The organism is Micromonospora sp. CNZ280 (genome assembly GCF_011759515.1).
Genome location: NZ_JAAOYP010000001.1, coordinates 56,540 through 170,830 on the forward strand (window position 1 = coordinate 56,540; position 114,291 = coordinate 170,830).

103 protein-coding genes, 1 tRNA gene and 2 pseudogenes (2 of these 106 only partly in view) are annotated in these 114,291 nt (G+C 74.4%); 26 read left to right on the plus strand and 80 right to left on the minus strand.

Features of this window, described 5'->3' with window-relative positions:
• The 7 genes from FHX32_RS00260 to FHX32_RS00290 form a co-directional block, all read right to left on the minus strand.
• Positions 1 to 26, minus strand: the start of a protein-coding gene (locus tag FHX32_RS00260; protein WP_088992853.1) for an ABC transporter ATP-binding protein. 688 nt of this gene lie to the left of the window's left edge; the window shows 26 of its 714 coding nt (coding positions 1–26); it begins with the start codon at positions 24 to 26; its stop codon lies beyond the left edge, outside the window.
• Positions 13 to 954, minus strand: a complete 942-nt coding sequence (locus tag FHX32_RS00265) for an ABC transporter ATP-binding protein (protein WP_167178370.1) — start codon at positions 952 to 954, stop codon at positions 13 to 15. The genes FHX32_RS00260 and FHX32_RS00265 overlap by 14 nt, the downstream gene beginning before the upstream one ends.
• Positions 947 to 2,104, minus strand: coding sequence for an ABC transporter permease subunit (locus FHX32_RS00270; protein ID WP_167178372.1), 1,158 nt, complete (start codon positions 2,102 to 2,104; stop codon positions 947 to 949). The genes FHX32_RS00265 and FHX32_RS00270 overlap by 8 nt, the downstream gene beginning before the upstream one ends.
• Positions 2,101 to 3,084, minus strand: a complete 984-nt coding sequence (locus FHX32_RS00275; protein WP_088992850.1) for a branched-chain amino acid ABC transporter permease — start codon at positions 3,082 to 3,084, stop codon at positions 2,101 to 2,103. The genes FHX32_RS00270 and FHX32_RS00275 overlap by 4 nt, the downstream gene beginning before the upstream one ends.
• A 61-nt stretch (positions 3,085 to 3,145) precedes the next feature.
• Complete coding sequence (locus FHX32_RS00280) at positions 3,146 to 4,294, minus strand: branched-chain amino acid ABC transporter substrate-binding protein (RefSeq protein ID WP_167178374.1); 1,149 nt, start codon at positions 4,292 to 4,294, stop codon at positions 3,146 to 3,148.
• Between the two features lie 340 nt (positions 4,295 to 4,634).
• Entirely contained in the window at positions 4,635 to 5,813 is a 1,179-nt protein-coding gene (locus tag FHX32_RS00285) for a hypothetical protein (RefSeq protein WP_167178376.1), read from the minus strand.
• Positions 5,814 to 5,868: 55 nt separating this feature from the next.
• On the minus strand, positions 5,869 to 6,489 hold the full coding sequence (locus FHX32_RS00290) for a response regulator (RefSeq protein ID WP_167178378.1): 621 nt from the start codon (positions 6,487 to 6,489) through the stop codon (positions 5,869 to 5,871).
• Positions 6,490 to 6,587: 98 nt separating this feature from the next.
• Here FHX32_RS00290 and FHX32_RS00295 point away from each other — a divergent pair.
• Together FHX32_RS00295 and FHX32_RS00300 are read left to right on the plus strand one after the other, a co-directional pair.
• Positions 6,588 to 6,671 (plus strand) — tRNA-Leu (locus tag FHX32_RS00295).
• Positions 6,672 to 6,703: 32 nt separating this feature from the next.
• Positions 6,704 to 7,453: a transcriptional regulator gene (locus FHX32_RS00300; RefSeq protein ID WP_167178380.1), complete on the plus strand. Its 750-nt coding sequence runs from the start codon at positions 6,704 to 6,706 to the stop codon at positions 7,451 to 7,453.
• Between the two features lie 25 nt (positions 7,454 to 7,478).
• Here FHX32_RS00300 and FHX32_RS00305 read toward each other — a convergent pair whose 3' ends face one another.
• Complete coding sequence (locus FHX32_RS00305) at positions 7,479 to 8,657, minus strand: trans-sulfuration enzyme family protein (RefSeq protein ID WP_167178382.1); 1,179 nt, start codon at positions 8,655 to 8,657, stop codon at positions 7,479 to 7,481.
• 83 nt (positions 8,658 to 8,740) lie between these two features.
• Between FHX32_RS00305 and FHX32_RS00310 the strand changes: the two genes are divergently transcribed.
• The 3 genes from FHX32_RS00310 to FHX32_RS00320 all read left to right on the plus strand — a co-directional run bounded on the left by FHX32_RS00310 (position 8,741) and on the right by FHX32_RS00320 (position 12,200).
• The gene (locus FHX32_RS00310) at positions 8,741 to 9,220 is read left to right on the plus strand and encodes an Lrp/AsnC family transcriptional regulator (protein ID WP_167178384.1); all 480 of its coding nucleotides are present in this window, start codon (positions 8,741 to 8,743) and stop codon (positions 9,218 to 9,220) included.
• A gap of 46 nt (positions 9,221 to 9,266) precedes the next feature.
• Positions 9,267 to 10,271, plus strand: coding sequence for an LLM class flavin-dependent oxidoreductase (locus tag FHX32_RS00315; RefSeq protein WP_486481059.1), 1,005 nt, complete (start codon positions 9,267 to 9,269; stop codon positions 10,269 to 10,271).
• A gap of 504 nt (positions 10,272 to 10,775) precedes the next feature.
• Positions 10,776 to 12,200 carry a pyridoxal phosphate-dependent decarboxylase family protein gene (locus FHX32_RS00320; RefSeq protein ID WP_486480850.1) on the plus strand — a complete coding sequence of 475 codons (1,425 nt, stop codon included), beginning with the start codon at positions 10,776 to 10,778 and terminating at the stop codon, positions 12,198 to 12,200.
• A 16-nt stretch (positions 12,201 to 12,216) separates the two neighbouring features.
• Here FHX32_RS00320 and FHX32_RS00325 read toward each other — a convergent pair whose 3' ends face one another.
• From FHX32_RS00325 to FHX32_RS00340, 4 genes are all read right to left on the minus strand, one after another.
• Complete coding sequence (locus tag FHX32_RS00325) at positions 12,217 to 12,687, minus strand: RrF2 family transcriptional regulator (protein WP_167178388.1); 471 nt, start codon at positions 12,685 to 12,687, stop codon at positions 12,217 to 12,219.
• Between the two features lie 123 nt (positions 12,688 to 12,810).
• A complete protein-coding gene (locus tag FHX32_RS00330) occupies positions 12,811 to 13,695 on the minus strand; it encodes an acyl-CoA thioesterase (protein ID WP_167178390.1) in 885 nt (294 codons plus the stop codon).
• A complete protein-coding gene (pyk, locus tag FHX32_RS00335) occupies positions 13,692 to 15,140 on the minus strand; it encodes a pyruvate kinase (RefSeq protein ID WP_167178392.1) in 1,449 nt (482 codons plus the stop codon). The genes FHX32_RS00330 and pyk overlap by 4 nt, the downstream gene beginning before the upstream one ends.
• Positions 15,141 to 15,504: 364 nt before the next feature.
• Positions 15,505 to 15,870 carry a YciI family protein gene (locus FHX32_RS00340; RefSeq protein WP_167178394.1) on the minus strand — a complete coding sequence of 122 codons (366 nt, stop codon included), beginning with the start codon at positions 15,868 to 15,870 and terminating at the stop codon, positions 15,505 to 15,507.
• 223 nt (positions 15,871 to 16,093) lie between these two features.
• Here FHX32_RS00340 and FHX32_RS00345 point away from each other — a divergent pair, with 223 nt between their 5' ends.
• Positions 16,094 to 16,543 carry a hypothetical protein gene (locus FHX32_RS00345; RefSeq protein WP_167178395.1) on the plus strand — a complete coding sequence of 150 codons (450 nt, stop codon included), beginning with the start codon at positions 16,094 to 16,096 and terminating at the stop codon, positions 16,541 to 16,543.
• Positions 16,540 to 17,151: a hypothetical protein gene (locus FHX32_RS00350; RefSeq protein ID WP_167178397.1), complete on the plus strand. Its 612-nt coding sequence runs from the start codon at positions 16,540 to 16,542 to the stop codon at positions 17,149 to 17,151. Before FHX32_RS00345 ends, FHX32_RS00350 begins: the two co-directional genes overlap by 4 nt.
• Before the next feature lie 45 nt (positions 17,152 to 17,196).
• On the opposite strand, the gene FHX32_RS00355 is transcribed toward FHX32_RS00350, so the two are convergent.
• Complete coding sequence (locus FHX32_RS00355; RefSeq protein ID WP_167178399.1) at positions 17,197 to 21,468, minus strand: CHAT domain-containing protein; 4,272 nt, start codon at positions 21,466 to 21,468, stop codon at positions 17,197 to 17,199.
• A 136-nt stretch (positions 21,469 to 21,604) separates the two neighbouring features.
• Between FHX32_RS00355 and FHX32_RS00360 the strand changes: the two genes are divergently transcribed.
• The gene (locus tag FHX32_RS00360; RefSeq protein WP_167178401.1) at positions 21,605 to 22,477 is read left to right on the plus strand and encodes an aldo/keto reductase; all 873 of its coding nucleotides are present in this window, start codon (positions 21,605 to 21,607) and stop codon (positions 22,475 to 22,477) included.
• Between the two features lie 51 nt (positions 22,478 to 22,528).
• On the opposite strand, the gene FHX32_RS00365 is transcribed toward FHX32_RS00360, so the two are convergent.
• From FHX32_RS00365 to FHX32_RS00380, 4 genes are all read right to left on the minus strand, one after another.
• Positions 22,529 to 22,930 carry an effector-associated constant component EACC1 gene (locus FHX32_RS00365; RefSeq protein WP_167178403.1) on the minus strand — a complete coding sequence of 134 codons (402 nt, stop codon included), beginning with the start codon at positions 22,928 to 22,930 and terminating at the stop codon, positions 22,529 to 22,531.
• 14 nt (positions 22,931 to 22,944) lie between these two features.
• Positions 22,945 to 25,107: a M48 family metalloprotease gene (locus tag FHX32_RS00370; RefSeq protein ID WP_167178405.1), complete on the minus strand. Its 2,163-nt coding sequence runs from the start codon at positions 25,105 to 25,107 to the stop codon at positions 22,945 to 22,947.
• A gap of 197 nt (positions 25,108 to 25,304) precedes the next feature.
• Entirely contained in the window at positions 25,305 to 26,087 is a 783-nt protein-coding gene (locus FHX32_RS00375; protein WP_167178407.1) for an alpha/beta fold hydrolase, read from the minus strand.
• Positions 26,088 to 26,467: 380 nt separating this feature from the next.
• Positions 26,468 to 27,043, minus strand: coding sequence for a TetR/AcrR family transcriptional regulator (locus tag FHX32_RS00380; protein ID WP_167178409.1), 576 nt, complete (start codon positions 27,041 to 27,043; stop codon positions 26,468 to 26,470).
• A gap of 247 nt (positions 27,044 to 27,290) precedes the next feature.
• On the opposite strand from FHX32_RS00380, the gene FHX32_RS00385 reads away from it, so the two are divergent.
• From FHX32_RS00385 to FHX32_RS00395, 3 genes are all read left to right on the plus strand, one after another.
• Positions 27,291 to 28,718, plus strand: coding sequence for an MFS transporter (locus FHX32_RS00385; RefSeq protein ID WP_486480851.1), 1,428 nt, complete (start codon positions 27,291 to 27,293; stop codon positions 28,716 to 28,718).
• 95 nt (positions 28,719 to 28,813) lie between these two features.
• Positions 28,814 to 29,302, plus strand: a complete 489-nt coding sequence (locus FHX32_RS00390; RefSeq protein WP_167178413.1) for an isochorismatase family protein — start codon at positions 28,814 to 28,816, stop codon at positions 29,300 to 29,302.
• Between the two features lie 18 nt (positions 29,303 to 29,320).
• Positions 29,321 to 29,749: a nitroreductase family deazaflavin-dependent oxidoreductase gene (locus FHX32_RS00395; protein WP_167178415.1), complete on the plus strand. Its 429-nt coding sequence runs from the start codon at positions 29,321 to 29,323 to the stop codon at positions 29,747 to 29,749.
• Positions 29,750 to 30,274: 525 nt separating this feature from the next.
• Here the strand turns inward: FHX32_RS00395 and FHX32_RS00405 are convergent.
• From FHX32_RS00405 to gltB, 3 genes are all read right to left on the minus strand, one after another.
• The gene (locus FHX32_RS00405) at positions 30,275 to 31,795 is read right to left on the minus strand and encodes an MFS transporter (RefSeq protein WP_486480852.1); all 1,521 of its coding nucleotides are present in this window, start codon (positions 31,793 to 31,795) and stop codon (positions 30,275 to 30,277) included.
• 306 nt (positions 31,796 to 32,101) lie between these two features.
• Positions 32,102 to 33,607, minus strand: coding sequence for a glutamate synthase subunit beta (locus tag FHX32_RS00410; protein ID WP_167178417.1), 1,506 nt, complete (start codon positions 33,605 to 33,607; stop codon positions 32,102 to 32,104).
• Positions 33,600 to 38,318, minus strand: coding sequence for a glutamate synthase large subunit (gene gltB / locus FHX32_RS00415; protein ID WP_167178419.1), 4,719 nt, complete (start codon positions 38,316 to 38,318; stop codon positions 33,600 to 33,602). The genes FHX32_RS00410 and gltB overlap by 8 nt, the downstream gene beginning before the upstream one ends.
• Before the next feature lie 149 nt (positions 38,319 to 38,467).
• Between gltB and FHX32_RS00420 the strand changes: the two genes are divergently transcribed.
• A complete protein-coding gene (locus FHX32_RS00420; protein WP_167178421.1) occupies positions 38,468 to 39,313 on the plus strand; it encodes a GNAT family N-acetyltransferase in 846 nt (281 codons plus the stop codon).
• A 7-nt stretch (positions 39,314 to 39,320) separates the two neighbouring features.
• Here FHX32_RS00420 and FHX32_RS00425 read toward each other — a convergent pair whose 3' ends face one another.
• Both FHX32_RS00425 and lgt read right to left on the minus strand, forming a co-directional pair.
• Positions 39,321 to 40,508: an FAD-dependent oxidoreductase gene (locus FHX32_RS00425; RefSeq protein WP_167178423.1), complete on the minus strand. Its 1,188-nt coding sequence runs from the start codon at positions 40,506 to 40,508 to the stop codon at positions 39,321 to 39,323.
• A gap of 10 nt (positions 40,509 to 40,518) precedes the next feature.
• Complete coding sequence (gene lgt / locus FHX32_RS00430) at positions 40,519 to 41,715, minus strand: prolipoprotein diacylglyceryl transferase (RefSeq protein WP_167178425.1); 1,197 nt, start codon at positions 41,713 to 41,715, stop codon at positions 40,519 to 40,521.
• Positions 41,716 to 41,816: 101 nt separating this feature from the next.
• Here lgt and FHX32_RS00435 point away from each other — a divergent pair, with 101 nt between their 5' ends.
• Positions 41,817 to 42,425: an NUDIX domain-containing protein gene (locus FHX32_RS00435; protein WP_167178427.1), complete on the plus strand. Its 609-nt coding sequence runs from the start codon at positions 41,817 to 41,819 to the stop codon at positions 42,423 to 42,425.
• Between the two features lie 310 nt (positions 42,426 to 42,735).
• Here the strand turns inward: FHX32_RS00435 and trpA are convergent, their stop codons facing one another.
• The 3 genes from trpA to trpC form a co-directional block, all read right to left on the minus strand.
• On the minus strand, positions 42,736 to 43,539 hold the full coding sequence (trpA, locus tag FHX32_RS00440) for a tryptophan synthase subunit alpha (RefSeq protein WP_167178429.1): 804 nt from the start codon (positions 43,537 to 43,539) through the stop codon (positions 42,736 to 42,738).
• 3 nt (positions 43,540 to 43,542) lie between these two features.
• A complete protein-coding gene (gene trpB / locus FHX32_RS00445; protein WP_167178432.1) occupies positions 43,543 to 44,778 on the minus strand; it encodes a tryptophan synthase subunit beta in 1,236 nt (411 codons plus the stop codon).
• 115 nt (positions 44,779 to 44,893) lie between these two features.
• Positions 44,894 to 45,697 (minus strand): indole-3-glycerol phosphate synthase TrpC, encoded by an 804-nt coding sequence (gene trpC, locus FHX32_RS00450; protein WP_486481060.1) that lies wholly within the window; start codon positions 45,695 to 45,697, stop codon positions 44,894 to 44,896.
• Between the two features lie 449 nt (positions 45,698 to 46,146).
• Between trpC and FHX32_RS00455 the strand changes: the two genes are divergently transcribed.
• Positions 46,147 to 46,404 carry a hypothetical protein gene (locus FHX32_RS00455; protein ID WP_167178436.1) on the plus strand — a complete coding sequence of 86 codons (258 nt, stop codon included), beginning with the start codon at positions 46,147 to 46,149 and terminating at the stop codon, positions 46,402 to 46,404.
• On the opposite strand, the gene FHX32_RS00460 is transcribed toward FHX32_RS00455, so the two are convergent.
• From FHX32_RS00460 to FHX32_RS00475, 5 genes and pseudogenes are all read right to left on the minus strand, one after another.
• Positions 46,397 to 46,981, minus strand: coding sequence for a Trp biosynthesis-associated membrane protein (locus tag FHX32_RS00460; protein WP_167178437.1), 585 nt, complete (start codon positions 46,979 to 46,981; stop codon positions 46,397 to 46,399). The two genes, FHX32_RS00455 and FHX32_RS00460, sit on opposite strands and share 8 nt — an antisense overlap.
• Positions 46,978 to 48,531 (minus strand): anthranilate synthase component I, encoded by a 1,554-nt coding sequence (locus FHX32_RS00465; protein ID WP_167178439.1) that lies wholly within the window; start codon positions 48,529 to 48,531, stop codon positions 46,978 to 46,980. Before FHX32_RS00465 ends, FHX32_RS00460 begins: the two co-directional genes overlap by 4 nt.
• Positions 48,528 to 48,962, minus strand: a complete 435-nt coding sequence (gene hisI / locus FHX32_RS34780; RefSeq protein ID WP_088997519.1) for a phosphoribosyl-AMP cyclohydrolase — start codon at positions 48,960 to 48,962, stop codon at positions 48,528 to 48,530. The genes FHX32_RS00465 and hisI overlap by 4 nt, the downstream gene beginning before the upstream one ends.
• 192 nt (positions 48,963 to 49,154) lie before the next feature.
• Positions 49,155 to 49,838, minus strand: a pseudogene (locus tag FHX32_RS34785) (phosphoribosyl-AMP cyclohydrolase); the annotation flags it as partial.
• Positions 49,839 to 49,900: 62 nt separating this feature from the next.
• Entirely contained in the window at positions 49,901 to 50,296 is a 396-nt protein-coding gene (locus FHX32_RS00475) for a MerR family transcriptional regulator (protein ID WP_167178443.1), read from the minus strand.
• 111 nt (positions 50,297 to 50,407) lie between these two features.
• Here FHX32_RS00475 and FHX32_RS00480 point away from each other — a divergent pair, with 111 nt between their 5' ends.
• The 3 genes from FHX32_RS00480 (at position 50,408) to FHX32_RS00490 (ending at position 52,583) form a co-directional block, all read left to right on the plus strand.
• Positions 50,408 to 51,166, plus strand: a complete 759-nt coding sequence (locus FHX32_RS00480) for an ABC transporter ATP-binding protein (RefSeq protein ID WP_167178445.1) — start codon at positions 50,408 to 50,410, stop codon at positions 51,164 to 51,166.
• The gene (locus tag FHX32_RS00485) at positions 51,163 to 51,918 is read left to right on the plus strand and encodes an ABC transporter permease (protein WP_167178447.1); all 756 of its coding nucleotides are present in this window, start codon (positions 51,163 to 51,165) and stop codon (positions 51,916 to 51,918) included. The genes FHX32_RS00480 and FHX32_RS00485 overlap by 4 nt, the downstream gene beginning before the upstream one ends.
• Before the next feature lie 68 nt (positions 51,919 to 51,986).
• Positions 51,987 to 52,583, plus strand: a complete 597-nt coding sequence (locus FHX32_RS00490; protein ID WP_167178449.1) for a TetR/AcrR family transcriptional regulator — start codon at positions 51,987 to 51,989, stop codon at positions 52,581 to 52,583.
• A gap of 201 nt (positions 52,584 to 52,784) precedes the next feature.
• On the opposite strand, the gene FHX32_RS00495 is transcribed toward FHX32_RS00490, so the two are convergent.
• Complete coding sequence (locus tag FHX32_RS00495) at positions 52,785 to 53,543, minus strand: DUF2470 domain-containing protein (protein WP_167178451.1); 759 nt, start codon at positions 53,541 to 53,543, stop codon at positions 52,785 to 52,787.
• Between the two features lie 69 nt (positions 53,544 to 53,612).
• Between FHX32_RS00495 and FHX32_RS00500 the strand changes: the two genes are divergently transcribed.
• Positions 53,613 to 53,756, plus strand: a complete 144-nt coding sequence (locus FHX32_RS00500) for a S4 domain-containing protein (RefSeq protein ID WP_486481061.1) — start codon at positions 53,613 to 53,615, stop codon at positions 53,754 to 53,756.
• A 91-nt stretch (positions 53,757 to 53,847) separates the two neighbouring features.
• Here the strand turns inward: FHX32_RS00500 and FHX32_RS00505 are convergent, their stop codons facing one another.
• The gene (locus FHX32_RS00505; protein ID WP_167182013.1) at positions 53,848 to 55,611 is read right to left on the minus strand and encodes an ABC transporter ATP-binding protein; all 1,764 of its coding nucleotides are present in this window, start codon (positions 55,609 to 55,611) and stop codon (positions 53,848 to 53,850) included.
• Between the two features lie 153 nt (positions 55,612 to 55,764).
• Positions 55,765 to 57,651, minus strand: a complete 1,887-nt coding sequence (locus FHX32_RS00510; RefSeq protein WP_167178453.1) for an ABC transporter ATP-binding protein — start codon at positions 57,649 to 57,651, stop codon at positions 55,765 to 55,767.
• 175 nt (positions 57,652 to 57,826) lie between these two features.
• On the opposite strand from FHX32_RS00510, the gene FHX32_RS00515 reads away from it, so the two are divergent.
• The 3 genes from FHX32_RS00515 (at position 57,827) to FHX32_RS00525 (ending at position 61,486) form a co-directional block, all read left to right on the plus strand.
• Positions 57,827 to 58,456, plus strand: coding sequence for a TIGR03085 family metal-binding protein (locus FHX32_RS00515; RefSeq protein WP_167178455.1), 630 nt, complete (start codon positions 57,827 to 57,829; stop codon positions 58,454 to 58,456).
• A gap of 124 nt (positions 58,457 to 58,580) precedes the next feature.
• Positions 58,581 to 59,522 (plus strand): terpene synthase family protein, encoded by a 942-nt coding sequence (locus FHX32_RS00520; protein ID WP_167178457.1) that lies wholly within the window; start codon positions 58,581 to 58,583, stop codon positions 59,520 to 59,522.
• Between the two features lie 137 nt (positions 59,523 to 59,659).
• Positions 59,660 to 61,486, plus strand: coding sequence for an AMP-dependent synthetase/ligase (locus FHX32_RS00525; protein ID WP_167178459.1), 1,827 nt, complete (start codon positions 59,660 to 59,662; stop codon positions 61,484 to 61,486).
• Positions 61,487 to 61,616: 130 nt separating this feature from the next.
• Here the strand turns inward: FHX32_RS00525 and FHX32_RS00530 are convergent, their stop codons facing one another.
• Together FHX32_RS00530 and FHX32_RS00535 are read right to left on the minus strand one after the other, a co-directional pair.
• Positions 61,617 to 62,660 (minus strand): DUF2461 family protein, encoded by a 1,044-nt coding sequence (locus FHX32_RS00530; protein ID WP_167178461.1) that lies wholly within the window; start codon positions 62,658 to 62,660, stop codon positions 61,617 to 61,619.
• 101 nt (positions 62,661 to 62,761) lie between these two features.
• Entirely contained in the window at positions 62,762 to 63,118 is a 357-nt protein-coding gene (locus tag FHX32_RS00535) for a VOC family protein (RefSeq protein ID WP_167178463.1), read from the minus strand.
• A 122-nt stretch (positions 63,119 to 63,240) separates the two neighbouring features.
• Between FHX32_RS00535 and FHX32_RS00540 the strand changes: the two genes are divergently transcribed.
• Positions 63,241 to 64,245: an RNA polymerase subunit sigma-70 gene (locus FHX32_RS00540; RefSeq protein WP_486480853.1), complete on the plus strand. Its 1,005-nt coding sequence runs from the start codon at positions 63,241 to 63,243 to the stop codon at positions 64,243 to 64,245.
• Positions 64,246 to 64,422: 177 nt separating this feature from the next.
• On the opposite strand, the gene FHX32_RS00545 is transcribed toward FHX32_RS00540, so the two are convergent.
• Together FHX32_RS00545 and yczR are read right to left on the minus strand one after the other, a co-directional pair.
• The gene (locus tag FHX32_RS00545) at positions 64,423 to 65,736 is read right to left on the minus strand and encodes a low temperature requirement protein A (RefSeq protein WP_167178465.1); all 1,314 of its coding nucleotides are present in this window, start codon (positions 65,734 to 65,736) and stop codon (positions 64,423 to 64,425) included.
• Between the two features lie 121 nt (positions 65,737 to 65,857).
• Entirely contained in the window at positions 65,858 to 67,312 is a 1,455-nt protein-coding gene (yczR, locus tag FHX32_RS00550) for a MocR-like transcription factor YczR (RefSeq protein WP_167178467.1), read from the minus strand.
• A 59-nt stretch (positions 67,313 to 67,371) separates the two neighbouring features.
• Between yczR and yczE the strand changes: the two genes are divergently transcribed.
• The gene (gene yczE, locus FHX32_RS00555) at positions 67,372 to 68,022 is read left to right on the plus strand and encodes a membrane protein YczE (RefSeq protein ID WP_167178469.1); all 651 of its coding nucleotides are present in this window, start codon (positions 67,372 to 67,374) and stop codon (positions 68,020 to 68,022) included.
• 83 nt (positions 68,023 to 68,105) lie between these two features.
• Positions 68,106 to 68,567, plus strand: coding sequence for a hypothetical protein (locus FHX32_RS00560; RefSeq protein WP_167178471.1), 462 nt, complete (start codon positions 68,106 to 68,108; stop codon positions 68,565 to 68,567).
• 301 nt (positions 68,568 to 68,868) lie between these two features.
• Here FHX32_RS00560 and FHX32_RS00565 read toward each other — a convergent pair whose 3' ends face one another.
• The 18 genes from FHX32_RS00565 to hisD all read right to left on the minus strand — a co-directional run bounded on the left by FHX32_RS00565 (position 68,869) and on the right by hisD (position 85,254).
• Positions 68,869 to 70,038, minus strand: a complete 1,170-nt coding sequence (locus tag FHX32_RS00565) for a hypothetical protein (protein ID WP_167178473.1) — start codon at positions 70,036 to 70,038, stop codon at positions 68,869 to 68,871.
• Positions 70,039 to 70,103: 65 nt separating this feature from the next.
• Positions 70,104 to 71,441: an agmatinase family protein gene (locus FHX32_RS00570; RefSeq protein ID WP_208417890.1), complete on the minus strand. Its 1,338-nt coding sequence runs from the start codon at positions 71,439 to 71,441 to the stop codon at positions 70,104 to 70,106.
• A 96-nt stretch (positions 71,442 to 71,537) separates the two neighbouring features.
• Positions 71,538 to 72,305 carry an imidazole glycerol phosphate synthase subunit HisF gene (hisF, locus tag FHX32_RS00575; protein WP_167178475.1) on the minus strand — a complete coding sequence of 256 codons (768 nt, stop codon included), beginning with the start codon at positions 72,303 to 72,305 and terminating at the stop codon, positions 71,538 to 71,540.
• A 73-nt stretch (positions 72,306 to 72,378) separates the two neighbouring features.
• A complete protein-coding gene (locus FHX32_RS00580) occupies positions 72,379 to 73,380 on the minus strand; it encodes an MDR family NADP-dependent oxidoreductase (RefSeq protein WP_167178477.1) in 1,002 nt (333 codons plus the stop codon).
• The gene (locus FHX32_RS00585; RefSeq protein WP_167178479.1) at positions 73,377 to 73,802 is read right to left on the minus strand and encodes an organic hydroperoxide resistance protein; all 426 of its coding nucleotides are present in this window, start codon (positions 73,800 to 73,802) and stop codon (positions 73,377 to 73,379) included. The genes FHX32_RS00580 and FHX32_RS00585 overlap by 4 nt, the downstream gene beginning before the upstream one ends.
• A gap of 6 nt (positions 73,803 to 73,808) precedes the next feature.
• Positions 73,809 to 74,255: a transcriptional regulator, SarA/Rot family gene (locus tag FHX32_RS00590; protein WP_167178481.1), complete on the minus strand. Its 447-nt coding sequence runs from the start codon at positions 74,253 to 74,255 to the stop codon at positions 73,809 to 73,811.
• Positions 74,256 to 74,302: 47 nt separating this feature from the next.
• Complete coding sequence (locus tag FHX32_RS00595) at positions 74,303 to 75,892, minus strand: hypothetical protein (protein ID WP_167178483.1); 1,590 nt, start codon at positions 75,890 to 75,892, stop codon at positions 74,303 to 74,305.
• A gap of 16 nt (positions 75,893 to 75,908) precedes the next feature.
• A complete protein-coding gene (locus FHX32_RS00600) occupies positions 75,909 to 76,454 on the minus strand; it encodes a DUF3558 family protein (protein WP_486480854.1) in 546 nt (181 codons plus the stop codon).
• 61 nt (positions 76,455 to 76,515) lie between these two features.
• Positions 76,516 to 76,794 (minus strand): hypothetical protein, encoded by a 279-nt coding sequence (locus tag FHX32_RS00605; RefSeq protein ID WP_167178485.1) that lies wholly within the window; start codon positions 76,792 to 76,794, stop codon positions 76,516 to 76,518.
• 46 nt (positions 76,795 to 76,840) lie between these two features.
• Positions 76,841 to 79,594, minus strand: a complete 2,754-nt coding sequence (locus FHX32_RS00610; RefSeq protein WP_167178487.1) for a LuxR family transcriptional regulator — start codon at positions 79,592 to 79,594, stop codon at positions 76,841 to 76,843.
• Positions 79,595 to 79,681: 87 nt separating this feature from the next.
• Positions 79,682 to 80,128 (minus strand): RidA family protein, encoded by a 447-nt coding sequence (locus tag FHX32_RS00615; RefSeq protein ID WP_486480855.1) that lies wholly within the window; start codon positions 80,126 to 80,128, stop codon positions 79,682 to 79,684.
• Positions 80,125 to 80,850 (minus strand): bifunctional 1-(5-phosphoribosyl)-5-((5-phosphoribosylamino)methylideneamino)imidazole-4-carboxamide isomerase/phosphoribosylanthranilate isomerase PriA, encoded by a 726-nt coding sequence (gene priA, locus FHX32_RS00620; protein WP_167178489.1) that lies wholly within the window; start codon positions 80,848 to 80,850, stop codon positions 80,125 to 80,127. The genes FHX32_RS00615 and priA overlap by 4 nt, the downstream gene beginning before the upstream one ends.
• A 16-nt stretch (positions 80,851 to 80,866) precedes the next feature.
• Positions 80,867 to 81,190: a hypothetical protein gene (locus FHX32_RS00625; RefSeq protein ID WP_167178491.1), complete on the minus strand. Its 324-nt coding sequence runs from the start codon at positions 81,188 to 81,190 to the stop codon at positions 80,867 to 80,869.
• A gap of 54 nt (positions 81,191 to 81,244) precedes the next feature.
• The gene (gene hisH, locus FHX32_RS00630) at positions 81,245 to 81,877 is read right to left on the minus strand and encodes an imidazole glycerol phosphate synthase subunit HisH (RefSeq protein ID WP_167178493.1); all 633 of its coding nucleotides are present in this window, start codon (positions 81,875 to 81,877) and stop codon (positions 81,245 to 81,247) included.
• A complete protein-coding gene (locus FHX32_RS00635; protein WP_167178495.1) occupies positions 81,874 to 82,047 on the minus strand; it encodes a hypothetical protein in 174 nt (57 codons plus the stop codon). The genes hisH and FHX32_RS00635 overlap by 4 nt, the downstream gene beginning before the upstream one ends.
• Positions 82,048 to 82,159: 112 nt before the next feature.
• The gene (hisB, locus tag FHX32_RS00640) at positions 82,160 to 82,771 is read right to left on the minus strand and encodes an imidazoleglycerol-phosphate dehydratase HisB (RefSeq protein ID WP_167178497.1); all 612 of its coding nucleotides are present in this window, start codon (positions 82,769 to 82,771) and stop codon (positions 82,160 to 82,162) included.
• Between the two features lie 46 nt (positions 82,772 to 82,817).
• The gene (locus FHX32_RS00645) at positions 82,818 to 83,888 is read right to left on the minus strand and encodes a histidinol-phosphate transaminase (protein ID WP_167178499.1); all 1,071 of its coding nucleotides are present in this window, start codon (positions 83,886 to 83,888) and stop codon (positions 82,818 to 82,820) included.
• Positions 83,889 to 83,931: 43 nt separating this feature from the next.
• The gene (gene hisD, locus FHX32_RS00650) at positions 83,932 to 85,254 is read right to left on the minus strand and encodes a histidinol dehydrogenase (RefSeq protein ID WP_167178501.1); all 1,323 of its coding nucleotides are present in this window, start codon (positions 85,252 to 85,254) and stop codon (positions 83,932 to 83,934) included.
• A gap of 107 nt (positions 85,255 to 85,361) precedes the next feature.
• On the opposite strand from hisD, the gene FHX32_RS00655 reads away from it, so the two are divergent.
• Positions 85,362 to 86,066, plus strand: a complete 705-nt coding sequence (locus tag FHX32_RS00655; RefSeq protein WP_167178503.1) for an LON peptidase substrate-binding domain-containing protein — start codon at positions 85,362 to 85,364, stop codon at positions 86,064 to 86,066.
• On the opposite strand, the gene FHX32_RS34790 is transcribed toward FHX32_RS00655, so the two are convergent.
• The 25 genes and pseudogenes from FHX32_RS34790 to mraZ form a co-directional block, all read right to left on the minus strand.
• Positions 85,981 to 87,003 carry a DUF2567 domain-containing protein gene (locus FHX32_RS34790; protein WP_486480856.1) on the minus strand — a complete coding sequence of 341 codons (1,023 nt, stop codon included), beginning with the start codon at positions 87,001 to 87,003 and terminating at the stop codon, positions 85,981 to 85,983. The two genes, FHX32_RS00655 and FHX32_RS34790, sit on opposite strands and share 86 nt — an antisense overlap.
• 56 nt (positions 87,004 to 87,059) lie before the next feature.
• Entirely contained in the window at positions 87,060 to 88,481 is a 1,422-nt protein-coding gene (locus FHX32_RS00665; protein WP_167178505.1) for an AAA family ATPase, read from the minus strand.
• 101 nt (positions 88,482 to 88,582) lie between these two features.
• Entirely contained in the window at positions 88,583 to 89,590 is a 1,008-nt protein-coding gene (locus FHX32_RS00670; RefSeq protein ID WP_167178507.1) for a hypothetical protein, read from the minus strand.
• A 42-nt stretch (positions 89,591 to 89,632) separates the two neighbouring features.
• Positions 89,633 to 90,577: an RluA family pseudouridine synthase gene (locus FHX32_RS00675; protein ID WP_167178509.1), complete on the minus strand. Its 945-nt coding sequence runs from the start codon at positions 90,575 to 90,577 to the stop codon at positions 89,633 to 89,635.
• Positions 90,574 to 91,197 (minus strand): signal peptidase II, encoded by a 624-nt coding sequence (gene lspA / locus FHX32_RS00680; RefSeq protein ID WP_167178511.1) that lies wholly within the window; start codon positions 91,195 to 91,197, stop codon positions 90,574 to 90,576. The genes FHX32_RS00675 and lspA overlap by 4 nt, the downstream gene beginning before the upstream one ends.
• 61 nt (positions 91,198 to 91,258) lie before the next feature.
• A complete protein-coding gene (locus FHX32_RS00685) occupies positions 91,259 to 91,678 on the minus strand; it encodes a TraR/DksA family transcriptional regulator (protein ID WP_088992775.1) in 420 nt (139 codons plus the stop codon).
• A 222-nt stretch (positions 91,679 to 91,900) separates the two neighbouring features.
• A complete protein-coding gene (locus FHX32_RS00690; RefSeq protein WP_167178513.1) occupies positions 91,901 to 93,403 on the minus strand; it encodes a potassium/proton antiporter in 1,503 nt (500 codons plus the stop codon).
• A 22-nt stretch (positions 93,404 to 93,425) separates the two neighbouring features.
• Positions 93,426 to 93,725 carry a DUF167 domain-containing protein gene (locus tag FHX32_RS00695; protein WP_167178515.1) on the minus strand — a complete coding sequence of 100 codons (300 nt, stop codon included), beginning with the start codon at positions 93,723 to 93,725 and terminating at the stop codon, positions 93,426 to 93,428.
• Positions 93,726 to 93,735: 10 nt separating this feature from the next.
• Entirely contained in the window at positions 93,736 to 94,362 is a 627-nt protein-coding gene (locus FHX32_RS00700) for a hypothetical protein (RefSeq protein ID WP_167178517.1), read from the minus strand.
• A gap of 73 nt (positions 94,363 to 94,435) precedes the next feature.
• A complete protein-coding gene (locus tag FHX32_RS00705) occupies positions 94,436 to 95,236 on the minus strand; it encodes a DivIVA domain-containing protein (RefSeq protein WP_167178519.1) in 801 nt (266 codons plus the stop codon).
• Positions 95,237 to 95,280: 44 nt separating this feature from the next.
• On the minus strand, positions 95,281 to 95,586 hold the full coding sequence (locus FHX32_RS00710) for a YggT family protein (protein WP_088992770.1): 306 nt from the start codon (positions 95,584 to 95,586) through the stop codon (positions 95,281 to 95,283).
• Positions 95,587 to 95,615: 29 nt separating this feature from the next.
• Positions 95,616 to 96,302, minus strand: coding sequence for a cell division protein SepF (locus FHX32_RS00715; RefSeq protein WP_167178521.1), 687 nt, complete (start codon positions 96,300 to 96,302; stop codon positions 95,616 to 95,618).
• A 193-nt stretch (positions 96,303 to 96,495) separates the two neighbouring features.
• Positions 96,496 to 97,242, minus strand: coding sequence for a YggS family pyridoxal phosphate-dependent enzyme (locus FHX32_RS00720; protein ID WP_167178523.1), 747 nt, complete (start codon positions 97,240 to 97,242; stop codon positions 96,496 to 96,498).
• 162 nt (positions 97,243 to 97,404) lie between these two features.
• The gene (gene ftsZ, locus FHX32_RS00725) at positions 97,405 to 98,520 is read right to left on the minus strand and encodes a cell division protein FtsZ (RefSeq protein WP_167178525.1); all 1,116 of its coding nucleotides are present in this window, start codon (positions 98,518 to 98,520) and stop codon (positions 97,405 to 97,407) included.
• A 269-nt stretch (positions 98,521 to 98,789) separates the two neighbouring features.
• A complete protein-coding gene (locus tag FHX32_RS00730; protein ID WP_167178526.1) occupies positions 98,790 to 99,608 on the minus strand; it encodes a cell division protein FtsQ/DivIB in 819 nt (272 codons plus the stop codon).
• Positions 99,605 to 101,095, minus strand: a complete 1,491-nt coding sequence (murC, locus tag FHX32_RS00735; protein WP_167178528.1) for a UDP-N-acetylmuramate--L-alanine ligase — start codon at positions 101,093 to 101,095, stop codon at positions 99,605 to 99,607. The genes FHX32_RS00730 and murC overlap by 4 nt, the downstream gene beginning before the upstream one ends.
• 31 nt (positions 101,096 to 101,126) lie before the next feature.
• Positions 101,127 to 102,233 carry an undecaprenyldiphospho-muramoylpentapeptide beta-N-acetylglucosaminyltransferase gene (gene murG / locus FHX32_RS00740; protein ID WP_167178530.1) on the minus strand — a complete coding sequence of 369 codons (1,107 nt, stop codon included), beginning with the start codon at positions 102,231 to 102,233 and terminating at the stop codon, positions 101,127 to 101,129.
• Positions 102,233 to 103,648: an FtsW/RodA/SpoVE family cell cycle protein gene (locus FHX32_RS00745; RefSeq protein WP_167182026.1), complete on the minus strand. Its 1,416-nt coding sequence runs from the start codon at positions 103,646 to 103,648 to the stop codon at positions 102,233 to 102,235. Before FHX32_RS00745 ends, murG begins: the two co-directional genes overlap by 1 nt.
• A 330-nt stretch (positions 103,649 to 103,978) precedes the next feature.
• Positions 103,979 to 105,103: a phospho-N-acetylmuramoyl-pentapeptide-transferase gene (mraY, locus tag FHX32_RS00750; protein WP_167178532.1), complete on the minus strand. Its 1,125-nt coding sequence runs from the start codon at positions 105,101 to 105,103 to the stop codon at positions 103,979 to 103,981.
• Positions 105,100 to 106,560, minus strand: coding sequence for a UDP-N-acetylmuramoyl-tripeptide--D-alanyl-D-alanine ligase (locus FHX32_RS00755; protein WP_167178534.1), 1,461 nt, complete (start codon positions 106,558 to 106,560; stop codon positions 105,100 to 105,102). The genes mraY and FHX32_RS00755 overlap by 4 nt, the downstream gene beginning before the upstream one ends.
• Positions 106,557 to 108,116, minus strand: a complete 1,560-nt coding sequence (locus FHX32_RS00760) for a UDP-N-acetylmuramoyl-L-alanyl-D-glutamate--2,6-diaminopimelate ligase (RefSeq protein ID WP_167178536.1) — start codon at positions 108,114 to 108,116, stop codon at positions 106,557 to 106,559. Before FHX32_RS00760 ends, FHX32_RS00755 begins: the two co-directional genes overlap by 4 nt.
• Before the next feature lie 52 nt (positions 108,117 to 108,168).
• Entirely contained in the window at positions 108,169 to 110,388 is a 2,220-nt protein-coding gene (locus tag FHX32_RS00765; protein ID WP_167178538.1) for a peptidoglycan D,D-transpeptidase FtsI family protein, read from the minus strand.
• A gap of 4 nt (positions 110,389 to 110,392) precedes the next feature.
• On the minus strand, positions 110,393 to 110,998 hold the full coding sequence (gene ftsL, locus FHX32_RS00770; protein WP_088992759.1) for a cell division protein FtsL: 606 nt from the start codon (positions 110,996 to 110,998) through the stop codon (positions 110,393 to 110,395).
• Positions 110,994 to 112,095 (minus strand): annotated as a pseudogene (gene rsmH / locus FHX32_RS00775) (16S rRNA (cytosine(1402)-N(4))-methyltransferase RsmH); the annotation flags it as partial. The pseudogene rsmH and the gene ftsL, both read right to left, overlap by 5 nt.
• Before the next feature lie 207 nt (positions 112,096 to 112,302).
• A complete protein-coding gene (gene mraZ / locus FHX32_RS00780) occupies positions 112,303 to 112,734 on the minus strand; it encodes a division/cell wall cluster transcriptional repressor MraZ (protein WP_167178540.1) in 432 nt (143 codons plus the stop codon).
• Between the two features lie 356 nt (positions 112,735 to 113,090).
• Between mraZ and FHX32_RS00785 the strand changes: the two genes are divergently transcribed.
• Positions 113,091 to 114,291, plus strand: the 5' portion of a protein-coding gene (locus tag FHX32_RS00785; RefSeq protein ID WP_167182028.1) for a MurT ligase domain-containing protein. It continues 47 nt past the right edge of the window; the window shows 1,201 of its 1,248 coding nt (coding positions 1–1,201); its start codon is at positions 113,091 to 113,093; its stop codon lies off the right edge, out of view.

The window sequence follows — 114,291 nt, forward strand, 5'->3', positions numbered from 1 at the left end:
ACGTTCTCGAGCTCAAGCAGCGTCATCGGTGGACTCCCCCAGGTAGGCCGCGATCACCTTCGGATCCCGGCTGACCTCGGCCGGTACGCCATCGGCGATCTTCCGGCCGAACTCCAGCACCACGATCCGGTCGGTGACCCCCATGACCAGCCGCATGTCGTGCTCGATGAGCAGCACGGTCAGCCCCTTGTCACGGATCTTGCGGATCAGGGCGAGCAGTTCCTCCTTCTCCGCCGGGTTGAAGCCGGCGGCCGGCTCGTCCAGGCAGATCAACTTCGGCTCGGTGGCCAGCGCCCGGGCGATCTCCAACCGGCGCTGGTAGCCGTACGGCAGGTTGCGCGCCGCGTCGTTGGCCCGGTCGGCGATGCCGACGAAGCGCAGCAGCTCCATCGCCTTGGCCTCGGCCGCCCGCTCCTCCAGGATGTGCCGGGACAGGCCGAAGGTCTTGGCGAAACTCCGCCGCACCTCCTGCCACGTCCGCGCGATCCCGGCCTTCGCCGTGACCTGCGGCAACTCCTCCGGCCTCGGCCGCACCCGGTAGAGCCGGAACAGCGCCCCGGGCACGCTGGTCTTGTGCCGGGAGTCCGTCCCGACCATGACGTTCTCCAGCGCCGTCATCTCGGGGAACAGCCGGATGTTCTGGAACGTCCGGGAGATGCCCAGCTTGCTGATCTGGTGCGGCTTGCGGCCGGTGACCCGCTCCCCGCGGAACCGCACCGCCCCGGACGTCGGCTTGTACACCCCGGTCATCACGTTGAACGTGGTGGTCTTGCCGGCGCCGTTCGGGCCGATCAGGCCGAGGATCTCGCCCTCGTTGATCTGGAAGTTGATCCCGTCGAGCGCGACCACACCGCCGAACCGCAGCGTGACGTTGTCGACCTCGAGCAGCACGGGCCGCGGCCCGGACTGGGTCGGGATCTTCGGCGCCGTGGTGCTGGTGCTCTGGTCAGACATGAGCGGGCGCCTCCTCTGCCTCCGCCGCGCGGTCCTGCAACTCGCGGGCCCGCCGCCGGCTGGGAATCAGACCCTGCGGGCGCAGGACCATCACCAGCACCATGGCCAGACCGAAGGCCAGCCACCGGTAGTCGGCGACCTCCCGGAACCGCTCCGGCAGGTACGCCAGCAGCACCGCGCCCAGCGACACGCCGACCATGTTGCCGGAGCCACCGACCACGACCATCGCCACGAACAGGATCGACAGGTTCACGTTGAACTGCGTCGGGTCGATGAACGCGTACCGGCTGGCGAACAGGAAGCCGGACAGGCCGCCCAGCGCCGCGCCGATGGCGAACGCCCACAGCTTGAACTTGAACGGGTACACGCCCATCACCGCGGCCGCGTCCTCGTCCTCGCGGACCGCCAGCCAGGACCGGCCGACCCGGCTGTGCTCCAGCCGGCGCACCGCGAACACCATCACCAGCACGAGCGTCAACGCCAGCCAGTACCACGGCTTCACGTCCACCAGGCCGAAGATCCCGTTGTCCGCCGACGGCGGCCCCTCGGGGCCGGGGATCGCCGAGATGCCCTGCGGGCCGTTGGTGACGTTCTCCATGTTCCGCGCGACGATCCGGATGATCTCGCCGAAGCCGAGCGTGACGATGGCCAGGTAGTCACCGCGCAGCCGCAGCGTCGGCCAGCCCAGCAGCACCCCGGAGATCAGCGCCAGCACCAGCGCGATGAACGCGCAGACCGCCCACGTCACCGCCCACGTCTGGGGCAGGTCGAACTCCCGCTGGAACCACTTGACCACCGGCGAGTTCACCGAGCCGAACAACGCCACGGCGTACGCGCCGATGGCGAAGAAGCCGATGTAGCCGAGGTCGAGCAGGCCGGCCAGACCGATCACGACGTTCAGGCCGATCGCCACCAGCACGTAGATGGCGCAGGTGAAGAGCACACCGGCCCAGTTGCTGCCGCCGGCGATCGAGTCGGTCCGCAGCCAGGTCAGGCCCGGAATGCCGAGCAGCGGCAGGTAGTAGAGGAACACCACGAAGGCGACGAACCCCAGGCCCCGCTGCCACTTCGGCAGCGCACGCCACCGGTCACCGACCGCGTGCAGGGCGTTCACCCGACCGCGGTCCAGGTCCCTGATCTTGTCGATCATGCTCGAGCCCTCCCCAGCGACTCGCCCAGCAGACCGGTCGGACGGAACATCAGCACCACGATCAGCACGATGAAGGCGATGACGTCCTCCCAACTGGACTTGAAGAGCGTGGCGCCGTAGACCTCGACGATGCCGAGGACCAGGCCGCCCAGCAGCGCGCCGCGCAGGTTACCGATGCCGCCGAGCACGGCCGCGGTGAACGCCTTGAGGCCGAGCACGAAGCCGATGCTGCTCTGCGTGAAGCCGAACCGCATGCTCCACAGCAGAGCGGCGGCGCCGGCCATGATGCCGCCGAGCACGAAGATCAGCATGATCACGCGCTCCTGGTTGACCCCCATCAGGGCGGCGGTCTCCGGGTTCTGCGCCACCGCCCGCACGCCCCGGCCGTACCGGGTGCGGTTGATGAACCAGTCCAGCACCGCCATCATCACCACGGCGGCGACGAAGACGATCAACTGGATGTTGGTGATCGCCGTGCCCGCGATCGTGAACAGCGTCTTCTGCTCGATGATCGTCGGCATGCCGAGGATGATCCGCTCCCGGGCGAACATCGAGGGCACGAGGTCACCCAGGAGTCTCGGCAGCACCAGGCCGAAGACCTCGACCAGCACCAGCGACAGGCCGATCGCGGTGATCAGGAAGATGAGCGGCGGCGCGTTCTTGCGCCGCAGCGGCCGGTACGCGATGCGCTCGATCGCGAGGGCGGTGCCGCCGGAGGCGAGCGCCGCGACAATCAGGCCGAGCACCAGGAAGAGCACCGCCTGGCCGATCGGCGGGTTGTTCTCCACCCCGAACGCGGTCCACAGCCCGAGCACCGCGAAGGTGCCGACCATGAATACCTCGGAGTGGGCAAAGTTGATCAGACGCAGGACGCCGTAGACGAGGGTGTAGCCCAGGGCGATCAGTGCGTAGATCGCTCCTTTGGACAGTCCGTCGACGGTGTGCTGGCCGATGTGGCCGAAGAGGTCGTCGAAATTCACCGGGGTCTCCTTGCATCGAGTACGGCCGGGGCGATCACCCCGGCCGTACTCCGTGCTGTCGTCAGCTGAGCTTGAGCTCCTGCAGCGGCTCGAACGCCGTGCCCTTGATCTGGTACGACCAGATGACGACCTTGGACGGGTCGACGTCACCGTTGTCGGCGAACTTGATGTACTTCGACACGCCCTGCTTGTCGTAGGCCTTCACGTAGGCCAGGATGTCCGCCCGGCTCTTCTTGCCGTCCTTGAACGCGTCCACGAAGATCTGCGCGGCGTCGAAGCCCTCAGCACCGTAGGAACCCGGCGCCTGGCCGTACTCCTTCTGGTAGTCCGCCGAGAAGGTGCCACCGGCCTTGTCGGCCGGGAGGCACGGGCAGGTGATGATCGAGCCCTCGGCACCGCCGGAGGCACCCTGCGGGAACGCCGGGTCGTAGAGACCGTCCGGGCCGACGAACTTGGCCTGGACACCCGCCTGGCGCATCTGCCGCACCAGCGGAGAAGCCTCACGGGTGTAGCCGCCGTAGAAGACGTAGTCGGCGCCCGCGGCCTTGATCTTCGAGATCGTCGCGTCGAACTGCGACTGCCGCTCCTGGATCTTGTCGCTGCCGGCCAGCGCGGGACCGAGGTTCTTGGTCAGCTCCGCGGTGATGCCGGCGCCGTACGCGCTGCCGTCGTCGATGAGGAAGACCTTGGCCGCGTTCTGCGCCTTCAGGTACGTCGACACCGCGCCAGCCTGGGTGCCGTCGTTGCCGACCACCCGGAAGAACGACTTGTTGCCCTTCTGGGTCAGGTCGGTCCGGGTCGCCGACGGGGCCACCATCGCCATACCCGCGGCCTCGTAGACCGGCATCGTCGCGTCCGACTCGCCGGAGAAGTGACCGCCGATGACGCCGAGGAACGACGCGTCGCCCGCCACCTGGTTGGCGACCGGGGTCGCCTGGGCCGGGTCACCCTGCGTGTCGAACTCGACCATCTCGACCTTGCAGTCCGGGTTCTTCTCGTTGTGCTGCTTCACGGCGAGCTTCGCGCCGTTCAGCGACGGGATCACCAGACCCGCGTTGTCACCGGTGAACGCGCCGAAGATCGCGATCTTGCCGCCGCAGTCGCCGGACGCGGTGCCGCCATCGCCACCCGAGTCTTGGCAACCAGCGGCGACAACCAGGGTCGCGGCGAGCGCGGCGGTGCCGAGCGCCCGTACATAGCTTCGCCTCACGGCTTCCTGACCTCCTCCAGATGCGGGCCCGACCAACCCCGACCGACGGGGACAGCCAGCAACCCGCAGTTCCACCCACCCCGCAGGGACGCCCCCTGCGTTACGGCTCGTGATGGCGGAGCGTACCGACACTCATACCGTCTCGGAAGGCCTGGAGCCGGGGTCTGCGAAACCGTTACGAAGACGCACGGGATCCAAGCATTTGCCGTAACAGGTCAATCCCCTGACCGGTCCTTAGGCGGTCCGCTGACCGAATCGCGGGACGGCCCGACCCCGGCTCGCCAGCCGGTTCCCGACCGGTCAGTGACCAGAATCGATCACCCGGCGAGCGGCCGACCGCTCACCCCGGCGCCGGCCCGGCGGGCGCCGACCAGAACCCGCTGCGGATGCCGTCGTCCACCGCCAGCCACCAGCGCTCCCCCACCGCCAGCACGCTGACGTCCCGGTCCGCCCCGGCCGGCGACCCCGTCGCCGGAACCACCTCGTGCCACGACCCGCCGAGGTCGGACGACGTCCACAGGCTGTGCCGCGCCCCGTCGGAGACCGCGGCCACCAGCCGATCGCCGGCCGCGCCCAGCGAACTCACCGACGGCACCCCGCCCCCGCCGAGCGCACCGAAGCCACCCGCCGCCACCCAGTCACCGCCCGGCGACTGCCGCCACGCCCCGAACGTCCGGCCGCGCAACCCCACCGCGACCGCCGTGTCGCCGGCCAGCACCACCCGCTGCAGCTCCTCGTGGTCGGCACTGCCCGGCAGGGTCGTCCGCCGCCAGGACCGCCCGTCGGCCGACGTCCACACCGCCGGGTCCCGGTCGATCCGGCCGGCCGGCAGCACGCCGCCCACGGCCAGCCAACCCCCGGCACCCGCGACCGCGTCGAACGCCCAGCTCACCCCGCGGGAATCGGAAGCCAACTCCGGCGCGCCCTCGACCAGCACGAAGTCCGCCGCGTCCGGCGACACCCAGGCCGCCGCGCCGCTGGACCGGTTGCCCACGATCAACCAACCCGCCGCTCCACCGGCCAGCCGCGCCACGTTGACCGCCTTCGGCCCGCCGTACGTCTCGAACGACGCCGCCACCTCGACCAGCGTGCCGTCGTCGCGCTGCCGCCAGGTGCTCACCCGCGGGTAGCCGTGCGCCCCGCCGACCTTCGCCCCGATCACGGCGGCCACCCCGTCCCGGCAGCCGACCGAATAGAGCACGTTCTGCTTGCCGTAGAAGGAATCCGCGGCGACCGGCAGCGAACTCCACGAGGTGCCGTCCCCGCTCGTCCAGGCCGCCGGCCGGGTCGCGCCCGCGGCGTCGGCCACGCCGCCGACCACGTACCACCGACCGGCGCAGGCGACCGCGTCGCGCAGCAGCAGCCGCCCCGGCGGGCCCGGCGGCGCCGGCAGGGTCAGCTCCTGCCAGGCCGGGCTGACCGGCCGCGGGTTGTCGCCGTCGTGCGCGGTGCCGCGTTCGCAGCCGGCGAGCAGCAGGGCGATCACGCCCAGCACCGCCGTCCACCGCCGACCACGCATGGATCCGATGCTATCGATCACCGGGCGGGTGCGGTGCCCCCCGAACCGGCGGACCTCAGGAGGTCGGCCGGGCCACCTCGCCGCCGGCGGTCTCGGCGAGGATCCGCTCGGCGACCTCCTTCATGGTCATCCGGTGGTCCATCGCGGTGCGCTGGATCCACTTGAACGCCTGCGGCTCGGTCATCCCGTACGTCGTCATCAGCGCGCCCTTGGCGCGCTCGACGGTCTTGCGGATCTCCAGCCGGTCGGTCAGCCCGGCGACCTCCGCCTCCAGCGCGGCGATCTCCGAGTAGCGGGAGAGCGCGATCTCCACCGCCGGGACCAGGTCGCTCTTCTGGAAGGGCTTCACCAGGTACGCCATCGCGCCGGCCGCCCGGGCCCGCTCCACCAGGTCGCGCTGGCTGAACGCGGTCAGGATGATCACCGGGGCGATCCGGGCGCCGGCGATCCGCTCGGCGGCGGCCAGCCCGTCCATGATCGGCATCTTGATGTCGAGGATGACCAGGTCCGGCTTGAGCTCCTCGGCGAGTCGGACGGCGGTCTCGCCGTCGCCGGCCTCCCCCACCACCTCGTAGCCCTCTTCGGCCAGCATCTCGGCGAGGTCCAGCCGGATGAGCGCCTCGTCCTCGGCGATCAGTACCCGCCTGCGCTCGGCATCCGTCTGCGTCTCGGCCACGAGCCCTACCCCCACCATCGATCTCGGCACGGCTACCACCCATGCTCCCGCATGAGCCTAGTCGGGTACAGTGAGCGACACCCGCCCGAGGGGCGGATGCCGGGATGGAGGAATCGGCAGACTCGGATGCCTCAAAAGCATCTGCCCGAGAGGGCGTGCGGGTTCAAGTCCCGCTCCCGGCACTTCTGTCATACACCTGTTCGATGATCCGGGTGTGCATCCACCTCAATTACGGACGCGCGCCCGCGCTCTCCGCGCCCGTGGCGACAACATCCGCTCGATAGCCCGCACGCTTTCCCTGCCCTACACGACGGTCTGGCACTGGTGCGTCGACCGGCCGGAACCCGCCGTCGTCGGCACCGCTGCCCGGTGCTTCCGCTGCTCCCCCGCCGTCGAGAATCAGACAGATCCCGCCGCCTACGCCTACCTGCTCGGCCTGTACCTCGGCGACGGGCACCTGGTCACTTCGGACCGGGTGCCGGTGCTGCGCATCTACTGCTCCGACTCCTGGCCGCATCTCATCGAGGCGTGCGAGAGCGCCATGCGAGCGGTGCTGGCGAACAAGGTCCAGCGCATACAGAAGCGCGGCTGCGTCGCGGTGCAAAGCACCGGCAAGCACTGGCCATGCTTGTTCCCCCAGCACGGCCCGGGCAAGAAGCACCAACGGCCGATCGTCCTCGCCGACTGGCAGCGGGAGATCGTCACCGCGCACCCCGGTCATTTCCTGCGTGGGCTGTTCCACTCCGACGGCAGCCGGTTCACCAACCGGGTCACCGTCCGCGGCAGGGAGTACGTCTATCCGCGCTACATGTTCTCCAACCGGTCCACCGACATCATGTCGGTGTGTCAGTGGGCACTCGACCTGCTCGGAATCGCGTGGCGCATGAACCTTCCGTGGTCGCTGTCGGTGGCTCGGCGGGAGGCGGTCGCGGCCTTAGACCGGCACGTCGGCCCGAAGTCTTGACCTGGGGCGAAGGCCCGATCGCCGGTCAGCCGAGTTCGGCGAGCGCCCGGGCGAGGTCGTCGCGCAGGTCCTCCGGGTCCTCCAGGCCGACGGAGACGCGCAGCAGCCCGCCGGCCGGCTTGGCCTCGCCCTCGACCGGGCGGTGGGTCAGCGAGGCCGGGTGCTGGATGAGGGTGTCGACGCCGCCCAGCGAGACCGCGTGGGTGATCAGCCGGCAGGCGTCGGCCACGGCGGCAGCGGCGGGGGCGCCGCCGCGTACCTCGAAGGCGAGCAGGCTGCCGGTGCCGGTCAGTTGCCGGCCGACGAGGCCGGCGGGGTCGTGCAGCGAGGGGTGGTGTACGCGGACGACGGCGGGGTGGTCGGCGAGCCAGCCGGCGAGCTTCTCGGCGCCGGCCTGCTGGGCGCGGACCCGGACCGGGAGGGTTTGCAGGCCGCGGTGCAGCAGGTAGCCGCCGAGCGGGTGCAGGATCGCGCCGGTGAGGGCGCGGACCTGGCGCAGCCGGGTGGCCCAGCCGGTGTCGCAGGCCACGGCGCCGGCGAGGACGTCGCCGTGGCCGCCGATGCTCTTGGTGGCGCTGTGCAGGACGAGCGTGGCGCCGTGCCGGGCGGGTTGCTGGAGCACCGGGGTGGCGACGGTGTTGTCGACGAGCAGCGGCACGTCGCCGGCGGCGTCGGCGACGGCGGCGATGTCGACGAGGTCGAGGGTGGGGTTGGCCGGCGTCTCGAGGATCACGAGTGCGGTGTCGGGGCGGACGGCGGCGGCGACCTCGTGCGGGCGGGCCCAGGTGACGGTGGTGCCGAGCAGGCCGGTGGCGAGGACGTGGTCGGTGCCGCCGTAGAGGGGGCGGACGGCGACGACGTGGCGGCGGCCGTCGGAGGTGGCGGCGAGCAGGGTGGCGGTGAGGGCGGCCATGCCGCTGGCGAAGGCGACGGCTTCGGCGGTGCCTTCGAGGTTGGCGAGGGCGGTCTCGAAGCGGGCCACGGTGGGGTTCCACAGCCGTTGGTAGACGGCGCTGGCGCCGGGCGGGAGGGTGCCGCCGGTGGCGAGGGTCTCGTAGGCGTCGCCGCCGGCGTCGACCGAGGGCAGCGGGTTGGTGGTGGAGAGGTCGATCGGGGGGACGTGGACGCCGAGGGCGGCGAGGTCGTCGCGGCCGGCGTGCACGGCTCGGGTGTCCACGGTCGTCATGCGGAGAGCATCGAACATCACGCCGATTGCTAGCAATGGTTCCGCAGATGATTCGGTAAATGGGCTTGGGCTGGCGTGGCGATTCGATGGAGGATGCTTCCATGCCCTCTGTAGCGAATGATGTGCGGCGCTTCCCGGCGCTGGACGACGTCGACCGCGCGATCCTGGCCGAGTTGGCTGCGGACGGCCGGTTGCCGAACAACGCGCTGGCCGAGCGGGTGGGGGTGGCGCCGTCGACCTGCCTGGCCCGGACCCGGGCACTGCGTGAGTGCGGGGCGATCCGGGGTTTCCACGCGGAGGTGGATCCGGCGGCGGTGGGCCTGCCGTTGCAGGCGCTGGTGTCGGTGCGGTTGACCGCGCACGAGCGTCCGGTGGTGGACGCGTTCCGGGCCCGGTCGGTGCGGCTGCCCGGGGTGGTGTCGGTGTTCCACGTGGCCGGTGCGGACGACTACGTGCTGCACGTACGCGCGGCGTCGGCGGACGCGTTGCGGGACTTCGTGCTGGACCACCTGGCGGTGGATCCGGCGGTCCAGCACACCCAGACCAGCCTGATCTTCGAGCAGGCGCGCGGGTTGGGTTGAGTCGCTGCGGGGAACAAATCCGGCGGGTCGCGGGTTGGCCAGCCGTGTGATCGACGTACCGCTCTCCGTTCTTGATCTTGCTCCGGTCGCGGCCGGCACCACCGCCGGCGAGGCGCTGCGGCACACCACCGAGCTGGCCCGGCGGACCGAGGAACTGGGTTACCACCGGTTCTGGGTGGCCGAACACCACAACATGCCGGCGATCGCCTCGTCGGCGCCGGCGGTGCTGCTCGCCCACCTGGCCGCGCACACCAGCACCATCCGGCTGGGATCGGGTGGGGTGATGCTGCCCAACCACGCGCCGCTGGTGGTGGCCGAGCAGTTCGGCACCCTGGAGGCGTTGCACCCGGGCCGGATCGACCTGGGTATCGGGCGGGCGCCGGGCACCGACCAGGTGACCGCGCTGGCGTTGCGCCGGACGATGGAGGGGCTGTCCGCGGAGGGCTTCCCGCAGGAGCTGGCCGACCTGATGAACTACTTCAGCGGCGAGCGGCCGGGGCCGATCGTGGCGACGCCGGGGCGCGGCCAGCAGCCGGCGATCTGGCTGCTGGGTTCCAGTGGGTTCAGCGCCCGGCTGGCCGGGCTGCTCGGCCTGCCGTTCTCGTTCGCGCACCACTTCAGCGCGCAGAACACGCTGCCCGCGCTGGCGCTGTACCGGGAGAGCTTCCGGCCGTCGCGCTGGCTGGAGCGGCCGTACGCGATGGTCGCGGTGAACGCGGTCTGCGCGGAGACCGACGAGCGGGCCGAGTGGCTGGCCGGGCCGAGCGCGCTGTCGTTCCTGAAGCTGCGCTCGGGTCGCCCGGAGCCGCTGGCCACGCCGGAGGAGGCGGCGGCCTACCCGTACACCGAGATCGAGCGGGAGTTCGTCGAGCAGCGCCGGGAGGGCCAGGCGATGGGCTCGCCGGAGACGGTCCGCCGGCAGCTGACCGACCTGCTGGCCCGCACCGGTGCGGACGAGTTGATGCTGACCACCCTGGTGTACGACGTCGCCGACCGGGTGCGGTCGTACCAGTTGATCGCGGAGCGGGTGGCCGGCGGCCTGCGCCGCTGAAACACGATCTTCACGCCGGCGTCACCCTCGCGACGCGGAGGGTGCCTAGCGTTGGTGCCGGTGGTGGTACGGCATTCCCGGTCGGGACGGGTCGGGAATGCCGCGGTGTGGCGCACCGGGCCGCGGCTGGGCGGATTCCGCGGCCGCGGCCCGGTGCCAGCCGGCGTGACCAGGCCGGCGAGAGACCGGTGACGGCCGCCGCTGCGGTGAGGGTGGTCAGGGTGCCGGCGGCGAGCGCCGCGGCGGCCGCGGCGAGCAGCGCGACGCGGCGGGGGGTGACAGGTATGCGGAGCCCTCCGAGGGAGGTGGGGCGCGCGGCGGCCGGGCGTCGCCGGCCTGCCCTGGGCCGGCGGGGAGGGCGTACGCCGCGCTGCGGCAAGGGACCCGACGCGCGTGGTGGGCGTCGATGGCGGCTCCGCGCTCCTGCGATGCTACGACCGTGGTCGGGTCGACACAATCGGTCATCCTCTTGCCGGCCGGGCGCTTTCTTGATCGACTCGTCGGGTGGCTGAGCACATGACCCCGGACGAGTTCCGCCGCGCCGGGCACGCCGTGGTGGACTGGATCGCCGACTACTGGGCGACGCTGGAGCGGCGCCCGGTGACCTCGCCGGACCCGCCCGGCGCGCTGGCCGCGGCGCTGCCGGCCGGCCCGACGGAGCACGGAGAGCCGGTCGCCGCCGTCCTGGCCGACCTGGACGCGCTGGTCGCGCCCCGGCTGACGCACTGGCAGCATCCCGGGTTCTTCGGCTACTTCCCGGCCAACACCAGCGGCCCCAGCGTCCTGGGCGACCTGGTCAGCTCCGGGCTCGGTGTGCAGGGCATGCTCTGGGCGACCGGCCCGGCCGCCACCGAGCTGGAGACGGCGATGCTGGACTGGCTGGCCGACCTGCTGGACCTGCCGAAGCGGTTCCGGTCGACCGGCAGTGGCGGCGGCGTGATCCAGGACTCGGCGTCCTCGGCGACGTTGGTGGCGACGCTCGCCGCGCTGCACCGCGCCGGCGGCGGCCGGTGGCGCCGGGCCGGGGTGGACCGGCGCTACCGCGTCTACGCCTCGACCCAGGCGCACTCCTCGGTGGAGAAGGCGGCCCTGATCGCCGGGCTCGGTGAGCAGGGCGTCCGCCCGGTCGAGGTCGACCCGGAGACGCTGGCGATGGACCCGGCCGCGCTGCGCGCCGCGATCGAGGCGGACCTGGCCGCCGGCGAGGTGCCGGCGCTGGTGGTGGCGACCATCGGCACCACCTCCACCACGGCGGTGGACCCGCTGCCGCAGATCGGGGCGATCTGCGCCGAGCACGGCGTCTGGCTGCACGTCGACGCCGCGTACGCGGGCGCGGCGGCGGTCTGCCCGGAGCTGCGCTGGTCGCACGCCGGGCTGGAGTACGCCGACTCGTACTGCTTCGACCCGCACAAGTGGCTGCTCACCGGGTTCGACTGCGACGCGTTCTGGGTGGCCGACCGGGCTTCGCTGATCGAGGCGTTGACGGTGCTGCCGGAGTACCTGCGCAACGCCGCCAGCGAGTCCGGGGCGGTGATCGACTACCGGGACTGGCAGGTGCCGCTGGGCCGCCGGTTCCGGGCGCTCAAGCTGTGGTTCGTGCTGCGCTGGTACGGGGTGGAGGGGTTGCGGACGCACATCCGCACCGGGGTGGCGCTGGCCGCCCGGTTCGCCGACCGGGTCCGCGCCGACGAGCGGTTCGAGTTGGCCGCGGCGCACCCGTTCTCGCTGGTCTGTTTCCGGCTGCGGGCCGGTGACGAGGCGAGCGCCCGGCTGCTGGCCCGGGTCAACGCGACCGGCCGGGTGCACCTGACCCAGACCCGGGTGGCCGGCCGGTACACGCTGCGGCTGGCCGTCGGCTCGCCGTTCACCACGCAGGCGCACGTCGACGAGACGTGGGAGCTGCTCAGCGCCGCCGCCGACGAGGAGTGAGCGCGGGTGGCCCGGGTCAGGTCCAGGCGCGGGGGTCGGCGACCAGTTCGGTGACCCGCCCGGGCAGCTCGCCGCTGGCCACGTCGGCGACGGTGACCAGTTCCAGGATCTCCCGTTCGGTGGCCCGCAGGGCGATCCAGACGTCCTGCAGGGCGCGGGCCGCGCCGTGGTAGCCGAGCTGCTCCGGGCGCTGCCCGCGGACGTGCGCCAGCGGACCGTCGATCACCCGGATCACCTCGGCCAGCGAGATCTCCTCGGCCGGGCGGGCCAGCCAGTAGCCGCCCTCGGGGCCCCGCTGGGCCTGCACGATGCCGCCCCGGCGCAGCTGCAACAGGATGCTCTCCAGGAACTTCGGCGGGATCTCCTGGGCGCGGGCGATCTGCTCGGCGGTGACCGGCCGGCCCCGCCCGACCCCGGCGCCGCCGGTCACCGAGGCGAGCTCGACGACCGCTCGGAGGGCGTAGTCGACCCGGGCGGAGAGGCGCATGCCGGCAAGGTTAGCTGGCCGCTCCCCCGCCCGGACGATCACCCCTCGGCCGATCGCCGTACGCGGCCATCGCCTCGGGCGAGGGGAAGTCCGCAACGGCGCGGACGCGCCGGGCGGCCGGGATCAGGCCCCGACGCGGCGCAGCAGGCCCTCCTGGACGGCGCTGGCGATCTGCCGGCCGTCGCGGGTGAACATCCGGCCGGTGGCCAGCCCCCGGGCGCCGGACGCCGACGGGCTCCAGCAGTCGTAGAGGAACCACTCGTCGGCGCGGAACGGCCGGTGGAACCAGAGCGCGTGGTCGAGGCTGGCGCCCACCACCCCGCCCGGGCCCCAGACCTCGCCATGCACCGAGAGCACCGAGTCCAGCAGGGTGAGGTCGGAGGCGTAGGTCAGCGCGCAGGCGTGCAGCAGCGGGTCGTCGGGCAGCTTGCCGTCGATGCGCATCCAGACCCGCTGGTGCGGGTCGGCGGGCCGGTCGCCGGGGCGTACCCAGCCGGGCTCGCCGACGTAGCGCACGTCGATCGGGCGCGGGATCTGCCCCCAGATGCCGAGCCGCTCCGGGTAGCGGGAGAGCCGGTCGGTCATGGTCGGGACCTCGTCCGGGCCGGGCACGTCCGCCGGCAGCGGGGCGTGGTGGTCCAGCCCCTCCTCGAGGCGCTGGAACGAGGCCGACATGAAGAAGATCGGCTTGTCGTGCTGGAGCGCGACGCAGCGGCGCACCGAGAAGGAACGGCCGTCGCGGATGTTCTCCACCTCGTAGGCGATCGGCTCGGCCGGGTCGCCGGCCCGCACGAAGTAGCCGTGCAGCGAGTGCACGAAACGCTCCGGTTCGACGGTCCGCCCGGCGGCGACCAGCGCCTGGCCGGCGACCTGGCCGCCGTACACCCGCTGCGGGCCGACCGGCGGGCTGATCCCCCGGAAGGTCATCTCGCCGGTCGGGGCGAGGTCGAGGACCTCCAGCAGCTGGTCGACGGCGGCCTGGCCGACCGCGACCTGGTCGGCGGTCACTGCAGCGCCCGCGCGGACGCGGCGTCGACCAGCGACCCCAGCTGGTGTACGCGCAGCGTGTTGGTCGAGCCGGGGGTGCCGGGCGGGCTGCCGGCGACGATCACCACGTAGTCACCGGGGTTGGCCCGGTTGAGGCCGAGCAGCGCCTGGTCGACCTGGCGGAACATGTCGTCGGTGTGCTCGACGAACGGCATCAGGAAGGTCTCCACGCCCCAGGAGAGCGCGAGCTGGTTGCGCACCTCGGGCACCGGGGTGAAGGCCAGCAGCGGCAGGTCGCAGTGCAGCCGGGACAGCCGCCGCACGGTGTCGCCGGTCTGCGAGAAGGCGACCATCGCCTTGGCGCCGATGGCCCGGGCGATCGACGAGGCGGCGACGGTGAGCGCCCCGCCGTGGGTACGCGGGTCGTGCTGCAGCCGGGGCACCCCGATCGAGCCGGACTCGGTGGTGGTGACGATCTTGGCCATGGTGCTGACGGTGAGCACCGGGTACTTGCCGACGCTGGTCTCGCCGGAGAGCATCACCGCGTCGGCCCCGTCGAGCACCGCGTTGGCCACGTCGGAGGCCTCCGCCCGGGTCGGCCGGGAGTTCTCGATCATGGAGTCGAGCATCTGGGTGGCGACGATGACCGGCTTGGCGTTCTCCCGGCACAGCTGCACGGCGCGCTTCTGCACCAGCGGCACCTGGTCCAGCGGCAGTTCGACGCCGAGGTCGCCGCGGGCGACCATGACCCCGTCGAAGGCCAGCACGATCGCCTCGAGGTGGTCGACCGCCTCCGGCTTCTCGACCTTGGCCAGCACCGGCCGGTGCACCCCGACCTCGGTCATGATCGCGTGCACCAGCTTGATGTCGTCGGCGGAGCGGACGAAGGAGAGAGCGACCAGGTCGACACCGAGGCCGAGGGCGAAGCGCAGGTCCTCCGCGTCCTTCTCGGAGAGCGCCGGCACGCTGACCGCCACGTTGGGCAGCGACACGCCCTTGTTGTTGGAGACCGGGCCGCCCTCGGTGACCAGGACGCGGATGTCGTTGCCGGTGACGTCGGTGACCTCCACGGCCACCCGGCCGTCGTCGATCAGCAGCCGGTCACCGGGCTTCACCTCCTGCGGCAGCTTCCGGTAGGTGCAGGAGACCCGGTCCTTGGTGCCCATCACGTCGTCGCCGCTGATCACCACCGAGTCGCCGGTACGCCACTCGTGCGGGCCGTCGGCGAACCGGCCCAGCCGGATCTTGGGCCCCTGGAGGTCGGCCAGCACCGCCACCGGCCGACCGGCCGCGTCGGCCGCTTCGCGTACCAGCCGGTACACCGCCTCGTGGTCGGCGTGGCTGCCGTGGCTGAAGTTGAGCCGGGCCACGTTCATGCCCGCCTCGACGAGCCCTCGGATCCGTTCCGGCGACGAGGTGGCAGGACCAAGAGTGCAGACGATCTTCGCGCGGCGTGTCACGCCCATCAGGCTAGTCTCTCCTCCGGGTCGCACTTCGGGCCGACCCCTCGCGGGACTGCGGAACAAATTGTCCAACGACGCGCGATCCGCGCGCAGCCGGCGGGCGGAACCCGCGCCGGGAACGTTGAGGTGGCGGGCATCGGCGACCGCGCGCCGGGAATCGTACGCCCTCACCGCGAGCGCGCCCCCGGGTGCTCCCGGCGGTTGCGACGGCGTCCTCCGTCCGCGCTGGCGGATGTCGCGCAGTGCGGCGGGCGCGGCTCGGGGTGCGGCGGGGCCGGGTCGACGGATGCGGCGGGGGCCGGGACGGGCCTCGGCGGGCGCCGGCCGGGTGCCGTCACGATGCCGACAGCCGTCGCTGGACCGCGGCTCAGCTCTGTGTCTTGACCAGCGGAAAGTCCAGTGAGCCGGCCGGGCAGAGGAAGGTCATCACGTCCACCCGGTAGAGCCCCGCCTGCACCGCCGGGTCGGCCTCCATCACGCTGCGCACGTCGTCGACCGAGCCGGTGCGGGCCAGGCCGAAGCCGATCGGCGGTTCCGGGTTGCGGGCCGGGCCGTCCACCGAGCCGGCGACCAGCACGATCCCCCGCCGTTGCAGCGCCTGCATGTGCTCGGCGTGCTCGGACTGCAGGCGCTGGACCGTCTCCGCCGGCAGCGCCCGCCCGGCCGCGCCCGGATACAGCACGATGCACTCGTACGTGTCGAGCGCGAAGTCGACCTGCGGCACCCCGGCCATGACGCCCCCCTGCTCCGCCGGATCTCGATGACTGCGCCCAGCGTCCCACGCGCGGTCGCGGCGCGCGGTCGCTCGGGCCAACTGCCGTCACCCGGTGTCGCCGACGACGAACCGCCGCCCTCCGTGCGACCCGGCCGCCGGTTCCGCGGCCGGTCGGCGGACCGGGTGCGCCGGACGACTACCGTGGACGGTCCGGTCAGGGTTCGGTCATCGGAGGTCGCGGATGGACGATCGGGCGCGGACGCAGCCGGCGCCGCTGCCGTACGCCGAGGTCACCGACGAGGCGTACGCCCGGCAGGCAGCCGCCACCTTCACAGTGCGCGAGTTCGACGCGGCAGTCGTGCTGAGCGGCGGCTGCCCGCGCTGCCAGGACCCGATCACCTTCACCCTGGTCGACGCGGTGTTCCGCCGGGACGCCCCGCCCGCCCCGCTGCTCGCCCCGGAGGCACCGACGGCCGACGGGCCCGACCGGCCGACGGCCGGCACCCCGGTCGAGCCGGCGGCCGGCACCCCGGCCCAGCCGGCCACGGTGCCCGTGCCGCGGGAGGCGGCCGCGGCGGTGGCGGCCTACCGGACCATCTTCTGCACCTGCGAGGTCGCCCACCCGTTCCGGGCGGAGGGGCAGGTCGGCTGCGGCGCGTACTGGACCCTGCGGCTGGACGTCGAGCCGTGATCCGGCTGCGCCCCGGGCCGCCGGCCACGGTGGCTGACCTGCGCCAGGCGCAGGCGCTGGCCGGGCTGCTCCGCGCCGAGCTGGACCGGGTCCGGTCCGCCGCGCTGGCCTGGCGAAACGGGCTCGGGGCCCTGCTGCTCGCCCTGGTCGGCTTCAGCCTGATCCGGGGGCGCACCGACGTGGGCACGCTCGCCCCGGGCTGGGCGGCGCTGGTCGGCGTCCTGCTGGTGGCCGCGCTGGTCGCCGGCGCGGTGGGCGCGCTGGCGCTGCTGCGCGCCGCGCACGGGCGGCTGGCCGTCACGCCGGTGGCCGCGTTGCCGCCTCCGCCGACGGGTGAGCACCAGGAGGCGGTGGCCGCGGTCCGCGCCCTGCGCACCGGGGTGGGCCTGGTGCTGCTCTGCGCCGCGCTGCTGGTCGCGGCGGTCGGCGTGACCTGGTACGGGCCGCCGCGCAGCGGGCCGTTCGTGCAGGTCGGCACCGGTGCCGGCACGGTCTGCGGGACGGTCACCGGGACGGCCGTCGGGACGCTGACGGTCCGCACCGCGACCGGGCCGGTCGAGGTGCCGTTGACCGCCACGACCACGATCAGAGCGGTACCGGCCTGCTGAACCGGTCACCCAGACCGCCCCTGGCGCGCGGCGGCGGTCACCAGGTCAGGGGCCGACGTGCGCGTAGGCGGCCCAGAGTTCGGGGGCCTCGCGCAGCGCGCGCCGGGTCTCCCGGACCGCACCGTGCAGGGCGACCGCGGCCCGCTCCGGGTCGATCCGGCCCGGCCCACCGGGCGCCGCCAGCCCGGCGTAGAGGCCGTCGCAGAGCCGGGCGGTGACCGCGTCCGAGATGGACCAGAGCGAGCCGATCACGTGCCGGAACCCGGCGAGCTGGAACGCGGTGCCGAGGCTGATCGTCTCGTCGGGCAGGGTCGCTCCGCCGCGTACCGTCTCGCAGGCGGAGAGCACCGCCAGCCCGGCCGGCGCGGCCGCGCGCAGCTGCCACAGGTCGCGGACGTGCAGCGGGCCGTCGGCGAGCGCGAGCCGGCCGCGCGCCGGGGCCGCCAGGTCCTGGGCGCCGTGGCAGGACAGGTGGGCGACGGGCCGGCCGGCCAGCGCGGCCAGCACCGCCTGCCGGGTGGCCGCCGGCCCGGTCAACGGGTGCACCCGGGCCAGGTGCCGGGTGACGATCTCCTGTTCCCGGGCGACGCCGGGCAGGTCGGCCAGGCCGGGGGTCTGCGGCAGGCCGACGAAGAGCGCAGCGTCGACAGCGGCAGGGCCGGCGGCCCGATCGTCGCCGGCCCGCAGCAGTTCCCGCAGCGAGGCCGTGTATGACGGGACGACCCGGTCCAGCGCCCCGTCGCCGGCGGGCGGGCCGGCGGCGTGCAGCGGCAGCAGGCTGAGCAGCCCGGTCGGGCACCACCAGAGGCGGGGCAGGTCGGTGCCGCCGGCGGTCGCCGGACCGAGGTCGTCGAGCACCGGGCGGGCCACCACCCGCCACAGCCAGTCCAGGGTCCCGGTGATCGTCCGCCGGGCCGCCAGCCGGCGTCGCTGGTCAGCCAGCGCCTCCGCCGGCCCCCCACCGGCCGCGCCGGATCCGGCCGGCACGGCCTCCGACCCGGCGGGCGCGGCATTCGATCCCGCAGACGCGGCGCTCGGCCCGGAGGGTGCGGCGGCCGGTCCGGCGGGCGCGGTGCCGGCGGGCGCGGTGGCCGCGCCGACGGCGAGGAGGAAGGCGACCACCCGGTCGACCAGGTCGGCCTGGGTCAGCTGCGGCAGCGGGACCACCCGGACGCCAGCGCCGTCGACCACCAGCGCGTCGCACCGGCGTGGCGCCACGTTGACCAGCACCACCGGGCCCCGGCCGGCGGCCCGGGCCAAATCGGCGAAGGCGGGCGGGCGGAGGAAGTCGGCGAAGCCGGGCAGCCGACGGATGTCGGCCAGCAGTTCCCGCCGCCGGACGGCGAGTTCGTGCCGCCGTTCCGGCGTGCCGGGCGACGGCATGACCGTCATCGGTGACCCGGCCGCCCACGAGCTGGCAAGCGCACCCCCGGCGGCCGGCGTGGTGGTCGGTGCGCCCGCGCTCGGCGGCGCGCCGGCCGTGGTACCGGCGGGGGCGAGCCCGTCCAGCTCGGCCTGCACCTCGGCGAACCGTTCGGCCAGTTCCGGTGCCCGGTCCCGGAGCGCGTCGAGGCTGGCCCGGGCGTCGCGGACCCGGGTGAGCAGCACGTCCCGGCCGTACTCCAGCAGCTCCACCGCCCGCTGGGGCCGCCCGACGTCGAGGGCGCACGCCGCGGCCGCCCCGGCGAGCCCGGGAAACTGGGCCAGCAGCCGGGCCTGGTCGTCCGGGTCCATGCCGTGCCAGGCGACCAGGTCGATCAGCTCGATCGCCGAGGCGTACCCGGCCAGGGCGGCGGGCAGGTCGCCGAGGTGTTCGGCGAGGATGGCGTACCGCCGGGCGGCGGTGGCCCGCAACAGCGAGGGCGCGGCATCGACGGCGGCGGCCTCGCGCAGTGCGGCGAGCGCTTCGGCGCGCAGCGCCTCGGGCGAGGTGTCGGCCCACACCCCGGCAGGCGCGGTCGCCGCCGGGTCGCGTTCGGCCGGCCGCGCGTCGCCGCCGAGGACCGGGACGCCGCCGTCCGCCCGGGCGGCCGCCTCGTCCAACGCGACAGCCAGGTTGAGCAGGTAGGTCGTCCGCTCGGCGTGCCCGGCCGGTTGATCGGCCAACGCCTCCCGGTACGCCCGGATGGCTGCGGCGAGGTCGGCGGAGCGGCCGGCCAGGCGGAACCGCGCCAGCAGTGTGTTGCCGAGGTTGGCCGACAGCCGGCGCCGCTCCGGGCCGCTCCCCTCGGTGGCGTCGCGGGCCGCCACCAGCGCGTCGATCGCCTCGTCGAGCGCCACCGGATCACCGGTGACCTGGTGGCGCAGGTTGTTCGCCAGGGCGAGTGTGCCGAGCACCTGGCCGACCTCGTGGGCCTCCGCGCCCCGTCGCGCCAGGTCTACCGCCTCGCGCAGCGCCGCCACCGCCGTCTCCACGTCCGGCCCGACAGCCTCGACCACGCCCTGCGGCGCGGCGAGGGTCGCCTCGGCCCGGCGGTTGAGCGCCGATCCGTAGGTGGTCAGGGCGAGTAGGCGGTCCGGGTGCTCGGTCGGGGTCGCGGCGACCGCCCGGCGCAGCACCTCGACCGCCTCGGTCAGGGTGGCCAGGTCCTGGGTGCGGGCGAACAGGGTTTGCAGCACCAGGCCGAGGTTGGACAGGTAGATCGGCAGCTTCGGGGAGTCGGGCCGGGCCGTGGCCACCGCCTCCCGCAGCACGGCGGCGGCCGGTTCCAGCCGGTCTGCCGCGCCGGTCCGGTCGGCGATCTCCCGCCACAGCTCGCCGAGGTTGTTCAGCACGTCCGGGCGCGCGGGGTGCCCGGCCGGCAGCAGCCGCTCCGCCTCGCGGAGGCTGTTCTCGGCGACGCGCAGCGCGTCGATCCCGTCCAGCGCGGCATGCCAGCGGCCCAGCGCGTGCGCGAGGCCGGCGAGGCGGACCCCGCGTTCGGTGTCGTCCGGGGCGCCGGCGACGCCCAGCCGCAGCAGGTGGATCGCGCTCCGCAGGTCGGCGTCGCGCCGGTCCCGGGCGTACCGCTGTTCGAGCAGCTTGCCGGCGGCGTGCCGCAGCCCGTCCGGGTCCGGCGCGTCTGCCACGGCCGCCAGCTGCGCGTCGATCGCCGCGTCCAGGTCGGCCGGATCGCCGTCGGTCTCGTGTCGGGCGCCGAGCAGCGCCGCCAGGCCGACCCGGGCCACGCCGGCCAGCGCCCGGTCGAGCCCGCCGCCGGCCAGCGCCGCGCGGTACGCCCCGATCGCGGCGTCCCGGTCGGCGGGGGCCCCGGCGCGCGTGAACCGGCCGGCCAGTGCGCTGCCGAGCACCACGGTCAGCCGCGGGTCGTCCATGCCCCCGACGGCTGCGGTGAGGGCGTCGACCGCCCGGTCCAGATCGGCCGGATCGTGACGCAGGAGCCAGCGGTCGCGCAGCCGCTGGCCGAGGTTGGCCTGTGCCATGGCCCGGATCCGGTGGTCCGCCCCGGCGGCCCGCGCGGCGTCGCCGAGCAGGGTGATCGACTCGTCCAGCGCGGCCCGGTCGCCGTCGAGTTCGTAGCGGTCGCTGAGCACGTTGCCGAGGTTGAACATCCGCACCGGGCGGTCCCGGTCGCCGGCCGGGGTGGATCCCAGGCTCTCCCGGTGCGCCTCGACCGCCCGCCGCAGGTGCTCCGGCGACCGGCCCCGGTGCAGGAACAGGTCCCGGTGCGCCTTGCCCAGGGCGGAGAGGTAGTGCAGCCGGGCGGGGTCAGCCGCCGGCGTGCCGGCGACGGCCCGGCGCAGCAGGTCGACGGCCCGGTCGGCGACCGAGTAGTCGCCGCTGCGCTCGGCCCCGCCCATCAGCTGCGCCGCCTCCAGGAACAGCCCGATCGCCTCCTCGCCGGCCTCGCCCGGCCCGGCGGACGAACCCGCCCGGCCGGGTGAGGCCGGCCAGCCGGAGCCCGAGTGGGCGGCCGCGTCGGCGGGCGCGGACCGCTGCGCCGGCACGCCGCCGCGGGCGGCGGTGGATCGGGGGCCGTGCACCCGCAGCATCGCCGCCAGCGAGGGGTGCACCTTGTCCGGCGCGGCGGTCAGCAGCAGCTCGGTGAGCAGGACCGCGTGGTCCAGGTCGGCCTGGTCCTGGCCGGCCGGCAGCACCTGGTACCGGTACCAGTGCAGGCAGGCGATGAGGAAGACGGCCTCCGCCGTGGCGTCGTCGACGCGGTCCCGGCGGGACGCTCGCGCGACGAGGTCGGCGACGGCGTCCGCGTCCCGGATCGCCGCCGGGTCGAGCACGTGGCGAGGGTCCATCGTGGAGCCGAACGCGTCCAGCCGCCGGCGCAGCCGGGCCAGCGGGTCGGTGTTCCGTCGCCACATCGGGCCTCCCCCGGTCGGCTCGCGCCGTGCTCCATCAGGGGTAGCAGAACGGCACGCCGGCGCGCGAGCGCGAAGCCGACATCGCGCCCCGGCGCGGTGACTAGATTTGGCGCAGGCGACGAGAGGACTCCGACAGATGGCAAGCGACGGCGGCCGGCAGCCCGCGAAGGCGTCCGGCACCTACCGGATCGGCGGTGACCTCCAGGTCGACCGGCTCGGTTACGGCGCGATGCAGCTCACCGGCCCCGGCGTGTGGGGTGACCCGAAGGACCCGGCCGAGGCGGTGCGGGTGCTGCGCCGGGCGGTCGAGCTGGGGGTGACCTTCATCGACACCGCCGACTCGTACGGGCCGTTCGTCAGCGAGCTGCTGATCCGCGAGGCGCTGCACCCGTACCCGGACGATCTGGTGATCGCGACCAAGGCCGGGTTCACCCGCGCCGGGCCCGGCGACTGGCGACCGGTGGGGCGGCCGGAGTACCTGCGCCAGCAGACCGAGCTGAGCCTGCGCCACCTCGGCCTGGACTGCATCCCGCTGCAACAGCTGCACCGGATCGACCCGAAGGTGCCGCTGGAGGATCAGCTCGGCGAGCTGGCGCTGCTGCGCGAGGAGGGCAAGATCCGGCACATCGGGCTCTCCGAGGTGACGGTCGAGCAGATCGAGGCGGCCCGGCGGATCGCCCCGATCGCCTCCGTGCAGAACCTCTACAACCTGGCCGACCGCGGCGCGGAGGCGGTGCTCGACCACTGCGAGCGCAACGACCTGGCGTTCATCCCCTGGTTTCCGATCGCCACCGGCGACCTGGCCCGGCCGGGCGGTCCGCTGGACGCGATCGCCGCCGAGCACGGCGCGACGCCCGCGCAGCTGGCGCTCGCCTGGCTGTTGCGCCGGTCGCCGGCCATGCTTCCCATCCCGGGTACGTCGTCGGTGGCGCACCTGGAGGAGAACATCGCCGCGGCCGGGGTGGCGCTCACCGACGACGAGTTCGCGGCGCTGACCAAGGCAGTCTGAGCGCCGCCCGTCCCGGGGGTGTCCGGCCGTGCCGCCGGACACCCCCGGGGATCAGGCCGGGGCGTCCGGCAGGTCGGCCGGTTCGCGGGCGGCGCGGAGCGCCTCGGTCGCCTGGGACAGCAGGCGGGCCGCGTCGGTGCGGCCGTTGACCTGCAGCTCCACCTCGGTCTCGCCGGACTGGATGCGGACGCTCGCCTCGGTGCGCTGCTGGTCGACCCAGGTCTGCAGCAGGTTGAACAGCCCCGGCAGCAGTCCCTGTGCCAGCACCGCGATGATGACCGCGTCGCTGAACCCGGGCCGGCCGCCGCCCGCTCCGCCGGCGGGGCGGACCGCCGGCCGGTACTCCGGTCGCCGGTGGATCCAGTCCAGCAGGGCGACCTGGGGCGGTTGCCGGTGTCGGGGAACGATGGTCAGCCGCACCGGCTGCCGCGTCGTGCTGTCCGCGTCGGTCACGTCGGTCTCCCCGATCAGTCGCGGGTCTGGAAGGTGAGGCTGTCACCGGCGGCGGTGAGGACGCCGGTGACGGCCAGTTCCCGCTCGTCGGTGAAGGGCGTGGTGCCGCCGAAGTAGCCGGTGGAGGTTCCGGTGGCGCGGATCCGGCCGCGGCCCTCGTAGGGGGTGCTGACCCGGGCCGTGTCCGGTCCGGTCAGCTCCACCCTGACCCGCGGGTATTCGAGCACCTCCCAGGTGATCTTCCGGACCCCGCCGCCGTAGTAGCGGAACGGGCAGCCCTCCGGCTCGGCGACGGCCTTCTTCGCGCAGTCGTCCAGGTACGCCCGGACGCGCTCCTCGGCGGCGGTGGTCGCCTCGGCCTTGAGCACCGGGGTCAGGCCGAGCGCGACGGCCGGCGGCTGCCCCGGGCCGACCTGCACCGGCTCCGGTGGCACCTCGCTGAGCGCGCTGCTCGGGCCGGTCGCCGTGTAGCCGCCCGGCAGCAGCGACAGCACGCCACCGCCCTCGCCGGTGGCCGGGATCGGCACCCCGTTGAGCGCCAGGCCGGCGCGACCGGGTGGCACGTCGAGTGAGGTCAGGCCGTCCAGCACCCGCCAGCCGTGGAACAGGCCGGCGGTGGCCGACGTGTCGCGCCGCAGCGCGAGGGTGCCGGTACGCCGTTCGCCGCCCAGTTGGTACGAGACGGTGGCGGTGGCCCGGTCGTCGTCGCGTTCGAGCCCGGTGATCTCGACGTCCGTCGGCGGCTGGTAGCCCTCGGCGCGGAGCACGTCGGCGAGCAGTTCCCGGTCGGCCACGGCCGACCGCTGCTCCGGCGTCAGCCAGTCGAGCGCCTCGGCGACGTCCCGGTCGGCCAGCGCGGAGAAGTATCCGTCCACCGCCGCCTGCGGCCGGAAGAAGGCCCACTGCACGACGCCCAGCCCGGCGACGCCCACGCACAGCGCCAGCGCCGCGGCGCCGGCGACCAGCCAGCCCCGCGGGGTGCCGATCGGCCCCGACTTGCCGAAGAGCACCTCCGGGGTGACCGCGTCGCCGACGGTCGCCGGCGCGATCGCGCGGTCGAGCCGGTCCAGCCGCAGCTCGTGCGGCGGGTGGGTGGCGCAGACCGCCTCGTCCCAGCCGCTGCGCCCGGTCTCGAACGACCGGCGCCGTTCCAGGATGGCGCGCAACCCGTCCACGTGACCGGTGAGCACCGCGCCCAGGTCCGCCCGGTACTCGGCGGCCCGCACGTCACGGGCGTGCAGGGGCAGCACCACGTACTTCATGGTCAGCAGGACCGGCCAGAAGAACAGGAACACCACGAAGTTGGTGGCCGGGTGCGGGAACGTCCGCATCAGCCACGCCGGGATGGCGTGCACCAGGGTCAGCGGCAGCGCGACGCCCCGGACGAAGGCGCTGGTGACCTCGTCCCCGGCCCGCCAGTGCACCAGCTCGTGGCTGAGCAGCGCGGCGATCTCCTCCTCCGGCTCGGTCAGCACGCTGGTGGTCACCACGATGTGCCGGGCGTATGTCCGGGCGTTGGCCAGGACGGGATCGTCCTCCATCAGCAGCCGCGGCACGGTGGGCAGGCCGAGGCGGTGCGCGCACCGCTCCAGCACGGGGCGCAGCCGGGCCTCCTCCCGCCGGCTCGGCTCACGGGCCCCGGAGACCAGCAGCAGCCGGGGTTCCAGCAGCACCCGGTAGAGGGTGTAGAGCAGACCGATCAGGGCGGCGGCGGCCACCATGCCGAGCAGTCCGGTCAGCAGCGCGAGCGGCTCGTCGCTCGCGCCGCGCCAGGGCAGCAGCAGTACGCCGAGGAATCCGCTCAGGAAGCCGACGGCGAAGCCGACGAAGCCGCCGAGCACCCCGCCCGAGCGGCTGAGGAATGCCTCGAGCAGCGTGCCGACCAGCGGGGTGTCCCGCACCTCGGCGGGGAGCTGGTCGGCGACGCCGAGAGCACCGGCGAAGAGCCCCAGGACGGCGAGAGCGATGCCGCTCCAGACCGCGGAGAGCAGTGCCAGCGGCAGGTAGAACCAGGTGGCGACGAACGCTCCCGACACGCCCCGCCAGTCGCGCAGGATGCCGGCGCGCAGCCAGACCAGGGCGCTCGGGTAGCCGGGCGGGCGGTGGGCGATGCGCCGGTCGGGCGGCTGCTGCTCGGTAGCGGGCTCGGCGGCGCGTACCGCCGGCGAATCGGTCATGGTCGCGGCTCCTCGACGGGTACCGGTCGCGCTTGTCGTGTGTGGACAGCGACGCAGATTATCGAGCGGGGCCGATTGCTGTCAGCCCCGCCCGAGGGGGTGTCGGCGATCCGACCGCGCCGCGGCGCCGTGGACGGCACCGGCGCCGGGCCCGCACCGGAGTCGGCGCGGGCGCGGACACCGCGCCGGCCGGGTTGCTAGAGCGCGTAGCAGTTGGGTCGCACCGGGGCGTCGGTCAACGCGCCCCGGATCACCGTGTACGTGGTGCCGTCGAGCACCAGCCCGAGGTGCCCGACCACCCGCAGCGGGCAGTACGACTGGATCAGCACGTTGGTCGACCCGTCGTTGAGCAGCGCGTTGTTCACCGGCCGGACCAGTTCGTCCTGGATCGTGCGGACGGTGGTGTACCGGACGGCGCCGGGGGTGTCGTCGCCGGCGTTGAGATCGGCGAGGAAGGCCGAGCCGATCGACATCTGTTGGCAGGCGACGATGCCGGCACAGCTGCCGAGGCCGAGGAACTTCAGGATGTTGGCCACGTAGGTGCCGTACTGGGGTGAGCCGAGGCTGACGTAACGGCCGACGACGCCGGTGCCGCCGAGCCGCTTGAGGTAGTAGCGGGAGACGAGCCCGCCCTCGGAGTGGCCGACCAGGTCCACCCGGGCCGCGCCGGTGGCCGAGCGGACCTGGTCCACGTAGCCGGCGAAGGCGCGGGCGGAGGTGGGGATGTCGCCGAGGCCGAGGCCGGGCAGCTGGTAGATGAAGACCCGGTATCCGTCGGCGCGCAGGCGGGCGGCGAGCGGTTCGTAGGCGATGGCGACGCCGCTGAGCCCGCCGACGACGATGACCGGGGTGGCGGCGGCGCTGGTGGCGGCGGGTGCCGCGTCCGTCCGGGCCGGGGCGGCGACGGCGGCGGTGGCCGGGACGAGCAGGGTGGCGGCGGTGGCGAGGGCGGCGGCGGTGACGATCTTTCGGAGCAGCATGGCTGCACCTCCGGCGGGAGGCACCCGGCGAACCGGGGAGACGGGTGGGGTGTCCGATCGACCGTGTGACGATGATGCGCGTCACAATCCAGAAACGTCAATGCAAAGTTACGCGCTGGTAACCCGTTGTTCCGCGGAGCATGCAAACCGGCATTTCGCCTCGCGTGCATCCACAAGGGATTGCCGGTCTCGCCTGTCTCGCAGAGGATTGCCGGCCGCGCGCCGCGGCCGCTCCATCCGGCAGCCGCAGGCGGGCGACCCCGGGCACCGGTCCGGCGTGACCCTGGACCCGAGCGGGGCGACTGGAAGGGGACCGTCGCGCGACGGCTGGACGACGAATGGCCGCTGCTGGCCGACCCCGAGCGGCCAGCCGGCCAGGGTCAGCCGACCGGCCGCCGGAGGCCGTCGAGGGCGACGCCGAGCACCCGGTCGCGCTGCTCCGGCGCGGTGAACTGGGCCATGGTCAGACCGCTGATCAGCCGCAGCACGTCGTCGAAGGAGACGTCCGGCCGCACCGCGCCGGCGTCCTGCGCCCGGCGCAGCATGGGCTCGCCGGCCGCGTAGATCTCGGCGCGGCAGGTACGGAACACCTCGGAGTCGTGCACCAGTTCCTCGGCGAGCGCCCGCTTGGTGGCCACGTAGCCGACGAACCGGTGCAGCCAGGCGACCAGCGCATCCCACGGCGGCAGGCCGGCCAGGTCGGCCGCGCTGCGGGACAGCGCCTGGACCTCCTCGACGTAGACCGCCTCGAAGAGGTCGCGCCGGGTCGGGAAGTGCCGGTAGAGGGTGCCGATGCCGACCTTGGCCCGCCGGGCGACCTCCTCCAGCGAGGCGCCGGCCCCGGCCTCGGCGAAGGACTCGCGGGCGGCGGCGACCAGGGCGTCGTAGTTGCGCCGGGCATCGGCCCGTTTGGGGCGCCCTGCGAAGACCGCCGGCAGCTGGTCACCGCTGGTCATGGCGTACGTCACCCCTCGTCGGTTGCATCCGGAGGCACCCCTCCGCTAGGTTAATGGAGGCAACCCTCCGGAAATGACCGGAGCCGTGCCTCCGGATAGCGTACTCCGGCTCCGGCCCGATCCCCCGCGCGCGATCGACGGCCCGCAGACCACACGACCATGCCGGGCGGCCACCACCGCCGGCTCCCGTACCTCGACTCCTGGAGTCCCCACCGTGGCAGTGACACTCCGACGCGGCTCGCGTCGGTTGACCTTGCTCGTCCTCGCCGCCGGCACCGGGTTCTTCGCGATGCTCCAGTCGCTGATCACCCCGGTGCTGCCCACCATCCAGCACGACCTGCACACCTCGCAGAACACCGTCACCTGGGTGCTGACCGCGTACCTGCTCTCGGCATCGATCTTCACACCGATCCTCGGCCGGGTCGGCGACATGGTCGGCAAGGGGCGGATGCTCGTCGTCGCGCTCGCCGCGCTCGCCGTCGGCTGCCTGCTCGCGGCGGTCGCGCCCAGCATCGGGGTGCTGATCGCCGCCCGCGTCGTCCAGGGCATCGGCGGCGCTGTCTTCCCGCTCTCCTTCGGCATCATCCGCGACGAGTTTCCCGCCGCGCGGGTCTCCTCGGCCGTCGGCGTCATCTCCGCGATCATCGCCGCCGGCAGCGGCGTGGGCGTGGTGCTGGCCGGGCCGATCGTCGCCGCACTCGACTACCGCTGGCTGTTCTGGATCCCGATGGTGGTGGTCGGACTGACCGCGCTGGCCGCACACCGCTTCGTGCCCGAGTCGCCGGTCCGCACCCCGGGCCGGATCAGCTGGCTCGCCGCGGTGCTGCTCTCCGCCGGTCTGGTGGCGCTGCTGCTGCCGATCAGCAAGGCCGCCACCTGGGGCTGGACCTCCGGCCCGGTGCTCGGGCTGCTGGCGCTCGCCGCCGTGCTGCTGGCCGGCTGGCTGGTGGCCGAGGTCCGCTCTCGCAACCCGCTGATCGACATGCGGATGATGCGCCTGCCGGCGGTCTGGACGACCAACCTGGCCGCCCTGCTCTACGGCGGGTCGATGATGGCTCTCTTCGCCTTCCTGCCGCAGTTCGCCCAGACGCCCACCGTCGCCGGGTACGGCTTCGGCGCCAGCGTCACCGAGGCCGGCCTGCTGATGCTCCCGATGCTGGTCACCATGTTCCTGGCCGGGGTGGTCAGCGGCCGGCTGGCGGCCCGGTTCAGCGCCAAGGCCCAGCTGGTCAGCGGCGCCGCGATCAACGCCGTCGCGCTCGCCCTGCTGACCGTCGCACACGACGCCCGCTGGCAGGTCGCCCTCACCGCCGGCCTCTTCGGGGTCGGCGTCGGGCTGGCGTTCGCCTCGATGGCCAACCTGGTGGTGCAGAACGTCCCGGTCGGGCAGACCGGCGTGGCGTCCGGAATGAACGCCAACATCCGTACCATCGGCGGCGCGATCGGCGCGGCCGTGGTGAGCGGCATCATCACCGCCGACCCGCAGGCCAACGGCCTGCCCCGGGAGGCCGGCTTCACCCTCGGCTTCCTGGTCCTCACCGCCCTGGCGCTGGCCGCGATGGCCGCGGCGCTGGCCGTACCGTCCGGCCGCCGGCGCCGGGTGACCAAGGAGCCGACGGCCCTCGGCGTGCCGGCCGGCGCGAACGAGCTGGTGCCGGTTGCCGCGTCGCAGTGACGACGCACCCGGACCACGGTTGCCCCCGTGGCCCGGGATCGCCCCCGGCACCCGCACCCCGCGGGAGCCGGGGCCGACGGCATACGATCTTCAGCGTGACCCGAGCCCTCGTGCTGATCGACCTGATGCCCCGGATCATCGCCCTGGACCTGGCTCCGCACACCGGCGCCGAGGTCCTCGACCGGTGCCGGCGGCTCGCCGCCGCGTTCCGGACGGCGGGCGAACCGGTGGTGCAGGTCCGGGTCGAGCGGCCGGGCGTCGCCGAGCAGCCGCCCGGCAGCGACTTCGCCGCGGACCTGGTCGCGCCCGGCGACATCGTGGTGGTCAAGCGCACCGTCGGCGCCTTCCACGGCACCGACCTGGACGAGCACCTGCGCCGGCGCGGGGTCGACACCGTCGTGCTCGCCGGCCTGGTGACCACGATGGGCGTCGAGTCGACCGCCCGCGCGGCCAGCGACCACGGCTACGAACTGGAGTTCGTCGCCGACGCGATGTCCGGCTTCGCCGCCGACGAGCACGAGTTCACGATCGACCGGATCTTCCCCCGGTTCGGCACCGTCCGGGGCACCGCCGACTACCGCTGAGCCGGCTACCCTGGCCCGATGGCTGACACCATTGAGGACAGTCCGGTCGGTTGGGTCGCCAGCCACGTGCGGCGCTACCTGGAGACCGACGGCATGGACGGCGGGAAGTACCACGGCTACGACGCCCTGCTGCTCACCACCCGGGGGCGCCGGTCCGGCAAGCTGCGCCGGACCGCTTTGATCTACGGGCGCGACGGCGATCGCTACCTGCTGGTCGCCTCCAACGGCGGTGCGGCGCGACACCCGAACTGGTACCTGAACCTGTGCGCCGATCCCGAGGTGCGGGTGCAGGTCGGCGCGGAGAAGTTCGCGGCCCGGGCGCGCACCGCCACCGGCGAGGAGCGGGCGCGGCTGTGGCAGGTGATGACCAAGGTCTTCCCGACGTACGCCCGCTACCAGCAGCAGACCGACCGCGAGATCCCCGTGGTGGTCGTCGAACCATCCTGAGCCCATACCCCCGGATCAGCGCTGGCTGCCGGTGCGCGGCTTCGGCGCTATGAGGCGGGAGATCTGAGCCCGGAGGCGGTGATCCTGCGGGGGGATGACCTGGTAGCCGAGGCGCTGCAGTTCGGCCTGGGCGGTGCCGGTGTTGCGGCGGACCACTGCGGCGATCTGCTTACGGCGGTATTCCCGCCGGGTGCTGTTCAGCGCTTCGCTCCAGCCGACGCGCCGACCTCGCCATCGGCCAGTACGACGTCGTCAGCGACACGGCACCGAACGGCCAGCCGGTGGTGAACGCGTACAGCACCACGCTGGGCGAGCTGGGGCCGGCCGCGCGGGCCAGCATCGAGCGCACCGCCGAGATCGTCGAGTGGGCCAGCGGGTTCTTCGGCCCGTACCCGGTCGAGGCGCAGGGCGGCGTGGCCGGTCGACGGCATCGGCTTCGCGCTGGCGACGCAGACCCGCACGGTGTACGGGCCGGGCTTCCGGCGCGGCAGCCCCCCAAGTGGGGTAAGCCGGGCGGCTCGCGTATCAGGTGGTGTCGGGGGTGGAGCGGGCGCAGTCGATCGGGGGGCCGGCGGGGCGGGACACGCCGGCCAGCCCGGGGCGACGGCGGGCCCGGCGCGGCGCGGCGGCCGCGTACTCGTCGGCCGGCGGGCGGAGGCGGGCGCCCCTCGGCCGGGGCGGCGCCCAGCGGGCGGTGGGGACACCGGCCACCGGCCGGACGGTCGCCACCGGCACCGGCCGAGCTGCCGTCGCGGCGGGCCGGACCACGCGGGTGGCGGTCGAAGCGGCCCGGCGCACCCCGGGCACGGCCAGCGCGCGGGTGATCCGCCCGCGCAGGCGACGACCCCGCAGCCCGTCCAGCGCCACCCCGGCCACCGCGGTGGCCACCGCCGTGGCCACACCGGCCAGCACCAGCGTCTGCCGCGGGCCGGCGTGTTCGGAGAGCCAGCCGAGCAGCGGGGCGCCGACCGCGGCGGAGACCGACCCGGTGACCGCCAGCGCGGCCAGCACCCGGCCGCGCATCGCGTAGTCGGTGTCGAGCTGGGCCCGGGTGCCGACGGTGGTGTCGATGACCACCGCGGCGGCGGCGATCGGCAGGATCACCACGGCGAAGCCCAGCGTGCTCGGGGCCAGGCCGGCGCCGATCTGCAACCCGCTGGCCAGCAGCCCCGCGCCGACCAGGACGCCGTAGCCCAGGTGCCGGCGGCGGGCCGCGACGAACGCGCCGAGCACCGTGCCCACCGCGAAGACCGTGGACAGCACTCCGTAGCCGGCCGCGCCGGCGCCCAGCGGCCCCTCGCTCATCGCCGCCATGGTCACCTGGTAGTTGCGACCGAGGCTGCCGAGCACGAACGACAGGGCCAGCGCGACCAGCACCACAGGCTGGCGCAGCAGGTAGCGGAAGCCGGCCCGGATGCCGCCGTCGGCCGACTCCGCGTCGGCCGCCGGCTCGCCGGTGTGCAGCTCCCGCTCCCGTACGGCGAACAGCGCGGCCAGCACCGCGACGAAGCTGGCCGCGTTGATCGCGAAGAGCAGGGCCGGCCCGACGGCGGCGACCACCACGGCGCCGGCGCTCATGCCCAGGATGCGGCCGGCGGAGTGGGTGAGCGACCCGAGCGCCAGGGCGTTGCCCAGGCTCTCCCGGTCCACCAGGGTCGACGTCCAGCGGCCCATCACCGGCCCCTCGATCGCCGAGACCGCGCCGGTGGCCAGCGAGATCGCGTAGATCGCCGGCAGGCCGCCGGCGCCGGTGACGGCCACCACCGCCAGCCCGGCGGCCAGCGCCGCGTGGGCCGCCTGCGCGGCGATCAGCAGCGGCTTGGCCCGCAGCCGGTCGGCCAGCGCCCCGCCCCAGACGCTGAGCAGCAGCGTGGGCAGGGCCTGGAGGAGGACGGCGAGGCCCATCGAGGTCGCCGACCGGGTCTCGGCGAGCACGTACCAGTTGACGCCGAGCACCTGCATCCAGGTGCCGACCACGGACACGAAACCCGCAGCGGCCCAGATCCGGTAGTTGCGGTGGCGCAGCGCTGCGAACGTGGCACCCACGGGCCACGACCTCCCCGTACGACGGCGACTGACGGCGCCGACCCGCCTCGGTGGCTCGGCGGTCGCCAAGTCTGGCGGCCGGCAAACCGATCCGCCGCTGTTCGTGAGGGGGTTCACCAGGCGTCGTCGCAGCCGGCCACAGACCGGAAGAAATCGGGCAACCGTCCGGTCACCGGCACGTCCTCCGATCGGCCAGGTCACCGGCACGTACGGCGGACCGGGAACCCGGCCGACCGGCGCCGTCGACCCGGGTGGGAAACGGCCCCCGAGGGGCCGCTTCCCACCCGGATCGGGAATCGCGACCGGTCAGCGGGCGGCGAGGGGTTCGGCGGCCGGGTGCACCGGAGCGGGGAGGGCGCCGGGGCCACCGAGGTAGGCGTGGATGCCGGCGGCCGCGGCCCGGCCCTCGGCGATCGCCCAGACGATCAGCGAGGCGCCCCGGTGCATGTCGCCGGCGACGAAGACCCCGTCCACGCCGGTCTGCCAGTCCGGCCGGGCGTCCACCGCGCCGCGGGCGTTGCGGGTCACCCCGAACTGGGCCAGCAGCGGCTGCTCCTCGGTGCCCTCGAAGCCGATCGCCAGCAGCACCAGGTCCGCCGGGAGTTCCCGCTCGGTGCCGGGCAGCGGGGTGACGATCCGCCGCCCGTCCCGCTTCTCCACGGTCACCTCGGCGATCCGGACCGCGCGCACCGCGCCGGAGCCGTCGTCGACGAACTCCTGCACCGCCACCGCGAAGACCCGCTCGCCGCCCTCCTCGTGGGCCGGGTAGCTGCGCAGGATCCACGGCCAGGTGGGCCACGGGTCGCGCGCCTCGTCCCGGGCCTGCGGCGGCTGCGGGTAGAGGTCCAGCTGGTGTACGCCGGCGGCGCCCTGCCGGTGCGCCACGCCGAGGCAGTCGGCGGCGGTGTCGCCGCCGCCGATGATGACCACGTGCTTGCCGGCCGCGTCGATCGGCGTGCCGTCCGGCAGCACCGCGAGCGCCGGGCGGCCCGCGCCGGCGGCGGCGACCACCCGGTTCGCCGCCACCAGGTGCGCCATCGCCTGGTGTACGCCGCGCAGCTGCCGCCCCGGCGTCTCCGGGGTGTCCCGGCCCTGCAGCGCGCCGCAGGCGAGCAGCACCGCGTCGTGCTCGGCGCGCAACTGCTCGGCCGTCACGTCCACGCCGACGTTCACCCCGGTGCGGAACCGCACCCCCTCGGCGGCGAGTTGGGCCAGCCGCCGGTCGATGTGCTCCTTCTCCAGCTTGAAGTCGGGGATGCCGTACCGGAGCAGGCCGCCGAGCGCGTCGTCGCGCTCGTACACCGTCACCGCGTGACCGGCGCGGGCCAGCTGCTGGGCGGCGGCCAGCCCGGCCGGCCCGGAGCCGACCACGGCCACCGACCGCCCGGACGGCGCGGGCACCGGGCGCGGCAGCAGCCCGCGCGCGACGGCCGCGTCGGCGATCTCCACCTCGACCTGCTTGATGGTGACCGGCTCACCACCGGCGATGCCGAGCACGCAGGCGGCCTCGCAGGGCGCCGGGCAGAGCCGGCCGGTGAACTCCGGGAAGTTGTTGGTGGCGTGCAGCGACTCCACCGCCGCGTCCCAGTTGCCGGTGCGGACCAGGTCGTTCCAGTCCGGGATGCGGTTGCCCAGCGGGCAGCCGTCGTGGCAGAACGGGATGCCGCAGTCCATGCACCGGGTGGCCTGCTCGCGGATCAGCTCCTCGCCGGCCGGCGGGTAGACCTCGCGCCAGTCGCTGATCCGCACCGGCACCGGCCGGCGGGCCGGCAGCCGCCGGTCGTAGCGCAGGAAACCGTTCGGGTCAGGCACGAGCCACCTCCTGGGCCGCCGCCCGCGGGCCGGGCGTGGTCGGCGTGGACGAACCGGCAGGCGCCGACTGCGCTGCCGGGGCGGCGGGCGCCGCCAGTGCGGTCATCACCGCGTCGTCGACGTCGCGGCCGGCGGCTTCGGCGGCCCGCATGATCTCCAGCACCCGGCGGTAGTCCCGGGGCACCACCGCGGTGAACTCCGCCACCGCCTCCGGCCAGCGCTTGAGCAGCTCCTCGGCGACCCCCGAGTCGGTCTCGGCGAAGTGTCGCTGCACCAGCTCGTGCAGCACGGCCTGCTCCTCCTCGGACAGCGGCGCCAGGTCGACCAGCTCGGCGTTGACCCGGCGCCGGTCGAGCTGCCAGACGAAGGCGGTGCCGCCGGACATGCCGGCGGCGAAGTTGCGGCCGGTCGGCCCGAGCACCACCACGGTGCCGCCGGTCATGTACTCGCAGCCGTGGTCGCCCACACCCTCGACGACGGCGACCGCGCCGGAGTTGCGCACCGCGAACCGCTCCCCCACCCGGCCGCGCAGGAAGACCTCGCCGGCGGTGGCTCCGTACAGGATGGTGTTGCCGGCGATGATCTGGTCCTCGGCCCGCTCTCCCGGCCCGGCGTCGCCGTCCAGGAACGGCGCGGCGGCGTCCGGCCGGACGACCAGCCGCCCACCGGAGAGGCCCTTGCCGACGTAGTCGTTGGCATCGCCGTGCAGCCGCAGGGTGACCCCGCGCGGCAGGAACGCGCCGAACGACTGCCCGGCGGTGCCACGCAGGGTGAACTCGATGGTGTCGGCCGGCAGGCCGGCCCCGCCGTAGCGGCGGGTCACCTCGCCGCCGAGCATCGCGCCGACGCTGCGGTGCTCGTTGCGCACCGCCACCTCGACCCGTACCGGGGTGCCGTCGGCCAGGGCCGGCTCGGCCAGGGCGATCAGCGCGTTGTCCAGGGCCAGCTCCAGGCCGTGGTCCTGGGCGCGGACGCCCCGGCGCGCGGCGCCGGCCGGCAGCTCCGGCAGGTACAGCACGGGGGTGAGGTCGAGGCCGGTGGCCTTCCAGTGCTCGATCGCCGGGGTGACGTCGAGCAGTTCGCTGTGCCCGATCGCCTCCTCGATCGACCGGAAGCCCAGCTCGGCCAGGTAGCCGCGGACCTCCTCGGCGAGGAAGAGGAAGAAGTTCTCCACGAACTCCGGCTTGCCGGTGAAGCGTTCCCGCAGCACCGGGTTCTGGGTGGCGATGCCGACCGGACAGGTGTCCAGGTGACAGACCCGCATCATCACGCAGCCCTCGACGATCAGCGGGGCGGTGGCGAAGCCGAACTCCTCGGCGCCGAGCAGCGCCGCGACCAGCACGTCCCGGCCGGTCTTGAGCTGGCCGTCGACCTGCACGGTGACCCGGTCGCGCAGCTTGTTCAGCAGCAGCGTCTGCTGCGCCTCGGCCAGCCCCAGCTCCCACGGGGTGCCGGCGTGCTTGAGCGAGTTCAGCGGGGACGCGCCGGTGCCGCCGTCGTGGCCGGAGATCAGGATGACGTCGGCCTTGAGCTTGGCCACGCCCGCCGCCACGGTGCCCACGCCGACCTCGCTGACCAGCTTGACGTGCACCCGGGCGGCCGGGTTGACGCACTTCAGGTCGTGCACCAGCTGGGCGAGGTCCTCGATGGAGTAGATGTCGTGGTGCGGCGGCGGGGAGATCAGGCCGACGCCCGGGGTGGCGTGCCGGGTACGCGCGATCCACGGCCAGACCTTGTTGCCGGGCAGCTGCCCGCCCTCGCCCGGCTTGGCGCCCTGGGCCATCTTGATCTGGATGTCGTCGGCGTTGACCAGGTATTCGCTGGTCACCCCGAACCGGCCGCTGGCGATCTGCTTCACCGCGGAGCGGCGGGCCGGGTCGTGCAGCCGCTCGACGTCCTCGCCGCCCTCGCCGGTGTTGGACTTGCCGCCGAGCCGGTTCATCGCGATCGCGAGGGTCTCGTGCGCCTCGGCGGAGATCGAGCCGTACGACATGGCGCCGGTGGCGAACCGCTTGACGATCTCGGTGGCCGGCTCGACCTCCTCGATCGGCACCGCCGGCCGCACCCCGGTACGCAGGGTGAACAGCCCGCGCAGCGAACCCGCCCGGGCGGCCAGCTCGTCGACCTTCGCGGTGTACCTGCGGAACACGTCGTACTGCCGGCTGCGGGTGGCGTGCTGGAGCAGGAAGACCGTCTCCGGGTTGAACAGGTGCAGCTCGCCCTCGCGGCGCCACTGGTACTCGCCGCCGACCTCCAACCGGTCGGTGGCGGCGGCGCCCGGCGCCGGCCAGGCCCGCGCGTGCCGGGCGGCGACCTCGGCGTGGATGCCGTCCAGCCCGATCCCGCCGATCTTGCTGGGGGTGCCCCGGAAGTAGCGCTCCACCAGCCGGGCGTCCAGCCCGACCGCCTCGAAGACCTGCGCCCCGCAGTACGAGGACACCGTCGAGATGCCCATCTTGGACATGATCTTGAGGACGCCCTTGCCGAGCGCCTTGACGTAGTTGCGCACCGCCGCGGCCGGCTCGACCCCGGGCAGCACCTGAGTGGCGATCATGTCCTCCACCGACTCGAAGGCCAGGTAGGGGTTGACCGCCGCCGCGCCGTACCCGATCAGCACCGCCGCGTGGTGCACCTCGCGGCAGTCGCCGGACTCGACGATCAGCGCCACCTGGGTGCGGGTCTGCTCGCGGACCAGGTGCTGGTGCACCGCCGCGGTGAGCAGCAGCGACGGGATCGGCGCGAGGTCGGCGTTGGAGTCCCGGTCGGAGAGCACCAGGATCCGCACGCCGTCCTCGATCGCCTCGGAGACGTGCCGGCAGATCTCGGTCAGCCGGGCCTTGATGCCCTTGGCGCCCTCCCGGATCCGGTACAGCCCGGAGACCCGGACCGCCTTGAAGCCGGGCAGGTCGCCGTCCTCGTCGATGGATAGGATCTTGGCCAGCTCGTCGTTGTCGATCACCGGGTAGGGCAGCACGATCTGCCGACAGCTGGCCGGGCCCGGGTCGAGCAGGTTGCCCTCCGGGCCGATGGTGGAGGCCAGGCTGGTCACCAGCTCCTCCCGGATGGCGTCCAGCGGCGGGTTGGTGACCTGGGCGAAGAGCTGGTGGAAGTAGTCGTACAGCAGCCGCGGCCGGGTGGACAGCGGCGCGATCGGGGTGTCCGTGCCCATCGAGCCGATCGGCTCGGCGCCGGCCCGGGCCATCGGCGCGAGCAGGATCTTCAGCTCCTCCTCGGTGTAGCCGAAGGTCTGCTGGCGGCGGCGTACCGAGTCGTGGGTGTAGACGATGTGCTCGCGGGCGGGCAGGTCGGTCAGCTCGATCAGGCCGGCGTGCAGCCACTCGCCGTACGGCCGCTCGGCGGCCAGCTCGGCCTTGATCTCGTCGTCGTGCACGATCCGGCCGGCGGCGGTGTCGACCAGGAACATCCGCCCCGGCTGGAGCCGCCCCTTGGCCACCACCCGGGCCGGGTCGAGGTCGAGCACGCCCGCCTCGCTGCCGAGCACCACGAGCCCGTCGTCGGTACGCCACCAGCGCCCCGGGCGCAGCCCGTTGCGGTCCAGCACCGCACCGACGATCTCGCCGTCGGTGAAGGCGACCGAGGCCGGCCCGTCCCACGGCTCCATCAGGCTGGCGTGGAAGCGGTAGAAGTCCCGCTTGTCCGGCCGCATGTCCGGGTCGTTCTCCCAGGCTTCCGGGATCATCATCAGCACCGCGTGCGGCAGGCTGCGCCCGGCCAGGTGCAGCAGCTCCAGCACCTCGTCGAAGTTGGCCGAGTCGGAGGCGGCCGGGGTGCAGACCGGAAAGATCCGCCGGATGTTGCCCGGCAGGTTCGGGGTGCGCAACAGCGCCTCCCGGGCCTGCATCCAGTTCCGGTTGCCGCGGACGGTGTTGATCTCGCCGTTGTGCGCGATGAAGCGGTACGGGTGCGCCAGCGGCCAGGACGGGAAGGTGTTGGTGGAGAACCGCGAGTGCACCAGGGCGATCGCGCTGTCCACCCGCTCGTCGGTCAGCTCCGGGAAGAACGCGGGCAGCTGGTCGGGGGTGAGCATGCCCTTGAAGACCATGGTCCGCGCGGACAGGGACGGGAAGTACGCCGGCACGCCCCGCTCGGCGGACTCCCGCTCGGCCTGCTTGCGTACGCAGAACGCGACCCGGTCCAGCTCGATGCCGCGCAGCGGCGTACCGGCCGGGCCGGCGGGCGAGTCGGTGAGCCGGTGCGCGGCGAGGAAGAGCTGCCGGATCCGGGGCATCGCGGCGAGCGCGGTCTCGCCCAGGCCTGCCGGGTCGACCGGCACCTCCCGCCAGCCGAGCAGCTCGGCCCCCTCGACCACGGCGTACTTCTCCACCACCCGGCGGGCGCGCGCCTCGGCGGCGTCGTCGTCGGGGAGGAAGACCAGGCCGGTGGCGTACTCGCCGGCCGGTGGCAGCGGGAAGTCCACCACCGCGCGCAGGAACGCGTCCGGCACCTGGATCATGATGCCCGCGCCGTCGCCGGTGTTCGGTTCCGCGCCCCGGGCGCCCCGATGGTCCAGCCGGCAGAGCGCGGCGAGGCCGTTGGCGACCACCGCGTGGGAGCGCCGTCCGTGCAGGTCGGCCACGAAGGCCACGCCGCAGGCGTCGTGCTCCTGGGCAGGGTCGTAGAGCCCGGCCGCGGGAACACCGGGGCCGTGCGGCGCGGCCGGCTGGGGGCGATGAGGGTACGGAAAAGCCACCGGGCCTCCTGTCGTCGCTCAGGGATGGATCACGGGATCGGGACGACGTCGGCCCTTGTGGGTTTATTGAGTCTACGTTAGGGCGCGGTGTGCAAGGCCAGTGCGGATTGATCACACCGTCCAGAGTCTGGGACGTGTAGTCTCGCGCGGTGGATCCCGAGCACAAAGCCCTGTTCGACCGGTTGGAACGCTTCTACGACGCGGTGCCCCGGGACGCGGCCCGGGCCGAGGAACACGGCGGCCTGGTGCTCTTCGTCCGGGAGGGGACCGGCTGGCCGTTCTACGCCCGGCCCCGGCTCGACGCCGACGCCACCCCCTCGCTGGCCGACGTCGCCCAGGTCCGCGAGCGGCAGCGCGAACTGGGCCTGCCGGAGGCCTTCGAGTGGGTGCACGAGACCACCCCCGACCTGCTCGCGGTGGCCCGCTCGGCGGGGCTGTCGGTGCTGGAGGCTCCGCTGATGGTGCTCGACCCCGCCGCGCTGCCCGACCCGGCGACGCTGGCCGACGTACCGGTGCGGCTGCTCGACCCCGACGCGCCCGACCTCGCCGCCGACGTGGCCGCCGGGCGGGCCGTCGCCGCGGTCGGCTTCTCCTTCCCCGGCACCGGCCGGGGCGACGCCGGCCCGGGCGAGCGGGACGCCGCGCTGACCGGGCTGGAGGTGGCCGCGCTGGACGACGAGCGGGTCCGCATCGCCGACGGCCGGCGGCTCTCCGTGCTGGCCGGCACGCCGGCGGAGGGCCCGCTGGCCAGCGGGATGGCGATGCGGGTCGGCGACGTCGCCGAGATCGCCGGGGTGGCCACTCTGCCAGCCGCCCGCCGCCGGGGACTGGGCGCCGCGGTCACCGCCACGCTGGCCCGGGAGCTGGTGGCCGCCGGCACCGACCTGGTCTTCCTCTCCGCCGGCAGCGACGAGATCGCCCGGGTCTACCTGCGGGTCGGCTTCCGCCGGATCGGCACCGCCTGCATCGCCGAGCCCACCCCCGTACTGCCCTGACCGCGGCTCAGCTCGGGGGTCGCCAGGCGGCCGCGGTGGTGGCGGCGCTGGAGAGCAGCCGCGAGCTGATCGTGCCGAGGGCCGCGTCCCGGGCCCGCAGGGCGAGCCGGCCGCGGGTGCGCAGCACCGCCGACATCCGGCGGGCCTGCCGGACCACCGACGCCGCCCGGGGCCGGCGCGTCCGGTCGTACGCGGCCAGCGCGTCGGGCAGCCGGGACTCGCGCAGCAGCGTGGCGAGCGTGGCGGCGTCCTCGAAGGCGAGGCAGGCGCCCTGGCCGAGGTGCGGCGGCATGGCGTGCGCGGCGTCGCCGAGCAGCACCACCCCGCCCGGGCCGGACGGGAAGGCGTACGCCCGGGGCAGCGGCCGCAGCTCGCGGATCTCCTGCTGCACCAGATCCGCCGGGTCGGTGGCGTCGAGCAGGTCGGTGACCGGGGCAGGCCAGCCGGCGTACCAGCGGCGCAGCAGGGCCAGCTGGGTCTCCGGGGGCTCGGGTCGGGGCGCGCCGGCCGCGGTGGCCACCCAGTAGATGCCGCCCCGGCTGGAGCCGCCCGACGAGCCGCGCTCGCCCAGCGAGGCGGAGACGAACCGGTACCCGGCGCCGAGGGTCTCGCCCCCCACCGGCACCTCGTCCGGCAGCCGGGGCGCCCGGTACCAGGGGATCACCGCCCGCCAGGCGGCACAGCCGGAGCTGACCACGCCCGCCTCCGGGGCGAGCTGGCGGCGCAGCTCGCTGTCGGTGCCGTCGGCGGCGACCACCAGGTCGGCCTCCAGCGTGTGCCGGCCGTCGCCGACCGCGGGGCGGGCGCCGGCGCCGGCGCGTACCGTCCGCACGGTCACCCCGGTGCGCAGCTCCACCCCGTCGCCCAGCCCGGCGATCAGCGCGTCGTGCAGGTCCTCCCGGTGCACCACCACCGGCATCCGGTCACCCGGGGTGGGGCGGGGTTGCACCAGCCAGTGCCCGTCCGGGCGGCGGATGCCACCGTCGGGCACCGGTGTGGCGATCGCCTCCAGGCCGGCGCCGAGGCCGAGGGCACGCAGCGCGCGCACCCCGTTGGGCCAGAGCACCACGGCCGTCGGCTCCGGGCGGATCCGGTCGGCCCGCTCCAGCAGGGAGACCTGCCAGCCGGACCGGGCCAGCGCCCCGGCGACCGCGAGGCCGCCGATCCCGGCACCGACCACCACCGCGCTACGCATGGTTCTCCGCTCAGCTGTCGCCGTCGGCGGGGCGGGAGCCGGCCGCGCCGGCCCGCTCGTCCCGCGCCGTCGTCTCCCCGGTCGCCGCGTCCTCGGTCGCTGTGCCGGTCCCGGTCTCCGGATCGCCATCCGCGGAGCGGTCGGGCGACCCGGTGGCGTCGGTCTGCTCGGCCGGCTCGGCGCCCGGCTCGGCGGGCAGCTCACCAGTCTCCTGCCAGCGGCGGTACTGCTCCTCGCCGACCACCCGGTAGCCCTCCGGCGCAGCCGGCTGCGCGCCGGCCTCGGTGGCGGAGAGGTCGACCTGCGAGACGTCGGACTCCGGCGGGGTCGGCGCCGCCACGGCGCCGACCGGGACGAGGTACTCCCGGGGGCCGCGGACGCGCAGGAAGTAGACCAGGGCACCGAGGAACACCAGCGCGGCGGTCCAGACGTTGAGCCGGACGCCGAGGATGGTGTTGGCCTCGTCGGTGCGCATCAGCTCGATCCAGAACCGGCCGGCGGTGTAGCCCATCACGTAGAGCGCGAACGCCCGGCCCCGGCCCAGTCGCAGCTTGCGGTCGAGCACGAAGACCAGCACCGCGACGCCGACGTTCCAGAGCAGCTCGTAGGCGAAGGTCGGGTGGTAGAGGCCCGGCTCGAGGATGGGCCGGCCGGCGTCGTCGCGCAGCGCGTGCCCGGGGTTGTCCGGGTCCATCCGGTGGATCTCCAGACCCCAGGGCAGGGTGGTCCGCCCGCCGTAGAGCTCGTTGTTGAACCAGTTGCCGAGCCGGCCCACCGCCTGTGCCAGCGGCAGACCGGGCGCGAGCGCGTCGGCCACCACGGCGAACGGGATGCCGAGCTGGCGGGCGGCGATCCAGGCGCCGATCGCGCCGCCGGCCACCGCGCCCCAGATGCCGAGACCACCCTCCCAGATGGCGAACGCCTTCATCGGGTCGCCGCCGGTGCCGAAGTACTTCTCCGGCGAGGTGATCACGTGGTAGATCCGGGCGCCGATGATGCCGGCCGGCACGGCCCAGACCGCGATGTCGAGCACCGCGCCCGGGGCGACGCCACGCCGGCGCAGCCGGTACTCGGTGACCACGCAGGCCACCACGATGCCGAGGATGATGCACAGCGCGTACGCCCGGAGCGGAACCGGGCCGAGCTGCCAGACGGCGGTGCTGGGACTGGGCAGGGCCGCCTGGGGGGACAGCGAGGCGAGATTCACGGGTGCACACGCTACCGCTGCGGACCCCTCCGGCGGCACCCCGGGCGGGCCGGGCGGCGTCGCGGTGACTTCTGGTTTGCACCGACGTAGGCTCTTTGTCCATGAGCGCGCTCACCTGGGCGGTGGCCGCGGTCGTCACCGACGGGGCCGGTCGGGTGCTGCTGTGCCGGCAGGGCCGGGGCGAACGCCGGTACGCGCTGCCCGGCGGGCGGCTGCGCCGGCCGGAGAGCCCGGTGCCGGCAGTGCTGCGCGACATCCGGGCCGAGACCGGCTGGGAGATCGAGATCGTCGACCTGGTCGGGCTCTACCACGTCGCCGAGCCGGTGGCCGGCCCACCGCCGGCCGGGCGGGCCGGTCCGCTGCCCGACGTGCTGGTGCACGTCTTCCGGGCCCGGGCGGTCGGCACCCGGGCGGCGGGCGAGCCGGTGGGCGGCTGCCGGCTCTCCTGGCACGACCCGGCGGACCTGCCGGCGGCGCTCACCCCCACCACCCGGGCCGCGCTCGCCGACGCGCTGGCCGGCCGCTCCGGCGTGCTGGCCGACTGCGTTCGGCCGGCCGGCCGCGCCCCTGGGCAGCGCCCCGGGCAGCCGGTGGACGGCCGAGAGGGGGGCGAGCAGCGCAGCGCCGGCCCGGCACCGACCCGCTCCCCCGCCGCCGTCCGGCCCACCCTCGGCGGCCTGGACCAGCAGTCCGCCGGTCACACCGGCTAGCCACCCGTCCTCGACTGCCGTCACCGGCTGGCCGCCCCGCCGCTTGGCCGCCGCACCACCCGGAGTGGCCGACACCCACCGGCCGGCTGCGAGGCACCGCCCGCACCCACGGCTGTACCGCCCGGACGGGCGATACCTGAGAGTCATCATGATGACTCTCAGGTATCAGCCGCTCGCGTGACTGGTGCCAACACCGCGACCCGCCCGGGCGGTCACCGAATCCGGAGGATCAAGGACCGGGCGGGCACGCGTGGGGGGGCGGTGCCGGCCGACCGGCCAGCCCCGGGACGGGGCACGTGCGGGAACGTGGTCAGCGGGCGGGGTTGCGGACGCCCTCGGCGAGTTCGGCGCTGAGCGTACGGAGCGCCGCCAGGCCGCTGTCGAGATCCGGCACGTCGAGCAGGCAGCGGACCAGCGCGCTGCCCACGATCACCCCGTCGGCGTACCCGGCGACCGTGCCGGCCTGCGCCCCGGTGCCGACGCCGAGGCCGACGCCGACCGGCAGGTCGGTGACCGCGCGGACCCGGGAGACCAGCACCGGCGCGGCCTGCGAGGTCTGCGTCCGGGCACCGGTGACACCCATGATCGCGGTGGCGTAGACGAAGCCGCGGCAGTGCTCGACGGTCATCGCCAGCCGGGCGTCGGTGGAGGACGGGGCGACCAGGAAGGTGCGGTCCAGCCCGTACGCGTCCGAGGCGGCCAGCCACTCGTCGGCCTCGTCCGGGATCAGGTCAGGCGTGATCAGCCCGGTGCCGCCGGCTGCGGCGAGGTCCCGGGCGAAGGCGTCCACGCCGTACCGCTCGATCGGGTTCCAGTAGGTCATGGTGACCACCGGGGCGCCGGTGGCAGCGACCGCCTCGATGATGCGCAGCGCGTCAGCCGTGCGTACGCCGCCGGCCAGCGCGATGTCGCTGGCCTGCTGGATCACCGGGCCGTCCATCACCGGATCCGAGTACGGGATCTCCACCTCGATCACGTCGACCCCGGCCTCGACCATCGCGGTCATCGCCGCGATGCTGCCCTCGACGGTCGGGAACCCGGCCGGCATGCAGCCGACCAGCAGGGCCCGCCCGTCGGCGCGCGCCTTGTCGAACGCCACCCCGATCCGGCTCATCAGTCACTCCTTGTCGAGGACGCCGAAGTAGTTGCCGGCGGTGTGCACGTCCTTGTCGCCCCGCCCGGAGAGGTTGACCACGATGGTGGGCTCGCGGCCCAGGTCGGCGGCGAGCTTCGGAGCGATCTTCAGGGTCCCGGCCAGCGCGTGCGCGCTCTCGATCGCCGGGATGATGCCCTCGGTACGGCAGAGCAGCTCGAACGCGGCCATCGCCTCGTCGTCGGTGACCGGCGCGTAGGTGGCCCGCCCGGTGTCGTGCAGCCAGGCGTGCTCGGGCCCGACGCCCGGGTAGTCCAGGCCGGCGGAGATCGAGTGCGACTCGCAGGTCTGCCCGTCGGCGTCCTGGAGCACGTAGGTGCGGGTGCCGTGCAGCACGCCGGTGGAGCCGCCGGTGATGCTGGCCGCGTGCCGGCCGGTCGCCACCCCGTCGCCGCCGGCCTCGAAGCCGTACAGCCGCACCTCCGGGTCGCCGACGAAGGCGTGGAAGATGCCCAACGCGTTGGAGCCGCCGCCGACGCAGGCGGTGACCGCGTCCGGCAGCGCGCCGGTGAGGTCGAGGCACTGCTGCCGGGCCTCGTCGCCGATGCCCCGGACGAAGTCGCGGACCAGCGCCGGGAACGGGTGCGGCCCGGCCGCCGTGCCGATCAGGTAGTGCGTCTCGTCGACGTTGGCCACCCAGTCACGCATCGCCTCGTTCATCGCGTCCTTGAGGGTGCGCGAGCCGGTGGTGACCGGTACGACGGTGGCGCCGAGCATCCGCATCCGGGCCACGTTCAGCGCCTGCCGCTCGGTGTCGACCTGGCCCATGTAGACCACGCACTCCAGGTCGAACAGGGCGGCGGCGGTGGCCGCGGCCACCCCGTGCTGGCCGGCGCCGGTCTCGGCGATCACCCGGCTCTTGCCCATCCGCTTGGTGAGCAGCGCCTGGCCGAGCACGTTGCGCACCTTGTGCGCGCCGGTGTGGTTGAGGTCCTCGCGCTTGAGCAGCACCCGCGCGCCGGCCCTGGCGGAGAACCGCCGGGCGGCGTAGAGCAGCGACGGGGTGCCGGCGTAGTCGCGCAGCAGCGCGGCGAACTCGGCCCGGAACGACTCGTCGGCCATCGCCGTGCGGTGCGCGGCGTCCAGCTCGTCCAGCGCCGCCACCAGCGCCTCCGGCACGAACCGGCCGCCGAAGCGGCCGAAGTGGCCCGCCGCGTCGGGGAACGGACCGGTCTCGGCGGCCAGGGCGTCGGCGCTCATGCCGGCACTCCGCTCCGCTGCGTGCCGCCATGAGGCACCACCGCGCTGAGCCTGATGATTCGCTCGCTCCGCTCGCTCATGCGGGATCCTCTCGGTGGACGAGCCGGCGCGCGCCTCAGCGCACCGGGCGGGGCGTGGCCGGGTGGTTGCCGGCGTTGACCAGTTCGGCCACCGCCTCCCGAGGGCTCTTCTGGGTGACCAGGCCCTCGCCGACCAGGACCGCGTCGGCGCCGGCCGAGGCGTACCGGATGAGGTCGTGCGGGCCGCGCACGCCGGACTCGGCGATCTTGACGACGCTGCTGGGCAGGCCGGGCGCGATCCGCTCGAACACCGAGCGGTCGACCTCCAGGGTACGCAGGTCACGGGCGTTGACGCCGATCACCTGCGCGCCCGCCTCCAGGGCCCGGTCGGCCTCCTCCTCGTCGTGCACCTCGACCAGCGCGGTCATGCCGAGCGACTCGATCCGCTCCAGCAGGCCGACCAGGGCGTTCTGCTCCAGGGCCGCGACGATCAGCAGCACCAGGTCGGCGCCGTGCGCGCGGGCCTCGTGCACCTGGTAGCTGGAGACCACGAAGTCCTTGCGCAGCACCGGGACCTGCACCGCGGCCCGGACCGCGGCGAGGTCGTCCAGCGAGCCGCCGAACCAGCGCCCCTCGGTGAGCACGCTGATCGCCCGGGCGCCACCGGCGGCGTATTCGCCGGCCAGGTCGGCCGGGTCGGCGATCTCGGCCAGCTTCCCCTTCGACGGGGAGGAGCGCTTGACCTCGGCGATCACCGCGACCCCGGGCCGGCGCAGGGCCGCGTACGCGTCCAGCGGCGGCGGCGCGGCGGCGGCCAGCTCGCGGATGCGCTCCAGCGGCACCTGCTCCTGCCGCCGGGCGACGTCCTCACGCACGCCGACCAGGATCTCGTCGAGCACGCTTGCGGACGCCGCCGGACCGGCCTCGTCCCCCTCCGCGTGCGCATGCTCAGCAGTCACCAACGGACTCCCCTCTCCGGGTGTCATGGGCCGATGCTAGGGGGCGCCACCCGAGGCCGGGAGGTGGGGGTATGGCGCGGCTCACGGAACGGCCTGCGGCATAATGGCCGACTTCGGTGAAGGCCAGATCACGTAGCGCCACCGCCGACATCGACGATCGCCCATGCGTCATTGGACCACGCGATCCCGCCCGGCGCACCCGCCGCGGCGCCGCCGGGCGGCTGTGACGAAGCTCAAGGACGAACGGCCCTGTGCAGGTGGCGGCCCCGGACGGAGAGTTGACGCGTAGGTCACCACGGCGAAACGTGAGCCAGCCAGCATGTTCGTCGGGCAGACTCGACGATGCGCCTGCCCCACCCGTTCGCCGACGATCCTCGCGCGGAGAGATCATGAGTACTGCCGGGCCCCACCAGAGCATCGGACTGACCACCATTTCCCGTACCGTCGCCTCGCTCGCCGTCGGGGTGGTGCACACCCTGGAGCGGGCCGTGGTCGGCGAGGCACGGATGCGGACCGCGCGGGGCAACGCCTGGGAGGCCGTCTGCGCCGACCGGGCCCGGGCCGACCAGCGGGCCGAGCTGGACCGCCTGGTGGCGGAGCTGGCGGCCGCCCGGGCCGCCGCCCGCGACCGCCAGCCGGTCAGCTGACCGTCGGGTCCTCGCCCCTGTCCAGCGCGTCCCACGCCTCCGTGGTGCGCTGCCCGGTGACCGGTCCCGCCGCGGCGGGCGCGCCGGGACCGGTGGCCGCGTCCCGGACCGGCCGTTCGTAGCGGGCGCCCATCGCCGGCCACCGCTGGCCGCGCAGCGCGGTGAGCACTCCGCCAGCGGCGGCGAGCAGCCCGCCGAGCAGGCAGAGCGCCGGCCAGTGCCGGCTCACCTCGCCCGGGAAGGACGCGGACAGCCCGTAGCCGCCGCCGGCCGCCACGGCGAGCCCGAGCAGGGCCAGCAGCCCGCCGAGCAGCCGCCGCAGCCGGCCCCGGGTGGCCAGCACCGCGCCGCCGCCGGCCAGCCCCACCAGGGCCAGCGCCGGCAGCCACGGCAGGAGGCTCGCGCCGGTGTGCGCGTCCCGCACCGGGGGCAGCGGCGCCGGCCGGGCGGCCAGTTCCACCGACCAGGTGCGGGTCGCGGCCCACAGCGCCAGGCCCGCGCCGGCCAGGCAGAGCAGCACCGCGTACGTCAGCTCGCGCCGCCCCGACGCCAGCCGTGCGCCCTCGGCCGGGCTCATCGAGCCGGCCTCAGGGTTTCGGCGGCGGCGATGGCGGCCAGCACCGCGGCCGCCTTGTTCCGGGTCTCCTGGTCCTCCGCGGCCGGGTCGGAGTCGGCCACCACCCCCGCGCCGGCCTGCACGTACGCCCGGCCGGCGCGGATCAGCGCGGTGCGGATGGCGATCGCCATGTCGAGGTCACCGCCGAAGCCGAAGTACCCGACCGTGCCGCCGTACAGGCCCCGCCGGACCGGCTCCAGCTCCTCGATGATCTCCATGGCCCGCACCTTGGGCGCCCCGGATAGGGTGCCGGCCGGGAAGGTCGCGGCCAGCGCGTCGAACGCGGTGCGGTCGGAGCGCAGCGTGCCCACCACTGTCGAGACGATGTGCATGACGTGGCTGTACCGCTCGATGGTGGCGAACTCGGGCACCTCGACGGTGCCCGGGCGGCACACCCGGCCCAGGTCGTTGCGGCCCAGGTCGACCAGCATCACATGCTCGGCCCGCTCCTTCGGGTCGGCGAGCAGCTCGGCGGCGAGCCGGGCGTCGGCGGCCGGGGTGGCGCCGCGCGGCCGGGTGCCGGCGATCGGGTGCAGCAGCGCCCGCCGCTGCCCGCCGTCCTCGACGGTCACCTTGAGGTGCGCCTCCGGCGACGAGCCGACGATGTCGAAGTCGTCGAAGCGCAACAGGTACATGTACGGGCTGGGGTTGGTGGTGCGCAGCACCCGGTAGACGTCGAGCGGGTCGGCGTGGGTCTGCCGCTCGAACCGCTGCGCCAGCACGATCTGGAAGCACTCGCCGGCCCGGATCGCCTCCTTGGCCGCCTCCACCGCCTTCGGGTAGCCGCCGTCCGGCGTACGGCTGCGCACCTCGCCGGCCGGCGGGCGCTCCACCGTCGAGATCATCGGCGGGATGGGCCGGGACAGCGCGGTGGTCATCGCGTCCAGCCGGCCCACCGCGTGGTGGTATGCGGCGACCACCAGCGCGTCCCGGTCCGGCGCGTCCGGCGGCGGCAGGACCGCGTTGGCGACCAGGATCGCGGAGCCCTCGTAGTGGTCGAGCACCACCAGGTCGGTGGCGAGCATCATGCCCAACTCGGGCAGGTTCAGGTCGTCCTCGGTCAGCTCGGGCAGCCGCTCGAAGCGCCGGACCAGGTCGTAGCCGAGGTAGCCGACCATGCCGCCGGTCAGCGGCGGCATCCCGGCGGCCGGCTCGGCGGCCGGGCCGGCGAGCGCCTCGACGGTGGCGCGCAGCACCTGCACCGGGTCGCCGGTGGTGGGCAGCCCGGCCGGCGGCTGGCCGAGCCAGGTCGCGCGGCCGTCCCGCTCGACCAGGGTGGCACTGCTGCGTACGCCGATGAACGAGTAGCGCGACCAGGCCAGCCCGGCGGACCCGACGCCCTGCTCGGCGGACTCCAGCAGGAAGGTGCCCGGGCCGCCGGCGAGCTTGCGGTAGACCCCGACCGGGGTCTCCGCGTCGGCAAGCAGCCGGCGGGTGACCGGGACGACCCGGCGGTCGGCGGCGAGCGCGGTGAAGGTGGCCGCGTCCGGGCTCACCCGGCCGTCGGTCACGACCGGTCCCCCGCCGCGTCGACCGGCAGCTCGGTGAAGAAGCAGCTGCGGTGCCCGGTGTGGCAGGCGGCGCCCACCTGCTCAACGCTGACCAGCAGCGCGTCCCCGTCGCAGTCCAGGGCGACCGAGCGGACGTACTGGTGGTGCCCGGAGGTGGCGCCCTTGACCCAGTACTCGCGCCGGCTGCGCGACCAGTAGGTGGCCCGGCCGGTGGTCAGCGTGCGGTGCAACGCCTCGTCGTCCATCCAGGCGACCATCAGCACCTCGCCGGTGTCGTGCGCGCGGACCACGGCGGCCACCAGGCCGTCCGGGGTGCGGCGCAGCCGGGCCGCGATGGCCGGGTCGAGCCGGGACGGGCGGGCCGGGCCGCCGTCCGCCGGCCCGCTCGGGCGGGGGTGGGCGCCGGTCACCGGCGCGTCAGGTACGGACACAGTGACCCATTGTCCCGCACGCGGCGCGGGCACCGGCGACGACTCCCGCCGGGGGCGTGGCGGCCGGCCGGCGGGCCGGGTCAGCTGGGCGACGTAGCGGTCCAGCCGCCCGTCGACCAGCGCCTCGGCCAGGTCCGTCCCGGCCGCCTCGGCGATCTCGGCGGCGTACCGGCGGACCAGCGGCAGGACGCCGGTGACCAGGCGGGCCGCGGCCGCGCCGAGCTGGCCGGTGGAGCCCGGGCGCAGCCCCAGGCAGAGCAGCATGTCGTCGCGGTAGTTGGGGGGCGCCACCGGCAGGGCGAGCGCGGCGGCGAAGGCCGCCCGGCGGGAGACCACCCGGACCGAGGCGTTGGCCAGCCGGAGCACCGACGGGCAGAGCCGGGCCAGGTCGGCGGCGGCCAGCCGGACGCCGAGTTGGTCGCCGGTGTCCCGGGCCGCGGCGACCTTGCCGAGGGTGGCGACCAGTTCCTCCAGTTGCGGCTCGCCGGCCGGCTGGCAGAGCACCGGCAGGTCGATCCGGGGCCGCCAGTGCGGATCGGCCCAGAGCAGCCGGGCGGGCGCGGCGACCGGCAGCCCGAACGCCCAGTCGGCCGGTTCGCCGAGCCGGGTGACCCAGGACCGGACGTCCCGGGCGGCCACCGAGACGTGGGTCAGCCGGCCGGCGTGCTCGGCCAGGTAGGCCCGGCGGGCGGCGTACGGGGCACCGCCGAGCAGCACATCGACGTCGACGTCGCTGTGCGCGGTGGCGGCCCGCCGGGCGTGGCTGCCGCGCAGCATGATGCCGACGACGGGCCGCTCGGCCGCCGCCCGCAGCCGGGCGGTCCAGTCCGCGAGGAACCCACTGTCCGGTGACGGAGGGTAGTCCACCCGAATCATCGTGCCGTACGCCCAGATCAGGGCGCAATGCCCGATGACGGGCCAGGTGTCTGGTCCGGGGCCTATGACCCTTCGCAGCGGCCCTCCGCCCGCCGGTACGCGTCGATCTTGTGGTCGAGGACCTTCAGGTCCTCGGCCAGCTCGGCCATCCGCGCCAGCACCCGGGCCCGGTGCGCCTCGAACAGGGCCCGCCGGGCGCCGAGCGTGCCGTCGCCCTGGCGGGCCAGGTCGGCGTAGCGGCGCATGTCCCGCACCGGCATCCCGGTGCGCCGCAGCCGGGTGAGCAGGAGGAGCCAGTCGACGTCCCCGGCGGTGTACCGGCGCCGCCCGGCCGAGTCCCGCCCGACCGGGGCCACCAGCCCCTCCTGCTCGTACCAGCGCAGCGTGTAGGTGGTGAGGCCGACCCGCTCGGCCGCCTCGCCGACGGTGAGGGTGCTCTCCCGCGTGCTGATGTCCACGCTCCCAGGCTTCCAGTTCGAGCGTGCTCGAAGTCAAGCCCCGTTGCGCGGGCGGCGGTATCTCATCTAGCGTTGAGTTCATCAGGTGTTGAGTTTTTGGGGAGGTGTGCGATGGACTACGCGATCGCCGTCCGCGACCTGGTCGTCGACCGGGGCGGGCGGCGGGTGCTGCACGGGATCAGCGCCACGGTGCCGCGCGGCACGGTCACCGGGCTGCTCGGCCCGAGCGGCAGCGGCAAGACCACGCTGATGCGCGCGGTGGTCGGCGTGCAGGTGGTCACCGCCGGCACGGTCACCGTGCTGGGCCGGCCCGCCGGCTCGGCCGAGCTGCGTCGCCGGGTCGGTTACCTGACCCAGGCGCCGAGCGTCTACGCCGACCTCACCGTGCGGGAGAACGCGCGCTACTTCGCCGCGCTGCACGGGCGCAGCCGGGCCGATGCCGACCGGGCGGTGACCGACGTCGGGCTCGCCGACGCCGCGACCCAGCTGGTCGGCACCCTTTCCGGCGGCCAGCACAGCCGGGCGTCGCTGGCCTGCGCCCTGGTCGGTGACCCGGAGCTGGTCATCCTCGACGAGCCGACCGTCGGGCAGGACCCGGTGCTGCGGGCCGACCTCTGGGCCCGGTTCCACGAGCTGGCGGCGGCCGGAACGGCCCTGCTGGTGTCCAGCCACGTGATGGACGAGGCGGCCCGCTGCGACCGGCTGCTGCTCATCCGGGAGGGGCGGCTGATCGCCGACGACACGCCGGACGCGATCCGGGCCGCCGCCGGGGTGACCGACCTCGATGAGGCGTTCCTGCGGCTGATCAGGGCGCGCGAGACGGCCGGCACGGGTGGTACGGCCGGTGCCGCCGGAGGGGAGACGTCGTGAACCCGAGGATCCTGGCGGTCACCACCGGCCGCATCCTGCGCCAGCTGCGCCACGACCGGCGTACCGTGGCCCTGCTGCTGGTGGTGCCGACCCTGCTGCTCGCCCTGGTCTACTACATGTACGCCGACCAGCCCGCCCCGCCGGGCCAGCCGTCCGCCTTCGACCGGATCGCGCTGATCATGCTCGGCTTCTTCCCGTTCATCGTGATGTTCCTGGTGACCAGCATCGCGATGCTCCGCGAACGCACCACCGGCACGCTGGAACGCCTGCTCACCACCCCGCTGGCCAAGGCCGACCTGCTCTTCGGCTACGGCATCGCCTTCGGGCTGGCGGGCGCGGTGCAGTCCACCGTCGCCTCGGCCGCGGCGTACTGGCTGTTCGACCTGGACACCGCCGGCAGCAGCGGGCTGGTCATCATGATCGCCGCGGTGAACGCGGTGCTCGCGGTGGCGCTGGGCCTGTTCTGCAGTGCCTTCGCCCGCACCGAGTTCCAGGCCGTACAGTTCATGCCGGTCGTGGTCGCCCCTCAGCTGCTGCTCTGCGGGCTCTTCGTGCCCCGGGGCGAGATGGCCGGCTGGTTGCAGGCGGTCAGCGACGTGCTGCCGCTGTCGTACGCCGTCGAGGCGTTGCAGGAGGTCGGCGCGAACGCCGAGCCGACCGGCACCATGTGGCGGGACGTCGCGGTGGTCGGCGGCGCGGCGGTGCTGGCCCTGGTGCTGGCCGCGGCCACCCTGCGGCGGCGCAGCGGCTGACCCGGTCGGCGTCCCGGCCCGGCGGGCCGGGACGCCGACCACCTGACGAGTACGGACGAAGGGCGGCGATGGCACGGCGGACCGGCCGACGACCAGGCAAGCCGGACACCCGGGAGGCGATCCTCGACGCGGCGCGCGCCGCGTTCGCCGAACGGGGCTTCGACGGGGCCTCCATCCGGGCCATCGCCGCCACGGCCGGGGTCGACCCGGCCCTGGTGCACCATTACTTCGGCAGCAAGGACCAGCTCTTCCTGGCCGCCATGAACGCGCCCGTCAACCCGGGCGAACTGATCCCACGGATCGTCGCCGGCGACCGCGACGGTCTCGGCGAGCGGCTGGTGCGCCTCTTCCTCGGGGTCTGGGACTCCCCGGCCGGCACGGCCGGCGTGGCGCTGCTGCGCTCCGCGATGAGCAACGAGTGGACCGCCAAGCTGCTGCGTGAGTTCCTGGTCACCCAGGTGCTCCGCCGGGTGCTCGACCACCTCGACGTCGACCCGGCCGAGCTGCCGCTGCGCGGCTCGCTGGTGGCCAGTCAGCTGATCGGGCTGGCCGTCATGCGGCACGTGGTACGGCTGGAGCCGGTCGCCTCCGCCCCGGCGGAGACCCTGGTCGCCGCCGTGGCCCCCACCGTGCAGCGCTACCTCACCGGCGACCTGCCCACCTGACCCCGGCCCTGCTCCGCGTGCGGCTGCCGCCGCCCCGCAACCACGAACGCCGCCGAACCACCGCCCCGAACGGTCCACCGCGCGGCACACCGGCTTCTGGGTGCACCTGTTGTCACCCCCGCTACCACAGCTGCACCCGAACCCGGGGGGCCACCGAACCCGGGGGGGCCACCGAACCGGGGGGCCGCGGAGGCGGGCGGGTCAGGCGGGTTCGGCGTGGCCGGTCGTGGCGGCCCGGCACAGCATCGGGTGCAGCAGGCGGGCCAGTTCGGCGTGGTCGGCGACCGGTTGCGGGAAGGTCAGCCGGGCCCGCCGCCGCGCGCCGGGCCGCCCGTACGAGACCATCAGGCCGTACCGGTCGATCCGCACCACCCGGGGCACGCCGTGGCCGCCGCCGTCGGCCAGGCCGAGCTGCCGGCGCAGGTAGCCGGTCACCTCGGCGGCGTGGTGCTCGGCGAGGTCGGCCAGCAGCTCGCCCTCGACCGGGTGCAGCGGATCCGGCTCCGCCTCGGCGTACACCTCGGGGTCGATCCGGCGCACGGAGCCGGCGCGGTCCCAGCGGGCCTCGACCACCTCGAAGCGGTACAGCCGGAACCGGGTGCCGACGTCGAGCAGGTCACCGGTCGGGTCCATGGCGGCGAAGTCGAGGGCGGCCTGCCGGGCCTCGTCGCCGTCGAGCCGGGTCGCCCAGCCGGAGACCCAGGCCCGGCCGAGCGACGGCGCGCCGGCCGACGGGGGCAGGTCGAGCACGTCGAGCACCGCCGGGACGTCGGTGTCGCCGTCGGCCGGACGCAGCGCGGCGGCGAGGTCGCTGACCACCGGCACCAGGAGCAGCACCCGACCCTCCGGGTCGGTGACGTGCCGGACGTGGTGCGGGCCGGGCCGGTGGGCCACGTGGACCAGGCCGGGCAGTCGGCCCGCGACGAGGGTTCGGACAATCTCCGCCGGGCTGGGCCGCATGGCACGACCTCCTCAGCAGGTTAGGCTTACCTAAGTGCAGGCTAGAGCACCGGAACGGAGACGTCCAGCCTGAACCACGCCAGGCCCAAGGCCAGGCATCTGGCCAGCCACGGGCACTTCACGGTCGACGGCCGCAAGGTCGACCGCCCCTCCTACCGGCTGCGCCCCGGCCATTGCGACGAGCAGCTCCTCGTGGAATTCCACTCCCGCTGACCGGACCCCTCGCGATCTTGCAGTTTGTGCCCCCGATCCACGGCATTCGCCGCTTTTTCCGGGGCGGAAACTGCAAGATCGCGGGGAGGGGTCAGCGGGTCTGCTCCAGCCAGGAGGCGTAGAGGAGGGCGTAGACCGAGTCGGGGTCGCGGAGCAGGTCCTCGTGCGGGCCGCGCTGCACGATCCGCCCCCGGTCCACCACGATCACCTCGTCGGCGGACTGCGCGGTGGAGAGCCGGTGCGCGATGGCGAGGGTGGTCCGGCCCCGGGTCACGGCGTCCAGGGTGCGTTGCAGCCGCACCTCGGTAGCCGGGTCGACCGCGCTGGTCGCCTCGTCCAGCACCAGCAGGTCCGGGTCCGCCACGTACGCCCGGGCCAGCGCGACCAGCTGCCGCTCCCCCACGCTCAGCGCCTCGCCACGCTCGCCGACCGGGGTTTGCAGGCCGGACGGCAGCCCGTCCAGCCAGTCGGCCAGCCCCAGCTCGGTGAAGGCCGCGGCGAGGTCGTCGTCGGTCAGCTCCGGCCGGGCGAACCGCACGTTGTCCGCCACCGTGGCGTCGAACAGGAACCCGTCCTGCGGGACCATCACCACCCGCGAGCGCAGCGAGTCGAACCGGACCTGGTCCAGTGGCACGCCGGAGAGCAGCACCTCACCGGCGGTCGGGTCCATCAGCCGGGTGAGCAGCTTGGCGAAGGTGGTCTTGCCGCTGCCGGTCTCGCCGACCACCGCCACCCGGCTCTTCGCCGGGATCTCCACGTCGATGTCGTGCAGCACCGGCGGCCCGCCCGGATAGGCGAAGCGGACACCGGCGAAGCGGATGTCCAGCGGGCCCGGCGGCAACTCCCGGCCCTGCTCCCCCGGGTCGGCCACGTCCGGCGCCACGTCCAGCACGTCCAGCACCCGGCGCCAGCCGGCGATGGCGTTCTGCGCCTCGTTGAGCACCTCGGTGGCGATCTGCACCGGCTGGATGAAGAGCGTCACCAGGAACAGGAACGCGGTCACCTCGCCGATGCTCAGCGTGCGGTCGGCGCCGAGGGTCACCCCGAGCACCACCACCCCGGCCAGCGCCAGCCCGGCGGCCAGCTCGCCGACCGAACTGCCCATGATGCTGATCCGGATCGCCCGCTGCTGCGCCCGGCGCTGGCTGTCGATCGCCTCGTCCAACCGGCGCGCGGTCCGCCCGGCGATCCCGTACGCCCGGATCACCGGCGCCCCGACCACGCTCTCCCCGATCGCGCCGAGCAGCGCACCGGTGCGCTGGCGGACCACCCCGTACGCGGTGCCGAGGCGGCGCTGGAGCACCCGGATCACGAACACCGCCGGCAGGAACGCGGCGAAGACCACCAGCGTCAGCTGCCAGGAGTACGCGAGCATCACCACCGTGGTGACCACCAGCTGACCCAGGTTGATCACCAGGATCACGCCGCCCCACTGGAGGAACTGGGTGATCTGGTCGACGTCGCTGGTCACCCGGGAGACCAGCGAGCCGCGCCGCTCGGACTGCTGGTGCAGCATGGACAGGTCGTGCACGTGCCGGAACGCCCGGATCCGCACGTTGGCCAGCGCCGTCTCGCTGACCGTGAACAGCCGGCGCATCATCAGGTAGCCGCAGAGCGTGGTCACCACCAGCACCGCGGCGGTGATGGCGACCACCGTCCAGACCACGCCGAGGTCGAGCCCGCCGACGATGCCCCGGTCGATGCCCTGCTGCACGGCCACCGGTACGGCCGCCCGCCCCACCATGTAGACCAGGGCCAGAGCCAGCGTGCCGGCCAGGCCGACCCGCAGCTCCGGCGAGAGCGCCAGCCCGCGCCGCAGCGTCCGCCACGTCGTCTCGGTCGGCTCGGGCTGCACGGTCGCCTCGGCCCGCTGCTCGGACGCCGTAACACTCACCGGGCCTGCCTCTCGTTCGCGACTGCGGGGCTCCGCTCCGCTGCACTCCTCGCGCTCACCGGGCCTGCCTCTCGTTCGCGACTGCGGGGCTCCGCTCCGCTGCACTCCTCGCGCTCACCGGTCCACCTCGATCTCCAGGCCCGAGGTCAGCGGCGGCGTGACCTCGTCGTCGTACGGCCGTTCCTGCGCGCGGTCGACCTCCGCCTGCTCGTAGGCGGTGACCAGATCGGCGTAGCCGGGCACGGTGGCGAGCAGCTCGGTGTGGGTGCCCCGGGCCACCACCCGCCCCTGCTCCAGGTAGATCACCTCGTCGGCCAGCGCGATGGTGGCCCGGCGGTAGGCGACCACCAGGATCGACGCGGCCGGCGCCGAGGCGTCCGCCGCCGGCGAGCGCAGCCCGGCCAGGATGGCCGCCTCCACCCGGGGGTCGACCGCGCTGGTCGCGTCGTCGAGCACCAGCAGACGGGGCCGGCCGGCCAGCGCGCGGGCCAGGGTGAGCCGCTGCCGCTGCCCGCCGGAGAGCGAGGTGCCGCGCTCGCCGACCCGGGTGTCCAGCCCCTCGGGCAGCGCCGCGACGAACCCGTCCGCCTCGGCCAGCCGCAGCGCCGCCCAGACGTCGTCGTCGCCGATGCCCGGCCGGTCCAGGGTGATGTTGGCCCGGACGGTGTCGTCGAAGATGAACGGCACCTGGGCCACCAGGGCGGCGGTGCCGGCCAGCGAGGCGGCGGTCAGCCGGCGGACGTCCACCCCGTCCAGGGCGACCGTGCCGGAGCGCGGGTCGACCAGCCGGACGGCCAGCGACGCGATCGTCGACTTGCCGGCGCCGGTCGGCCCGACCAGGGCGACGGTCTTCCCGGCCGGGACGGTGAAGGAGACCTCGCCGAGCACCTCGGTGCCGGGCAGGTGCGCCTCGGCCGGCTCGTAGCCGAAGCAGACGTCGGTGAAGGTGAGCGTGGCGGGCCGGGGGTCGGCCGGGTCGAGCACGGTGTCCCCGTACGGCATCTCGCCGGTGGCGTCGAGCACCCGGCGCACCCGGTCCCAGCCGGCGACGCTGCGCGGCAGCTCGGCCAGCACCCAGCCGATCGCCCGCACCGGGAACGCCAGCACAGTGAACAGGAAGGCCACACTGACCAGCTCGGCGACGCTGATCGCGCCCTGGCGCAGCCGGAACGTGCCGACCACCAGCACGGCGAGCGTGCCGAGGCTGGGCAGCGTCTCCAGCATCGGGTCGAAGACGCCGCGCAGCCGGCCCACCGAGACCAGCGCGTCGCGCAGCTCGCCGGCCCGATCGGCGAACCGGCGGGTCTCCTGGGCCTCCCGGCCCATCGTCTTGACCACCAGGGCGCCGTCGAAGCTCTCGTGGGCGATGCCGCTCACCTCGGCCCGCAGCCGCTGCGCCCGCGCCTGCCGCGGCGCCATCCGGCGGGAGTAGACCACGTTGAGCGTGAACAGCGCCGGGAAGACGGCCAGCCCGACCAGGGCCAGCGCCCAGTCGGTGGCGAAGAGCGAGGCCACCGCGCCGACCAGCATCACCAGCGTGCCGACCGCGAACGGCAGCGGCGCGATCGGGTACCAGGCGGCCTCCACGTCCGAGTTCGCGTTGGACAGCAGCGTGCCGGTGGCGTTGCGGTGGTGCCAGGACAGCGGCAGCTCCAGGTAGCGCCGGGTGACCCGGCGGCGGTACGCGGCCTGGAGGCGGTACTGCATGTAGCCGGCGCCGAGCCGGCGGCCGACGATGCCGGCCACCCGCAGCACGCTGATCCCGAGCAGTGCCGTGGCGGCGAGCGCGAGCGTGCCCACCCCCACCGAACCGCGCGCGATCGCCGGCACCACCACGTCGCCGACCACCGTGCCGACGACGTACGCGCTGGCGATCACCATGCTGCCGAACAGCACGCTGCCGGCGACCGCGACCGCGAAGATGCGCGGCTGCTCCCGGATCGCCCGACCGAGGACGGCCAGCCCTCGACCGAGCACGTCCCGACTTGTCCTGCTCGCCACGCTCTCCCCCGCCGTAAGCCGCAATTATCTCCCTCATCCTTACCGGTCGGGGCGAGCTCCGCCGACCCGTACCGGTATGGCCGGCGTCACGCGCCCCGCGGTCGCCGCCGCCCGCACACCGCGACCCCGCCGCCGGCACGGCGCGGCCCGCCCGGGTTCCGCCTAGGATCGATCCATGTCTCGGTACGCCCGATCGGAGCGCGAGGCGCTCGCCGACCTGATGTTGACGCTGGGACCGGACGCACCGACGGTCAACACCGGGTGGACCACCCGCGACCTGGCCGCGCACCTGGTGGTGCGGGAGCGCCGGCCGGACGCCGCCGGCGGGATCGTGCTCGCGCCGCTGCGCGGGTACGCCGAACGGGTCCGCCGGCGGATCGCCGCCCGACCCTGGACGCAGCTGGTCGGCCAGGTGCGCCGCCCACCGGTGTGGAGCCCGGTGAGCAACCCGGTGACCGACGAGCTGGCCAACACCCTGGAGTTCTTCATCCACCACGAGGACGTCCGCCGGGCCGGGGAGCGATGGCAGCCGCGTGACCTGCCGGCCGGCCTCTCCGCCGCGCTGTGGCGGCGCTGCTCGCCGCTGGCCCGGCTGGCGCTGCGCCGGTTCCCGGCCGACCTCTTCGTCCAGGCGCCCGGGCACGGCGAGCTGAGTGTGGGCCGCGGCGGCGAGCCGGTGCGGATGGTGGGCGCGCCGGGCGAGCTGGCACTGTTCCTCACCGGCCGGCAGCGGGTCGCCCGGGTGCAGATCGACGGGGCGGCGGAGCTGGCCGAGCGGCTGCGCGCCGCCCACCTGGGTTTGTGACCTGGTGTTCGCAATCGGTCACACGGAGACCTGAAACCCCGGCCACCCGAACGATGGGCGCCGATTCCTGCTCCCGTAGGCTGTGCCGCGTCGTCCCGTGGGGGACGGCGCGACAGGGGGCGGCATGCGGACCTTCGCGGTCTCGGCGCTGCGGGAACCCCCCTTTCCCGCCGGGCGCCATGACAGCACGGACCAGGTGGCTCGGCAGAGCATCGAGTGGGCACGCGGTTTCGGTCTGATCGACAGCGGGCAGCGGCTGCGCCGGGCCGACGTCGCCGGACTCGCCGGCCGGGCCTGCCCGAGCGGTCCGGTCGAGCGGCTGCGCCTGCTCTCCGACCTGGTCGCCTGGCTGTTCGTGGTGGACGACGCCTGCGACGAGGACGGCCTGGGCGAGGCGCCGACCCGGCTCGCGCCCACGGTGGCCGCGCTGCTCGACGTGCTGGACCGGCACGGCGACCCGGCCGCTCCGGTGCCGACCGCCGCCGGCCCGCTCGGCGACGCGCTGGACGACCTGTGCCGGCGGATCCGGGCGGCCGGGCCGCCGGCGATGCTGCTGCGCTTCGCCGCTCAGGTCCGCGACTACCTGCTGGCGTTGCTCTGGGAGGCGGCGAACCGGGAGCAGGAGCGGGTCCCGCAGTTGGCGGAGTACGTGCAGATGCGCCGGCACACCGGCGCGGTCGGCCCCAGCCTCACCCTCACCGAACTGGCCCTCGGCGGGCACCCGGCGGCGGCCCGGCGGGCCGAGCCCGCGCTGCTCGCGCTGGACCTGCTCGCCATGGACCTGGTCTGCTGGTGCAACGACGTCTTCTCGTACGGCAAGGAGCAGCGGTCCGCGCCGGACGGGCACAACCTGGTCACCGTGATCGCCCGGGCGACCGGCGGTGACGAGGAGACCGCGCTGCGGGCGGCCGCCGACCGGTTCAACGGCGCGCTCGCCGCCTACCTGGCCGCGGAGGCGGCGCTGCTGCCCGAGGCCGACGCCGAATTGCGCCCGGCGCTGGTCGCGCGGCGTAACTGGATCCGGGCCACCTACGACTGGTCACTGGTGGCCGCCCGGTACGCCTGAATCCGCGTCCCACCACGCGGGATACGGCCGACCGACGGTCGGGGGGCTAGCCGACGCCACGAGGCAGGCAATACTCTTCGGTAACGAACACCGACGTGACGACCGTCACGCCTCCACCCCCGAAGGCGGCTACAGCGATGGCTCTCGATGTACCGTACCGTTCCATCCCGGAAATGTTCCTCAAGCGCGTCGCGGCCACCCCCGACCGTGACGCCTTCGCCCATCCGTCCCCGGACGACTCCGGCCCGGTCTGGCTGAGCTGGGCGCAGGTGGCCACCCGTGCCAAGGCGATCGCGGCCGGTCTGCACGACCTCGGCGTCGGCCAGGAGCACCCGGTGGCCATCCTGGCCAACACCCGGATCGAGTGGGTGCTCGCCGACCTGGGCATCATGTGCGCCGGTGGCGCCACCACCACCGTCTACCCGACCACCGAACCCGAGGACGCGACGTACATCATCGCCGACTCCGGTTCCCGGGTGCTGTTCGCCGAGAACCCGGCCCAGGCCGCGAAGATCGCCGGAGCGCAGCTGCCGGCGCTGACCCACGTGGTGCTCTTCGACGGCGAGCCGGACCAGTCCGCCGCGGCGCCCCAGCTCACCCTGGCCCAGTTGGAGGAGCGGGGCGCGGCCCGGCTCGCCGCCGAGCCGGAGCTGATCGAGAACATCGTCGCCGGGCTCGGCCCCGACCACCTGGCCACGCTGATCTACACCTCCGGCACGACCGGCCGGCCCAAGGGCGTCGAGCTGCTGCACGGCGGCTGGTGCTGGGAGGGCGTCGCGCAGGCCGAGCTCGGGCTGCTCCGCGACGACGACCTGCAGTACCTCTGGCTGCCGCTGTCCCACTCGTTCGGCAAGACCCTGCTCTGCGGCGCCATCCACGTGGGCCTGCCGACGTACGTCGACGGCCGGGTGGACAAGCTGGTCGACCTGCTGGCCGTGGTCAAGCCGACGCTGATGTGCGGCGCGCCGCGGGTCTTCGAGAAGGTCTACAACCGGGCGGTCACCACGGCGCAGGACGCCGGCGGCGCGAAGGCGAAGATCTTCGCCTGGGGCGTCCGGGTGGGCAAGGAGAAGGTCGCCCTCGAACAGGCCGGCAAGCCGGTGCCCGCCGGGTTGAAGCTGCGCTACGCGATCGCCGAGAAGCTGGTGTTCAGCAAGCTCCAGGCCCGGCTCGGCGGCCGGATCCGGGTGCTCGTCTCCGGCGCCGCGCCGCTCAGCCCGGACATCGCCACCTTCTTCGCCGCGGCGAACCTGCCGATCTCCGAGGGCTACGGCCTGACCGAGACCAGCGCCGGCAACTTCGTCAACCCGCCGGAGGGCCTGCGCATCGGCACCGTCGGCAAGGCGATGGGCGACCTGGAGTGCCGGATCGACACCGACGGCGAGATCCTGGTCCGCGGCCGGCCGGTGATGCGCGGCTACCACAACCTGCCCGAGGAGACCGCCGCCGCGTTCACCGAGGACGGCTTCTTCCGCACCGGTGACATCGGCACGCTGGACGCCGACGGCTACCTGAAGATCACCGACCGGAAGAAGGACCTGGTCAAGACGTCCGGCGGCAAGTACATCGCGCCGTCGCACATCGAGGGCATGTTCAAGGCCACCTGCCCGTACACCTCGCAGGCGGTGGTGATCGGCCAGGCGCGCAACTACTGCACCATGCTGGTCACCCTCGACCCGGACGCGATCAAGGGCTGGGCCGCCGGCACCCCGCTGGAGGGCCGCAGCTACGCCGAGATCGTCGCCTCGCCGGAGGCGCAGGCCATGGTCGAGGAGTACGTCGCCCAGCTCAACGGCAAGCTCAACCGCTGGGAGACGATCAAGAAGGTCACCATCCTGCCGCGCGACCTGACCATCGAGGACGGCGAGATCACCCCGTCGCTGAAGATCAAGCGCCGGGGCGTGGAGACCAACTTCGCCACCGAGATCGAGAAGATGTACGCCGGCACCCTCGCCGAGATCTGAGCGAGCGGCGGTCCCGCGCCCGACTCCCCCCGGTCGGGCGCGGGACCGCTTCCTTCAGCGCCCGCCGGCCCCGAGCACGAACGGGTAGCTCATCAGCCGCAGTTTGTTGCAGCACAGTGGACACCGGGGTTCAGCTCGGGTCTCGCGTGTTGGCGGCCAGCCATCGGTGGATCGGCGCGTAGGGCGCGAGCCGGTCGGCGCACCAGCCGACGATTTCCGCGGTAGCGATGGTCGCCGGGTGCGGGAGCCGTTGGGTGACGTGGAAGCCGTCGCGTACGGCGAATCGAGCGGCCGGGTCGGCTGCGGTGAAGCCGGCCGGTGGGCGAACGCGGGTCGGTTCGCTCAGCTGGGCGCCTGTGTCCACGAGTGCGGCGACGGCCGTGTCGAGTTCGGCGGCGCGTGCCGGGTCGCGCAGGGCGGTCCGGTAGCGGTCGAGTGCGGTGCCGGTGAGGGCGAACACGCCGGCGCCGAGGTGGATCTCGGTGGGCGTGATCCGCAGGATGAGTGCGGGATCGCGCCGCGGCCCGACGTCACCTTCCCAGAATGCGAAGTCGAGATGTGCCTTGTAGGGCGGCTTGTCTTTGCCGAAGCGCAGGTCGTTGGCGATGCGGAACAGGCTGCCACCGATGCGGGGATCAGCGCGCAGCCGGGCGCAGACCCGCTGCTGGAGTGCGGCGCCGAGCACGACCACGAAGGCTTTGGACGGTTCGAGCAGCTGGCTCTGGAAGGTGCGGCGGTGGGCGTCGAAGTACTGCTTGTTGTTGTCGCGGGCCAGCCCCGCCAGGAACGCCAGGCCGGCGGGGCTGAAGCCGCGGAAGGCTGGCTGGTCGGTCGGTCTGGCGGTGCCGGCCGCCGGTGCCGTGGTGCCGGCCGCGTGGGCGCGGGCTTCGGTGAGCAGGCGTTGCCAGCGTCCGCGGTCGGGTTTGTGGATGGCGACCCACTCCCGGAACACCCGCCCGGCCGGGGCGAACGGCTCGCCGATACCCTCGGCGACGAGCTGGCCGACGCGTTCTCGGGGCAGTTTCACCAGCAGCGCCGCGGTGTGCCGGTCGAGTGAGGCGAAGAACCGGCCGTCGAGGCGGACGCAGGGCAGGCCCATCATGGTCGAGCGTTGCACGGCCGGGTCGGCGTACATCGGCTCGACCAGGTCCCAGAAGAGGTCTTCAGCGGTCATCGTGGCGTCGTCTCCCTGAGCGTCGTCATGGTGGTCCTCGTCCGTTGGCCGCCGGCCGTGCCCGTGGGTCGCGGACACCAGCAGGGTCGGCGGCGGGCCGTTCATCCAGCGGCCGGGGTGAACAGGGCGACGACCGCTCCGGACGGGTCGGCGACCATGACCGCGGTGCCGGCCGGTCCGACGGTCTTGTTCTGGACAACGCTGCCGCCGAGCGCGGTGGCGTGCTCGGCCGCGGCGTCGAGGTCGTCGACCATGATGTAGGGGATCCAGCGGCCGGCGGTGGGTGCCTCGGTCGGGGCGATGCCGGCCCAGGGTTGCTCGCCGTCGGTCATCCAGCCCTGGTAGCCGCCCATGCCGGGGCTGATCGTCCAGCCGAACAGCTGCGTGTAGAAGGCCCGGACGCTGTCGCTGTCTCCGCTGGTGGTGGTGAGGTCGAACCACACGAACGGTGCACCCATCAGCGATTACCCTCCTGCCGTGCGCTGCGTGCGAAGAGCCGGTCGGCCCCTCATCTGTTTCTGATCCCGTGCCGGAGGTGAACTCATCGGTGGTGTCATACCGAGGCCGCTACGGTGTACCGGTGGGCACCACACGCAAGCTCGCAGCCGAGGTTGGCGACCTTGACCTCGGCCGGGTGTTGGCTGCCGCCCGCGCCGGTGACGATGACGCGTTCCGGGCCCTGGTGGCTCCCCACCTGCGCGCATTGCACGTGCACTGCTACCGGATGCTGGGCTCGTATGCCGACGCGGAGGAGGCGGTGCAGGAGGCGACCATGCGGGCCTGGCGCGGGCTTGCCGGCTACCAGGGCACCGGCCCGCTGCGGCACTGGCTGTACCGGATCGCCACCACCACCTGCCTTAAGCTGATCAACCGGCGCGGCCGGGAGCCGCTCGCCTCTACGGGCGAGGTCGCCTGGTTGCAGCCCTACCCGGACGTGCTGCTCGGCCAGTTGACCGATGACGACGCCGACCCGGCCGCGGTCGTCGAGCGGCGGGAAAGTGTGGCGCTGGCGTTCATAGCCGCCTTGCAGCTGCTGCCCGCCACCCAGCGGGCGGTGCTGATCCTGCGTGAGGTGTTGGACTGGCCGGCGCGTGAGGTCGCCGACCTGCTCGACACCACCGTGGCCGGGGTGAACAGCGCGTTGCAGCGCGCCCGCGCCACGCTCGCCGTCGCACCTACGCCCGACCCTCACCCGGGCCGCCTGAGCAGGCATGAGCAGCGGGTGCTGGACGAGTTTCTGCGCGCCTGGCACGCCCGCGACATCCCCGCCCTCGCGGCGGTGCTGCGCGACGACATCGCGTTGACCATGCCACCCCAGGCGATCCGGATCGTCGGCCGCGACGCGGTCGCCAGGTTCTTCGCCACCGTACCGGCGAACGGGCGACTCGACCGCGTCCGGCTGGTCGTCACCCGGGCCAACGGACACCCCGCTCTTGCGGCCTACCTTCCTGACAACGGCGAGTGGGAGTGCCGCGGCTACGGGATCATGGTGTTGACGATCATCGGAGAGCAGGTGGCGACCATCACCGGCTTCCCGGATCCCGACCTGTTCCCTCTGTTCGACCTGCACGCCACCACCCGCTGAACCCATCCGTCGTGGACGTGCACAGCGATGCGCCGACGTCGAGCGAACAGGCCGTTACGTTCCGGCGGCCTGGCGCGATGAACCGTTCGCCTGGTCACCGACCGCTGCGCCGGCCGCGTGTAGGGCCGAGCGGCTCACCGCGACGCAGAGGCCGCCCTGGCGACCGGAACGGCCGGCTCACAGGTGGTGCCCCCGCCACCTGGTCTGCTCCTCCTCGGCGGCGAGCTGCTCCTCCAGCGCCACCTGGCGAACCCGCCACCGGCGGGGCGCGTCGACCACCGTCTGCACCCCCACCACCGCCACCGTGGCGACGGCCAGCAGGGCCAGCGCGACCAGCTCGGGCAGCTGCCCGGCCACCGGCACCAGCAGGAGCAGCACCAGCACCCCGCCGACCGTCGGCCAACGCGCCGCGCCGAGCATCCGGCCGCCGAGCACGATCATCGCGAGCAGGTAGACCGATACCCCGCCGTAGAGCGCCAGCAGGTCGAGGCTGGGCAGCGTGACCCCCCAGGCCGGCGTCTCGGGATCGGCCCCCTCGTAGATCAGCCCCTTGAGCCCGAGCGCGAAGAGGATGACACCCGCGACGACGGGCAGGTGCAGGTAGGTGTAGACGTCCCGGGCCAGCACGGCGCGGGCGAGCCGGTCCCGGGTGCGGTGCAACGCCTGCTCCATGGCGAACGCGAGGGTGTCGAAGTACGCCCACCACAGCGCCGCGACCACCGCGATGCCGAGCACCGCCCCGATGAGCACCGGCCAGGTCAGCGGCAGGCTGGAGGTGCCGCTAGGCCCGAGCCCGAGCGCGATGATGGTCTCGCCCAGGGCCACCAGGATGATCTGGGCGTGCCGTTCCGCCCAGTGCCCGGCGGAGAGGATCGTCCACCCGGTGCCGCGCAGGGCCAGCCCGACGCCGTACTCGACGGCGATGGCGGCGATCCACAACAGCAGCCGGGCGAGCCCTTCGGCCCATCCGTCGAAGAGGCGCTGCGGCAGCAGCGCGGCGGCGACGATGAACGAGGTGGCCAGCAGCACCGGCAGGGCCGTCAGCACCCACCGCTGGTGCAGGTCGCGGTTGTGGCGGCCGACCCACAGGAAGATCGACACTTGGCTGGCCCGGACCAGGAGGTAGCAGGTGGCGAAGACCAGCGGGCCGGACAGCCCGCCCGGCCGGTCGACGAACGCCTTCGGCAGGGTGAGCGCCAGCACGAAGGCGGCGGCCATGGTGACGAAGCCGACCAGCGGCACCACCCCCTGGTCGGTGCGGACCACGTTGCCCAGCGCCGCGAAGCCGGTCCAGCACCACCAGAGCAGGGCGAGCACCACCAACGCCTGGATCACGCCGCGGACCGTCGGGTTGCCGGCCGCGGCGGTGGTGACGTTCAGGAAGGCGAAGACGAAGACCAGGTCGTAGAAGAGTTCCAGCCGGGTCGCCCGGGAGCCCGGCGCGCTCCGCTGGACCCCGCTGCCCCGCCGGCCCCCGTCCGCGCGTCCCACCAGCGCAGTCTGGCAGCCCGTACCGGGCGAACGGCCGGTTCCCGGTCACGCCGGACGAACCTCCACCCTTCGGGTGGCGCCGGCGGTCCGGCCGACGGTCCGTCGTTCCGCCCCCGCCGGCTCAGGCGATGACGGCGGGCTCCCGCCACCGGGGCCGGCCGCCGCGGTCCAGGTCGTACCGGACCGCGGCGATCCGGCCGACCGCCTCGACCAGGTCGGCGGCGGGCAGCGTGAACGGCAGCCGCAGGAAGCGCTCGAGCGTCCCGTCCAGCCCGAACCGGGGCCCGGGGGCAAGCCGTACGCCGACCTCCTCGGCGGCCCGGGCGAGGGCGCTGGAGATCGGCCCGTCCAGCTCGGCCCAGAGGGTGACGCCGCCGCGCGGCACGGTCACCCGCCAGTCGGGCAGCCGCTGGGCCAGCGCGCCGAGCAGGGCGTCCCGCTGGGCGGCGAGCTGGGCCCGGCGGGACGCGACGATGGCCGGCGCGTCGGCCAGCAGGTGCACCGCGACCAGCTGGTCCAGCACCGGGCTGGCCATGTCCACCCCGACCCGGGTCGCGGCCAGCCGCTGCACCTGCGGCGCGGACGCGCGCACCCAGCCGATCCGCAGGCCGCCCCAGAACGGCTTGCTCAGCCCGCCGATGGTGACCACCCGCGAGTGCCGGTCGAACACGGCGGCCGGCGGGGGCACGACCGTGCCGTCCAGCGGCAGGTCCACGAAGGATTCGTCGATGACCAGGTCGGTGCCGACCGCGTGCGCGGTGGCGACCAGCCGCTCGCGCAGCTCGGCGGGCATCAGGTGGCCGGTGGGGTTCTGGAAGTCCGGGATCAGGTAGGCCAGCTTCGGGCGGACCTGCCGCAGGCTGCCGAGCAGCAGGTCGGCGTCCCAGCCGGTGTCGGCGGCCAGCCCGTGGGTGGTGATCCGGGCCCGGCGCGCGGCCAGCGCCGCCAGCGCGTTCGGGTAGCTCGGCGACTCCACCAGCACCCCGGCGCCGGGCGCGAGCGCCAGCCGGAGCACCAGGTCCAGGGCGTGCTGGGTGCCGTTGGTGACCATGATCTGGTCGGCCGAGGTGGGCAGCCCCCGCTCGGTGTACGCCTGCGCCACCGCCTCGCGCAGTTCGACGATGCCGGTCGGGTGGTAGCCGGCGCCACCCAGGTAGCGGGGCAGGTCCTCGGCGGCCGCCCGGGCGGCCGGCACCAGCTCGGGCGGGGCGGCCAGCGCCGCCACGCCCAGGTCGATCATGTCGTGGTCGTCCTGTGGGGTCCACAGTCCGGTGCTGGCCACCCGGTGGGTGCCGGGCAGCATGGTCCAGCTGCCGGCGCCCCGGCGGCTGGCCAGGTGGCCGCTCTCGCGCAGTTCCCGGTAGGCGGCGCTGACGGTGGTGCGGCTGATCCGCAGCGCCTGGGCCAGCTCCCGCTCGGCGGGCAGGCGGACGCCCAGCGGGAGCCGGCCGTCGGCCAGCAGGCCGCGTACCGCGCCGGCCAGGGCGGCGTAGTCGGGGCTGCGCCGGCGGCCCGGGAGGGCGTGCCACTGGCCGAGCAGCCGGGCCAATTGGACCCCTCGCACCTGGCTCGTCATGCCACTCCTCGAATATTGGCTCTCTACCGTGCTCCGGATTGGCCCCTAGGGTGGCATGCATGGCAGCGATTGGCAATCTCCGGTACCGCCCCGTCCGGCGGCTGACCCAGCTCTACGCGGGTCTCGTCCTGTACGGGGTGAGCATGGCCCTGATGATCCGATCGGGGCTGGGCCTGAACCCTTGGGACGTCTTCCACCAGGGGCTCGCCCGCGGCACCGGGTTGTCCTTCGGCACCGTGACCATCGCGGTCGGCGCGCTGGTCCTGCTGCTCTGGATCCCGCTGCGGCAGCGCCCCGGCCTCGGCACGGTGAGCAACGTGGTGGTCATCGGGCTGGTGGTGGACGCCGCACTGGCGGTGCTGCCGGCCGGCGGGCCGCTCGCCGTCCGGATCGGTCTGCTGGTCGCCGGCATCGTGGGCAACGGCGCCGCCACCGGCCTCTACATCGGCGCCCGGCTCGGCCCCGGCCCCCGCGACGGGCTGATGACCGGCCTGGTCGCCCGCCGGCCCGGCTGGTCGATCCGGGTGGTCCGCACCGGCATCGAGGTGGCCGTGCTGGCGGTGGGCTGGCTGCTCGGCGGCACCGTCGGCGTCGGCACGGTGGCGTACGCGCTCGCCATCGGGCCGCTGACCCAACTGTTCCTGGCGCGGTTCACCGTCGCCGAGCCGGTGCCGGCCCCGGGCCGGGCCGCGCCGGTGGCCGCCGGCTGACCCGCGTACCCGAGTGATCGCGCAACGTGCGGGCGGCGGGGCGGGTGTTCCCTTTTGGCCGCGGTGCCCGGCAGAATCTGCGCATGGGGGAGAGCGGATGGCGCTGGAGCGACGCCTGGATCTTCGTCTCGTTGGTGATCGCGAGTGGCGCCGGACGGCACCGCCGGTCGCCGTCCAGCCGCCGACCGGAAGGGGTCCGGCTGGCCGACGTGATCTCCACCGCCGACCACCTCAACCAGGCCATCCCCGAACGGCACGAGGTCGAGGAGGCGGTCCGCCGGCTGGTCGGCGCCGGCCTGGTCGACGTGGCCGACGGCTGGTTCCGGATCACCCCCGACGGTGAGCGGCTGTGGCGCACCCGGCCGAGCGCCGGGCTGGCCACCACGGTGGACACCGTGCAGGGGGTGCTCAGCCGCCGGCAGCCGCCGGTCAGCGCGGACTGGCACCTGGACGAGGCCGACCACGCCGCCGCCGTACAGGAATACCTGGTCCGCTCGATCCCGGCGCCACGCCGCTCCCCGGAGAACCGCGCCCACCATGACTGACGCCCGACCCAGGGGATTGACGGGCTTCGTCTTCTCTGCGGCCGGTGTTGGCGTTGGTGACGGTGGCGGTGCGGACGTCGTAGCGCGGGATGGGCTGGGTGTTGCGGCGGCCGGGTGGCCGTTCTGATCCTGGCCGGAAGGGTTCGGGTGCACCGGCCGGGCAGGTGGCCTCCGCGCGGAGGTGCCGAAACCGGCGGACGCGGGGCGGGTGACAGACGCCGCGGTGGTGCGGGTCGGTCGGGTCCCCACAGCACCTTTCGGGGTTGACGATCAAGCTGGCCGGCAGTGGCCACTCGCCTGATCAGGCGGGCCAGAACAGGGCGACCCCCTGCCCGGCGAGCAGACCGTAGAACGGGTTGCTGAGCGCGGTGACGATGAGCGCGACACCGCCGGCCAACGGCGCCTCCGCGACGGAGGGGAGATTCTCCGGCAGGATGACCGGCACGCCGAGCACCACGAGGAACCCGGCAATCGCCTGAAGCGGGATGTAGCGGCCGAGCCGGCCGACCAGCCCGACGAATGTGACGACTGCCATCAGCGCCATGAACAGGACTGTGGAGAACACCGGCTGGGCCGTGGCCGCCATCGGCGCCGGGGTGGTTTCGATCGGCGGCCCGCCGAGCAGTCCGCTGGCCAGGCTCGCCACTCCGGCGATCACGGTCATCCCGTCGAGTTCGGGACCCTTACCGGCGAGTTCGCTGTTCACCCGGTCGTAGGAGACGACCGACCCGGTCCGCAACGCGAACAGCGAGAACGCGCCCACCAGCACCGCCGGTGCGAACATCTCCCGCCACCGGAGCCGGATCGGGCGGATGCGCGGTCCGAACCGGCCGTGCCCCTTTGCGTTCGCGTTCTTCTCCTCGCCGCCACCGAGCTCCTTCTCCTCCTTCAGTTCCTCCTCCTCTTCCGCCTCCTCTTCCTCCTCCTCGCCGGCACCCACCTCCTCCTCCTTGGCTCCCGGCTGGAACCGCTGCGGCAGCACGTATCGGGCCACCGTCCCGAGAATCATGCTGGCGAGGATGACCAGGACGAGGTTCTCGGTCAGCGCGTAGACCAGCAGGCCCGCGACCACCGCCGGGACCGCCACGGCAGGGCGCTCCCGCAGATAACCGACCCCGACCCGGGTCAGGATGACCCCCACACCGACGATCACGCCGGCGACCACGGCCGGATCCAGCCAGCTGACGAAGGATGAGTACAGCCCGAGCAACCCGAGCGCGACGCTGGGGACGGCGGACAGCGCGACCACGTAGAAGATCTGCGGCGGCTTCTTCACCGACTGCGCGGCGACCGTGATGCTCTCCACCGTGAAGGTGATGGGCGTGACCACCTGGTAGAACCAGCCGAGGGCGGCGCCGATCGCGAAGGCGACGCTGGCCACGCGGGCGCTGAACCGGTGCCGGACGGCGTAGAGCCCCTCGGCCAGGCCGTCGGCCGTCATGCCCAGTGCCGCGATGATGGCGCCGAACATCGGCTCTCCTCTCGGTCAGGGTGCTACCGCGGCCGGTGGCCGCGGTAGCACCCTGGTACCGCCGGTCAGCCGCCGCCGGAGGCCGCGGCGCTCGAAGCGGCCGGGGTCATCGCATCGGCCTGCCTGGCCTTGTCGGTCTGCGGCTCGCCCTGCCGGGTACGGCCGAGCTTGCCGGCGCTGACCATCGCCGCGAGGGTCTCGCAGATCAGCCGCACACCCATCAGCGCGGTGATGTCCGAGGTGTCGTACGGCGGCGACACCTCGACAATCTCCATCCCGAGCAGCCCTTCGGCGGCGAACCTCCGCACCAGCTTCAGCGCCTCCCGCGGGTAGAGTCCACCCGGCTCCGGCCAGCCGGTTCCGGGGGCGAATCCGGGGTCGATGGAGTCGATGTCGAAGGACAGGTAGACCCCCTGTGCCCCGCCGCTCCAGGCCACCTCGAGGGCGATCTCGGCGGCCTTGTCGATGCCCAGGCGTTCGATGTCCTCCACGGTCAGCACCAGTGAGCCACCGTGTGCGCCCTCCGTGACGCCGGGGCGCGGCACCTGCCACCCGCCGATGCCGATCTGCACCAGGTTGCCCATGTCGAAATGCTTCTCGTGGGCGCTCCAGTAGAACGGCGTCGTGTGCATCCGCTCATCGAGGTCCTTGCGCTGGGTGTCGATGTGCCGGTCGAAGTGGATCACGCCGATCTTCTGGCCGACCGCGTTCATCACCCCGCGCGAGGTCGGGAAGCCGATCGAGTGGTCGCCGCCGAGGATCACCGGGAACGTGCCCTGGCCCCGGACGAACTCCACTGCCTTGGTGATCTGGTCGAACGCCTTCTCGATGTTGCCCGGCGTGATGAAGATGTCGCCGACATCGACCATGTCCAACTGTTCGCGCAGGTCGATGCCCTGCTCGTAGTAGTAGGGGGTGTACAGGCCGGAGATCCGCCGCATGCCCTCGGGCCCGAAGCGCGGACCCGGCCGGTAGGTGGTGCCGGTATCCAACGGGCAGCCGACGACGGCCACCTCATGCTGGCCGACCTCGTGGATGTTCTCCAGGTACGGCGTCTTGAGGAAGGTGTTGATGCCCGCGAAGTGCGGCAGTTCACCCCGGGCGAAGGTGCTCGCCAGGTGTTTCTCCTCGATCGAGTCGGCCGGCACGAGCCCGTGCTCGTGCCCACGGCGCAACTCCTCCTGCAGCTTCTTGTCAGTCAGTTCGGCCTGTAACCGCTTGGCCTTCTCCCCGCCGAGATCACCGGCGCGGATCCGCTCACCATCGACATCGAAGGTGCGGTCCTCACCCTCGACCTTCCTCTTCCCGTCCGCCATCGGGGCTCCCTCCGCCGCCGCCGTGCGGCAATCCACCTGACGATTGCGGCATTTCCGACAATTAATTCCAAGGCTAACGGCGGCCAACGGTGCTGTCAGAACTTCGTGGATAGCCGGTGGAGGAAGGTTCTGTCGGGGATGGAGCCTTGCCCGACTGAGCAGGGGATCGGGGAAACGCGGGCGTCAGCGCACCGGGTGTCCGGCCGAGCGCAGCGCCTCCTTGACCTGCGCCACGGTCAGCTCGCCGAAGTGGAAGACGCTCGCGGCGAGCACCGCGTCCGCGCCCGCGTCGACCGCCGGCGGGAAGTGCGCCACCGCGCCGGCGCCGCCACTGGCCACCACCGGGACGTCCACCGCCCGGCGTACCCGCGCGATGAGGTCCAGGTCGAACCCGGCCTTGGTGCCGTCGGCGTCCATCGAGTTGAGCAGGATCTCGCCGGCGCCCAGCTCGGCGCCCCGGCGAGCCCACTCGATCGCGTCCAGCCCGGTGCCGCGCCGGCCGCCGTGGGTGGTGACCTCGAAGCCGCTGGGCGTGGTGCCGGCCGGCGCCCGCCGCACGTCCAGGGAGAGCACCAGCACCTGCCGGCCGAACCGGTCGGCGATCTCGGCGATCAGCTCCGGCCGGGCGATCGCCGCGGTGTTCACCCCGACCTTGTCGGCGCCGGCCCGCAGCAGGGTGTCGACGTCGGCGACCTGGCGGATTCCGCCGCCGACGGTCAGCGGGATGAACACCGACTCGGCGGTACGCCGGACCACGTCGAGCATGGTGCCCCGGTCGCTGGAGGAGGCGGTGACGTCGAGGAAGGTCAGCTCGTCCGCGCCGGCCCGGTCGTACGCCGCGGCCAGCTCGACCGGGTCACCGGCGTCGCGCAGGTCGAGGAAGTTGACCCCCTTGACCACCCGCCCGGCGTCCACGTCCAGACACGGGATCACCCGTACCGCCACCGTCATGCCGCGAGCCTATCCGAGGCGGGTGCGGCGGCGGCCGACCCGGACGGGCCGGCCACCGCCGAGGAGGCCCGGGTCACACCCGGACGAGCATCTTGCCGAGGTTCTCGCCGCGCAGCAGGCCGAGGAACGCCTCCGGGGCGCGCTCGATGCCGTCGACGACCGTCTCGTCGTAGCCGATGCTGCCGTCGCGCAGCCAGCCGGACATCTCCCGGACGAACTGCCCGCGCAGCGCGCCGTGGTCGCCGACCAGGAAGCCGCGCAGGGTCAGCCGCTTGCCGATGACCAGCGCCAGGTTGCGCGGCGCGGCCGGCGGCTCGGTGTCGTTGTACTGCGCGATCATGCCGCAGATCGCGGCCCGGCCATGCGGCCGCATGGCGGAGATGGCCGCCTCCAGGTGGTCGCCGCCGACGTTGTCGAAGTAGACGTCGATGCCCTCCGGCGCGGCCGCCTTCAGCGACTGGCGGACCGGACCGTCGTGGTAGTCGAACGCGGCGTCGAAGCCGAGCGTCCGCAGCCGCTCCACCTTGGCCGCCGAGCCGGCGCTGCCGATCACCCGGGCCGCCCCCCTGAGCTTGGCGATCTGCCCGACCAGGCTGCCCACCGCGCCGGCCGCGGCGGAGACGAAGACGATCTCCCCCGGCTTCATCCCGGCCACCTCGAGCAGCCCGGCGTACGCGGTCAGCCCGGTCATCCCGAGCACGTGCAGGTACGTGGTGACCGGCGCCAGATCGGGGTCGACGGTACGCGCGGAGCCCGCGTCGACCAGCGCGTACTCCCGCCAGCCGAGCCCGTGCAGCACCCAGTCGCCGGGGGCGAAGCCCTCGGCCTCGCCGGCCACCACCTCGCCGACCGCGCCCCCGTCCAGCGGCGCGTCGAGCTGGAACGGCGGGACGTAGGACTTCACGTCGTTCATCCGCCCGCGCATGTACGGGTCCACCGACAGGTACCGGTTGCGGACCAGCAGCTGACCGGGCCCCGGCTTCGGCACGTCCGTCTCGACCAGCCGGAAGTTCTCCGCCGACGGCCAGCCCTGGGGCCGGGACGCCAGGTGGATCTCCCGGTTGACCGCGGTCACCCGGCCTCCCGCACGATGAGCGCGACCTCGATGTTGCCCCGGGTGGCGTTGGAGTAGGGGCAGACCTGGTGCGCCTGGGCGGCCAGCTGCTCGGCGGTGGCCCGGTCGACCGTCGGCAGGTCGACGACCAGCGTCACGGCCAGCCCGAAGCCACCCACGCCGTTCGGCCCGATGCCCACCTCGGCCTCGACCACCGAGCCGGTCACGTCCGCCTTGGCCCGCCGGGCGACCACGCGCAACGCCGAGTGGAAGCAGGCCGCGTAGCCGGCGGCGAAGAGCTGCTCGGGGTTGCCGGCGCCGCCGGCCCCACCCATCTCCTTCGGCACCGCCAGGTCGAGGTCGAGCGTGCCGTCGGAGGTCTGGACGTGGCCGTCCCGGCCGTCACCGGTGGCCCGGGCGGAGGCGGTGTAGAGCACCTGCATGAGGGGTCACTGCTCCTTCTGTCGGTGGATGGTCTCGGTGACCCGGGTGAGGGTGTCGCGGATGGCGACCAGCTCCGCGGCGGTCAGCCCGGTGGCCCGGGCCACCCGCAGCGGCACGTCCGCCATCCGTTCGCGCAACGCCCGACCCTCGGCGGTCAGGCCCACCTCGACCCGCCGCTCGTCGCGCGCCGACCGGCGCCGGACCACCAGGCCCGCTCCCTCCAGCCGCTTGAGCAGCGGCGAGAGGGTGCCGGAATCCAGCCGCAGGCGCGCGCCGAGCTCGGAGACGCCGGGCGCCTGCTCGTCGTGTTCCCACAGCACCAGCAGCACCAGGTACTGCGGGTAGGTCAGCCCGACCCGGTCGAGGATCGGGCGGTAGACGTCGGTCAGCGCGCGCGACGCCGCGTAGAGCGCGAAGCACACCTGCCGGCCCAGCACCAGATCGTCGGCCACCGGGAGACAGTAGCCCGCAATTAAGTTGTGCACAATCTGTTCGTGGCTCAGACCACGCAGAGCGGCACGTCCGGCGGCACGGTCTCGGTCCGTTTCAGCACCACGACCTCGTCACCGAGCTCGCCCCGCTGTCTGATCGGCTTGGTCCTGAACACCTTGAGGAAGAAGTTCACGACGTCGGCGACCACCTTCGGGATCGAGTAGCTGACGCCGTAGCGCATGGTCACGCCGAGCCCCGCGCCCCGGCAGACGATCAGGCCGGCCCCCGAGCCGAGGCTCGCCCCGACCGAGGCGCGCAGCGCGACGTACACCCCGGCGGTGAACCCGAGCGCCCCGATCCCGACGGTGAACTTCACGTCGTACGTGACGAGCAGCCCACTCGCCCCGATGGAGACGCCGGTGATCGAGTTGGTCAGGCTGTTGCGGACCTTGAAGCCGCTCGGCTCGATCGGGCCCCAGTACGGCCGGTGGTAGCCGTAGCCGATCGCGCCGTTCAGCGCGTACTCGCCGGCGGCGTCCAGCCGGCCGTCCTTGGCGCTGAACGCCGTCTTGATCTCCAGAAGCTGGTCGACGGTGGCCGAGAAGGGCACCCCGAGGATGGTCCCGATCGGGATGCTGAACTGCGTCGGCACCACCACCGACTTGGCCAGGTTGCGGGTGTTCCCGACGCTGGTCGCCGCCTTGACCGCCACCCGGAGGCCGGCGCCGCCGGTGACGCTGAACTCCGCCCGGGTGACCGTGCCGCCGGAGATGGCCAGGTCGAACGTGGCCGTCGGCCGCTTCAGCAGCAGGGTCACCGAGCCGGTCATCCGGATCTCGCCGTCGTCGTGGTCGAACCGCGCGGTGACCCCGTCGGAGCAGCACTCCGTCGTCAACTTCAGGGCGCCGGCCTGCGCCGACTGCTGGTTGCCGACCCGCGCGGGCGGCGCCGGCGGGCGCGGCGCGGGCGCCGGCGCCCGGACCGGGACGAGCCGGGTCCGACCGACCGGCGCCCCGCCGCCCGCACCGCCGGCGGCCGGGCCCGGCCCGCCGCCGATCTCCGGGCCCGGCCCGCCGCCGATCTCCGCGCCCGACCCGCCGGGGATGTCCGCACCCGGCGCCCCGCCGCCGGTGCCGCCACTCGGCGTGGGCTCGGGCGGCAGGTCGGCGGCCACCCAGGACGGCGTGCCCGCGGAGTAGGCGATCGGGCGGTCCAGCGGCACCGGCTCGGCGGTGCGGAAGACGCCGTCCCGGATCACCTCGGTCAACTCGACCGGACCGATGGTCACCGCCAGGTCGCCGCCGTCGCGGCGGACGTCCACCACCCGGCCGACGGCCCGGGAGGTGAGGAACATGACCTTGCCCGGAGCCAGGTCGTCGGCGCGCTCCGCGTCCGGGTCGATCCGCCAGGTCAGCCCGTCGTCGGTCACCGACCGCACCGCGGCGCCACCGCCGCCGACCAGGATCACGTCCGGCTGGTACGTCACCTCGGGGTGCGGCCGCGGCGCGAGCCCGTACCGGACGGCGTCGGCGTGGTACGGATCCGTCGGCCCGCCGCCCGACGGCCGGTCACCCTGGCACGCCCCGGTCGCGGCCAGTACGGCCAGCGCCGCCACCACGGCCAGCAGGCGGGCACCGGCGCAGCGGTTCGTCCTCATCGCCGCCGCACCCCGCTCAGAGCCGGCCAGCCACGGTACGCGCCACCTTCTCCAGCGGCGCGCGGTTCTCCGCCGGGTCGTTGAGCCGGACCAGGCGTACCGACACCCAGACCCCCGAGCCGTTCACGAAGACCGCCTCGTGGCTCGCGTACGCCTCGTCGCCGACCCCGGCCAGCGGGCGCAGCTCGTGGCCGAGGTCCCGCTCGATGTCGAGGAACTTCTTCGCCCCGTCCCCGACGAACACCTCGACCTGGGCGGTCGGCCCGCTGACCGGCCCGACGTAGGTGCAGGTCTCGCGCACCGGCTGGGCGTCCTCCAGCCGGGTGCCGGCGAGCTGTTCGGCCTCCTGCCTGGACACCAGCGCGCACGGGTCCACCGCGGCCGCCGTGGGGGACGGCTCGGCGGCCGCGCTCTCGGTGGTGGCCACCACCTCCGGCGGCACCGCGTCGCCGGCCGCCGGCGGCGGCTCCTCCGGGCCGCCGCAACCGGCGACCGCCCCGGCCAGGCCGAGCAGCCCGGCCAGCAGCAGCCCGGACCGCCGAGAACGACGAATCTGCTTCACCTCGACATCCCTCCTCGATGGATGAACGGCCGGACTCCCCTCGCCAGGGCCGGCGGCCCGGTCACGACGGGTCCGCCCCGGCCACCGGTGCCGGGCACTGCGGCGCGACGATCCACTCGGCCGGCCCGAGCCGGTCCACCCGCCAGCCGGCGGCGGCCGCCACCGCCGCCACCGTCTGCGCGTCGGGTCCCTCGACCAGTGCCAGCACCACGTCGTCGGCCGGGATCCGCAGCGCGCCCCACAACCGGGTGGTGCCGGTGGTCAACCCGCCGACGGGCTCGTCGGCGCGCTCCTCCGGACCCCGGTCGTAGCGTTCGAGGACGAACAGTCGAGCGGCCATGCGTCGACGCTAGGTCGGCGCGACGCCGGGGTAATCGGGTGTTTCCCTATCCTTCGACGTCGGCGCGGGCCATCACCGCGCCCAGCTCGGCCCGGCTGGCGACGCCCAGCTTGCGGTAGACCCGGGCGAGGTTCGCCTCGACCGTCTTCGGGCTGATGAACAGCGTGTCGGCGATGACCCGGTTGGTCCGCCCGGCGGCGGCGAGCCGGGCCACCTCCAGTTCGGTGCCGGTCAGCTGGCGGGGCGCCGGCGGGCGGCCGCCGGTGCGGTCCGCCTCAGCCCGGGCCCGGGCCGCCAGGGCCGCGGCGCCCAGCGCGTCGAACTCGGCGGCGGCGGCGGTCAACGCCTCCCGCGCGTCCCGCCGGCGCCGCAGCCGCCGATACGCGACCCCGGCCACCAGCAGGCAGCGGGCCCGATCCAGGGGCAGCACGTCCGCCGGGACCGCGGCCCGGGCGGCGGCCAGTTCGGCCAGCGCGTCCGACGGGTCCCGGCCGAGCGCGCCGGCCAGCAGCACCCGGCTGCGGGCCAACCCCAGCGTGGTCCACGGTCGCGGCAGCCGCCGGTGCCGGGTGGCCAGCCGGTCCAGCGCCGCCTCGGCGGTGGCCAGGTCGCCGGCCCCCACGCAGGCCTCCAGCCAGTCCGGCTCGAAGCGCTGCGAGATCGGCTCGACCAGGCCCAGCTCGTCGACGGTCACCGCCAGCTCGCCGTAGTGCCGGGCGGCCTCGGGCAGCCGCCCCGCGGTCAGCGCGACGAATCCGGCCAGCTGGGCGTAGATCCGCCGCCGCCAGCCGTCGTCCAGCTCGGCGGCGCGGCGCAGCCCGTCCGCGGCGATCCGGTCGGCCTCGGTCAGCCGTCCCCGGTAGGCCAGCAGCATCCCGTCCAGCCAGTGCTCGGCGGCCGAGTCGGTGCCGTACTGCTCGCCCAGCTCGCGGGCGGCGGCGATGTGCGCGGCGGCGTCCGCCCACCGGCCGGCGAGCAGCTCGGTGTCGCCCAGCTGGGTCAGCAGCTCGTGCTGGGACGGCTCGTCACCGCGGGCGACCGCCCGGGCCAGCATGCCGTGCAGCCGGTCGCGGGCCCGCCCGTGCTCGTCCACCGACCGCCACCAGATCGCCGGGACCGTGCCGGCCAGCCAGGACGGCTCCTCCTCCAGTTCCAGGGACCGATCCAGCAGCTCGGTCCGGGCCGGTAGCCCGGCCCGGACCTCGTTGAAGAAGAGCAGCGCCAGCGCCGCGGCGTGCACCGGCCGGTCGTCCGGACGGTCGGCCAGCAGGGCGACCGCCGCCTCCGCGTGCCGGCGGGCCTCGTCCGGGGCGTCCCGGAACAGGCTCAGGTGGGCATGGATCCGGCCGGCCAGCGGCGAGCCGGCCGGGGCCGACGCCAGCGCCCGCTCGCCGGCCGACCAGGCCGCCTCCACCGGCTCGTCGGAACACCACGCGATGATCGACCGCAGCAGCAGCGCCTTCGCCCGGTCCGGGCCGGTCAGCTCCTCGGCCGCGCGCTCGGCGACCATCCGCGCCGCCGGGTAGTCGCCGCTGTCGAAGCGGCACTCCGCCGCGGCCAGCAGCCACCGGGCCCGCTCGGCGGCGGCGCCGGGCGCGGTCAGCCGGACCGCGCTGTCGTACAGGCCGGCGGCGGTTTCCGGGGCGCCCCGGGCACGCTGCCGGACGGCGGCCGCCGCGATCTCCGCCGCCGCCGACGCGTCCGGCCCGGTCACACAGCCGGCCAGCTGCCGGGCCCGCTCGTCCGGGTCCAGGGTGGTGTCGGCGAGCAGCCGGTGCAACCGGCCGCGCACCCCGGGCGGCACGTCGGCGCGGACCGCCGCCGCGTACACCGGGTGGGCGAAGCCGATCGCGTCCCCGCGTACGGCCACCAGGCCGGCCTCCTCGGCCGCGTCGAAGGCCGCCGCCGGCACCCCGGCGCGGGCCAACCCGGCCAGCGTGGGTACGCCGGAGAGGGCGGCGAGGCGCACCGCGTGCCGGGTGTCCGGTGGGAGCGCGGCGACCCGGTCGGCGACCAACTGGCGCAGCGACGGCGCGGCCGGCAGGTCGGCGCCCGGTGCCGGCAGCTGCGGCAGCCGGAGCACCGCCCGGGCCAGCTCGATGGCGAGCAGCGGGTTGCCGCCGGCCTCCGCGGCGATCCGCACCAACAGCGGCCTGGGCAGCGCCGTCCCGGTCTCGGTCCGCAGCACGTGGTGCAGCGCCCCCACGCCGAGTGGCCCGAGCGCGACCCGGTCCAGCCGGGCGCCGGTCGCGCCGTGGCCGAGCCCGAGCGGAGCCGGGTCGCTGCCGGGCCGGTCGGCCCGCGCGGTGACCAGCACGGCGATCCGCGGCACCAGCCGGCGCACCGCGAACCGGAGCGCCCGCTCGCTCGGCGGATCCAGCCACGGGGCGTCGTCGACGGCCACCAGCAGCCGGGGTGCCGCCGGATCGGCGGTGGCGGCCTCCAGCAGGGACCGGGTGGCCACGCCCACCGTCCGCTCGTCGATCGGCTGCCCCGGCTCGTCGCCGGTGAGCAGCACCCCGGCCAGCGCCGCGCGCTGCGGCGCCGGCAGCCCGGGCACCCGGTCGGCCAGCGGGGCGAGCAGGTCGGCCAGCGCCGCGAACGGCAGCGCCGATTCCGCCTCGGTCGGCGCGCAGCCCAGCACCAGCCAGCCGGCCCGGCCGGCCGCGCCCAGCACCTCCCGGTGCACGACCGTCTTGCCGATCCCGGCCGGGCCCTCCACCAGCACCGGCCGGCCCTCGTCCAGCGACCGCCGGGCACTGTCGACCAGCACGTCCCGACCGACGGCCGCCCCGCTCACCGGATCAGTCTGGCACCGACCGACGGCGCTGGTCGAGCACCGTACGGCGGACGCGCCGGGCCTGTCCGGCCCGGATCCCGGGCCGGCTCAGCGATCGCCGAGGTAGGCCTCCAGCTCCACCTCGACCAGGTGCTCCGGGTCGATCAGACCGGCCACCACCACCATGGTGGCGGCCGGGCGGACCGCGCCGAACACCGCGTTGTGCGCCCGGCCCACCTCGTCGGCGTACGCCCGGTCGGTGACGTACATCCGGGTCCGCACCACGTCGGCCGGCTGCGCGCCCACCTCGGCCAGCGCGGCCAGCCCGATCCGCAGCGCCTGCGCGGTCTGCGCGGCGGCGTCCCCGACGTGGGTCACCACTCCGTCCACGGTGGATGTGCAACCGGCCGTCCAGGCGAGGTGACCGGCGCGGACCACCCGGGAGTAGCCGTAGGCGGCCTCCCACGGCCCGCCGGAGCCCAGTCGGGTGACGGTCGCGCCGCTCTCCTCGACGCCGCCCGGGCTCACGATGGTTCGCTCGCTGCGCTCGCTCACGCCGCCGCCAGGGTTTCCAGCGCCTCGGCGACCGTGAAGGCCCCCGCGTAGAGCGCCTTGCCGGCGATGACGCCCTCCACGCCGAGCGGCTCCAGAGCGGCCAGCGCCCGCAGGTCGTCCAGGGTGGAGACGCCGCCGGAGGCGATCACCGGGGCGTCGGTGCGGGCGCACACCTCGCGCAGCAGGTCCAGGTTCGGTCCGCGCATGGTGCCGTCCTTGGTGATGTCGGTGACCACGTACCGCGCCGCACCGGCCTTGTCCAGCCGCTCCAGCACCTCGTACAGGTCACCGCCGTCGCGGGTCCAGCCCCGGGCGGAGAGCGTACGGCCGCGCACGTCCAACCCGATCGCCACCCGGTCGCCGTACTCGCCGACCACCCGGTCGCACCAGACCGGGTCCTCCAGCGCCGCGGTGCCGATGTTCACCCGGGCGGCGCCGGTGCCCAGCGCTGCGGCCAGCGACTCGTCGTCCCGGATGCCGCCGGACAGTTCCACCTTCACGTCCAACTGCCGCACCACCTCGGCGAGCAGGTGAGCGTTGGAGCCGCGGCCGAACGCGGCGTCCAGGTCGACCAGGTGGATCCACTCGGCGCCGTCACGCTGCCAGGCCAGCGCGGCCTCCAGCGGGTCGCCGTAGCTGGTCTCGCTGCCGGCGGCGCCCTGCACCAGCCGGACGGCCCGGCCGTCGGCGACGTCCACGGCGGGCAACAGGGTCAGGCTCAACGTGCTTCTCCTCGGTTCAGGTACGACGGTCCAGGGCGATCACCACGATCGCCGGCAGTACGAGCAGCAGCAGCACGACCAGTGCGAGGCGCAACGCCAGGTCGTCCACGAGCGACCAGATCAGGATGGTCGCCGCCAGGGTGAGCAGCACGATCGCCGCGCGTTCACCCCGGCTGTGCCGGGGCAGCCGGCCGGTACGCCCGCGCCGCCAACTGGGCGTCAGCCGGCGCAGCAACGCCCGCCGCCGGGCCCGGCGATCCGACCGCCGCTGCCGGACGGCCCGCTCCCGGGCCTGCGCGGCCTCCCGCTCCGCCCGCCGGCGGGCCCGCTCCTTGCTCACCGGGCACCCCGCCGCCACGCCCCGGCGGGCCGGCCGGCCGGGCGGCGCACCGGCTCAGTCACCGGTGCCCAGCGTGCCGAGCCAGTTGCGCAGCAGCGCCGCGCCGGTGTCGGCGGACTTCTCCGGGTGGAACTGGGCGGCCGACAGCGCGCCCCGCTCCACCGCCGCGACGAAGTCCACCCCGTGGTGGGCGGTGGTGACCGTGGCACCGGCGGCGGCCAGCGCGTGAGGGTCGCCGACCGCGTACGAGTGGACGAAGTAGAACCGGCTGTCGGCGGGCAGCCCGGCGAAGAGCACCGACCCGGCCGGCGCCGCGACCGTGTTCCAGCCCATGTGCGGCAGCCGGGCGGCGGGCAGCTTCGTCACCCCGCCGGGGAGCAGGCCGAGCCCCTTGGTCACCACACCGTGCTCGTCGCCGTGCTCGAAGAGGACCTGCATGCCGACACAGATGCCCAGCACCGGACGGCCCGCGGCGACCCGCTCGGCGATGACCGGCCCGGCGCCGAGCGCCTCGATCCCGGCCATGCACGCCGCGAACGCGCCCACCCCCGGCACCACCAGGCCGTCCGCCTCGGCGGCGGCGGTCAGGTCGTCGGTCACCCGCACGTCGGCGCCGGCCGCGGCCAGCGCCCGCTCCGCCGAGCGCAGGTTGCCCGACCCGTAGTCGAGCACCACCACGTCGTTCATGCCCCCACCTCCGGCAGCAGCCAGAGCACCCCGCCCGCGGTGGCCAGCACGGCGAGCAGGGCGGTGATCACCACCGCGCCGCGCGGCGCGCCCTGCCGGTGCAGCGAGACGACCCCGCCCACCAGCACGCCGGCCAGCACCAGCAGCAGGATCGGCAACACCGCCCCCATCAGCTCCGCCTTCCGTTCGCGACTGCGGGACTCCGCTGCGCTGCGTTCCTCGCGCTCACAGCGCCCCCTTGGTTCGCGACTGCGGGACTCCGCTGCGCTGCGTTCCTCGCGCTCACAGCGCCCCCTTCGTGCTGGGGATCGCGCCGGCCGCGTGGGGGTCGATCGCGGTGGCCTCGCGCAGCGCCCGGGAGACCGCCTTGAACTGGGCCTCGACCACGTGGTGCGCGTCCGGGTGGCCGCCCGGCCGGGCCGCCCGCAACACGTCCACGTGCAGGGTGATACGGGCCGCCTGGCCGAAGGACTCCCAGATGTGCCGGGTCATGCTGGTCGGGTAGACCGGCCCGATGTACGGGGCCAGCGGCGGCTCGTCGTGCACCACGTACGGCCGGCCGGACAGGTCGACCGCCGCCCGGACCAGCACCTCGTCCATCGGGACGGTGGCCGAGCCGTACCGCCGGATGCCTGCCTTGTCCCCCAGCGCCTGGTCGAACGCGGCGCCCAGGGCGAGCGCGGTGTCCTCCATGGTGTGGTGCGCGTCGATCTCCAGGTCGCCCACCGTGCGCACGGTCAGGTCGAAGCCGCCGTGCCGGGCGATCTGGTTGAGCATGTGGTCGTAGAAGCCGACCCCGGTGCTGATCTCGGCCCGGCCCGTGCCGTCGAGGTCGATCTCGACGAGGACCTTCGTCTCCTTGGTGATCCGTTCCACCCGGCCGGTCCGGCTCATGCTGCGCAACCTTTCGTTCGTGACCGCGGGGCTCCGCTGCTCGCACTCACAGGTTCTCCATCGCCCGCAGGAAGGCATCCGTCTCGGTGGGGGTGCCGGCGGTGACCCGCAGCCAGCCGGCCAGCCCGACGTCGCGGACCAGCACGCCGCGCTCCAGCAGGGCCTGCCAGGCGGCGCCCTGGTCGCCGCCCACCTCGAACAGCACGAAGTTGGCGTCGCTGTCGGCGACCCGCAGGCCACGGCCGCGCAGTTCGGCGACGATCCGGTCGCGCTGGGCCATGATCGCGGCGACCGTGCCGAGCAGGGTGTCCCGGTGGGCCAGCGCCGCGCGGGCGGCGGCTTGGGTGAGCGCCGAGAGGTGGTACGGCAGCCGGACCAGCTGCACCGCCGCCACCACCGCCGGGTCGGCGGCGAGGTAGCCCAGCCGGCCGCCGGCGAACCCGAACGCCTTGCTCATCGTCCGGGTCACCACCAGCCGCGGGTGCCCCGGTAGCACGGCGAGCGCGCTCACCGTGCCCGGCCGGGCGAACTCGGCGTACGCCTCGTCGACGACCACCATGCCGGGGGCCGCGTCGAGCACCGCGGTGACCACCGCCGGGTCGAGGGCGGTGCCGGTGGGGTTGTTCGGCGAGCAGAGGAAGACCACGTCCGGGGCGTGCTCGCGGACCTGGGCCACCGCCTCGTCGGCGGTCAGGCCGAAGTCGACCCCGCGGCGGGCGGGCACCCACCGGGTGCCGGTGCCCAGCGCCAGCAGCGGGTGCATCGAGTACGCCGGGGTGAAGCCCAACGCCGTCCGGCCGGGACCGCCGAACGCCTGGAGCAGCTGCTGCTGGATCTCGTTGGAGCCGTTGGCCGCCCACACCTGCTCGACGGTGAGCCCGTGGCCGAGGTAGCCGGCCAGGTCGGCGCGGAGCGCAACCGCGTCCCGGTCCGGGTAGCGGTTGAGGTCGCGCAGCTCGGCCGCGAGCGCCTTGCCGATCGCCTCCACCACCGGCTCGGGCACCGGGTAGGAGTTCTCGTTGGTGTTCAGCCGCACCGGCACGTCGAGCTGCGGCGCCCCGTACGGCGACAGCCCGCGCAGGTCGTCGCGGATCGGCAGGTCGTCGAGGGTGGTCACGCCGGCACCCCGCCGCGCGCGCCGGCCACCCGCCCGGACCCGCTCACGACAGGGCTCCGGGGAAGCGCACGCTGACCGCCTGCCCGTGCGCGGGCAGGTCCTCCACACCGGCCAGGGTGACCACGTGCGGGGCCACCTCGCGCAGCGCCTCCTGCGAGTACTCGACCAGGTGGATACCGCGCAGGAAGGACTGCACGGACAGCCCGGAGGAGTGCCGGGCGCAGCCACCGGTGGGCAGCACGTGGTTGGAGCCGGCGCAGTAGTCGCCCAGCGACACCGGCGACCAGGCGCCGACGAAGATCGCGCCGGCGTTGCGTACCCGCAGCGCCCACTCGCGGGCGTCCCGGGTCTGGATCTCCAGGTGCTCGGCCGCGTACGCGTCCACCACCCGCAGGCCGGCGTCGAGGTCGTCGACCAGCACCACGCCGCTCTGCTCGCCGGTCAGCGCGGTGGTCACCCGCTCGGCGTGCTTGGTCGCCGGCACCTGCCGGGCCAGCTCCCGCTCGACCGCCTCGACCAGCTCGACCGACGGGGTGACCAGCACGCTCGCCGCGAGCGGGTCGTGCTCGGCCTGGCTGATCAGGTCGGCCGCGACGTGCGCCGGGTCGGCGGTGTCGTCGGCCAGGATGGCGATCTCGGTCGGTCCAGCCTCGGCGTCGATGCCGACCACCCCGCGCAGCAGCCGCTTGGCGGCGGTCACCCAGATGTTGCCCGGGCCGGTGATCATGTCGACCGGGTCGCAGTACGTGCTGCCCGCGGCGTCCACCGCGGCGCCGTACGCCAGCATCGCCACCGCCTGGGCGCCGCCGACCGCGTAGACCTCGTCGACGCCGAGCAGCGCGCAGGCGGCGAGCACCCGCTGGTCGGGCAGGCCGCCGTTGTCCTGCTGCGGCGGGCTGACCACCACCAGCGAGCGGACCCCGGCCGCCTGGGCCGGCACCACGTTCATCACCACGGTCGACGGATACATCGCCAGGCCGCCGGGGACGTAGAGGCCGACGCGGTCGACCGGCACCCAGCGCTCGGTCACCGTGCCGCCCGGCACCACCTGGGTGGTGTGGTCGGCGCGGCTTTGGTCGGCGTGCACCTTGCGGGCACGCGTGATCGACTCCAGCAGCGCGGCGCGGACCTGCGGGTCCAGCGTGCCCTCCGCCGTGGCGATCGCCTCGGCGGGCACCCGCAGCACCTCCGGACAGACCCCGTCGAACCGCTCGCTCGCCTCCCGGATCGCCGGGTAACCATGCTCCCGGACCGCCTCCACGAGGGGGCGGATCCGCTCGACGGCCACCGACACGTCGAGTTGGGCACGGGGCAGCAGGCGGCGCGGGTCGCGCACGCCGCCGCGCAGGTCGATCCGATTCAGCACCCTTGCGAGTCTAGGCGGCCGGCCCCGGCGACGACCGGCACCGCCCGTACGCCGGGACGGTGAGCCGGGACACGCCGCCCGGGCGGGGCCGGGCTACCCTCGACGGCGTGACTGCGCGGCTGCCGGTGTTCCCGCTCGGGACGGTGCTCTTTCCCGGCCTGGTGCTGCCGCTGCACATCTTCGAGGAGCGCTACCGGGCACTGGTGCGGCACCTCGTCGGGCTGCCCGCCGGAGCCCCGCGCGAGTTCGGCGTGGTGGCCATCCGGGAGGGCTGGGAGGTCGCCCCGACCGGGCCGGACGGCCGGCCGACCCCGGGCGGCGGCGACGTCACGCTGCACGAGGTCGGCTGCACCGCCGAGCTGCGCCAGGTCACCGAGCTGGCCGACGGGGGCTTCGACATCGTCACGGTCGGCAAGCGCCGGTTCCGGATCGCCGACGTCGACGCCCGCTCCGCCCCCTACCTCACCGCCGAGGTGGAGTGGCTGCCCGAGCCGGGTGGCCCAGACGAGACCGCCGAGCTGCTCGCCGCCCGGGTGATCGCGGTGTTCCGGCAGTACCTGGGCCTGGTCCGCGCCGACCCGGAGGAGATCTCCGAGCAGCTGCCGGAAGACCCGACGGTGCTGTCGCACCTGGTGGCCGCGACGGCCGCGCTGACCGTGGCCGACCGGCAGCGGTTGCTCGCCATCGACGACACCGCGGCCCGGCTCCGCGCCGAGCTACGGCTGCTCAATCGCGAGGCGGCTCTGCTGCGCCAGGTGCGGGCGGTTCCGGTGCCGCTGGCGGAGCTGGCCTCGCCACCGACACCGAATTGAGCCCGGCCCCGCCGAGTTCGGGCTCCGGGCGCAACGACGGCCACCGCGACCAGCCGGCCAGCAGGGTGTACGTCACCGCGGCGCCGAACGCGGGCAGCAGCAGGTTGCCGTGCGGCACCGGCAGCACGCCGAGCACCAGGTCGACGCCGCCGGCGCGCAGGTCGGCCGGTTTGCTGAAGGCCCGGCCGTCCGGTGCGGTCTCCAGCAGCCGCTGGAACGTGGCCAGCCCGATCCGGCGCCCGACCTGCCAGGCGACCAGCGCGGCGCCGAACGCGCCGAGCGTGGCGGCGAAGAGCCCGACCGGCCCCCGCACCCGGCGCAGCACGAACCAGAGCGCGATCGCGGCGAGCACCCCGAAGCCGAGACCCAGCAGGCTGAACCAGCCGTCCGCGGCGATCGGCTGTTCGGGCTGCGGCTGGGCGTAGACGGCGCCGTCCGGCGCCTTGATCACCGGGGTGTCCGGCGCGAGGGCCGCCCAGAGCAGCCCGAGCGGCGCCCCGAACAGGGTCAGCGCGCAGGCGGCGAGCGCGCCGAGCCGGAGCGCCCGCCGGCGCGGCAGCTCCGGCTCGTCCGGCGGCCGGCCGGCCGGCCACACCTCCGCCGGCACGCCCGGCTCCAGCTGCCACGCCGCCACCTCGCCGGAGTCGACGTACCGGGGCCGGTCCGCACCGGCGGGGGTCGGCTGCCGCGCCGCGTCCGCCTCGGCGCCGTCCAGGTATCGCGGCCGGTCCGCACCGGCGGGCTCCGACGCCCCGTCCGCGTCGACGCTGTCGACGTACCGCGGCCGGTCGGCGCCGGCGGGGGTCGCGGGCCGGTCGGTGGCCGGGTGCGCCGGAGCTGCCGCGGCGGGCGGCGCGGCGGCGTCGGTCGGTGTGGTCGGGCCCGCCTCGTCGGGGCGGGTGCCGGGCCGGTCGCGGTCGGGGGTGTCCGGGCTCACCCGGTGATCCTCTCAGTCCGGGCGGCGCGCCGGGTCGCCGGTGGCGACAGACCCGCTCACCGGGCGAACGGCTCCAGCATCACCGCGGCCGCCCGCAGCCACGCCTGCCGGGTCTCCGGCTGGAGCTGGTGGTACTCGATCGAGGAACCGGTCTCCAGCGCCGGGTCGTACGGGACCACGGCCACCGCCCGGGTCCGGCTGGCGAAGTGCTTCTCCAGGTCGTCCTGCAACGGCGAGCGGCCCGGCGTCGGGCAGGAGATCAGCGTCACCGCGTTCTCCGCCAGCTGGCCCATGCCGACCTCGTGCAGCAGGTCGAGCATCCAGTCGGCGCTGAACGCGGCGTCCTCCCGGGGCACGGTGGTGACCACCAACTGGTCGGCCGCCTGCATCACGGTGCGCCAGTTGGCGCTCTCCACGTTGTTGCCGGTGTCCACACAGACCACCTCGTGGGTACGCCGCAGCAGCTCCAGCACCCGCCGGACGGTGAACTGGTCGAGCCGCTGGGCGAACCGCGGGCTCTCCTCGCCGGCCAGCACGTCGTACGAGCCGTCGGAGGCGTGCCGCAGGTAGTCGTCGAGGGTCTCCAGCAGGTCGTTGCCCTCCCGGATCTCGATCTGGGCGAGGTCGGTGACCAGGTGCCGGATGGTCCGGGCGTGCCGGGCGCTGCCGGCGCGCAGCCCGAGCGTGCCGCGCAACTCGTTGTCGTCCCAGGCCAGCACGCCCCGGCCGCGTACGCTGCCGACGGTCGCCGCGGCCAGCACGGTGGCGGTGGTCTTGTGCACGCCGCCCTTGGGGTTGGCGAAGGCGAGCACCCGCGGGGTGCCCAGCTCGCGGCGGAGCACCGCGGCGGACCGCTCCAGGTCGGACTCCGCGCTCTGCGGCCGCCACTCGACCCGGGCCGGGTAGCCCCGGTCGGCGGGCACGGGCGGAGCGGGTGCGGGCGACGGCGGCGGGTAGCCGGGATCGGGGCGGTAGGCCCCACGTTGGAGCAGCGCGTAGCGGGACTCCACCGGGGGCGGTTCGGGGCGGTAGGCACCGTTGTCCAGCAGCGCGTACCGCGACTCCGGCGGCTCCGGCCGGCGCGACTCCGGCGGCTCCGGCCGGCGCGACTCCGGCGGCTCCGGCCGGCGCGACTCCGGCACCCGGTACCCCGGCTCGGGCCGGTACGCCGGCTCCGCCCGGTACGCCGGATCCACCCGGTAGGTCGCCTCGGCCCGGTAGCCGGGATCCGCCCCGTACGACCGCTCGGCCGGCGGGTTCACCGGCCGCGCCGACCCGGCGTAGCCGTTGCCCGCCGCACGCCGGGGCAACGCCTCGGGCGGGGACAGCGGCCCGGGCGCCGGCAGCGGCTCGTCGACCCGCCGCTCGGGCTCCGGCTGCTCGGCGCCCCGGCCGGCGAGGCGGGCGCGGTCGAGCAGCGCCCGCCACCGCGGTGCTGGTTCGGCCGGCCGACCCCAGCCGGTCTCGCTGCCGTCCAAGGCTCGCCCTCCCCAGCGCCGTCGAACTCCGCCTGACAGGCTACGAACCAAACCCTATTCGGGCCACACCCGTCCGCGCACCTTCCCCCCGTGCCCGATTGTCACGATGACGATGCCGCGGGACTACCGTCGGTCGCGTCCAGCGAGGTCGGCGGGGTGGGCGACCGGGTCGGCGGCGGCGCGGGCGGCGAGGGTGGACGTGACGGATCTGTCACGGTCGGTGCGGGTTCCGACGAATCGCCCGTCGACGGGACCGCGACCGGGCTGCGGGTGCCCGGCTCGGTGCCGCCGCTCGGTGCCGGCGAGGCGAGACCGCCGTCCGCCGGTGGCCGGGCCACGTCGCGCTGCTCGGGCAGCGGCGGGGTGAAGACCGTCCGGTCCAGCCGGCGCACCTCGGGGGCCGGGTCGACGACCCGGACGTCGGGCCGGGCGGCCACCCCGCGCAGCGCCGCCGGTTCGGCGCGGACCACCGCCGCGTAGACGCACGCGCACCCCGACCGGTACGCGGCCGCCTCCGCCGCCGCCACCTCGGCGCCGCTGGCGTACACCTGGCGCAGTTCCGGGTCGGCGGTGCCGGCGGCCCGGGTCCGGTAGTCGGCCGCCTCCCGGTCCTTGCGCGCGGCGAGGTCGGCCATCGCGCCGACCACGTCGTCGGGCAGCCGCTGGGCGGGGAGGCGGACGATCTCCGTCTGCCGGTCCGGCAGCGGCACCCGGCCGAGGACCTCGGCGACCGACACGTCGCCGACGACCGACGCCAGCCGCTGCGGCGTCAGGTAGGCCGAGAGCGAGACCAGGGCGTACGTGCCGTCACCCGGCGTCGCGGCCGTGCTCGGCAGGGTGGCCAGGTCGGCCGTGGCGGCCCGCAGGTAGCCCGGAATGGACTCGCCGTTGGCCACCCCGACCCGGGTCACCTCGCCGACGGTCCGGTCACCGACCGGCCGGTCGTCGGTGGCCCAGACCGCGGTGAGCAGCACCGCCGCGCAGGACAGCAGCGCCACTGACGGCAGCAGGCGCGGCCGGGCCGGGCCGTGGCCCAGCCGGGCCACCGCCGTGGCCAGCCGCGGCAGGAGCCGCTGGTCCAACTGCCGCAGCAGGTCGCCGGCGCGCACGGGTGGAGGTCCCCTCGTCGGATCGTCTCGGGCGGGCGCCGCTCAGTCGCGGAGGATGTCGAGCGCGCGCTCCAGGTCGTCAGGGTAGTCGCTGACGAAGCTGACCTCGTCCCCCGTTCGGGGGTGCAGGAAGCTCAACGCGCGGGCGTGCAGCCACTGTCTGGCCAGGCCGAGCCGGGCCGACAGGGTGGGGTCCGCGCCGTAGGTGAGGTCGCCCACACACGGGTGGCGCAGGGTGGAGAAGTGCACCCGGATCTGGTGGGTACGCCCGGTCTCCAGCCGCACGTCGACCAGGCTCGCCGCCGGGAACGCCTCGACCGTGTCGTAGTGGGTGATGCTCGGCTTGCCGCCGGAGACCACCGCCCAGCGGTAGTCGTGGGTGGGATGCCGGTCGATCGGGGCGTCGATGGTGCCGCGCAGCGGGTCCAGGTGGCCCTGCACCACCGCGTGGTAGCGCTTGTCCACCTCGCGGTACTTGAACGCCCGCTTCAACGCGCTGTACGCCTGCTCGCTCTTGGCCACCACCATGATCCCGGTGGTGCCCACGTCCAGCCGGTGCACCACGCCCTGTCGCTCGGCGGCGCCGCTGGTGGAGATGCGGTGACCGATCGCGGCCAGCCCGCCGATCACCGTCGGGCCGGTCCAGCCCGGGCTGGGGTGGGCGGCGACGCCGACCGGCTTGTCCACCACCACGATGTCGTCGTCGGCGTAGACCACCCGCAGCCCGGGCACCGCCTGCGGCACCACGGTCGGCGGTGCGGCCGGCGCGGGCAGCGTCACCTCCAGCCACGAGCCGGCCTTGACCTTGTGCGAGTTCGGCCGCTGCGCGCCGTCGACCAGCGCGTCCCCGGCGTCCACCAGGGCCGCGGCGGCGGTGCGGGAGAGCCCGAAGAGCCGGGCCACCGCCTGGTCCAGCCGCATCCCGTCGAGGCCGTCCGGCACCGGCAGCGAGCGGTGGTCGCCGCCCGCGGCGAACGCCGAGGTCATGCCCGCTCCCGCTGCTCGGCGCCGGCCGTCGCCGGGTCGCCGGCCGGGTCGACCGGCCGGCCGTCGCGGCCCACCCGCCCGCCGTCGCGCTGGCGCCCGGTGAGCTCCAGGAGCACGGCTAGCACCACGCCGCAGACCAGCGAGCTGTCGGCCACGTTGAACACCGGGAAGTACTCGCCGTACGGCCCGAAGACACTGACCATGTCGACCACGTGGCCGTGGAACGGGGCTGGCGCCCGGAAGATCCGGTCCACCAGGTTGCCGAGCGCCCCGCCGAGCACCAGGCCGAGCGAGACCGCCCAGGGGGTCGAGCGCAGCCGCAACGCCATCCAGACGATCCAGCCGACCACGCCGATGGTGATCAGCGGGAAGACCCAGGTGTAGTCGGAGCCGATGCTCCAGGCGGCGCCGCTGTTGCGCACCAGGCTCAGGTAGACGGCCCCACCGAGCAGCCGCACCGGCTCGCGGTCGGTGAGGGCGGCCAGGGCCCAGTGCTTGGTGACCACGTCGGCCACCAGAGCGACCAGCGCGACGGCGCCGAGCAGCGCGACGGCCCGGGGTCGGAGCCTGCGGCCACCCGGCTCGGCGCCGCCGGGCTCGGCGGACGGTGCTGCGGTCATCTGCTCCCCATCGAGTCGGCGGTGATCGCTCACCGTCTCCGGCGCCGCCGGGGAGCGGACCTCAGCGCCGCTCCTCCAGCTGCTTGCAGGTCACGCAGAGGGTGGCCGACGGGAAGGCGGCGAGCCGCTCCACCGGGATCGGGTTGCCGCACCGCTCGCACCAGCCGTAGCCGCCCTCGTCGAGCCGCTCCAACGCGCGCTCGACCTGCGTGATCCGTTCCAGGATGCTGTTGGCGAGGGAGATCTCCTGCTCCCGCTCGAACGTCTTGGTGCCGGTGTCGGCCTGGTCGTCCCCGGCCGAGTCGGTCAGCCGGTCGCGCTGCAGCTCGGTGATCTCGCTCAGCGTCTGATCGTACTCGGCGCGCAACTCGTCGCGCCGTGCCGCCAGGGCCGCCCGGATCTTCTCGGTCTCCGCCGCGCTGCGGGTGGCCTTGGCCACCGGCTTGCGGCCGGCGGTCCTGGTCTCGGCTGGCTTCGCCATCGTCGCTCCCTCGGCCGCGGAACCGCGGCGGTCCGCGGCACCTGGACGGGGGTCGCCGGCACTGGCGCCCCCAGGTACAAAACGGGCGCGCGGCGACGAGGCCGCGCACTCCGGAGGTTGGCAAGAATACGGAACGTACAGGCGTCCGACAACGTGCCGCACCGTCGCTCCGCTTTTCAGCCCCGACTCACGCCGTATCGGGACAAAGGGAACGTTAGCAGATCAACCATCGCGATCCTCGCCGTACTCGCCAAACCAGCGGGCCAACCGACCCCGCCGGCTGACCGCCCGCAGCCGGCGCTCCGCCTCGTCGCGCACCCCGTGGGTGGCCACGATCAACAGGCTGTCGCCGGTCTTCAGACGGAAGTCCAGGCCCGGCACGAAGCCCACCCCGTCGCGCAGCACCAGCGTCACCGCCGCCCCCAGCGGCAGCCGCAGCTCGTCGATGTGCACCCCGGCCAACCGGGACCCCGGCGGCACCTCCAGTTGGAGCAGGTCCGCGCGCATCCGCTCCAGCGGCGCGGTCTCCACCCGGATCTCGGTCGCCTCGGCCGGCGCGGTCACCCGCAACCAGCGGGCGATCGGGGCGAGGGTCCCGGTCTGCAGCAACGTGAAGATCACCACCAGCACGAAGACCGCGTCGAAGAGCCGGTCCGCGCCCGGCACCCGTTCCGAGAGCGGGATGGTGGCGAGCACGATCGGCACCGCCCCGCGCAGCCCGGCCCAGGACAGGAACGCCTGCTCGCGCAGGCCGAACCGGAACGGCAGCGCGGACGCCGCCACCGACAGCGGCCGGGCGAGCAGCACCAGCGCCAGCCCGGCGACCACCGCCGGCAGCACCGCCGCGTCCAGCCGGCTCGGCGTGGCCAGCAGGCCGAGCAGCACGAAGAGCCCGATCTGGGCCAGCCAGGCCAGCCCGTCGGCAAAGCCGAGGATCGCCTGCCGGTGCGGCAGTCGGGCGTTGCCCAGCAGCACCCCGGCCACGTAGACGGCGAGGAAGCCGGAGGCGTGCAGCACCGCGCCGGCCGCGTACGCCAGCACGGTCAACCCGACCGCCGCGATCGGATAGAGCCCCGCCGAGGGCAGCGCGGCCCGGCGCAGCGCCCACCGCCCGCCGAAGCCGGCCGCGAACCCCACCAGCGCGCCGAGGGCCAGTTCGTAGCCGACCAGGCCGACCTCGTACCACCAGGGATGCCCGGCGCCGCCGTCCCGCGAGAGCAGCACCACCAGCAGCACCACCGGGGCGTCGTTCATCCCGGACTCGGCCTCCAGGGTGGCCACCAGCCGGGGTGGCAGCCGCAGCCGGCGCAGGGTGGCGAAGACCGCCGCCGCGTCGGTGGAGGAGAGCACCGCGCCGTAGAGCAGGGCGAGCCGCCAGTCCAGCCCGAGCAGCAGGTGTACGGCGATCCCGACGACCAGGATGCTGACCACCACGCCCGCCGTGGAGAGCGCCGCGGCCATCCCGAGCACCGGGCGCAGGGTGCTCCACCGGGCGGAGAGGCCGCCCTCGGCGATGATCACGATGAGCGCGCAGAAGCCGAGCGTCCGGGTCAGCTCGGCGTCGTCGAAGCGGATGCCCAGCCCGGCCTCGCCGATGCCCACCCCGAGCGCCAGGTAGACCAGCAGGCTCGGCACCCCGAGCCGGGTGGAGAGCCGGACCGCCCCGACCGCGACCAGCAGGACGGCCGCCCCCAGCAGGAGCGCGACGTCCAGCCCGGGGGTCACGGTCGGCCGCCCCGGGCGTCGCTCACCCGGCGGTCCCGTCGCGCAGCTGTCCGAGCCGCTCGGTCAGCCCCGGGTCGGGGCGCTCGATCAGGAAGAGCTTGTCGCGGCTGGCCGCCCCGGCCCGCAGCGAGACCGCCGCCGGCCGGACGCCGAGCGCCTGGGCCAGGGCGCGGCGGGCCGCCTCGGTGGCCCGGCCGTCGACCGCCGGCGCGTTCACCGCGATCACCAGCGCGGGCCCGTGCGGCCCGTCGAAGCGTCCGCCGACCCGGGCCCGGGCGGAACCGGGCTTCACCCGCACCGCGACGGTGAGCGTGTCGTCCATGGGTGTCGGGTCAGATCCGGTGCGCGTCGGCGAGCAGGGCGGTGGCCGGCGCGCAGTGGGCGCACGGGGAGAAGCCGAGCTCGACCGCCTCGGCGACGGGCAGCGGCTCGGGCGCGCGCCCGACCAGGTGCGCGCAGCCGGCCAGGTGGTAGCGCGGTCGGCCGTCGACCACGTGCACCTCGGTGGCCAGCCCGGCCAGTTGGGCGGCCTGCTCCGGGGTGAGGTCCTGCGCGGCCGGTTCGTCGTCGTACGCCTCGACCGGCCCCACGCCTGGCGTCATCGGCGGGTCGACGTCGGTCGCCGGCGGCTCGGGTGGTTGCCGCCACCCGGCACCGCCGGCGTCGACCGTCGGAGGAACGTGCTGAACGGGGATGCCCGGCTCCGCCGGCGGCGGCCCGGACGCGGACCCGGCCGGGGTGGCCGGACGGGTGCCCGCCCACACCCGCTGCGCGGCGGAGCCGTCCCGGTGCGCCGTCGCCCGGTCGGCGGCCGCCTGGCGGGCACCGGCGACCAGGGCGACGGCGGCCAGCAGGCTGGCCGCGATGGAGATGATCAGAAGCAGGCTGGAGCCGCCGGCCAGGCCGAGCACCAGCAGCACCACCGCGACGAGGATGAGCAGGAGACTGGCGACTATCACGGCTCACCCCCGCCGCGTCCGTACCGATGAGCGAGGCCGGCGACCGCCGTCACGGGCGGTCGCCGACCGGTGGTCAGCGACCGGCTTCCAGCGCGCCGGAGCGACCGCCGCCGTAGGAACCGGCGAGACCCGCGGCGGCCAGGCCGTTGCCGCCCGCGGCCCGGTTGCCCTCGGTGCGGGTCAGCTCGGCCTCCAGGCCCTGGCCGCGGCCGTCGAGGTCGCGCAGCTGGCTCTCCAGGTAGGCCTTGAGGCGGGTGCGGTACTCCCGCTCGAACTGCTTCAGCTCCTCGATGTGCTTCTGCAGCGCGGTGCGCTTGGCGTCCAGGCCGCCCATGGCCTCCTGGTGCCGCTGCCGGGCGTCCCGCTCCAGCGCGTCGGCCTTGGCGCGCGCCTCGCGGGTGACCTCCTCGGCCTTCGACCGGGCCTCGGAGAGCAGTTGGTCGGCCTCGCGGCGGGCGTCCGAGACGTGGTCGTCGGCCGTCCGCTGGGCCATCATCAGCACCCGCAGCGCCTGCTGCTCGCCGTCGCCGACCGCCGCCGGCCCCCCGGCCGCCCGGACCTGCTCCAGCTCGGCCTGCATCGCGCGGGCGGCCTGCTCGGCCGCCGCCTTGTCGCGCTGCACCCGGTCGAGCTGCGCCTTGACGTCGTTGAGCTCCGCCGCGAGTCGGGCGTCGCCGCCGGGGCCCGCCGGAGCGCCGCCACGGCCGCCGCGCTCCACCTGGGCGCGCAGCTCGTTGTTCTCCTCGATGAGACGGGCGAGCTCGCGCTCGACCTCGTCCAGGAAGGCGTCGACCTCCTCCTCGTCATAGCCCCGCTTGCCAATCGGCGGCTTCTTGAAGGCGACGTTGTGCACGTCGGCCGGGGTCAGCGGCATCGAAACTCCTCGGGTCAGTTGCGGCCGCGATAGCGCGTCGGTCATCAGGCGGTCCTGATGATCGCCGGCTCTAACACAAACCTCATCAGCACGAACAGGATAACCAGGAGCACAAGGGAGGCCAGGTCGATGCTCACGGTACCAATTCGCAACGGAGGGATCACACGCCTCAACGCGCTGAGAGGGGGATCAGTGACGCTCCACACGGATTCCAGTCCCGCCGATGCCCCCCGGCCCGGCTGCCACCGGCGGCCGTACTGCAGCACGGCGCTCAGGACAAACCGGGACAGAAGAAGGAGCAGGAAGACATAGACGATCAGGTACAGGACCTGCAACAGGATCGACAACACGACAGGCGACGTCCCTTGGTCGGCCGGGGTCAGCTCAGGCTGAAGAAGCCACCCTCGGCGATCTTGGCCTTGTCCTCCGCGGTGACCTGGACGTTGGCCGGTGAGAGCAGGAACACCCGGTTGGTCACGCGCTCGATCGTACCGCGCAGGCCGAAGGCCAGCCCGGCGGCGAAGTCCACCAGACGGCGGGCATCCGCCTCGTCCATCTCGGTGAGGTTGATGATCACGGGAACGCCGTCGCGGAAGTGCTCACCGATGGTGCGTGCCTCGCGGTAGGTGGTCGGGTGCAGCGTGGTGATCTGGTACCGCTGCTCCTCCTCGGCGACCACGGCCCGCTCCCGGGGCTGCACCTGCGGCGCGAGGGCGAGGTTGTCCCGGGTGTGGTAGGTCAGCGCGCCGGAGGGCTCGCCGGCCGTCGACCGGGTGATCGACCGTACGCTGGACCGCTCCGGCCGCTCGGCCTCGGCGCGCTCGGTGTCGCCGGCCCGCCCGGTGGACCGCTCGGTGAGCCGGCCACGGTCACCCGACCGGGGCCGCGGCGCCGGCGGCTCCTCGGCGTCGTCCTCGTCGTCGTCGGCGAACTCCTCGGCGTACCGGCTCTGCCGGTAGCGCGATTCGCGGTAGCCACCCTTGTCGTAGCCACCGTCGTCGTAGGCCCGCTCGTCGTCCTCCTCGACCAGACCGAGCCAGACCCCCGCCTTGCGCAGTGCACCCATCCCGCGCCCTTCCGTCCGCCGTGCGGCACACGCCCCCGTGCCGTGTCGCCTTGTCGCGAGTGGAACATTCCTGCCCACCGGACCGGAACGGCAATCCCCTGGCACGCGATTCGCGTCGCGTGTCACCGACCCCCGGCAAAGGAAAGCCGTTCCCGAAACAACACCGATGTAATTTGCTTCTTCCGCGGTCAGGCTACCGCAGCGTGGGGCGCATTCCGAGCAACGCGCTACCCACGCGGACATGTGTCGCGCCATATCCGATCGCGACTTCCAGGTCGCCACTCATTCCGGCCGACAACGCGGTGGCTCCCGGGTGGATGGACCGGAACGCGGCGGCCAGCTCGGCCAGCCGGGCGAACGCCCGCTCCGGTTCCCAGCCCAGCGGCGCCACCGCCATCAGGCCGGCCAGCCGCAGCGCGTCGGCGCCGGCCACCGCCTCGGCCACCCGGTCCAGCCCGACGTCCGGGTCGGCCGAGCCGGGCAGCGCGCCGCCCCGGGCCGCGTCCCCGTCGATGCTGACCTGGACCAGCACGTCCAGCGGCCGGTCCCGGCCGGCCGCCGACGCGGCGTCCAACGCCCGGGCCAGCCGGACGCTGTCCACCGAGTGCACCGCGTCGGCGTACCGGACCACCGAACGCGCCTTGTTGCGCTGCAACCGGCCGATGAAGTGCCAGCGCGGGCTCACCCCGGCGGCGGCCACCTCGGCGGCCTTGGGCGCCGCCTCCTGGTCGCGGTTCTCCCCCACGTCGGTGACGCCGAGCCCGGCCAGCGCCACCACGTCGCCGGCCGGGTACGTCTTGGTCACGGCGATCATCGTGACCTCGGCCCGGTCCCGGCCCGCGGCGGCGCAGGCGTCCGCGATCCTGGCCCGCACCTGGGCCAGGCCGGCCGCGAGCTCGGCGCGCCGGTCGGGGCACACCGAGGCTTGACTGTCGCTCATGCCGGCACTCCGCTGCGCTGCGTGCCGCCATGAGGCACCCGCACACTGAGCCTGATGATTCGCTCGCTCCGCTCCCTCATGCCGGCACTCCGCTGCGCTGCGTGCCGCCATGAGGCACCTCCGCACTGAGCCTGATGATTCGCTCGCTCATGCCGGCGCGACTCAGGACCCGTTCTTGAGGAAGTCGGGCACGTCGACGTCGTCGAAGAGCACCCGGCGCGGCGACTGCGGCGGCGCCGGCATGGTGGCCGGCGGCGAGACCGGGGCGGTCTGCTGCGTCGGCTGGTTCTGGTTGGTCTTGCGGGCCGGCTCGGCCGCCTTGTACGACGGCGCGCCGCCGTCGAACCCGGCCGCGATCACGGTGACCCGCACCTCGTCGCCGAGGGCGTCGTCGATCACCGCACCGAAGATGATGTTGGCGTCCGGGTGCGCCGCGTCGGTGACCAGCTGCGCCGCGTCGTTGATCTCGAACAGCCCCAGGTCGGAGCCGCCCGCGATGGAGAGCAGCACGCCGCGCGCGCCGTCCATGCTCTGCTCCAGCAGCGGGCTGGAGATGGCCGCCTCGGCCGCCTCCACCGCGCGGTTCTCGCCGCGGGCGCTGCCGATGCCCATCAGCGCGCTGCCCGCCCCGCTCATCACGCTCTTGACGTCGGCGAAGTCCAGGTTGATCAGGCCGGGGGTGGTGATCAGGTCGGTGATGCCCTGGACACCGGAAAGGAGCACCTGGTCGGCGGTGCGGAACGCGTCCATCATGCTGATGTTGCGGTCACCGAGCGCCAGCAGCCGGTCGTTCGGGATGACGATCAGCGTGTCGCACTGGTTGCGCAGCTCGTCGATGCCGGCCTCGGCCTGCACCTGGCGGCGCTTGCCCTCGAAGGAGAACGGCCGGGTCACCACGCCGATGGTCAGCGCGCCGAGCTTGCGGGCGATGTTCGCCACCACCGGCGCCCCGCCGGTGCCGGTGCCGCCGCCCTCGCCGCAGGTCACGAAGACCATGTCGGCGCCCTTGAGCACCTCCTCGATCTCGTCCCGGTGGTCCTCGGCGGCGTTCTTGCCGACGTCCGGGTTCGCACCGGCGCCCAGGCCGCGGGTCAGTTCGCGGCCGACGTCCAGCTTGACGTCGGCGTCGCTCATCAGCAGCGCCTGCGCGTCGGTGTTGATCGCGATGAACTCGACGCCCTTGAGCCCAACCTCGATCATCCGGTTGACGGCGTTGACGCCGCCGCCCCCGATGCCGACGACCTTGATGACCGCCAGGTAGTTGTGCGGAGGTGTCATCTCCGGTCCTTTCCCTTCGAGATTGGCTTCGCCCCGACCCGGTACGGCGTGGCCAGACCAACGGTCGACGACAGCTGTCCTCAGTGGAGGGTCAGGGGTGAACCCTCACCCTCTACTAGAGGCTGACAGTTATGTCAACCACTGATCCTCTTCGGGGCAACGTAAGCGCCCCCGCGCGATGAGCCAAGGACCTGACCGGCGTGTCGCCGCCCGGAGCGGAGCGGGTCACGTCGGGCGGACCGGGCCCGGCCGCCACGCTGACCGGCGGCTCACCGGAAGGTCACCACGTCCGGCGCGCTGACGTCGATGGTGTCGGCTTTGCGACCCAGCAGCGCGGTTGCCACCCGGGCCTTGTCCGGGCCCCGGGTGGCGTCCCCCCAGACCACCGTCCGGTCGTCGCGCAGCCGCAGGTTGATCCGGGCCAGGCTCTCCACGGTCACGTCCACCAGCTCCGCCCGCAGCTGCGGGGTGAGCGCGGCGAGCACGTCCAGCGCGGCCCGGGTGCCCGGATCGTCCGGCCCCGGATCGGCGACCCGGACCAGGGGCAGCTCCGCCGGGCGCTGCGGCAGCGTCCGGAACACCACCCCGGCCGCGTCGACCACCAGGAACTCCTCATCCCGCGGCACCACCGCCACACCGGTGCGTTCGGTCACCCGGACCACCAACGCGTCCGGCCAGTCCCGGGACACGGTCACCCGCTCCACCGGGGGCAGCGCGCCGATCCGGCGCGCCACGTCGGCCAGGTCCACGGTGGCCAGCGGGGCGTCGTCGGGCACCTCGGCGGCGTCGCGTACCTCCACCGGCGTGACCAGGTCGGCGCCCTCGACGCGGACCTCGCGCACCCCGAACAGCCCGGTGCCGAGCAGGGTCCAGGCGACCAGCCCGGCCAGTGCCAGCACCCCGGCCGCCACCGCCCAGGGCAGCGCCGCGCGCATCCGCCGCCGCCGGGCCCGGGCCATGAACCGGCGGGTGGACGCCGGCACCGCGTCGCTGCCGGCCCGGACCAGCTGCCAGCGCCGGACCGGACCGCGCCGGCCGGCGCCACCGTCCGCGCCGCTGGTCCGCCCCCGGGCCGGGCCGGGACTCATCCCGCCGTGGGCGCCGTGCCGTCCGGGACCACCCCACCGATCGCGGGGGTGTCCACGGCCGGGCCGCCGCGCCGCGCCGCCAACTCCGCCAACAGCTGGTCGCCCATCAGCGAGATCGGCGGGGCGCCCATGGTCACCACCACGTCACCCGGCCGGGCCCGGCGGGCCACCTCCGCCGGCGCCGCCTCCCAGGAGTCGACGAAGACCTTCCGCTCCGCCGGCAGCGGCACCGCCTCGATCAGCGCCGCCGACCCCTCCCCCGGCTGGCGCAGCTCACCGGGGCCGAAGACCTCCAGCAGCACCAGCTCGTCGGCGATGGCCAACGCCTCGGCGATCTCCGCCTGCAGGTCCCGGGTGCGGTACAGCCGGTACGGCTGGAACACCACGATCAGCCGGCCGTCCCCGGCCACCTCGCGCAGCGTCCGCAGGGCCAGCGTCATCGAGGTGGGGTGGTAGGCGTACTCGTCGTAGACCAGCACGTCGTCCGCGACGCCCTTGCGCTCGAAGCGCCGCCGCACACCGGGGAAGACCGCCAGCGCGGCCTCGGCCGCCTCCAGCGGCAGCTCCAGCAGGTACGCGGCCAGCACCGCGGAGGCGCTGTTCAACCCCATGTGCCGGCCCGGCACCGGCAGCCGGAACTCGCCCAGCGACCGCCCGTCGATGCTGGCGAGGTAACGCGCGCCCCGGGCCGACGAGGCCATCTCGGTCAGCCGCAGATCGGCGTCGGCCGCCTCACCGTAGGTGTGTACCCGGCGCCCCTCGGCGCGCAGCGTCTCGGCCAGCCGCCGCCCGCCCGGGTCGTCGGCGCAGGTGATGATGAACCCGTCCGGGTCGGTGAGCCGGGCGAACTCGGCGAAGGCGGCCTCCAGGTTGGCCAGGTCGCCGTAGGTGTTCAGGTGGTCCGCCTCGATGTTGGTGATGATCGAGACGTACGGGCGGTAGATGAGGAAGGACCGGTCGCTCTCGTCCGCCTCCACCACGAAGTACTCGCCGGTGCCGTGGTGCGCGCCGGAGCCGACCTCGGAGATCTCCCCGCCGATCACGAAGGACGGGTCCGTACCGGCCTGCTGGAGCACCATGGTGACCATCGAGGTGGTGGTGGTCTTGCCGTGGGTGCCGGCGACCGCCACCGTCCGGCGACCGGTCATCGCCGCCGCCAGCGCCTCGGAGCGGTGCAGCACCCGCAGCCCGCGCCGGCGCGCCTCGACCAGTTCCAGGTGGTCCTGCGGGATGGCCGACGAGTAGACCACGGTGTCCACGCCGTCGAGGTTGCTCGCCTCGTGGCTCATGTGGATCGTGCCGCCGAGCGCGCGCAGGCCGGCCAGCGAGGGCCACTCGCGCAGCTCGCTGCCGGAGAGCGGGATGCCCCGGGTGAGGAAGAGCCGGGCCAGGCCGCTCATGCCGACGCCACCGACCCCGATCAGGTGGATGGTGCCCAGGTCCTCCGCGGTGAGCGTGCCGGCCGGGGTGAACTGCGCGGTGTTCATGACAGCTGCCTTCCAGTCGCGGTGCGCCACCTCATCGGGACACCGCCTCGTAGACGTAGTCGAGCAGCGCCTCGTCGCCGTCGCGCCGCCCGTACCCGGCCGCGGCGGCGCCCATCGCGGCGAGCCGGTGCGGGTCGCGGATCAGCGGGATCACCGTGCGCTCCAGCCAGTCCGGGGTCAGCTCGGCGTCGTCGACGAGCAGCCCGCCGCCGGCCTCCACCACGGGCAGCGCGTTGCGCTTCTGCTCCTGGTTGCTGTGCGGGTAGGGCACGTAGATGGTGGGCAGGCCGATCGCGGCCACCTCGGCGCAGGTCATCGCCCCGCCCCGGCCCAGCATCAGGTCGGCCGCGGCGTAGCCGAGCTCCATCTCGGACAGGTACGGCAGGGTCACGTACGGCACCGGCAGGTCGGTGGGGATCGGCACCGGCTCGTTGCGGGCGCCCATCACGTGCAGCACCTGCACCCCGTGCCGGGCCAGCTCCTTGGCCGCGCCGGCGACCGCGAGGTTGATCGACCGGGCGCCCTGCGAGCCACCGGCGACGAAGAGCACCGGCAGGTCGGGGCGGAGCCCGAAGTGCGCCCGGGCGGCGTTGCGCAGCGCGGCCCGGTCCAGCCCGGCGATGCGCTGGCGCAGCGGCACGCCGACCACCCTGGCGTCGCGCAGCGACTCGGCCTGCGCGGGCTGGTGCGGGAAACCGACCGCCACGTGCTTGGTGAACTTCATGCCGAGCCGGTTGGCCACGCCCGGCGGGACGTTCACCTCGTGGATCACGATCGGCAGCTCCCGGCGCCAGGCGGCCAGGTACGCCGGCACCGAGACGTAGCCCCCGAAGCCCACCACCACGTCGGCGCGCACCTCGTCGATCACCTTGCCCGCGGCGCGGGCCGCGGTCCACATCCGGCCCGGTGTCTTCACCAGGTTCATGTTGACCGACCGGGGCAGCTGGTAGGCGGGAATCTGGCGCAGGTCGTAGCCCTGCGGCGGAATCAGCTCGTTCTCCAGGCCCTTGGGTGTGCCGAGACAGGTGATCCGGACGCCGGGGTCGTGTCGGCGCAGGCAGTCGGCGAAGGCGAGCAGCGGGTAGATGTGCCCCCCGGTGCCACCTCCCGCGAGCACCACCGAACGCAGCGGACCCATCACCGTCTCCTCTCGTCCGCCGACCGGCCGCGGGTCCGGGTGGCCCGGACGCCACCGCGCGGTGCGGCCTGGTCGTCCTGCCGCCGCTCCCGCGCCCGGGGCACGGACCCTCGGGCGGCCGGCGGGGTCGCCGTCCGGCGGCGCCGCGCGGGAAGCGGTGGCAACGGGGCCCAGACTAGTCGGACCCATCGGGCCGGCGGACGGGCATGCAGTGCTCTGGCCGCGTCGGGTTCCGCCCGGGCGAAGGAGGCCAGCATGCCGACCGCGGCGAGCGTGACGACCAGGGCGCTGCCGCCGTCGGAGATGAACGGCAGCGGCAGGCCGGTGATCGGCAGCAGCCCGACCACGCCGCCCACGTTGATCACCGCCTGGCTGACCAGCCAGGTGGTGACCGCGGTGGCGGCGAGCCGGCGGAACGGGTCGTCCACCCGGCGGGCGATGCGCAGCCCGGTGTACGCCAGCACGGCGAACAGGATGAGCACCACCGCGCAGCCGACCACGCCGAGTTCCTCGGCGATGATCGCGAAGACGAAGTCGTTGTGCGCCTCCGGCAGCCAGTTCCACTTCAGGCTGCTCTTGCCGAGCCCGACGCCGAACCAGCCGCCGTGCTCGATCGCCAGCCGCCCCTGGAAGATCTGGTAGCAGCCCGCCAGCTTGCAGTCCTCCGGGGCCGGCGGGTTGAAGAACGACATCAGCCGGGCGAACCGGTAGTTCTCCTCCCCTCGCTCGCCGGAGCCGGCGCCGAGCGAGGCCACCGCGATCAGCAGGCCGACGCCGATCAGGCCGAACACCGACAGCGCGCCGAACACCCGCAGCCGGACCCCGGCCGCCCAGAGCAGCCCGACCACCAGCGCCAGCAGGCAGAGCATGGTGCCCAGGTCGTTGTAGCCGACCAGCACGAAGAGCAGCCCGACCATTGGGAACAGCGGGGTGGCCAGCTCGCGCCACCAGCCGAGCGCGGCACCCTTGCGGGCGATCACGTGCGCGCCCCAGAGCACCAGGGCGAACTTGGCCAGCTCGGAGGGCTGCACCTGGATGCCGCCGATGAACAGCCAGAGCAGTTTGGCCTCGATCGGGCCGATCCGGGCGGAGTCCTGGCCGGTCAGCCGGGCGTAGGCGAGCAGCAGGTTGAGCACCAGCAGCAGCCCGACGGCGGTGAAGAGCAGCGGCCGGCCCAGCGACCGGTAGGTGGTCGCGGGCAGCCGCTGGCAGGCCCAGAACGCGACGATGCCGATCACCGCGAAGATCGCCTGCTTGGTGAGCGAGGCGGAGGCGTTGCCGTTCTCGGCGTAGTCGCGCACGCTGGTCGCCGAGAAGACCATGGTCAGGCCGATCAGCAGCAGCAGCCCGGCGCTGGAGAGCAGCAGGTAGTAGGAGGCCAGTGGGCGGTCCAGCAGGCCACGCAGCGCGGCCAGCCCGCCGGCGGCGTCCAGGCCGCGCAGCGCCGCCGGCCCGCCCGGCTCGTCCGGCCCGCGGGTCGTTGCGGCCACCTCGGCGGTACGCGTACCGCCCGCCGCCGCGCGTGCCCTGGTCCCGGTCGTGCCCTCGGTTACTCGCGCCTCCCCCACCCCGACATCATCGCGGTTTCCGGGGCCGGCCACCCGCGCAACCGCCCCCTCGGCGTGTCGAATCCGCTCCCCTCGCCCGACCCGCCGATCTTGCACTTCGCGCCGCGGCAAGGGCCATGAAAGGGGCGTTCCAGGGGCCGGAACTGCAAGATCGACGGGGACGGGATGCGGGAGGGATCAGGTGACGGCGGCGAGGAACTCGCTGTAGAAGAGGCCGAGCGCGATGGCCACGCCGATCCCGGCAATGATCCAGAACCGCACCACGATGTTGACCTCGCTCCAGCCGGCGAGCTCGAAGTGGTGCTGCAACGGCGACATCCGGAACACCCGCTTGCCGGTGGTCCGGAACGAGATGATCTGGATGACCACCGACATCGTGATGATGACGAAGAGGCCGCCGATGATCGGCAGCAGCAGGATCGTGCGGGTGGACATCGCCATGCCGGCGATCAGCCCGCCGAGCCCGAGCGCGCCGGTGTCCCCCATGAAGATCCGCGCCGGTGAGGTGTTCCACCACAGGAAGCCCACACAGGCCCCGGCGGCGGCGCCGGCGATCAGCGCGATCTCCAGCGGGTCGCGGACGGTGTAGCAGTAGTCCTGGGTGTAGTTCGGGTCGGCGCACCAGTGCCGGTACTGCCAGAACGCGATCAGCGCGTACGCCGCGAGGACCATCACCGAGGCGCCGGTGGCCAGGCCGTCGAGGCCGTCGGTGAGGTTCACCCCGTTGGTCGCGGCCATCACCACGAAGATGAAGATGACCACCGCGCCGACCTTGCTGACGTCCAACGCCGGGATGTCCCGGATGAAGCTCAGCGTGGTGCTGCCGACGGTCTCGGTGTTGGTCACCGCGCCGGAGGCGTCGGTCATGGTGCTCGGGAAGTAGAGCGCCACCACCCCGAAGACCGCGCCGACCAGGATCTGGCCGAGCAGCTTGCCGCGCTTGTTCAAGCCGCCGCTGTGCCGCTTGCGGACCTTCAGGAAGTCGTCGATGAACCCGACCGCCCCGGAGAAGACCATCAGCCCCAGCAGCACCAGCGCGGTGATGGTCGGCTCGACCTGGGCGATCTGCTGGTCCGGCAGGGTGGTCAGGGCGAGGTGCCCGGCGACGTACGCGATGACCGTGGCCAGGATGAAGACCACGCCGCCCATCGTCGGCGTGCCCTTCTTGCCCTGGTGCATGGCCGGGCCCTCGGCCCGGATCGGCTGGCCGGCCTTGAGCCGGGTGAACACCTTGATCGCGATCGGGGTGCAGAAGAGCGAGATCAGGAAGGCGACCCCGACGGCGACGATCACCGCCCTCATGCGGTGCCACCCTCGGTCGCGACTGCGGGGCTCGCAAGCTCACTCCTCGCGCTCCCGGCGCTCTCCCCGGTCGCGTCCCCGGCGTCCGCGCGCAGCGCGTCGGCCACCTCCCAGGTGCGGTACCGGGAGCCCTTCACCAGGACGACGTCGCCCGGCCGTAGCTCGCCCCGCAGCACCTCGACGGCCGCCGCCTGATCGGTGAGCAGCACCGACTCTCCTCCCCAGTCACTTACCGATGTCGCGCCCTCGTGGATCGGCGCGGCCGGCTCGCCCACCACGAGCAGCCGGTCCACGCCCAGTTCGGCCGCGAGCCGGCCCACCTCGGCGTGCCCGTCGTGTTCGAACGGGCCCAGCTCGGCCATGTAGCCGAGCACCGCGAGGGTACGCCGGTCCCGTCCGATGCCGGCCAGCGCACGCAGCGCGACGGCCATCGAGGCGGGGTTGGCGTTGTACGAGTCGTCGATCACGGTCACCCCGTCGGGCCGCTCGAAGACGTCCATCCGGCGGGTGGAGACCATCCCCAGCTCGCCCAGCGCGATGGCCAGCTCGGTCAGCGGCATGCCCAGCTCGCGGGCCACCGCCGCGGCGGCGAGGGTGTTCGAAACCTGGTGCCGCCCGGTCAGCCCGAGCCGCACGGGGGCGTCCCCCTCCGGGGTCACCAGGGTGTACGCCGGCCGGCCGCGCTCGTCCAGCGTCACGTCGACGGCCCGGACGTCCGCGTGCGCCGCCTCGCCGTACCGGACCACCCGGGCGACGGTGCGCGTCGCCATCGCGTCCACCAGCGGGTCGTCGGCGTTGAGCACCGCCAGCCCGTCCGCCGGCAGCGCCTCGACCAACTCCCCCTTGGCCAGCGCGATGGTCTCCCGGGAGCCGAACTCGCCGATGTGCGCCACGCCGACGTTGAGCACCACGGAGATCCGCGGCGGCACCACGTCGCACAGGTAGCGCACGTGCCCCACCCCGCGGGCGCCCTTCTCCATCACCAGGTAGCGGGTGTCCGGCCCGGCCTGCAACGCCGTGTACGGGTGCCCCAGCTCGTTGTTGAACGAGCCGGGCGGGGCGACCGTCGGGCCGAGCCGCGCGGCGAGCTGGGCGATCAGGTCCTTGGTGGTGGTCTTGCCGGACGAACCGGTCAACCCGACCACGGTGAGCCCGGGCAGCCGGTCCACCACCGCGCGGGCCAGCCGGCCCATCGCGGTGAGCGCGTCACCGACCAGCACCATCGGCACGCCCGGCACCTCCCGGGTGCCGAGCACCGCCACCGCACCGGCCTCGACCGCCGCCGCGGCGTAGTCGTGCCCGTCCACCTTCTCGCCGGGGAAGGCGACGAAGAGCGCGCCGGCGGACACCTTGCGCGAGTCGAACTCGACCGGACCGGTGACCCGTACGTCGGGGTCGGCGGCCACCAGCCGGCCGTCCACCGCCGAGGCGACCTCGGCCAGGCTGAGCGGGATCACCGGTGACCCGCCAGGTCGCCGAACCGGGCGCGCAGCGCGTCGGCCAGCTCGGTCCGGTCGTCGAACGGGAGCACCTCGCCACCGACCTCCTGCCCGCGTTCGTGGCCCTTGCCGAGCACCGCGACCACGTCGCCCGGCTCGGCCAGCGCGACCGCCGCGTCGATGGCCGCCCGGCGGTCGCCGACCTCCTCGATCCGGGCCGCCGTGCCGGCCCCCCGGGCGCCGGCGAGCACCTCGGCGCGGATCGCCGCCGGGTCCTCGGTGCGCGGGTTGTCGTCGGTCACCAGCACCACGTCGGCTCCCTCCGCCGCGGCGGCGCCCATCACCGGCCGCTTGCCCCGGTCCCGGTCACCGCCGGCGCCGATCACGCAGATCAGCCGGCCCGCGCTGAGCTCCCGCAGGGCGGCCAGCGCGGCCACGATCGCGTCCGCCTTGTGCGCGTAGTCGACCACCCCGCGTACCGGGCCGTCGGCCACCAGTTCCAGCCGGCCGGGGACCCCGCCGCAGGCGGCCACCCCGGCGGCCGCGGTGGCCGGGTCCACCCCGGCGGCGACCAGCGTGGCGATGGCCAGCAGGGCGTTGGCGACGTTGTGCCGGCCGGGCAGCGCCACGCCGGTCGGCAGCGCCAGGCCGTCCGGGCCGTGCGCGGTGAAGTGCTGCGCGTACCCCTCGCCGCCGATGCCGTCGGCCCACCAGGTCGCGGCGGTGTCGCCGGCCGCCGAGTAGCTCACCGTGGCCGGCTTGAACAGCGGCCGCAGCGCCGGGTCGTCGTGGTTGAGCACCTCCACCGTGCACCGGCCGTCGAAGAGCTGCGCCTTCGCCGCGAAGTAGTCCGCCGCGTCGGCGTGGAAGTCCAGGTGGTCGGAGCCGAAGTTGGTGTAGCCGCCGACGGTGAACCGGACCCCGCCGACCCGGCCCATGGCCAGCGCGTGGCTGGACACCTCCATCACCACCGCGGTGACCCCGCGCTCGCGGGCGGCGGCCAGCATGGCGTGCAGGTCGGTGGCCTCCGGGGTGGTGCGCACGCTGTCGATCCGCAGGTCGCCGAGGCGGGTCTCCACGGTGCCGATCAGGCCGGTGGTGTGGCCGGCGGCGCGCAGCCCGGACTCGACCAGGTAGGCGGTGGAGGTCTTGCCGGCGGTACCGGTCACCCCGATCACGGTCAGCGCCTCGGTAGGGTCGCCGTAGACCGCGGAGGCCAGCGCGCCGAGCACGGCCCGCGGGTCGGGCACCACCAGCGCGGGCAGGCCGGCCTCGGCCGCCGCGGGCACGCCCGCCGGGTCGGTCAGCACGGCCACCGCGCCGGCCGCCGCCGCGCCGGCGGTGAACTCGGCGCCGTGCCGGCGGGCGCCGGGCAGCGCCGCGTACAGGTCGCCGGGGCGGACCTCCTGGCTGGCGTGCGTGATGCCGGTCACCACCGGGTCGGCGGCGTCGGCCGGAGGCTCCACGGCCAGCCGGGCGGCGAGATCGCCGAGCCGGGTGCCGATCACGGTACGGGGGCGAGGATTGCCGGGCACGGCGTCAGACCCTACCCGGTCGTCCGGTTCCGGCCGCACAGCCGCCCCGGTGGTTCGTCCGCACTCACCGATGATGTCCCGACATGCCTGGTCAGCGGGGATAGACCACGAACTTCGGGGCCTTGCCGGCGGCGGACGGCGGCACCCGGTAGTGGTGCAGGGTGAACTGCATCATCTCCCGGAACGCCGGGGCGGCGATGTCCCCGCCCCCGCCCGACGGGGTGTGCGCGAACACCGCGATCACGTACCGGGGCTGCTCGGCCGGGGCCATCCCGATGAACGAGGCCACCTCGCCGGGCTGCTTCTCCCCGTTGACCAGCCGCCCGCCGGTGCCGGTCTTGCCGGCGACCCGGTAACCGGGGATCGCCGCCGCGGTGCCGGTGGCCCCGTCGACGGTGGTCACCGCCTCCAGGATGGTGCGCAGCGCGGCCGCGTTCTCCGGGCTGAGCACCGACCGGGTGACCGGCGCCTTGCCCGGCGTGCGCTTGCCGTCCGGCCCGATCACCTCCTTGATCAGATGCGGCTGGACGTAGGTGCCGTTGTTGGCGATCGCCGCGTACGCGGCGGCCATCTGCAGCGGGGTGGCGTCCACGCTGTGCCCGATCGGCACCGACCCGTACGACGAGCCGCTCCACTCGTCGGCGGGCAGCAGCCGGCCGCTCGCCTCGCCGGGCATGCCCACCCCGGTGGCCTGGCCGAGCCCGAACCGGCGCTGGTAGTCGATGAGCCGGTCCCGGCCGAGCTTGTCGGCGATCTCGATGGTGCCGACGTTCGACGAGTACGCCATCATCCCGGGCAGGCTCATCCGCCGCCCGTTGGCCGGGTGGGTGTCGGAGAACCAGGTGTCGCCCATCTTGATGCTGTTAGCGATCGGCAGCGTGGTGTCGGGGGTGATCACCCCCTCCTGCAACGCCGCGCCGAAGGTGATCGCCTTGTGCACCGAGCCCGGGTCCACCACGAAGCTGGTGGCCGCGTCCTCCCGGTCGGCCGGGTCGCTCGGCAGGGGCTTCGCGGCGTTGTAGGTCGGGTGGCTGGCCTGGGCCAGCACCTCCCCGGTGGCCACCTCGATCACCACCGCGGCGCCGGTGCTGCCCTTGCTCTGCGCCATCGCCTCGCTGAGGATCCGCTGCACCTTGAACTGCAGGTCACGGTCGATGGTGAGGCAGAGCGAACTGCCCGGCTGGGGCGGGGTGGTGCGGCTGTAGCCGCCCGGGATCGGGGCGGCCAGGTCGTCCCGCCCGACCTCGTAGACCCGCTTGCCGTCCTCGCCGTGCAGCAGGTCGTCGTAGCGGGCTTCCAGCCCCTCCAGCCCGTTCATGTCCTGGCTGGTGAAGCCGATCAGGTTGGCCGCCAGGTCGCCGCCGGGCACCTCGCGCCGCTCGTCGCGGTGGGTGTTGATGCCGGGCAGCTTGAGCTCCATGATCTGCCGGGCCTTCTCGATCTCCACCCCGCGGGCCAGGTACTCGAACTGCGACCAGACCCCGTCCGGGCGCTTGCGCGGGGCCATCCGCCCGGCCAGCTCGGAGGCGGGGATGCCGAGCAGCGGCGAGAGCGCCTTCGCGGTGGCCTGCGGGTCCTTGATCTGGGTCGGGTCGGCGTAGACGTACCGCGCCTCGACGCTGTGCGCCAACTCGGCGCCGTCCCGGTCGTAGATCGCGCCCCGCGGCGCGGGCAGGGTGACCGTCCGGGTCCGGTCGGCGACGCCGCCGCCCGCGTACGCCGGGGTCTCCACCGCCTGGAGGTAGACCAGCCGGATGCCGATGGTGGCGAAGAGCGCCAGGGTCAGCACGGTGCCCAGCCGCAGCCGGCGGCCCGGGTCGGCCAGCTTCGGCGGGCGGCGCGGCTTGCGCGCCGGCCGCCGGGCGGCCGCCCGGTCCGGCCGGCGCGGGGTACGCGGCGTGGTGCGCCGGCGGGGCGCCGAAGGCGGCTCGTCGTCCCTGGGTACGCGCGGGGCGCGCGGCGTGACGGTGCGGACGACACCCGACCGGCCGCCGGCCGCGTCCCGCCGGCCGGCCCGGGTGGCCCCGGTCCGGCCGCCGTCGAGCACCTGCAGAGCGGGCCGGAACGGGTCGCCGGAGCGGGTGCTGCGCGGGGTGCGGCGCTGCTCCGGCCGGCCGGCCCGCTCCTCCCGGTCGGCCCGGGCAGCCCCTTCCCGGATGGTGCGCCCCCGGGGGGTGTACGCCCGGGCGTCGGAGATGCCGCCGACGCCCGGCTCGGCCGTACGGTCGGTGCCCCGGCCACCGTTGCCACGCGACGAGCCGCGCCGGGAGCCCGTGGCGTCCCGGCGCGGTTCGTCCGATCTCGGGGGCACCGTCCTAGCCCCCCGAGCCCTGCTGGCTGGTGATCGACGGCTCGCCGTCGGCCGGCTGCGGCACGCCGATCAGCTGGCCGTCCGGCAGCCGGATGTACGCCGGCTCGCCGGCCTCGACCAGGCCGAGCCCCTTGGCCGCGGCCTCCAGATTGCCCGGCGCCTCCGCGTCGGCGATCTGCTTCTTCAGCTGCTGCTGCTCCAGGTCGAGCTGGGCCTGCTGCTGCTGCAGCCGCTCCAGCCGGAAGGCGTTCTCGTTGATCTTCGTGTTGACCAGCAGGATGCCGAGCACCCCGCCGACCACCAGCACCACGATCAGCGCCGCGAACGGCGCCCGCGGCACCCGCACCGGCGGCGGCGGCGCCACCCGCAGCCGCGGCGGCCGGGCCGCCGTGGCGGTGGCCCGCTCCGCCGGCCGGAGCGCGGCGCTGCCCTGGGTCGGGAACTCGCGCGCCCCCCGGGCGCGAGTCTCCCCCAGCCGGCTCACCCGCTCCGTGCCCGGAGCGCCGGTGCCGACGCGCGTGGCCCGCTCCGCCGCGGTCCGGCCCCCCGACCGCGGTGCGCGCTGCCCGCCGCCGGTCACGTCCCGGCGGTCGCGCTTGTCTATGCTCATGTCCCTCCCCCTCTACGTCCGTCCCTGTCCCGTCCCCCGGGGCCCACCACGGTTCCCGCGGTCGATCCCGTTCCCGGTTGGTGCATCGCCTTGACGCGGCGGCGGGACCGTTCGCGGTCGGTCCGCCCCTGCTGCTCGGCGTTCGGGTCGATCCGCTCCGCGGCCCGCAACCGCACCGAAGCGGCGCGCGGGTTCGCGGCGACCTCCACCTCCCCCGGCAGTTCGGCGCCCCGGCTGAGCAGCCGGAACGTCGGACCGGACCCGGGGAGTTCGACCGGGAGGTCGATCGGGCCCTTGCTGCGCACCCGCTCGGCGAGCGCCGCCTTGGTGAGCCGGTCCTCCAGCGAGTGGTAGGACAGGACCACCATGCGGCCGCCCACGTTGAGCCGGTCGAGCGCGGCCGGCAGCGCCGTCTCCAGCGCCGCCAGTTCCCTGTTTACCTCGATCCGCAAAGCCTGAAACGTTCTCTTTGCCGGGTGTCCACCGGTTCGTCGGGCTGGTGCCGGAATGGACTCCCTGACCAGCTCCGCCAGCCGAGCCGACGAGGTGATCGGCGCCCGCTCCCGCTCGCGGATGATCGCCGAGGCGATCCGGCCGGCGAACTTCTCCTCGCCGTAGACCCGCAGCACCCGGGCCAGGTCCGGGTGGGAGTAGGTGTTGACCACCTCCTCGGCGGTCACCCCCCGGGTCTGGTCCATCCGCATGTCCAGCGGCGCGTCCTGCGCGTACGCGAACCCGCGGTCGGGCGCGTCGAGCTGCAGCGACGAGACCCCCAGGTCGAACAGGATCCCGTCGATGCCCGGGTAGCCCAGCCGGTCGAGCACCTCGGGCAGCTCGTCGTAGACGGCGTGTTCCAGGTGGACCCGGTCGGCGAACCGGGCCAGCCGGACGCGCGCGTGGGCGAGCGCCTCGGTGTCCCGGTCCAGGCCGATCAGCACCGTCTCCGGATGCGCCTGCAGCACCGCCTCGGCGTGGCCGGCCAGACCCAGCGTCGCGTCGACGTGGACCGTCCGTCCGCCCCGGCCCAGCGCGGGGGCGAGCAACTCGAGACACCGCTCGAGCAGCACCGGCACGTGCGTGCCGCGTAGCTCCCCCATGTCGACCCCCACTGGTTGGTTACCGGTTCTTCCGTCCGCGTCCTGTCGTCGGACGACGCCGTGCCGTCGTACCGCCAGATCCCCATCCGCTCCCGCCCGCCGGAGGCCGCGGCCCTCCCACTGGATCGTGCGCCTGGCACCGGGGAAGGGGTGCCAGGAACTCGAAAGCGGCTGGAGATCTCGCAGTACGTCGGGCGCCGTCACGCCCTACAGTCCGCCGGGCAGCACCCCCTCCTCGATGTCGGCGAAGTCGTCTTCGCTCTCGGCGAGGTAGCTCTCCCAGGCGGCCTTGTCCCAGATCTCCACCCGGGTGCTCGCGCCGATCACCACCAGGTCCCGGTCGAGCGCGGCGTACTCCCGCAGGTGGGCCGGGATGGTCACCCGGCCCTGCTTGTCGGGCACCTCGTCGTGGGCGCTGGCGAAGAAGACCCGGCTGTAGGCCCGGGCCGCCTTGCTGGTCATCGGCTGCGCGCGCAACTGCTCCGCGATCCGCTGGAACTCGGGCATCGGGAAGACGTAGAGGCAGCGCTCCTGCCCTTTGGTGATCACGACACCCCCCGCCAGCTCATCCCGGAACTTCGCCGGAAGGATCAACCGGCCTTTGTCGTCCAGGCGTGGGGTGTGGGTGCCGAGGAACATCGGCCCAACCCCCTCGCCCTTGAGCGGCGTTCGCGGCGCCGCTGACCCCCCGGGCCGGTGGGCCCTCCCGGCCTCACCATTGGGCCCCACTCTACTCCACTTCCCTCCACCTGCAACCAGAAACGCCCGCGTGGCGCGCCCGACCCGCAGGCAAAACCGCACGTCAGAAGGGGTGGAGCGGAGTGGAGGGGGAAAGGGGCTCACCGGCCGCGTCCGCTTTCCGACATAGATCGACTCCATCCGGCTGAGCGCGATCCGTCCCACCCGCCGGGTCACCCCGGCCGAACGGTTCGCCCTCGGCGGCGATCTGGCGGGGGCGCCGGTCCGGTAACCTCGCTCGCGTGACGGACGCGAAGATGCCCCTGCGGGCGAAGGTGGCCAGCTCCGTGTCCCGGACGGCCGCGGCGCTGTCGCGGGCCGCTGGCCGGGGCGACGGCTCGGTGATCGGCGGCTGGATCGGCCTGAAGATCGACCCCGACCTGCTCGCGCACCTCTCGGCCGGGCGCGCCATCGCGCTCATCTCCGGCACCAACGGCAAGACCACCACCACCCGGCTCGCCGCCGCGGCGGTCGGCGTGCTGGGCCGGGTCGCCACCAACTCCTTCGGCGCCAACATGCCCACCGGGCACACCTCCGCGCTGGCCAAGGCCGGCAGCACCCCGTACGCGGTGCTGGAGGTGGACGAGCACTACCTCGCGCAGGTGCTGGAGGCCACCGAGCCGCACGTGGTGGCGCTGCTGAACCTCTCCCGCGACCAGCTCGACCGGGCCAAGGAGGTCGCCATGATGGCGCAGCTCTGGCGGGCCGCCCTGGTCAAGCACCCCGACGTGCGGGTGGTCGCCAACGCCGACGACCCGATGGTGGTGTGGGCCGCGTCCCCGCCGCCCAACCACGACCACCGGATCAAGCCGCCGCAGGTCACCTGGTTCAGCGCCGGGCAGCGGTGGCACGACGACTCCTGGGTCTGCCCCGAGTGCGGCTCGACCATCCAGCGCTCGGGCGAGCAGTGGTGGTGCAGCGGCTGCCCGCTGCGCCGGCCGGAACCGCAGTGGACGGTTGAGGACGACGGCGTGGTCGACCCGACCGGCGCCTGGCACAAGGTCAAGCTCCAGTTGCCCGGCAAGGTCAACATCGGCAACGCGGCCACCGCGCTGGCCGTCGCCGCCGAGTTCGGCGTCCGCCCGGTCGACGCGGTGCTCCAGCTGGGCACGGTCGCCTCGGTCGCCGGCCGCTACGCGCAGGTGGAGCGGGACGGGCGCAACATCCGGCTGCTGCTGGCCAAGAACCCGGCCAGCTGGCTGGAGGCGTTCGACATGGCCGACGAGGCGCCGACACTGCTGTCGATCAACGCTCGCGACCCCGACGGGCTGGACACCTCATGGCTGTTCGACGTCGACTTCTCCCCGCTGCGTGGCCGGCAGGTGCTGATCACCGGCGACCGGGCGTACGACCTGGCCGTGCGGCTGGACGTCAACCAGGTGCCCTTCCAGCACGTGCGGACGTTCGACGAGGCCGTCCGGACGGCGCCACCGGGGCGGCTGGAGGTCATCGCGAACT

Excerpts from the sequence above, each read along its gene's own strand:
- FHX32_RS00265 (WP_167178370.1), bottom strand. The coding sequence starts at position 954 with ATGTCTGACCAGAGCACCAGCACCACGGCGCCGAAGATCCCGACCCAG.
- FHX32_RS00270 (WP_167178372.1), bottom strand. The coding sequence starts at position 2,104 with ATGATCGACAAGATCAGGGACCTGGACCGCGGTCGGGTGAACGCCCTG.
- FHX32_RS00285 (WP_167178376.1), bottom strand. The coding sequence starts at position 5,813 with ATGCGTGGTCGGCGGTGGACGGCGGTGCTGGGCGTGATCGCCCTGCTG.
- FHX32_RS00305 (WP_167178382.1), bottom strand. The coding sequence starts at position 8,657 with ATGTTCGATGCTCTCCGCATGACGACCGTGGACACCCGAGCCGTGCAC.
- FHX32_RS00310 (WP_167178384.1), top strand. The coding sequence starts at position 8,741 with ATGCCCTCTGTAGCGAATGATGTGCGGCGCTTCCCGGCGCTGGACGAC.
- FHX32_RS00325 (WP_167178388.1), bottom strand. The coding sequence starts at position 12,687 with ATGCGCCTCTCCGCCCGGGTCGACTACGCCCTCCGAGCGGTCGTCGAG.
- pyk (WP_167178392.1), bottom strand. The coding sequence starts at position 15,140 with ATGGGCGTGACACGCCGCGCGAAGATCGTCTGCACTCTTGGTCCTGCC.
- FHX32_RS00340 (WP_167178394.1), bottom strand. The coding sequence starts at position 15,870 with ATGGCCGGGGTGCCGCAGGTCGACTTCGCGCTCGACACGTACGAGTGC.
- FHX32_RS00345 (WP_167178395.1), top strand. The coding sequence starts at position 16,094 with ATGGACGATCGGGCGCGGACGCAGCCGGCGCCGCTGCCGTACGCCGAG.
- FHX32_RS00355 (WP_167178399.1), bottom strand. The coding sequence starts at position 21,468 with ATGTGGCGACGGAACACCGACCCGCTGGCCCGGCTGCGCCGGCGGCTG.
- FHX32_RS00360 (WP_167178401.1), top strand. The coding sequence starts at position 21,605 with ATGGCAAGCGACGGCGGCCGGCAGCCCGCGAAGGCGTCCGGCACCTAC.
- FHX32_RS00370 (WP_167178405.1), bottom strand. The coding sequence starts at position 25,107 with ATGACCGATTCGCCGGCGGTACGCGCCGCCGAGCCCGCTACCGAGCAG.
- FHX32_RS00375 (WP_167178407.1), bottom strand. The coding sequence starts at position 26,087 with ATGCTGCTCCGAAAGATCGTCACCGCCGCCGCCCTCGCCACCGCCGCC.
- FHX32_RS00380 (WP_167178409.1), bottom strand. The coding sequence starts at position 27,043 with ATGACCAGCGGTGACCAGCTGCCGGCGGTCTTCGCAGGGCGCCCCAAA.
- FHX32_RS00395 (WP_167178415.1), top strand. The coding sequence starts at position 29,321 with ATGGCTGACACCATTGAGGACAGTCCGGTCGGTTGGGTCGCCAGCCAC.
- FHX32_RS00425 (WP_167178423.1), bottom strand. The coding sequence starts at position 40,508 with ATGCGTAGCGCGGTGGTGGTCGGTGCCGGGATCGGCGGCCTCGCGGTC.
- FHX32_RS00435 (WP_167178427.1), top strand. The coding sequence starts at position 41,817 with ATGAGCGCGCTCACCTGGGCGGTGGCCGCGGTCGTCACCGACGGGGCC.
- trpA (WP_167178429.1), bottom strand. The coding sequence starts at position 43,539 with ATGAGCCGGATCGGGGTGGCGTTCGACAAGGCGCGCGCCGACGGGCGG.
- trpB (WP_167178432.1), bottom strand. The coding sequence starts at position 44,778 with ATGAGCGCCGACGCCCTGGCCGCCGAGACCGGTCCGTTCCCCGACGCG.
- FHX32_RS00455 (WP_167178436.1), top strand. The coding sequence starts at position 46,147 with ATGAGTACTGCCGGGCCCCACCAGAGCATCGGACTGACCACCATTTCC.
- FHX32_RS00460 (WP_167178437.1), bottom strand. The coding sequence starts at position 46,981 with ATGAGCCCGGCCGAGGGCGCACGGCTGGCGTCGGGGCGGCGCGAGCTG.
- FHX32_RS00480 (WP_167178445.1), top strand. The coding sequence starts at position 50,408 with ATGGACTACGCGATCGCCGTCCGCGACCTGGTCGTCGACCGGGGCGGG.
- FHX32_RS00490 (WP_167178449.1), top strand. The coding sequence starts at position 51,987 with ATGGCACGGCGGACCGGCCGACGACCAGGCAAGCCGGACACCCGGGAG.
- FHX32_RS00495 (WP_167178451.1), bottom strand. The coding sequence starts at position 53,543 with ATGCGGCCCAGCCCGGCGGAGATTGTCCGAACCCTCGTCGCGGGCCGA.
- FHX32_RS00515 (WP_167178455.1), top strand. The coding sequence starts at position 57,827 with ATGTCTCGGTACGCCCGATCGGAGCGCGAGGCGCTCGCCGACCTGATG.
- FHX32_RS00520 (WP_167178457.1), top strand. The coding sequence starts at position 58,581 with ATGCGGACCTTCGCGGTCTCGGCGCTGCGGGAACCCCCCTTTCCCGCC.
- FHX32_RS00525 (WP_167178459.1), top strand. The coding sequence starts at position 59,660 with ATGGCTCTCGATGTACCGTACCGTTCCATCCCGGAAATGTTCCTCAAG.
- FHX32_RS00530 (WP_167178461.1), bottom strand. The coding sequence starts at position 62,660 with ATGACCGCTGAAGACCTCTTCTGGGACCTGGTCGAGCCGATGTACGCC.
- FHX32_RS00535 (WP_167178463.1), bottom strand. The coding sequence starts at position 63,118 with ATGGGTGCACCGTTCGTGTGGTTCGACCTCACCACCACCAGCGGAGAC.
- yczR (WP_167178467.1), bottom strand. The coding sequence starts at position 67,312 with ATGACGAGCCAGGTGCGAGGGGTCCAATTGGCCCGGCTGCTCGGCCAG.
- yczE (WP_167178469.1), top strand. The coding sequence starts at position 67,372 with ATGGCAGCGATTGGCAATCTCCGGTACCGCCCCGTCCGGCGGCTGACC.
- FHX32_RS00560 (WP_167178471.1), top strand. The coding sequence starts at position 68,106 with ATGGGGGAGAGCGGATGGCGCTGGAGCGACGCCTGGATCTTCGTCTCG.
- FHX32_RS00565 (WP_167178473.1), bottom strand. The coding sequence starts at position 70,038 with ATGTTCGGCGCCATCATCGCGGCACTGGGCATGACGGCCGACGGCCTG.
- hisF (WP_167178475.1), bottom strand. The coding sequence starts at position 72,305 with ATGACGGTGGCGGTACGGGTGATCCCGTGTCTGGACGTGGACGCCGGG.
- FHX32_RS00585 (WP_167178479.1), bottom strand. The coding sequence starts at position 73,802 with ATGCAGGTGCTCTACACCGCCTCCGCCCGGGCCACCGGTGACGGCCGG.
- FHX32_RS00595 (WP_167178483.1), bottom strand. The coding sequence starts at position 75,892 with ATGAGGACGAACCGCTGCGCCGGTGCCCGCCTGCTGGCCGTGGTGGCG.
- FHX32_RS00605 (WP_167178485.1), bottom strand. The coding sequence starts at position 76,794 with ATGGCCGCTCGACTGTTCGTCCTCGAACGCTACGACCGGGGTCCGGAG.
- hisH (WP_167178493.1), bottom strand. The coding sequence starts at position 81,877 with ATGAACGACGTGGTGGTGCTCGACTACGGGTCGGGCAACCTGCGCTCG.
- FHX32_RS00635 (WP_167178495.1), bottom strand. The coding sequence starts at position 82,047 with ATGGGGGCGGTGTTGCCGATCCTGCTGCTGGTGCTGGCCGGCGTGCTG.
- hisB (WP_167178497.1), bottom strand. The coding sequence starts at position 82,771 with ATGAGCCGGACCGGCCGGGTGGAACGGATCACCAAGGAGACGAAGGTC.
- FHX32_RS00675 (WP_167178509.1), bottom strand. The coding sequence starts at position 90,577 with ATGACCTCGGCGTTCGCCGCGGGCGGCGACCACCGCTCGCTGCCGGTG.
- lspA (WP_167178511.1), bottom strand. The coding sequence starts at position 91,197 with ATGACCGCAGCACCGTCCGCCGAGCCCGGCGGCGCCGAGCCGGGTGGC.
- FHX32_RS00685 (WP_088992775.1), bottom strand. The coding sequence starts at position 91,678 with ATGGCGAAGCCAGCCGAGACCAGGACCGCCGGCCGCAAGCCGGTGGCC.
- FHX32_RS00695 (WP_167178515.1), bottom strand. The coding sequence starts at position 93,725 with ATGGACGACACGCTCACCGTCGCGGTGCGGGTGAAGCCCGGTTCCGCC.
- FHX32_RS00705 (WP_167178519.1), bottom strand. The coding sequence starts at position 95,236 with ATGCCGCTGACCCCGGCCGACGTGCACAACGTCGCCTTCAAGAAGCCG.
- FHX32_RS00715 (WP_167178521.1), bottom strand. The coding sequence starts at position 96,302 with ATGGGTGCACTGCGCAAGGCGGGGGTCTGGCTCGGTCTGGTCGAGGAG.
- FHX32_RS00720 (WP_167178523.1), bottom strand. The coding sequence starts at position 97,242 with ATGAGCGACAGTCAAGCCTCGGTGTGCCCCGACCGGCGCGCCGAGCTC.
- ftsZ (WP_167178525.1), bottom strand. The coding sequence starts at position 98,520 with ATGACACCTCCGCACAACTACCTGGCGGTCATCAAGGTCGTCGGCATC.
- FHX32_RS00730 (WP_167178526.1), bottom strand. The coding sequence starts at position 99,608 with ATGAGTCCCGGCCCGGCCCGGGGGCGGACCAGCGGCGCGGACGGTGGC.
- murC (WP_167178528.1), bottom strand. The coding sequence starts at position 101,095 with ATGAACACCGCGCAGTTCACCCCGGCCGGCACGCTCACCGCGGAGGAC.
- murG (WP_167178530.1), bottom strand. The coding sequence starts at position 102,233 with ATGGGTCCGCTGCGTTCGGTGGTGCTCGCGGGAGGTGGCACCGGGGGG.
- mraY (WP_167178532.1), bottom strand. The coding sequence starts at position 105,103 with ATGAGGGCGGTGATCGTCGCCGTCGGGGTCGCCTTCCTGATCTCGCTC.
- ftsL (WP_088992759.1), bottom strand. The coding sequence starts at position 110,998 with ATGAGCATAGACAAGCGCGACCGCCGGGACGTGACCGGCGGCGGGCAG.
- mraZ (WP_167178540.1), bottom strand. The coding sequence starts at position 112,734 with ATGTTCCTCGGCACCCACACCCCACGCCTGGACGACAAAGGCCGGTTG.